This window comes from Psychroflexus lacisalsi (assembly GCF_020164495.1).
In the GTDB taxonomy this organism is placed as follows: domain Bacteria; phylum Bacteroidota; class Bacteroidia; order Flavobacteriales; family Flavobacteriaceae; genus Psychroflexus; species Psychroflexus lacisalsi.
The window spans coordinates 115,343-230,685 of record NZ_JAIQYZ010000001.1 but is presented as its reverse complement, the minus strand read 5'-3'; the positions used below and the strand labels follow the sequence as shown (position 1 = coordinate 230,685).

General features: G+C 36.1%; 101 protein-coding genes, 2 tRNA genes and 1 pseudogene (2 of these 104 running past the window's edge). 45 read left to right on the top strand and 59 right to left on the bottom strand.

Going from position 1 to position 115,343, the window contains the following annotated elements; all coding sequences use genetic code 11:
* On the bottom strand, positions 1–339 hold the start of the coding sequence (gene lpxB / locus LB449_RS01075) for a lipid-A-disaccharide synthase (protein WP_224453226.1). 789 nt of this gene lie to the left of the window's left edge; the window shows 339 of its 1,128 coding nt (coding positions 1–339); its start codon is at positions 337–339; the stop codon falls past the left edge of the window.
* 133 nt (positions 340–472) lie between these two features.
* Here lpxB and LB449_RS01070 point away from each other — a divergent pair, with 133 nt between their 5' ends.
* From LB449_RS01070 to LB449_RS01050, 5 genes are all read left to right on the top strand, one after another.
* On the top strand, positions 473–1,339 hold the full coding sequence (locus LB449_RS01070) for a YicC/YloC family endoribonuclease (protein ID WP_224453225.1): 867 nt from the start codon (positions 473–475) through the stop codon (positions 1,337–1,339).
* 2 nt (positions 1,340–1,341) lie between these two features.
* Positions 1,342–1,920, top strand: coding sequence for a guanylate kinase (gene gmk, locus LB449_RS01065; protein WP_224453224.1), 579 nt, complete (start codon positions 1,342–1,344; stop codon positions 1,918–1,920).
* Positions 1,917–2,498 carry a nicotinate (nicotinamide) nucleotide adenylyltransferase gene (gene nadD / locus LB449_RS01060; protein ID WP_224453223.1) on the top strand — a complete coding sequence of 194 codons (582 nt, stop codon included), beginning with the start codon at positions 1,917–1,919 and terminating at the stop codon, positions 2,496–2,498. Before gmk ends, nadD begins: the two co-directional genes overlap by 4 nt.
* A gap of 124 nt (positions 2,499–2,622) precedes the next feature.
* Entirely contained in the window at positions 2,623–3,630 is a 1,008-nt protein-coding gene (locus tag LB449_RS01055) for an NAD(P)H-dependent glycerol-3-phosphate dehydrogenase (protein ID WP_224453222.1), read from the top strand.
* 12 nt (positions 3,631–3,642) lie between these two features.
* On the top strand, positions 3,643–4,542 hold the full coding sequence (locus LB449_RS01050) for an EamA family transporter (RefSeq protein WP_224453221.1): 900 nt from the start codon (positions 3,643–3,645) through the stop codon (positions 4,540–4,542).
* A gap of 9 nt (positions 4,543–4,551) precedes the next feature.
* Here the strand turns inward: LB449_RS01050 and LB449_RS01045 are convergent, their stop codons facing one another.
* From LB449_RS01045 to LB449_RS01035, 3 genes are all read right to left on the bottom strand, one after another.
* Positions 4,552–4,953, bottom strand: coding sequence for a hypothetical protein (locus LB449_RS01045; protein WP_224453220.1), 402 nt, complete (start codon positions 4,951–4,953; stop codon positions 4,552–4,554).
* A gap of 6 nt (positions 4,954–4,959) precedes the next feature.
* Positions 4,960–5,982 (bottom strand): phenylalanine--tRNA ligase subunit alpha, encoded by a 1,023-nt coding sequence (gene pheS, locus LB449_RS01040; protein WP_224453219.1) that lies wholly within the window; start codon positions 5,980–5,982, stop codon positions 4,960–4,962.
* 81 nt (positions 5,983–6,063) lie between these two features.
* The gene (locus LB449_RS01035) at positions 6,064–6,417 is read right to left on the bottom strand and encodes a hypothetical protein (RefSeq protein WP_224453218.1); all 354 of its coding nucleotides are present in this window, start codon (positions 6,415–6,417) and stop codon (positions 6,064–6,066) included.
* A gap of 45 nt (positions 6,418–6,462) precedes the next feature.
* On the opposite strand from LB449_RS01035, the gene LB449_RS01030 reads away from it, so the two are divergent.
* Positions 6,463–6,984, top strand: a complete 522-nt coding sequence (locus LB449_RS01030; RefSeq protein ID WP_224453217.1) for a CvpA family protein — start codon at positions 6,463–6,465, stop codon at positions 6,982–6,984.
* 50 nt (positions 6,985–7,034) lie between these two features.
* On the opposite strand, the gene LB449_RS01025 is transcribed toward LB449_RS01030, so the two are convergent.
* From LB449_RS01025 to LB449_RS00940, 18 genes are all read right to left on the bottom strand, one after another.
* The gene (locus LB449_RS01025) at positions 7,035–7,661 is read right to left on the bottom strand and encodes a carbonic anhydrase family protein (RefSeq protein ID WP_224453216.1); all 627 of its coding nucleotides are present in this window, start codon (positions 7,659–7,661) and stop codon (positions 7,035–7,037) included.
* Positions 7,662–7,666: 5 nt separating this feature from the next.
* Complete coding sequence (locus LB449_RS01020; protein WP_224453215.1) at positions 7,667–9,235, bottom strand: SulP family inorganic anion transporter; 1,569 nt, start codon at positions 9,233–9,235, stop codon at positions 7,667–7,669.
* Positions 9,236–9,298: 63 nt separating this feature from the next.
* Entirely contained in the window at positions 9,299–9,601 is a 303-nt protein-coding gene (locus LB449_RS01015; protein WP_224453214.1) for a hypothetical protein, read from the bottom strand.
* Positions 9,602–9,646: 45 nt separating this feature from the next.
* Complete coding sequence (locus LB449_RS01010) at positions 9,647–10,396, bottom strand: tetratricopeptide repeat protein (RefSeq protein ID WP_224453213.1); 750 nt, start codon at positions 10,394–10,396, stop codon at positions 9,647–9,649.
* Position 10,397: 1 nt separating this feature from the next.
* Positions 10,398–12,155, bottom strand: a complete 1,758-nt coding sequence (locus tag LB449_RS01005) for a BatD family protein (protein ID WP_224453212.1) — start codon at positions 12,153–12,155, stop codon at positions 10,398–10,400.
* A 1-nt stretch (position 12,156) separates the two neighbouring features.
* A complete protein-coding gene (locus LB449_RS01000; protein WP_224453211.1) occupies positions 12,157–13,026 on the bottom strand; it encodes a tetratricopeptide repeat protein in 870 nt (289 codons plus the stop codon).
* Positions 13,001–14,050 (bottom strand): VWA domain-containing protein, encoded by a 1,050-nt coding sequence (locus LB449_RS00995; protein WP_224453210.1) that lies wholly within the window; start codon positions 14,048–14,050, stop codon positions 13,001–13,003. The genes LB449_RS01000 and LB449_RS00995 overlap by 26 nt, the downstream gene beginning before the upstream one ends.
* Positions 14,051–15,049, bottom strand: a complete 999-nt coding sequence (locus tag LB449_RS00990) for a vWA domain-containing protein (protein WP_394372306.1) — start codon at positions 15,047–15,049, stop codon at positions 14,051–14,053.
* Positions 15,049–16,629, bottom strand: a complete 1,581-nt coding sequence (locus LB449_RS00985) for a hypothetical protein (protein WP_394372305.1) — start codon at positions 16,627–16,629, stop codon at positions 15,049–15,051. Before LB449_RS00985 ends, LB449_RS00990 begins: the two co-directional genes overlap by 1 nt.
* A gap of 66 nt (positions 16,630–16,695) precedes the next feature.
* Positions 16,696–17,559 (bottom strand): DUF58 domain-containing protein, encoded by an 864-nt coding sequence (locus LB449_RS00980; protein WP_224453207.1) that lies wholly within the window; start codon positions 17,557–17,559, stop codon positions 16,696–16,698.
* 97 nt (positions 17,560–17,656) lie between these two features.
* On the bottom strand, positions 17,657–18,661 hold the full coding sequence (locus tag LB449_RS00975; RefSeq protein WP_224453206.1) for an AAA family ATPase: 1,005 nt from the start codon (positions 18,659–18,661) through the stop codon (positions 17,657–17,659).
* Between the two features lie 146 nt (positions 18,662–18,807).
* Positions 18,808–20,016: a murein hydrolase activator EnvC family protein gene (locus LB449_RS00970; protein WP_224453205.1), complete on the bottom strand. Its 1,209-nt coding sequence runs from the start codon at positions 20,014–20,016 to the stop codon at positions 18,808–18,810.
* A complete protein-coding gene (locus LB449_RS00965) occupies positions 20,016–20,786 on the bottom strand; it encodes a DUF4292 domain-containing protein (RefSeq protein ID WP_224453204.1) in 771 nt (256 codons plus the stop codon). Before LB449_RS00965 ends, LB449_RS00970 begins: the two co-directional genes overlap by 1 nt.
* On the bottom strand, positions 20,786–22,150 hold the full coding sequence (locus LB449_RS00960; RefSeq protein ID WP_224453203.1) for a tetratricopeptide repeat protein: 1,365 nt from the start codon (positions 22,148–22,150) through the stop codon (positions 20,786–20,788). Before LB449_RS00960 ends, LB449_RS00965 begins: the two co-directional genes overlap by 1 nt.
* A 5-nt stretch (positions 22,151–22,155) precedes the next feature.
* The gene (locus tag LB449_RS00955) at positions 22,156–23,169 is read right to left on the bottom strand and encodes a sugar phosphate nucleotidyltransferase (protein WP_224453202.1); all 1,014 of its coding nucleotides are present in this window, start codon (positions 23,167–23,169) and stop codon (positions 22,156–22,158) included.
* Between the two features lie 68 nt (positions 23,170–23,237).
* On the bottom strand, positions 23,238–23,882 hold the full coding sequence (locus tag LB449_RS00950) for a hypothetical protein (RefSeq protein ID WP_224453201.1): 645 nt from the start codon (positions 23,880–23,882) through the stop codon (positions 23,238–23,240).
* Between the two features lie 12 nt (positions 23,883–23,894).
* The gene (gene dut, locus LB449_RS00945) at positions 23,895–24,329 is read right to left on the bottom strand and encodes a dUTP diphosphatase (RefSeq protein WP_224453200.1); all 435 of its coding nucleotides are present in this window, start codon (positions 24,327–24,329) and stop codon (positions 23,895–23,897) included.
* A 3-nt stretch (positions 24,330–24,332) separates the two neighbouring features.
* Positions 24,333–25,787 (bottom strand): lipopolysaccharide biosynthesis protein, encoded by a 1,455-nt coding sequence (locus LB449_RS00940; RefSeq protein WP_224453199.1) that lies wholly within the window; start codon positions 25,785–25,787, stop codon positions 24,333–24,335.
* 391 nt (positions 25,788–26,178) lie between these two features.
* Here LB449_RS00940 and LB449_RS00935 point away from each other — a divergent pair, with 391 nt between their 5' ends.
* Complete coding sequence (locus LB449_RS00935; protein ID WP_224453198.1) at positions 26,179–30,681, top strand: AAA family ATPase; 4,503 nt, start codon at positions 26,179–26,181, stop codon at positions 30,679–30,681.
* 185 nt (positions 30,682–30,866) lie between these two features.
* Here the strand turns inward: LB449_RS00935 and LB449_RS00930 are convergent, their stop codons facing one another.
* Positions 30,867–32,285: a DUF5689 domain-containing protein gene (locus tag LB449_RS00930; RefSeq protein WP_224453197.1), complete on the bottom strand. Its 1,419-nt coding sequence runs from the start codon at positions 32,283–32,285 to the stop codon at positions 30,867–30,869.
* Between the two features lie 12 nt (positions 32,286–32,297).
* A complete protein-coding gene (locus LB449_RS00925; protein ID WP_224453196.1) occupies positions 32,298–35,171 on the bottom strand; it encodes a carboxypeptidase-like regulatory domain-containing protein in 2,874 nt (957 codons plus the stop codon).
* Positions 35,172–35,295: 124 nt separating this feature from the next.
* On the opposite strand from LB449_RS00925, the gene LB449_RS00920 reads away from it, so the two are divergent.
* The 3 genes from LB449_RS00920 (at position 35,296) to LB449_RS00910 (ending at position 36,789) form a co-directional block, all read left to right on the top strand.
* Positions 35,296–36,417, top strand: a complete 1,122-nt coding sequence (locus LB449_RS00920; RefSeq protein WP_224453195.1) for an endonuclease/exonuclease/phosphatase family protein — start codon at positions 35,296–35,298, stop codon at positions 36,415–36,417.
* A gap of 63 nt (positions 36,418–36,480) precedes the next feature.
* Complete coding sequence (locus LB449_RS00915; RefSeq protein WP_224453194.1) at positions 36,481–36,705, top strand: hypothetical protein; 225 nt, start codon at positions 36,481–36,483, stop codon at positions 36,703–36,705.
* Positions 36,706–36,717: 12 nt separating this feature from the next.
* A tRNA-Arg gene (locus tag LB449_RS00910) sits at positions 36,718–36,789 on the top strand.
* Between the two features lie 311 nt (positions 36,790–37,100).
* Here LB449_RS00910 and LB449_RS00905 read toward each other — a convergent pair.
* From LB449_RS00905 to LB449_RS00875, 7 genes are all read right to left on the bottom strand, one after another.
* Positions 37,101–39,764 carry a carboxypeptidase-like regulatory domain-containing protein gene (locus tag LB449_RS00905; RefSeq protein WP_224453193.1) on the bottom strand — a complete coding sequence of 888 codons (2,664 nt, stop codon included), beginning with the start codon at positions 39,762–39,764 and terminating at the stop codon, positions 37,101–37,103.
* Positions 39,765–39,786: 22 nt separating this feature from the next.
* Complete coding sequence (locus LB449_RS00900) at positions 39,787–40,572, bottom strand: GLPGLI family protein (protein WP_224453192.1); 786 nt, start codon at positions 40,570–40,572, stop codon at positions 39,787–39,789.
* 128 nt (positions 40,573–40,700) lie between these two features.
* Positions 40,701–41,489 carry a GLPGLI family protein gene (locus LB449_RS00895; protein WP_147225493.1) on the bottom strand — a complete coding sequence of 263 codons (789 nt, stop codon included), beginning with the start codon at positions 41,487–41,489 and terminating at the stop codon, positions 40,701–40,703.
* A 90-nt stretch (positions 41,490–41,579) separates the two neighbouring features.
* Entirely contained in the window at positions 41,580–42,356 is a 777-nt protein-coding gene (locus tag LB449_RS00890) for a GLPGLI family protein (RefSeq protein WP_224453191.1), read from the bottom strand.
* A 48-nt stretch (positions 42,357–42,404) separates the two neighbouring features.
* Positions 42,405–42,596 carry a hypothetical protein gene (locus tag LB449_RS00885; protein ID WP_224453190.1) on the bottom strand — a complete coding sequence of 64 codons (192 nt, stop codon included), beginning with the start codon at positions 42,594–42,596 and terminating at the stop codon, positions 42,405–42,407.
* Positions 42,597–42,992: 396 nt separating this feature from the next.
* Entirely contained in the window at positions 42,993–43,442 is a 450-nt protein-coding gene (locus LB449_RS00880; protein WP_224453189.1) for a nucleoside deaminase, read from the bottom strand.
* Positions 43,443–43,642: 200 nt separating this feature from the next.
* Positions 43,643–44,413 (bottom strand): energy transducer TonB, encoded by a 771-nt coding sequence (locus LB449_RS00875; RefSeq protein ID WP_224453188.1) that lies wholly within the window; start codon positions 44,411–44,413, stop codon positions 43,643–43,645.
* Positions 44,414–44,663: 250 nt separating this feature from the next.
* On the opposite strand from LB449_RS00875, the gene LB449_RS00870 reads away from it, so the two are divergent.
* Complete coding sequence (locus LB449_RS00870; RefSeq protein ID WP_224453187.1) at positions 44,664–46,439, top strand: 1-deoxy-D-xylulose-5-phosphate synthase; 1,776 nt, start codon at positions 44,664–44,666, stop codon at positions 46,437–46,439.
* 29 nt (positions 46,440–46,468) lie between these two features.
* Here LB449_RS00870 and LB449_RS00865 read toward each other — a convergent pair whose 3' ends face one another.
* The 16 genes from LB449_RS00865 to LB449_RS00790 form a co-directional block, all read right to left on the bottom strand.
* Positions 46,469–47,203 (bottom strand): metallophosphoesterase family protein, encoded by a 735-nt coding sequence (locus LB449_RS00865; protein ID WP_224453186.1) that lies wholly within the window; start codon positions 47,201–47,203, stop codon positions 46,469–46,471.
* A gap of 1 nt (position 47,204) precedes the next feature.
* Positions 47,205–48,344, bottom strand: coding sequence for an ATP-binding protein (locus tag LB449_RS00860; protein ID WP_224453185.1), 1,140 nt, complete (start codon positions 48,342–48,344; stop codon positions 47,205–47,207).
* A 115-nt stretch (positions 48,345–48,459) separates the two neighbouring features.
* Positions 48,460–51,681, bottom strand: coding sequence for a TonB-dependent receptor (locus tag LB449_RS00855; protein ID WP_224453184.1), 3,222 nt, complete (start codon positions 51,679–51,681; stop codon positions 48,460–48,462).
* A gap of 263 nt (positions 51,682–51,944) precedes the next feature.
* Positions 51,945–53,201 carry a M23 family metallopeptidase gene (locus LB449_RS00850; protein WP_224453183.1) on the bottom strand — a complete coding sequence of 419 codons (1,257 nt, stop codon included), beginning with the start codon at positions 53,199–53,201 and terminating at the stop codon, positions 51,945–51,947.
* A gap of 133 nt (positions 53,202–53,334) precedes the next feature.
* The gene (gene atpG, locus LB449_RS00845; protein ID WP_224453182.1) at positions 53,335–54,204 is read right to left on the bottom strand and encodes an ATP synthase F1 subunit gamma; all 870 of its coding nucleotides are present in this window, start codon (positions 54,202–54,204) and stop codon (positions 53,335–53,337) included.
* Between the two features lie 10 nt (positions 54,205–54,214).
* Positions 54,215–55,795, bottom strand: a complete 1,581-nt coding sequence (gene atpA, locus LB449_RS00840; protein WP_224453181.1) for a F0F1 ATP synthase subunit alpha — start codon at positions 55,793–55,795, stop codon at positions 54,215–54,217.
* Between the two features lie 40 nt (positions 55,796–55,835).
* On the bottom strand, positions 55,836–56,363 hold the full coding sequence (gene atpH / locus LB449_RS00835) for an ATP synthase F1 subunit delta (protein WP_224453180.1): 528 nt from the start codon (positions 56,361–56,363) through the stop codon (positions 55,836–55,838).
* An 8-nt stretch (positions 56,364–56,371) separates the two neighbouring features.
* Complete coding sequence (locus tag LB449_RS00830) at positions 56,372–56,866, bottom strand: F0F1 ATP synthase subunit B (protein WP_224453179.1); 495 nt, start codon at positions 56,864–56,866, stop codon at positions 56,372–56,374.
* A 77-nt stretch (positions 56,867–56,943) separates the two neighbouring features.
* Positions 56,944–57,168 (bottom strand): ATP synthase F0 subunit C, encoded by a 225-nt coding sequence (gene atpE, locus LB449_RS00825; RefSeq protein WP_224453178.1) that lies wholly within the window; start codon positions 57,166–57,168, stop codon positions 56,944–56,946.
* Between the two features lie 26 nt (positions 57,169–57,194).
* On the bottom strand, positions 57,195–58,283 hold the full coding sequence (gene atpB, locus LB449_RS00820) for a F0F1 ATP synthase subunit A (protein ID WP_224453177.1): 1,089 nt from the start codon (positions 58,281–58,283) through the stop codon (positions 57,195–57,197).
* A 135-nt stretch (positions 58,284–58,418) separates the two neighbouring features.
* Positions 58,419–58,808, bottom strand: a complete 390-nt coding sequence (locus tag LB449_RS00815; protein WP_224453176.1) for a hypothetical protein — start codon at positions 58,806–58,808, stop codon at positions 58,419–58,421.
* Positions 58,809–58,815: 7 nt separating this feature from the next.
* Entirely contained in the window at positions 58,816–59,028 is a 213-nt protein-coding gene (locus LB449_RS00810; RefSeq protein WP_224453175.1) for an AtpZ/AtpI family protein, read from the bottom strand.
* Positions 59,003–59,407: a bactofilin family protein gene (locus tag LB449_RS00805; RefSeq protein WP_224453174.1), complete on the bottom strand. Its 405-nt coding sequence runs from the start codon at positions 59,405–59,407 to the stop codon at positions 59,003–59,005. The genes LB449_RS00810 and LB449_RS00805 overlap by 26 nt, the downstream gene beginning before the upstream one ends.
* Before the next feature lies 1 nt (position 59,408).
* On the bottom strand, positions 59,409–61,946 hold the full coding sequence (gene porW, locus LB449_RS00800) for a type IX secretion system periplasmic lipoprotein PorW/SprE (protein ID WP_455431234.1): 2,538 nt from the start codon (positions 61,944–61,946) through the stop codon (positions 59,409–59,411).
* Between the two features lie 101 nt (positions 61,947–62,047).
* Positions 62,048–62,752 (bottom strand): ABC transporter ATP-binding protein, encoded by a 705-nt coding sequence (locus LB449_RS00795; RefSeq protein ID WP_224453172.1) that lies wholly within the window; start codon positions 62,750–62,752, stop codon positions 62,048–62,050.
* A gap of 9 nt (positions 62,753–62,761) precedes the next feature.
* On the bottom strand, positions 62,762–64,237 hold the full coding sequence (locus LB449_RS00790) for a DUF5687 family protein (RefSeq protein WP_224453171.1): 1,476 nt from the start codon (positions 64,235–64,237) through the stop codon (positions 62,762–62,764).
* A gap of 124 nt (positions 64,238–64,361) precedes the next feature.
* Here LB449_RS00790 and LB449_RS00785 point away from each other — a divergent pair, with 124 nt between their 5' ends.
* From LB449_RS00785 to accC, 7 genes and pseudogenes are all read left to right on the top strand, one after another.
* Positions 64,362–65,972: a M14 family metallopeptidase gene (locus LB449_RS00785; RefSeq protein WP_224453170.1), complete on the top strand. Its 1,611-nt coding sequence runs from the start codon at positions 64,362–64,364 to the stop codon at positions 65,970–65,972.
* Between the two features lie 3 nt (positions 65,973–65,975).
* Positions 65,976–67,709 carry a M14 family metallopeptidase gene (locus LB449_RS00780; protein WP_224453169.1) on the top strand — a complete coding sequence of 578 codons (1,734 nt, stop codon included), beginning with the start codon at positions 65,976–65,978 and terminating at the stop codon, positions 67,707–67,709.
* A gap of 69 nt (positions 67,710–67,778) precedes the next feature.
* The gene (locus LB449_RS00775; RefSeq protein ID WP_224453168.1) at positions 67,779–68,312 is read left to right on the top strand and encodes a 3-hydroxyanthranilate 3,4-dioxygenase; all 534 of its coding nucleotides are present in this window, start codon (positions 67,779–67,781) and stop codon (positions 68,310–68,312) included.
* A gap of 55 nt (positions 68,313–68,367) precedes the next feature.
* The gene (amaB, locus tag LB449_RS00770) at positions 68,368–69,921 is read left to right on the top strand and encodes an L-piperidine-6-carboxylate dehydrogenase (protein ID WP_224453167.1); all 1,554 of its coding nucleotides are present in this window, start codon (positions 68,368–68,370) and stop codon (positions 69,919–69,921) included.
* Positions 69,922–70,134: 213 nt separating this feature from the next.
* A pseudogene (locus tag LB449_RS00765) lies at positions 70,135–71,129 on the top strand (beta-ketoacyl-ACP synthase III).
* Between the two features lie 19 nt (positions 71,130–71,148).
* Entirely contained in the window at positions 71,149–71,643 is a 495-nt protein-coding gene (gene accB, locus LB449_RS00760) for an acetyl-CoA carboxylase biotin carboxyl carrier protein (RefSeq protein ID WP_224453166.1), read from the top strand.
* A 46-nt stretch (positions 71,644–71,689) separates the two neighbouring features.
* Complete coding sequence (gene accC, locus LB449_RS00755; protein ID WP_224453165.1) at positions 71,690–73,051, top strand: acetyl-CoA carboxylase biotin carboxylase subunit; 1,362 nt, start codon at positions 71,690–71,692, stop codon at positions 73,049–73,051.
* Between the two features lie 54 nt (positions 73,052–73,105).
* On the opposite strand, the gene hemF is transcribed toward accC, so the two are convergent.
* Complete coding sequence (gene hemF, locus LB449_RS00750) at positions 73,106–74,008, bottom strand: oxygen-dependent coproporphyrinogen oxidase (protein ID WP_224453164.1); 903 nt, start codon at positions 74,006–74,008, stop codon at positions 73,106–73,108.
* 271 nt (positions 74,009–74,279) lie between these two features.
* On the opposite strand from hemF, the gene LB449_RS00745 reads away from it, so the two are divergent.
* Complete coding sequence (locus LB449_RS00745) at positions 74,280–75,422, top strand: cystathionine gamma-synthase (RefSeq protein WP_224453163.1); 1,143 nt, start codon at positions 74,280–74,282, stop codon at positions 75,420–75,422.
* A 27-nt stretch (positions 75,423–75,449) separates the two neighbouring features.
* On the opposite strand, the gene LB449_RS00740 is transcribed toward LB449_RS00745, so the two are convergent.
* Positions 75,450–76,229: a THC0290_0291 family protein gene (locus LB449_RS00740; RefSeq protein WP_224453162.1), complete on the bottom strand. Its 780-nt coding sequence runs from the start codon at positions 76,227–76,229 to the stop codon at positions 75,450–75,452.
* Between the two features lie 184 nt (positions 76,230–76,413).
* Here LB449_RS00740 and gdhA point away from each other — a divergent pair, with 184 nt between their 5' ends.
* The 3 genes from gdhA (at position 76,414) to recO (ending at position 80,899) form a co-directional block, all read left to right on the top strand.
* On the top strand, positions 76,414–77,757 hold the full coding sequence (gene gdhA, locus LB449_RS00735; protein WP_224453161.1) for an NADP-specific glutamate dehydrogenase: 1,344 nt from the start codon (positions 76,414–76,416) through the stop codon (positions 77,755–77,757).
* A 122-nt stretch (positions 77,758–77,879) separates the two neighbouring features.
* The gene (porZ, locus tag LB449_RS00730; RefSeq protein WP_224453160.1) at positions 77,880–80,180 is read left to right on the top strand and encodes a type IX secretion system anionic LPS delivery protein PorZ; all 2,301 of its coding nucleotides are present in this window, start codon (positions 77,880–77,882) and stop codon (positions 80,178–80,180) included.
* Positions 80,180–80,899 carry a DNA repair protein RecO gene (recO, locus tag LB449_RS00725; protein WP_224453159.1) on the top strand — a complete coding sequence of 240 codons (720 nt, stop codon included), beginning with the start codon at positions 80,180–80,182 and terminating at the stop codon, positions 80,897–80,899. The genes porZ and recO overlap by 1 nt, the downstream gene beginning before the upstream one ends.
* Before the next feature lie 89 nt (positions 80,900–80,988).
* Here recO and LB449_RS00720 read toward each other — a convergent pair whose 3' ends face one another.
* Entirely contained in the window at positions 80,989–81,765 is a 777-nt protein-coding gene (locus LB449_RS00720) for a TerB family tellurite resistance protein (RefSeq protein ID WP_224453158.1), read from the bottom strand.
* Between the two features lie 149 nt (positions 81,766–81,914).
* On the opposite strand from LB449_RS00720, the gene LB449_RS00715 reads away from it, so the two are divergent.
* From LB449_RS00715 to LB449_RS00705, 3 genes are all read left to right on the top strand, one after another.
* Positions 81,915–82,325 carry a BrxA/BrxB family bacilliredoxin gene (locus LB449_RS00715; RefSeq protein ID WP_224453157.1) on the top strand — a complete coding sequence of 137 codons (411 nt, stop codon included), beginning with the start codon at positions 81,915–81,917 and terminating at the stop codon, positions 82,323–82,325.
* 128 nt (positions 82,326–82,453) lie between these two features.
* Entirely contained in the window at positions 82,454–83,191 is a 738-nt protein-coding gene (locus LB449_RS00710; protein ID WP_224453156.1) for a lysophospholipid acyltransferase family protein, read from the top strand.
* 5 nt (positions 83,192–83,196) lie between these two features.
* Positions 83,197–83,850, top strand: coding sequence for an HD domain-containing protein (locus LB449_RS00705; protein WP_224453155.1), 654 nt, complete (start codon positions 83,197–83,199; stop codon positions 83,848–83,850).
* A 3-nt stretch (positions 83,851–83,853) separates the two neighbouring features.
* Here the strand turns inward: LB449_RS00705 and pdeM are convergent, their stop codons facing one another.
* Positions 83,854–84,483, bottom strand: coding sequence for a ligase-associated DNA damage response endonuclease PdeM (gene pdeM, locus LB449_RS00700; protein ID WP_224453154.1), 630 nt, complete (start codon positions 84,481–84,483; stop codon positions 83,854–83,856).
* Positions 84,484–84,552: 69 nt separating this feature from the next.
* Positions 84,553–85,908: a phenylacetate--CoA ligase family protein gene (locus LB449_RS00695; RefSeq protein ID WP_224453153.1), complete on the bottom strand. Its 1,356-nt coding sequence runs from the start codon at positions 85,906–85,908 to the stop codon at positions 84,553–84,555.
* A gap of 34 nt (positions 85,909–85,942) precedes the next feature.
* Here LB449_RS00695 and purD point away from each other — a divergent pair, with 34 nt between their 5' ends.
* The gene (gene purD / locus LB449_RS00690) at positions 85,943–87,226 is read left to right on the top strand and encodes a phosphoribosylamine--glycine ligase (protein WP_224453152.1); all 1,284 of its coding nucleotides are present in this window, start codon (positions 85,943–85,945) and stop codon (positions 87,224–87,226) included.
* Here purD and LB449_RS00685 read toward each other — a convergent pair.
* Entirely contained in the window at positions 87,218–87,466 is a 249-nt protein-coding gene (locus tag LB449_RS00685; RefSeq protein WP_224453151.1) for a DUF6341 family protein, read from the bottom strand. The two genes, purD and LB449_RS00685, sit on opposite strands and share 9 nt — an antisense overlap.
* 46 nt (positions 87,467–87,512) lie before the next feature.
* Here LB449_RS00685 and LB449_RS00680 point away from each other — a divergent pair, with 46 nt between their 5' ends.
* The 3 genes from LB449_RS00680 (at position 87,513) to LB449_RS00670 (ending at position 90,163) form a co-directional block, all read left to right on the top strand.
* Positions 87,513–88,439, top strand: coding sequence for a DUF6427 family protein (locus LB449_RS00680; protein WP_224453150.1), 927 nt, complete (start codon positions 87,513–87,515; stop codon positions 88,437–88,439).
* A gap of 73 nt (positions 88,440–88,512) precedes the next feature.
* Complete coding sequence (locus LB449_RS00675; RefSeq protein WP_224453149.1) at positions 88,513–89,121, top strand: DUF4254 domain-containing protein; 609 nt, start codon at positions 88,513–88,515, stop codon at positions 89,119–89,121.
* Position 89,122: 1 nt separating this feature from the next.
* Positions 89,123–90,163, top strand: coding sequence for a glycosyltransferase family 9 protein (locus LB449_RS00670; protein ID WP_224453148.1), 1,041 nt, complete (start codon positions 89,123–89,125; stop codon positions 90,161–90,163).
* Positions 90,164–90,214: 51 nt separating this feature from the next.
* On the opposite strand, the gene LB449_RS00665 is transcribed toward LB449_RS00670, so the two are convergent.
* Positions 90,215–90,823 (bottom strand): superoxide dismutase, encoded by a 609-nt coding sequence (locus LB449_RS00665; RefSeq protein WP_224453147.1) that lies wholly within the window; start codon positions 90,821–90,823, stop codon positions 90,215–90,217.
* 171 nt (positions 90,824–90,994) lie between these two features.
* Between LB449_RS00665 and LB449_RS00660 the strand changes: the two genes are divergently transcribed.
* From LB449_RS00660 to LB449_RS00635, 6 genes are all read left to right on the top strand, one after another.
* Entirely contained in the window at positions 90,995–94,141 is a 3,147-nt protein-coding gene (locus tag LB449_RS00660) for a UvrD-helicase domain-containing protein (protein WP_224453146.1), read from the top strand.
* Positions 94,142–94,162: 21 nt separating this feature from the next.
* Positions 94,163–95,365 (top strand): glycine C-acetyltransferase, encoded by a 1,203-nt coding sequence (gene kbl / locus LB449_RS00655; RefSeq protein ID WP_224453145.1) that lies wholly within the window; start codon positions 94,163–94,165, stop codon positions 95,363–95,365.
* 70 nt (positions 95,366–95,435) lie between these two features.
* Positions 95,436–96,809 carry an OmpA family protein gene (locus LB449_RS00650; RefSeq protein WP_224453144.1) on the top strand — a complete coding sequence of 458 codons (1,374 nt, stop codon included), beginning with the start codon at positions 95,436–95,438 and terminating at the stop codon, positions 96,807–96,809.
* A gap of 61 nt (positions 96,810–96,870) precedes the next feature.
* Complete coding sequence (locus LB449_RS00645) at positions 96,871–99,564, top strand: PD-(D/E)XK nuclease family protein (RefSeq protein ID WP_224453143.1); 2,694 nt, start codon at positions 96,871–96,873, stop codon at positions 99,562–99,564.
* Between the two features lie 12 nt (positions 99,565–99,576).
* A complete protein-coding gene (gene recJ, locus LB449_RS00640) occupies positions 99,577–101,271 on the top strand; it encodes a single-stranded-DNA-specific exonuclease RecJ (RefSeq protein ID WP_224453142.1) in 1,695 nt (564 codons plus the stop codon).
* Positions 101,272–101,312: 41 nt separating this feature from the next.
* A complete protein-coding gene (locus LB449_RS00635; RefSeq protein WP_224453141.1) occupies positions 101,313–102,008 on the top strand; it encodes a LysE family translocator in 696 nt (231 codons plus the stop codon).
* 97 nt (positions 102,009–102,105) lie between these two features.
* On the opposite strand, the gene LB449_RS00630 is transcribed toward LB449_RS00635, so the two are convergent.
* Positions 102,106–102,642 (bottom strand): 1-acyl-sn-glycerol-3-phosphate acyltransferase, encoded by a 537-nt coding sequence (locus tag LB449_RS00630; protein ID WP_224453140.1) that lies wholly within the window; start codon positions 102,640–102,642, stop codon positions 102,106–102,108.
* Between the two features lie 299 nt (positions 102,643–102,941).
* Between LB449_RS00630 and LB449_RS00625 the strand changes: the two genes are divergently transcribed.
* The gene (locus tag LB449_RS00625; RefSeq protein ID WP_224453139.1) at positions 102,942–103,382 is read left to right on the top strand and encodes a nucleoside deaminase; all 441 of its coding nucleotides are present in this window, start codon (positions 102,942–102,944) and stop codon (positions 103,380–103,382) included.
* Between the two features lie 139 nt (positions 103,383–103,521).
* On the opposite strand, the gene LB449_RS00620 is transcribed toward LB449_RS00625, so the two are convergent.
* Together LB449_RS00620 and folB are read right to left on the bottom strand one after the other, a co-directional pair.
* A tRNA-Cys gene (locus tag LB449_RS00620) sits at positions 103,522–103,595 on the bottom strand.
* A 62-nt stretch (positions 103,596–103,657) separates the two neighbouring features.
* Entirely contained in the window at positions 103,658–104,017 is a 360-nt protein-coding gene (gene folB, locus LB449_RS00615; protein WP_224453138.1) for a dihydroneopterin aldolase, read from the bottom strand.
* 162 nt (positions 104,018–104,179) lie between these two features.
* On the opposite strand from folB, the gene LB449_RS00610 reads away from it, so the two are divergent.
* From LB449_RS00610 to tsaB, 6 genes are read left to right on the top strand one after another with little or no spacing between them, the layout of a single operon-like run.
* Positions 104,180–104,881 (top strand): ABC transporter ATP-binding protein, encoded by a 702-nt coding sequence (locus tag LB449_RS00610; protein WP_224454415.1) that lies wholly within the window; start codon positions 104,180–104,182, stop codon positions 104,879–104,881.
* Positions 104,874–106,118 carry an ABC transporter permease gene (locus LB449_RS00605; protein WP_224453137.1) on the top strand — a complete coding sequence of 415 codons (1,245 nt, stop codon included), beginning with the start codon at positions 104,874–104,876 and terminating at the stop codon, positions 106,116–106,118. The genes LB449_RS00610 and LB449_RS00605 overlap by 8 nt, the downstream gene beginning before the upstream one ends.
* Position 106,119: 1 nt before the next feature.
* Positions 106,120–107,379 carry an ABC transporter permease gene (locus LB449_RS00600; protein WP_224453136.1) on the top strand — a complete coding sequence of 420 codons (1,260 nt, stop codon included), beginning with the start codon at positions 106,120–106,122 and terminating at the stop codon, positions 107,377–107,379.
* Between the two features lie 28 nt (positions 107,380–107,407).
* On the top strand, positions 107,408–108,532 hold the full coding sequence (locus LB449_RS00595; protein ID WP_224453135.1) for an efflux RND transporter periplasmic adaptor subunit: 1,125 nt from the start codon (positions 107,408–107,410) through the stop codon (positions 108,530–108,532).
* Positions 108,533–108,547: 15 nt separating this feature from the next.
* Positions 108,548–109,897 (top strand): TolC family protein, encoded by a 1,350-nt coding sequence (locus tag LB449_RS00590; RefSeq protein ID WP_224453134.1) that lies wholly within the window; start codon positions 108,548–108,550, stop codon positions 109,895–109,897.
* An 11-nt stretch (positions 109,898–109,908) separates the two neighbouring features.
* Positions 109,909–110,568, top strand: coding sequence for a tRNA (adenosine(37)-N6)-threonylcarbamoyltransferase complex dimerization subunit type 1 TsaB (gene tsaB / locus LB449_RS00585; RefSeq protein ID WP_224453133.1), 660 nt, complete (start codon positions 109,909–109,911; stop codon positions 110,566–110,568).
* A gap of 4 nt (positions 110,569–110,572) precedes the next feature.
* On the opposite strand, the gene LB449_RS00580 is transcribed toward tsaB, so the two are convergent.
* Both LB449_RS00580 and metG read right to left on the bottom strand, forming a co-directional pair.
* Positions 110,573–111,415 carry a mechanosensitive ion channel family protein gene (locus LB449_RS00580; RefSeq protein ID WP_224453132.1) on the bottom strand — a complete coding sequence of 281 codons (843 nt, stop codon included), beginning with the start codon at positions 111,413–111,415 and terminating at the stop codon, positions 110,573–110,575.
* Positions 111,416–111,453: 38 nt separating this feature from the next.
* Positions 111,454–113,523, bottom strand: coding sequence for a methionine--tRNA ligase (gene metG, locus LB449_RS00575; RefSeq protein WP_224453131.1), 2,070 nt, complete (start codon positions 113,521–113,523; stop codon positions 111,454–111,456).
* A 138-nt stretch (positions 113,524–113,661) separates the two neighbouring features.
* Between metG and LB449_RS00570 the strand changes: the two genes are divergently transcribed.
* The 3 genes in view from LB449_RS00570 to LB449_RS00560 are tightly spaced (at most 32 nt apart) and all read left to right on the top strand, a layout consistent with a single transcriptional unit that may run on beyond the window.
* Complete coding sequence (locus tag LB449_RS00570; RefSeq protein ID WP_224453130.1) at positions 113,662–114,201, top strand: hypothetical protein; 540 nt, start codon at positions 113,662–113,664, stop codon at positions 114,199–114,201.
* Between the two features lie 3 nt (positions 114,202–114,204).
* Positions 114,205–114,819 carry a hypothetical protein gene (locus tag LB449_RS00565; protein WP_224453129.1) on the top strand — a complete coding sequence of 205 codons (615 nt, stop codon included), beginning with the start codon at positions 114,205–114,207 and terminating at the stop codon, positions 114,817–114,819.
* Between the two features lie 32 nt (positions 114,820–114,851).
* On the top strand, positions 114,852–115,343 hold the 5' portion of the coding sequence (locus LB449_RS00560) for a S66 peptidase family protein (protein WP_224453128.1). It continues 405 nt past the right edge of the window; 492 of the gene's 897 nt are visible here — the first part of the coding sequence; its start codon is at positions 114,852–114,854; its stop codon lies beyond the right edge, outside the window.

Here is a 115,343-nt window from a genome sequence, read left to right as displayed (position 1 = left end):
GTAATGCGTCGCCATACCCTGCTCCTTAGCCCACTTTGCAATCCTCATATTAAAGCCAGGATAATCGACAAATATGATTGCATCCGGCTGATATTTAGAAATATCAGCTTTACAGAGTTTGATGTTGTTTAGTATGGTTTTTAGGTTCGTGATTACTTCCCAAAACCCCATGAAAGCAAGTTCACGGTAGTGCTTTACTAAAGTTCCTCCTACTTCAGCCATGAGATCACCTCCCCAGAACCTGAATTCTGCTGAACTGTCTTTTTCCAATAAAGCTTGCATCAAGTTGGAGCCGTGAAGGTCACCGGAAGCTTCACCAGCTATGATATAATATTTCATCTAGTTTTTTAAATCAATCGATAAACGAAATTACAATAAAATAAGCAGTAGACCTTAAGCTAAGCTTCAAGTTCATTCTTGAGTTCCTATGGGATTTGCTACATTTGCAGAATCTTTTTAAGACAAAGAATTTATGATTCAATCCATGACCGGTTACGGTAAAAGCAAGCTTGTAGAAGCTGGCAAAACATTTACCGTTGAGATAAAATCTCTCAATAGTAAAAACTTAGATGCCAACGTAAGAATTCCATCAGAATTCAGAGAGCTGGAGCTTCCTATCAGAAATAAGCTTTCACAAAGCCTCAGCCGAGGAAAAGTTGATTTTTCTCTTCAGGTTGAAAAACACGATGAGGAAAGTACGGCCAAAATCAATACTAAAGTTGTCGAAAATTATTTGAAACAACTTAAAGCGCTTCCAGTCTCGACCTTAGAAGACGACAGTCGCATACTTCAAATCGCAATGACATTGCCAAATGCTTTAAGTTCGGAGAAAAATGAATTAGAAAAGGAAGATTCTCAGGCGGTTTATAAGGTTTTGGATCTGGCTTTGGAGCAAATCAACACCTTCAGAACTGATGAGGGAAAAGTTTTGAAAGAAGATTTTGAACTCAGAATTCAAAATCTGACTGAATTACTTTCAGAAGTGAAATCCATTGACCCGGAACGAATCGAGCACGTAAAGACGAGGTTGAGAAAGGGCATCGAAGACCTTAAGGAAAAGATTGACGAAAATCGATTTGAGCAAGAATTGATTTATTATATCGAAAAATACGACATTACCGAGGAGAAGACGAGACTCGATAATCACTTATCATATTTCTTAAAAGCTCTAAATTCTTCTGATTCTAATGGTAAAAAACTCAATTTTATTTGCCAGGAAATCGGTAGAGAAATCAATACTATAGGGAGCAAATCCAACTTCGCCCCTATGCAAAAAGCCGTGGTGCAAATGAAAGATGAACTTGAAAAGATAAAAGAACAATTGCTTAACGTACTGTAAGTATGGATGATAAAAAACAAGGTAAAATTATTGTATTTTCTGCGCCTTCAGGTTCTGGAAAAACAACTATAGTGAGACATCTGTTAGCACAAGAGGATTTGGACCTGGAATTTTCTATCTCTGCCACTTCAAGATCACCTAGAGAAAATGAAGTGGATGGTGAGGATTATTATTTCATGGACTTGAAAGAGTTCAAATCACACATCAAAAATGATGATTTTCTGGAATGGGAAGAAGTCTACAGAGATAATTTCTACGGCACCTTAAATTCTGAAGTGGAACGCATCTGGGCGATGGGGAAACACGTGGTTTTTGATATTGACGTTGTTGGAGGTCTGGACATCAAGCGCATTTATCCAGAGCAAACACTGGCAGTTTTTGTAGAACCACCCAGTATAGAAGAACTCAAGATCAGACTTAAAAAGAGAAAGACAGAGTCAAATGACCGTATCGCGATGAGAGTTGCCAAAGCCTCTATTGAAATGGCAACTGCTCCGCAATTTGATCACATTATTGTGAATGAAGATTTGGACACAGCACTGGATGAAGCCTATCATTTGGTCAAAGACTTTATTAAATGAAAAAAGTAGGCTTATATTTCGGGACGTTCAACCCCTTTCATATTGGGCATTTGATCATTGCCAATCATTTGACGGAACATACAGACTTGGAAGAGGTTTGGCTTGTGATTACTCCTCAAAGCCCTTTTAAAAAGAAAAATAGTCTTTTGGAAAACCATCACAGATTTGAGCTAGTGTATCGAGCAACCGAAGAGTATGAAAAACTCAAGCCCTGCGATGTGGAATTCAAGTTACCTCAGCCCAATTATACTTCCAAGACATTAGCAGAGCTGAGGGATTCACATCCAGATTCGAGTTTTGCGTTGATCATGGGAGAAGATAATCTGGTAAATTTCCATAAGTGGAAAAATTATGAAACTATCTTGGAACATCATGAAGTCTATGTTTGCCCCAGAACTACAAAATCTGAAATACCGGAACAATTTCAAGATCATCCGAAAATATTTGCCACCGATACTCCAATCATGGAAATCTCATCGACACTTATAAGAGAAATGATAAAGTCTGGTAAAAACGTAACGCCTTTGCTCCAACACAAAGTTTGGGAATATATAGACGAGATGAATTTTTACAGATAAAGGAATCACATCAGCAGATTAAAGATTTGTTAATCTGAAATATATTGTATTAATATTTATCAAGTTTAGAAAATATCAGAGAAGCACAAGAGTTGTGCGAAAAGAAAACTGAAAAACAAAACATATGACAAATCCTAATCCCAATTTTGGCGTCATCGGTAGCGGTAGCTGGGCAACAGCCATCGTTAAAATGCTATGCGAAAATGTACCAGAAGTCAATTGGTATGTAAGAAAACCGGAAGTCATAGACCATATTGAGAGGGAGCATCATAACCCCAACTACCTCAGCGCCGTTGAGTTTGATCCAAAACAGATAAAATTGTCCAGCGACATCAACAAGGTGATTCAAGAATCAGATTTTTTGATTTTCGTAGTACCCTCAGCGTTTTTAAAAAAAGAACTAGACAAAATCACTGTAGATATTTCGGACAAAATCATCTTTAGCGCGATTAAGGGGATTGTGCCGGAATCCCAACAATTAGTTGGAGAACATTTTCACAGTGCATATGATATCCCATTTGAGAGGATTGGAGTCATTACTGGTCCCTGTCACGCGGAAGAAGTGGCATTGGAACGCTTGTCTTACCTGACCATTGCCTGCGCCAATGAAGACCATGCTACAACACTGGCTCGATTTCTTAGTAGTGATTATATAAAATGCAATGTTTCTGAAGACGTGATAGGAACTGAATATGCCGCTGTACTTAAGAATATCTATGCGATTGCTGCAGGAATTGCACATGGTCTTGGCTACGGAGATAATTTCCAAAGTGTCCTTATGAGTAATGCCATACGAGAGATGAAACGCTTTATAAAAAAGCGCTACAAGATGAAAAGAAACATTAACGATTCTGCTTATCTAGGAGATTTACTGGTGACTGGTTACTCGGTCTTTAGCCGAAATCGCTATTTTGGAAATATGATTGGCAAAGGCTATACGGTAAAAAGTGCCCAGATGGAAATGAGCATGGTCGCAGAAGGCTATTATGCGACAAACTCCGCTTACGAAATCAGCAAAACCTTTGGGAATAAAAAATCACGAACCCCTATTATAGATGCAGTTTACAAAGTTTTATACGAAGGAAAGAATCCGAAAAAAATCTTCGAAAAATTAGCTGACAAGCTTAATTAATAAAATACCTCAATGAATTCAGTTTTAAAAGGCGGCATCCTGGTTGCACTGGGTGCTTCATGCTATGGTTTGCTTACAACTTTTGTAAAACTCGCCTACGATGAGCATTATACCGCTTATGAAGTTACGTTTTCACAAATACTAATCGGGTTTGTGGCTTTAGTCATTTTGAATCTTTTTTTGAAAAAGAAAAAGCCCCCCATTACAGATCAAGCTTTGAGACGTAAAACGATATTCTTCCTTATGCTTGCTGGAACTTCCTTGGGTTTTACAAGTATCTTCTACTATCTGGCCATGCAGTATATCACAGTTTCTGTAGGGATTGTGTTATTGATGCAAAGCGTATGGATAGGTGTGGTTCTGGATAGTATCATCAATAAGATAAAACCGACTAAAATTAAGATCATCTCTGTCATTCTTATTTTGATAGGGACGGTTCTGGCTGCAGATTTACTGATCGAAGAACAAGACGTTGAACTCGCAGGTATAGGTTTTGGTATTTTGGCTGCGCTTTCTTACACAGTGACGATTATGACTTCTAACAGTGTGGGGACTCAATACCATCCTATCACCAGAAGCAAATGGATGATGCTAGGCGGACTTATAGTCGTTTCGATCATCACCTTACCAGAGTTAATTGAGTACATGGATTTTGGTATTTTTATACTATGGGGGCCTATTTTGGCTCTATTTGGAACTATTTTACCGCCTTTATTTTTCACCGCTGGCATGCCTAAAATAAATGTAGGGCTTGGTGCTATCATTTCTTCTATCGAACTTCCAGTAGCAGTTTTGATGGGATATTTCGTTCTACATGAAGATCAAAATATCTTCAAATGGATAGGAATTCTTCTGATTTTATCTTCGATAGTACTGATGAATTTGAAGAAAGTCAAAAAAGAACCTTTGTAGGATTTGAGGCTAATCTGCTATAATTCCTTTCGAAGATAATAGTGGTAGGTCTTTTATTTCTTTAGATTTTAAGCTGTGTTTTGGAAATTTAAAGTCTTTGTGCATCAGTTTTCCATCGATAAAATAAGTGACTTGAAAAATATTTTCTACTTCCAACACATCTTCATGAAGAAATTCAAGCTTGGCGAATGATTTACCAGGTAAGACTTCTAATTTCTTTCTTAGCACTGAAGTTTTTTTAGTTCTACTTTCACCCTTAGAGACAATTAAGACTGTTTCAATCGCTTCAGAATTGTCATTCAACAAATAAATAGTCCACTCTTCAACTTTGAATATCTTATTGTACTCAAATGAAGCTACGACATAGACATTTTTTACTTCGGGAATATCTCTTTCTATATCCTTCTTCATTTGAATTTAAAATGAAGATTTAAATTGCTCCAGAAAACGCACATCGTTTTCATAAAACATACGGATATCTCCTATTTGATAAAGCAGCATCGCAATACGTTCTATACCCATTCCAAAAGCAAAACCGCTATATTCTTTAGGATCGATATTACAATTCTTCAACACATTAGGGTCGACCATTCCACAACCCATGATTTCCAACCAGCCAGTACCTTTTGTAATTCTGTAATCGGTTTCCGTTTCTAAACCCCAGTAGATATCGACCTCAGCGCTAGGCTCAGTAAATGGGAAATAAGAAGGTCTTAATCTAATTTTAGATTTACCAAACAACTCTTTGGTAAAGTAGATCAAAGTCTGCTTCAAATCTTTGAAAGACACATTCTTATCGATGTATAATCCTTCTACCTGATGAAAGATACAGTGAGATCTGGAAGATATATCCTCATTTCTGAACACTCTACCAGGAGAAATCGTCCTGATAGGAGGTTCGTTATTCTCCATGTAACGAACTTGGACGCTAGATGTATGCGTTCTCAACAAAATATCTTTCGGATCGGTTTGAATGAAAAACGTATCCTGCATATCTCTTGCCGGGTGGTATTCAGGTAAGTTAAGAGCTGTAAAATTATGCCAGTCATCTTCGATTTCTGGGCCTTCTGATACATTGAAACCAATGTTTGAAAAAATTTCTGTAATTCTGTTTTTAACCAAAGATATAGGATGTCTTGCTCCGATTTCCATTGGCTCACCTGGCCTAGTGAGATCGCCATAAATTCCTTTATCTTCAACTTTTGAAGCGATTTCTCCCTTCAATTGATCCACTTTTTCTTGAGCAGCTACTTTAAGCTGGTTGATCGTTTTACCAAATTCCTTTTTCTGCTCATTAGGAACGTTTTTAAACTCAGCAAAAAACTCATTTAAAATCCCTTTTTTCCCTAGATATTGTATTCTGAATTGTTCAACATCTTCAGCTTTGTCAGCTGTAAAACGCTCAACTTCATCTATATATCCTTTTATCTTGTCTATCATGGTAGTTGGTAAAATGAATTGGCAAATTTAGAAAAAATACACCGTTTCTTACTTAGAAAACTTATTATTTAAAGCCTGATGCTATTCTATGTATTTGCGTTTGAGAAAATAGCTGACCAGTGCTTCTTTCATCAATACAGTTTGTTCTCCAGCTTTAAGAGCGGGTAATTTTGAAATATTATTAAAATGTGGCCATCCGTCTTCATCTACAAAATCAAACTCATAAAACCCATAAGGTTCTAAGACTGTACAAATAGCGATATGCATCAAGTTGACTTTATCGTCTTTTTTGAATTTAGCCTGTGGTTGACCAAGTTCTTGCACCCCTACTAAATAGATTATTGCATCTATATCCATTTGTTCGCCATCTGCAAATTGATTAGATAGCTTATTTTGAAGGGTTTCCCATCGTGTTTTTAGTAACTCATCTCTCATGTTACAAAGGTACTCGCTTTAACCGAATTGCTTATATTTGGCGCTATGAATGTGATAGATATTGTTCTGGGGGTTTTCCTTTTACTTGGTTTTATAAGGGGTTTTCAAAAGGGATTTATTGTAGAACTTGCAGGAATAGTAGCCTTACTGGTAGGAATCTTTGGAGGTATAAAATATGGCTATTTTGCTGAAGGTTATCTTGAAAAATGGACGGACTGGTCTGTCTCAAGTATTGAGATTACTAGTTTTTTTATCGTATTTATTGGTATTGTCATCTTAGTTTCAATTCTTGCCAAAATTCTAACTACCATTGTTCATAGCATTGCGCTAGGCTTGATCAATAGGATCTTTGGAGCGCTGTTTGGCATTATCAAAATGGGATTATTTATTTTAATTATACTACTAATATTTGATTACATAAATGGTGAAGGTAGATTTCTCACAGAAACAAAACTGCAAGAATCAGTCATTGTCTCCACTATAAGAGAATTAAGTTCAACACTGCTGCCCTCTTTAGAACAATTGCTAGATGAAAGTGAACTTTTGGAAAACCAACACGCCAAATAATAAACCTCGGGCTTTCACTCGAGGTTTAAATTCTTTAGGAAAAATAAATTTTAAGGCAGTAGTTCTACTTCACCTGTTTGAAGTGAGTAGACCCCACCAACTATTTTTATTTCTTCTTTTTCCTCCATACTTTTCAAGATTGAGCTTTTTTCTCTAACTCTGTCCATGGTTAATTCTACATTTTTTTGAACAACATCATGAACAAACTCTTTATTGGTAGAATCTCTTTTCCCATCTGTTACTACTGCTTCAACCGCTGGTTTTAAATTCTTAAGAAGATGTGTGATATTTCCTAATTCAACACCATCACAGGCAGCACTCACAGCACCACAACTCTCATGACCAAGCACAAAGACAAGTTTACTCCCAGCTACTTTACAGGCATACTCCATGCTTCCCAAAATGTCAGTATTTTCAAAATTTCCGGCAACTCGTGCGACAAAAACATCACCAATACCCTGATCAAAAACAGTTTCTACAGGTACTCGACTGTCTACACATGATAAAATAATAGCTTTTGGATATTGCCCACCTGTAGCACTTACTTTCATTGAATTATAATCTCTAGAGTGAAAATCATCTGAGGTAAAGCGTTTATTACCATTCATAAGGTCTTTTAAAACTTCATCTGGTGTTAAAGCTTCCTGTTCTTGTTTAGTTATGATTTTTTTGAGCATAGTGTTTAGTATTCTGAATTAATATTAAAAAATTTTGAATAGCTACTTGGGTTTTTAAACTCTCCAAGATCTGAAATAATAGTAATTTCTATATTATTATTTTTAGCTTTTATTGCAAAATCTTGAAGGATTTCTAGGATATCATAATCTAAAAATTGGGACTTCCGAATATCAATTTCAAGATTTGTATTGGGTTCAATATTATTTAATGAGTTTAAAATAGCGCCTTTGTTGAAAAAAGTAACTTCTTCTGCTAGTGTCATTTTAATAAACTTATCTTCTCCTTTTTCGTCTTCTTTTGTATGAAGAAAATGTGAATTTTTAAAGCTGTTGATCAATACAATCGTAAGTCCAACTAGGAGACCAAGTCCAATACCTGTTAGCAAATCGCTCAATACAATTCCTAAAACGGTAACTATAAAGGGCAAATATTGCTTTTTCCCTAATTTGAACATACTTACAAAAAGGGAGGGCTTTGCTAACTTGAAACCAACAATAAACAAAACTCCGGCAAGAACAGCTAGCGGAATAAGGTTCAATAAATCCGGAATAAATACGACTGCAAGTAGTAACCAAATAGCGTGTAAAATAGCTGACATTTTTGTGCGACCACCAGACTGGATATTAGCAGAACTTCTCACAATAACCTGAGTAATAGGCAAACCACCTATGAATCCAGAAAGCATATTTCCAGTTCCTTGAGCAAGTAATTCCCGGTTGGTCGGGGTTACTCTTTTTCTTGGATCCAGTTTATCTGTAGCTTCAACACTCAATAAGGTTTCCAAACTCGCTACAACAGCAATTGTAAAACCTACAACCCAAACTTCAGTGCTTGTAATGATTGAAAAATCTGGGAAGGTAAATTGGTTGAGGAAATCAGATAAATTGTCAGGAACTGGAACGCTCACTAAGTTTGAGTCTGAAATTCCTAGTAAGCTAGAGTCATCTATAAAAAGTTTATAAAACACACCTACCAAAACAGCGACTAAAGGACCTGGTATTATTTTAAATATTTGATGCTTCTTTTCTAATACTGAGGACCAAAATATCATAATGCCAATACTTATAATAGTAATGGCTAGCGTACCAAAAGATAGGTTTTCCCATGCTATGACAATATTATTCAGCATAGTACCAATATTGTAATGGAAAAACTCATAATCGTCTGACAGACCAAATGCTACAGAAAATTGCTTAAGAAAAATAATGATTCCTATTCCCGCTAGCATTCCTTTAATGACTGAAGACGGAAAATAGTAGCCGATAACTCCGGCTTTAAGTAAGCCTAAAAGAATCTGTAAGGCTCCACCTATAACTACTGCAACAAGAAAATACTCATATTTCCCTAAACTCGCAATGGCACTAAGAACAATAACTGCAAGACCAGCAGCAGGACCACTCACACCTAGAGAGGATCCACTTAAAGAACCTACAACAATTCCACCTACTATTCCGGCGATTAATCCTGAAAAAAGTGGAGCTCCACTCGCTAATGCAATACCAAGACATAAAGGTAAAGCGACAAAAAACACAACCACACTGGCTGGAAGATCTTTGTTTAAATATTTAAACATAAACGTTTTAAAATAGTATTTCTATAAAAGAAATTGTTAGATTTTTAAATTGAAATTTTGAAATTAACTGAAGTAATTCAATTTAAAATCCGGAGGTGGGGAAACTACTTGTTGGTAGACACTTTTATAATTACATATAAAATGTGAAAATGATTCTGAAAAGTAGTAATTCTGAGATGATACTATTCTTTTAAATTCATCGTTAACATATTCACCAAAAGAAAAACCATTTTTTTCTGAATTTTCTTCTTCATTAGCGGTAATAAAAAAAGAAATATCATCCCCGCTATCCTGAAGCATAACAAGAGTAGGAGTTACCAAAAGATTGGCAAATGAAAAAATAAGTATAAATAGTTTTAATCTCATATATTAAACAAATATATGGATTAGTTAAAGAGTGATTGGTGGTTTTTATAATTTTTTAAAGGATAAGGTTTTAATCCAACCTTTAGAACCGTCGGGGAGTTCTATCTGGGTATACTCTCTAAATGTTGATCCCAAGCTAACTTTCGTACCTTGATTCAACTCAAAATTGACATCACTTCTAGGATTTGGCTCTACATGAGCTGGTAATTGATTTTCGAAAATAATAGCGTAGGATTGTTCTTCCTGGAGCTCATTTTGAAAACGGCCAAAAAGCAAACTTGCAGCAGCCAACACAACAAGAAGTATGGCAATCGAAAAATTCCTGCGTTTTCCCTTAGTTGCGGAACTTCTAAAATAAAGAACCATAAATACTCCAAATAATACAGATAAAATTATGCTTAACCATCCCCAGGAGTTCAATGTCATTGCATGTGTAATATTAAAGATAAGAGAATTAAGATTAGACTCTGGAACATCTTCGATTTTATCTATTGTTTGTGTATTTGCTATTTCAAGATTTTCCTGAATGTCCTGGTCTGATGGATTGTACTGAAGTGCTTTTTCGTAATGATAAATAGCGTTAGCTAAATCGTTCTGCTTGAAATAAGCATTGCCCAGGTTGAAATACAATTCGGCAGATACAAATCCATCTGCTAAAACACTGTCATACAGCTTCACTGCCTGTTCAAACTCATCGTCTGCATAGGCCGAATTTGCTTTCTCAAAAGTATCGTCTCCCTGAGCTAATACAGAACAACTGAATAAGACTATTAATAAGTAATTATAAAACTTCATCTTAAACTTCTTTATCAATTTCAGAAATAACTTTCGCGGCTTTTTCAAAATCGTTTTTCATGTCTTCGGTGACTGAAGGGGTATATCTAGCTAGCTCGCAACTTTCAAGAATTTTTAAGAACCCTTTTGTTGTTTCCTGAGAAACTCCTTTTTCTGAAAGTAGTTCCTGGATTTTATCTTTTTGCATATCTAAAGTCTGAATCTTTAATCTTGCTTTCATGTAATTATGAAGTGCTCTCTCTAAGGATTCATAAAAAGCTTTTGAATCACCGATATTCTTTTTCGCTTCAGACAGATACCGTTTTGCCAATTTGTTAGCGTGTTTTAGTTGTGCTTGATTCTCATCAATCTCCCTATTTTTTACTTTACCAAAAATCAGCATAAATGGAATACTTAAAAATGGTATGAAAAACAGAGCCCAATACAGTGGAGATTGGAAAAATTGAGTTTCATTTTTCTCCTTGAAGTTGGTTTCCAATTTAATATAATTAAAATTACTTTTTGAAGAAATAATATTTTGAGGCCTTTTGGAATCATTTTCTGAGGCTGCCTGACGTTCTTCTGGTGGTTCTGGACCAGAATTTACCTGAATCGTAATCGGAGTAGATTTTAAAGTTTCGTAAGATTTAGTATTAGGGTTGAAATATGAAAACGAAGTAGGCTGAATCACATATTCACCTTTGAATTCAGGAATAACCGTATATTTTTCTGAAATACTTCCCCGCATTCCAAGGCTGGTCGTTCTCACATTTTCATTTCGTTCTGGCTCGTAAACTTCAAAAGATGAGGGTGATTGGATCTTTGGTAAATTGAACAATTTTAAGTTACCTTTTCCGCTGACTTCTGAAGTTAACTCAAGTGATGTTTGCGCATCGAGTTCCTTTTTATTGGCTTTCAATTTGAAATCAAACTCACCAACTGCACCAGAGAAACCTTCAGGCTTATTTTCTTCTGGCAAAGGCTTTACATCTATAGTCTTGGTATTGGCAGAAAAGTTTTTTTCTACTACATCATACGTACGTCTGCCAAAAAAATCTCTCTTATCTGTTGGCACCTCTACAGATACAGCCAAGGATAAAGGTTCAATTTTAAGTTCACCTGTTTTCTGAGGATATAGAACTGTTTTACGAAGTTCTACATAGCGATAGGGCTGACCTCCAAATTCTCCTTCTTTTAGTTCAAGCTGATCTATATTGATGTTTTGACTCCAAAACCCTTCAAACTTTGGATCATCCAAAGGTCTCCAATTTCTAATATTTACCGTTGGGCTTAAAAACAGTTTGTACACTACATAAATCCCTTCATTCAAATAAGGCTTAGATCTACTTACTTCAGCTATCAAATGAATACCATCTCCTGCTTCTGCAACTGCTCTGGATTGATTTGGCGTATCAACCGCTGCTGTGACTTCTACCTCAATTGGCGAAGTTTTATACACTTGACCCTCTACGGTGATTTCTGCCTGACCAATAGTTATTTTTCCTCGCTTTTCTGGTTGAAAGAAATAAGTATATGTTTTTATAAACGTACTTTTTCCATTTTCATAATGCTGAGAATAAAATTGGTTAGGCCCACCGATTTTACTCAAACCTTCAAACCCTGGAGGCCTGAAATTATCACCATTGGCATCTACTTTAAATTCAACTTTTAAGCGTTCGTTGATGCCTAATTTCGACCGACTTGCTTCAGCTGTAAAGGAAACTTGAGCCAAAGAAGATAAGCTGCATAAGAAAACCAATAAAATTGTAATCTGTTTCATTTTACCAGTCTTTACCTGTTTTAGATTTTTGACCTTTAGCCTTCTGTGCATTCAGTTTTTCCTGAACGTCTTTTTCCTGATTCTCAATAGCTTCTAGCAAACGCTGAATTTGCTCTGGGGAGATTTGTCCCTTTTGGTTTTGAGGCTGCTGAGGTTGCTCTTTCTTTTGATCTCCTCCATCACCTTCCTGCTCCTTCTCTTGCTTGTCTTTATCGCCTTTATCATCTTTTTGATCGTCCTCACTTTCATTTTCGTCTCCTTTGTCCTCATCCTGATCTTTGTTTTGATCATCTTTATCCTTGTCCTCGTTTTCTCCCTTGTCTTTATTGTCTTCGCTTTCGTCTTCGTTTTCATCTTGACTTTCGTCTTGATTATCATCACCATCTCCACTCTCGTCATTTTTCTCATCTTTCAATTTTGACCTAGCGTAAGCCAAATTGTAACGAGTTTCTTCATCCGTAGGATCATTTCTCAAGGCATCTTTATAAGCATCAATTGCCATTTGGTATTGTTTTTCCTCCATTAAAACATTACCCAGGTTGTGATAGCTTTTATGCTTCAAAGATTTATTTTCAGTGCTTTCAATAGATTCAACAAGCCTCAGTCTTGCAGATTCCAGTTCATTGTTTTTAATATAAAGATTACCGAAATTGTAACTTATATCTGAGTTGTCTTTATCTATAGCTTTTGCTTTTCTGATTTTAGCTTCAGAAAGGGGGAAGCTAAGATCGCTTAACTCAGCTTCAGCCAATAAAGTTTTAGCTTCCTTGGACGCATTCAAAGAACTTTGAGACTGCGTCGAAATCGCAGTAAGTAAACTTATTGCGAAAAATAAAAATATAGTCTTATTCTTCATCTTTCGTTCTCTCATTAAATAAATTTAATCGTTTAATCCATGCTGTTTTTCTTTCCAGCAAGAGTATATCAAAAAGTACCAAAAATATACCAAACCCTAAAAACCATTGATATTTACTCTTAAAGTCAGCAAATTGTTTAGCTTCAAATTCTGTTTTTTCGATTTTTTGTAATTCGCCAAGTATCTCCTCTACTGCTTCAGAAGTACTTGTCCCATCAATGTAACTCCCGTTTCCAATTTCTGCAATTTTTTGTAAAGTCTCCGTATCTTTTTTGGTGATCACCGTTTCACCAGCGTCATTTTTCAAATAAGATTGTATTCTCCCATTTTCTTTAATGGGAATTGGGTCTCCACGCTCAGTTCCTACTCCAATCGTATAAATTCTTATTCCTTCTTCTGCGGCTTGCTCTGCCATACTTTCAGCGTTACCATCATGATCTTCACCTTCAGACAATATCACCAACACTTTGTTGGTTTGATCATCATCATTGTAATACGATCTTGCCAAATCCAGGGCCTGAGAAATAGCAGTTCCCTGACTAGAAACCATCTCAGTATTCATGCTTTGTAAGAATGTTTTTGTACTCGCATAATCTGTAGTTATGGGAACTTGAGGAAAAGCACTTCCCGCATAACCTACAAGTCCGACACGGTCTGACGTCAAATTATTTATAATTTCAGTAATAATACGTTTGGACTTTTCAAGTCTATTTGGAGCAATATCCTCTGCCAGCATACTTTTTGAAACGTCCAATGCGAAGACAATATCAACGCCTTCCCGCTTTACAGTTTCCAACTTTGTGCCAAGTTTTGGATTCACAAGGGCCATAACAAAACAGGCGAAAGCTAGAGAAAGCACAATGAATTTTAAATTTGACTTAAAACTAGATTGCTCTGGCGCCAGTTTTTTGAACAAACTTGCCTCAGCAAATTTCTTCTGCGTTTTCTTCTTCCAGTACACATAACTCAAAAACAAGAGTAGCAGAACTGGCAAGACCACAAAACCCCAAAAATAAATATGTTCTTCTATTATAAACATTTATACAAAACTTCTAAAAAGTGTGTGTTTCAATAAAAATTCCAGAAATAATAAAGCTCCGGCAATGATCAAGAAAAATCTGTATTTCTCATCATAATTATAAAACTTAAATTCTTCAATTTCCGTTTTTTCCAAGGCATCAATTTCTTCATAGATGGCTTGGAATTTTTCATTATCTGTTGCTCTAAAGTATTTTCCCCCAGTGCTTTCTGCTATGGTTTTCATCAAGGCTTCGTCAATTTTCACCTCCACATTTCTATATTCAAACTGCCCGTTAGGTTTTATTCCTACCGGAGAGAGAGCCATGCCGTTACTTCCTACACCGATTGTGTAAGTTTTTATATCATACTCTGTTGCCAGTTGTGTTGCGGTAATAGGGTCTATAAACCCTGCGTTGTTTTCACCATCTGTCAATAAGATAATAACCTTACTTTCTGCTTTGCTGTCTTTCAGTTTATTTACAGAAGTGGCAAGACCCATACCTATGGCTGTTCCGCCTTCAATGTTTTGGGTGTAATCAAGATCGTTTAAAGCATTTATGATAATTGACTTGTCACTTGTCAGTGGAGTTTTAGTATAGCTTTCTCCAGCATAGATGACAAGACCTATTCTATCGTTTGGTCTACCATTTACAAAATTGTTTGCTACTTTTTTCAAAGCTTCCAGGCGGTTTGGCTCCAAGTCTCTGGCAAGCATGCTTGCAGAAATATCCACAGCCATGATGATATCAATACCTTCCGTTTTTTTAACTTTGGTAGTTACATCTACTGTCCTTGGCCTCGCCATGGCGATGGTTAAAAAGACAAGAGCCAGCATCTTAAGAATAAACAATAAAGGTCGAAGCTGGGCTAAAGTACTTTTTGTAAAGCCTTGTGTACTGGAAATTTTGAGAGTAGCTGTTTGTTGCTGACGCTTTTTAAAATACCAGAACACTGCCAACGGAATAGACAATAATAGCCAAAACCAGTTTGGATTTTCAAATGTGAAGTTTTCAAAAATCATTGACTTAAGTTTTTAAATTCTACAGCATTCAATATTCTATTGGAAATCTTCTCACCAAATTCATCGTCCCGATCATAAAAAATAATGACTTGCTGAAAACCACCTCTTCCAAAATTCACGATCTTGTACTCCTTCTTGATGTCTTTCTTGGTAATAGGATTTTCGATTGAGAAACTTCCAAACACCTTTTTACCTTTTACTCCTCCCAAAGTTTCAAAATCTTCTGATTTTGTAATGATATTGTAAGCACCACGCTCTTCTAAATTGCTATAAATTCTATCTACAATTACGTCTAAATCGATGTCCTGAGAGTCTTTAAATCTTACTTTATTCAGTGTCACGTATATGTTTTGATACAACGTTCCAAAGCTATAAGTTTCTTTGTTAGCCACATTTTCTAAAATTTCTTCAGGAAGATCCAACTCTCCTCTTATCAATACATCTGGAGTCGTCATGCTTATTGGCGGCACTCCATAATCACTGGTCACCCAGTCTCCTTTAAGCAATTCTTTAGACGGGTTCCCTATAACAGTGTCCCTTAAATATTCAAAACCTTTTGTAGCAACTACAGCAGAAACCGTAACTATTATAAATAGGAGCCCAAGTACAATACCAACGATCCACTTCTGTTTTTTACGTTTTTTGGCCAGTGCTTTTTGGAAAGCTTCGTCTTTCTTCTTCTCCTCTTCCGTAATTTGAGGAATAGAACTTTGGACTTGTTTTAGAAATTTTTCTATTTGCTTCCTGTCTGACTTTAAAGTAATAAGGTCTGGTCTGCTATTGGCAAATTTAGCAAGATCAGCACGCTTCAATATCTTTTCGTACTCTAAAATCATGTCCTCTTTGAGCGCTAATTTTTTCTTTTCTTTTTTGAATTTTAATTCAGATATAAGTTCGTTGGTTGTAAATTCTAAAGCGCGTATTTCCAATTTTTCTTCTAAATACCGTCTCGTTATATAAGTGAGCTCAGATATGTACTCCTTAAAGTTTCTGTTTTCCAGGACTGATGATTTATCAAGCTCCTTTAGAGAGATCATCGCTTGTTCGTAAGGAGGAATTCTACGTTTTGCCTCATCTCTTTTTTTCTTCAGTTTAAAAACTAAAAAGGCAATTCCTGCTAAAATCAAGAGGGCAATTAAAATCCACCAAAACCAGGATGGCAAAGCAAAGGGCTTGTCAACACCTATTGAAGGTTTGATGGGATACAACTTTTGTTTAGTGGTATCCAATACGACATCGTTAACTCTCACCTTTAATGTATCTGTATAAAAGGCTTTTTCATTGATTTTGACCAACTGCGGAGGAACAGAATAAGTACCGGAATCAAACTGAGTTAACTTATAAAGTTTGGTAAGAGTGAAGGTCTTGGCCTGAGGGTTTAGAGTATCAATTTTATAGTCTTCCACCATTTCCAGAGGCACAAAGGTTTGGTCTTTGGGAAATATGACCAAGTCTTCTTCACTGATCTCATCTACTTTAATGAGATAATCTATTTGTTCACCAATCTGAATGGTATCCTTGTCGGCTTCGAAACTTACCTCCTGAGCATGGCTGATGCTACAAACTAAAAGCAACATCACAATCAGTAATGATTTTAATGTTAAACTATCGATTGTAAAAAGTCTTTTTCTACTCATATATAATTATCTGGATTTGAAATATCCAAGAAGTTTAATAACATAATTCTGATCCACACGGGTACTCAAAAATCCTGAACCACTCAGTTTGAATGCTCTCTGGAAATAATCTACTCTATCCCTGTAATACTTTGTATATCCTTTTCTGGTTGATTTACTCGACGTATTTACCCACATGGCTTTACCAGACTCTGCATCTTTCATTTGGACCATTCCAAGATTGGGTAATTCCTCCTCCCGCTCATCATAAATCCTAATGCCTGTGACATCATGCTTTTGCCCTAATATTTTTAAAGTATGCTCATAATCATCTGTCAAGAAATCTGAAAGCACAAACACAATCGCCTTTTTCTTCATCATATCAATGAGGTATTTAAAGGCTTTAGAAAGATTGGTTGTCTTGTTTGAGGGTTTAAATTCTATAAGCTCTCGGATAATTCTCAACACGTGCATTCTTCCTTTTTTGGGCGGAATATACAGTTCTATTTGGTCTGAAAATAACATGAGACCAATCTTATCGTTGTTCTTAGTTGCAGAAAAAGCAAGCGTCGCTGCCATTTCTGTAATAATATCTTTTTTGAAAGTTTCCCGTGTTCCAAAGGCTGTCGATTCTGATATATCTACAAGCAACATCATTGTCAATTCTCGCTCCTCTTCAAAGACCTTCACGAATGGCTCATTATATCTCGCCGTAACATTCCAGTCTATAGATCTTACATCGTCTCCAAATTGGTAAGCACGCACTTCACTAAAGGTCATCCCCCGACCTTTGAATGTAGAATGGTACTCTCCACCAAACACGTGATCACTCAACCGACGCGTTTTGATTTCAATTTTTCTTACCTTTTTTAAAAGAGATTTGGTATCCATGCAGTGTGATTACTTTTTATTTGATTTAGAATTCAATCAAATAAGTATAATATCTAGAATCTTATAAGCTTGTTCTGAATACATTCAGAAGTAAATCTTAAGGAACCTCTACTTCGTTTATGATTTTACTTATCAAATCCTCAGATTTGATGTTTTCTGCCTCTGCTTCATAAGTAATCCCTACTCTGTGTCTCAACACATCGTAGACTACCGCTCTCACATCCTCTGGAATCACATAGCCTCTGCGCTTGATGAAGGCGTAACACTTGGCAGCAATTGCCAGGTTAATACTTCCCCTTGGAGATGCTCCAAAACTAATGAGCGGCTTGATTTCAGCTAGCTTATATTTCTCAGGATAACGTGTAGCAAAAATGATATCCAGAATGTATTTCTCTATTTTCTCATCCATATAGACCTCTCTCACCGCGCTTTGAGCACGAAGAATCTGGTCTGTAGAAACCACAGGATTTACTTTCCCAAAGCTATTGTTCAGGTTAGCTCTCATGACGAGTTGTTCATCCTGAAGATTTGGGTAATCGATCACTGTTTTCAGCATAAATCTATCGACTTGCGCTTCTGGCAGAGGGTAAGTTCCTTCTTGCTCAACCGGGTTTTGGGTAGCCATGACTAAAAATGGCTTGTCAAGTATAAAAGTTTCATCACCAATGGTTACCTGCTTTTCCTGCATAGCTTCCAGCAATGCTGACTGTACTTTTGCCGGAGCACGATTGATCTCATCGGTCAATACAAAATTGGCGAAAATAGGTCCTTTTTTGATGTTGAAACTATTTTCCTTCATGTTGTAGATCATCGTTCCTACAACGTCTGCTGGTAATAAATCTGGAGTAAACTGAATCCTGCTGAAACTACCTTGTACAGCTTTGGAGAGCGTGTTGATGGCAAGTGTTTTTGCCAGGCCAGGAACTCCTTCCAGAAGAATATGCCCCTGACCAAGGAGGCCAATCAATAATCGTTCTACCATATGCTTTTGTCCCACAATGACCTTATTCATTTCGTTGGTAAGCAGGTCTACAAAGGCACTTTCCTTTTCTATCTTTTCGTTAATGGAGGCAATGTCTACATTAGCTTGATCTTGTTCCATATTGTTGTTCTTATAGTATTATAACCTATTCTTATATGCGCATGCAAATTGAAAATTTAATCTATTTTCTGTTGTTAATTCTTGGTTAAAAATCAGCTATTTACCATAAGCTTATGATTAACCGGAAAATGGAAAGATTTCTAAAATTACATTTTGTAAATCCACTGCTCTGGATTTAGCTTATTGGTGTTTTTGAATAGCTGGAAAATAAGAGTTGTTTTCCCTGATGAGGAATTGATTCCCACTTCACCAATTTCTTCGCCCCTCGTTATTTTATCTCCGGACTTCACAAAAACTTTTTGCAAATTGTTATATATAGATAAATAATCTCCATGACGTATCATCACAACTACGTTTGCCCCGGGAATCTTGCTGACCTGGCTAACTTCTCCGTCAAAGACAGCACGGGCTTTACCGTTCCTTTCAGTATCTATTCTCACGCCATTACTCATCACCTTTATGGTTTTCACAATAGGGTGTGGCCGTTCTCCAAAACGCATAGAAACAACTCCAGACTTGACAGGCCACGGAAGTTTACCTTTGTTTTGAGCAAAATCTTTGGCCAAAGCTTGTGCTTCTGGGGATAACTTAAAAGTTGCTTTGGAGTCTGATCCTACCTTTTTGTTTTCTTTGGCAATGGCCTCTCGAATTAAACGGTCAATTTCCCGGTCTATTCTACTGACTTCCTGTTGTTTTTGCTTAAGCTCCTGAGCATATTTTTTCTTCTGCTTGTTAATGCTAGCAAGCAATTGCTCAAGATTATTTTTATCACTTACCAGACTGGATTTTGTTTTACGATTTTGAGCGAGTATTTTTTCCTGGTCTCGGCGCTGTTCAAATAAAGTTGAATTTAATTCTTGAAGCGTTTTAGTTTGTTGCATAACTTCTTCGCCCTGCTTTTTTCTATACTGGGCAAATTGTTTCATGTATTGAATCCTTTTGTAAGCTTGTAAAAAAGATTCTGAAGAAAACAAAAACATGATTCTGCTTTTACTTGATTTACTTCTGTAAGACTTTTGGATCATCTTTTCATAGTCGGCCTTCAGCTGTTCCAGTTCATTTCTAAGTCTGTCTATTTTATTGGCATTGGTATTGATTTCTCTAGTCAGTAAATTCGCTTCCTGATTGTTTACCTGAATCAATCGTTCGGTTGCTTTAATTCTTTTCTGAAGATCCTCATACTCACCCAATGCAGATTTACCCTTGGATTCTGTAGTTTTTATGATGCTATTGATCTCATCGATTTCCTGCTGAATTTCCTGGCGTTTAGTTTCAAGCTCTTCTCTTGTCTGGGACATGCTCACTAAGCTAAAGCTAAGTATAACTACCAATAGTATGTACTGAAGGTTTTTCATTAAAGTTCTAAACGTTCGTAATTATTAGGGATTGAAAAAGGAAAACTTAACTCTTCATCAAAAATGACAGAGCGATAATCGATATCTATGAGCACCTCTTCGTCGTCTTTTTTTGCTTTCATCAGTAATTTTGAAGGAAATCTTTTATTATCTATGGACTGAAATTTAAAATAATCAACCTTTAAACTTTCATTTTTCGTATTGACTAAAGACTGAGATTTCATTTCAAATTTTCCACTATCGATGATTGCAGAAAAAGCTAAAATAGATTTGATATTCTGTAGGAACACGTAAGCATTATCATCAAAAAGCATTTGATTCCTTTTAAGTTCGTACATAGGTCTTCCGATCAACAAATTCTGAAGATTTTCAAAGTTGACTTCTACACCAAGAAATTCTTTAGCCATTGAAAAATCACCATCAAAGTAAGTTCTGTTGATTTTTTCGTAGTACTGAAATCGATCTGGAGTGATATAAACCTTGGCTATTGGTAGCAACCCCATCACTTTAGCGCTCATCCATATCGCCTTGTCTTTTTCGATTCTGTACGTTATACTGATAGATTGTGAACTACTTTCAGTCTCATATCCTGCTTTTATTTTACCATTGACGGTTTTGAATTCTGCTAGATTATTTTCAAAAGTTCTTATAACAGCTCTGGCAGATTTTTCTTTTAAATCTTCTCCAGTACCAACTTTGGAAGATTTGCAACCCGTTAGGGATATAAAGATGATTAAAACTAGACTTATTCTTTTTAAACTTTTATTCATCAATTGGAGATTATTATTAATTTCTGCTCGTAAGCATTTGCCTTTTCTTGATTTCCCAAAGCAAGATAGGATTCTTTCAATGCACTGTAAACTTTTTGCTTAAGTGCTTCATCATCAAAAATATAATCTAGAGTGGTTTCCAAAAATTCAACTGCCTTTTTATGATTCCCTAGCTGCCCCAAAGCAAAACCTTTGGTATAATAAAGCAAGGCCTGGGAAGGAAAACTTTCCAAAGCATTTTCGCTTGTTTCCAATGCTTCCTGATATTTATCCAGTTCCAGCTCTAGCTCCAGAATATTCTTTATCAACTTAAAATCGTTGGGCTTATTGCGCAATGCAGACTTGAAGTTTTCTAGAGATTTTACTTTATCTCTGGATTTATAAAATTCTCCCAGCTCTGCTTTGCTGGAAGAGTTTTTTTCTGAAGACAAAGCAGAATCCAAAACACTCACAAAGGCTTCCTGAGCGTCTGGGTTTTTCATAGCCAAAGTCTTAAACGTATTAATGACTTTCACTTTATCTTTTTCATCCAGAGTTAGGCTCTCTACTACTTTTCTACTGTACGTTTTAGCTTGAGAAATATTTCTAGTTACCAAATATGCCATGGCCAATTCAACGTTAATTTCAGGATCATTGACGGCATATTGCTCCAATTCTTCACCTACTTCTATTGCTTTTTGGGGAGAATTATTGAGTCTGTAAAGCTCCATAAGTGAAGAAGCAGCTCTTAGATCTTCTTTCGAATTCTGAAACCTCTTTTTAAAAAACTCAATGCCGACATTCAAAATAGACCCTTCCTTATAAATAATCATTCGGAAATCATCCCGAAATTCATCTATACCTTTTACCGCATCGTAGTTATCTAAAGATTTTAAGGCTAACACATATTCTCCCCGGATCAAATGAAGATTGGCTAATTCTTGATAATAAACTGGATCTATCTTAGAAATAAATTCTGCTTCAGCTATAGCTTCGTCATAGCGTTTCTGCATATTAAAGACAAAAAATAGCTGTTTGTGAATATTCACATCGTTCTGGTACTGGGGATCTTCTATAGTTTTCTTGAGAAAATCCTCTGCATTTTTATACTCTTTTAAATCAATATAATTTTTGGCCAATTCGTAAAAAACCGCTGTACTTTCTGGTTGTAATTCCAGACATTTTTTAAGTTCCTCGATGGCTTTATCTGGGTTTTCTACAGCTCTCTGAGCGATCGCCCTGAAGAATACCTCTTGAAATTCGTCTGTGTTATTTCCAAGCTCATCAATATTGATGTCTTCGGTTAGGTTGTCTTTTTCCTGGGCGTAACCAGAAAAGCTTAAGACAAAACAACAAACAAAAAAAAGACGAATGCTTTGAGACATATTTTTTATTCTAAAATGGAATAATCACCGATGCTTACCGAGGTGAAGTTACCATCAAATCTAGCAAAATTTCCAATCATGGCTTTGTCCAGCTTGGCATTGGTAATTTCAGCGTGTTCTTGTATCAAGGAGTTTTTGATAGTACAATTATCCACAACTGTGCCATCTCCAATAGAGACGTTGGGGCCGATTTTAGTATTTTTCAAAAAGACATTCTCTCCTATAAAACAAGGTTCAATAATTTCAGAATCTTCAATTTTTACTGAAGAAGAAATCAACTGTTCTTTTCCTTCCTGCTGGATGAATTTAAGCATCCTTGAATTGGTCTCAACCGTAACGTGCTTGTTACCGCAATCCATCCATTCGTCCACCTGTCCAGGCTTGAAGACAGCTCCATTAGCTCGCATTTTTTTAATCCCATCATTGATTTGGTATTCGCCGCCGTGCATGATATTTTCTTCTATGACTTTTTCCAGCTGAGTTTTCAACACAGAAACATCTTTGAAGTAGTAAATTCCAATCACCGCCAAATCCGACACAAAATCTTTAGGCTTTTCTACCAGTTCGGTGATATGTCCCTTATCATTCAAATTGACCACTCCAAAAGCTTCAGGATTATCAACTTTTTTTACCCACATCACGGCATCGGCATCTTTATCCAGTTTAAAGTCAGCTTTAAACAAAGTATCGGCATAAGCAATCACCGCAGGACCTTGCAAAGATTCTTTAGCGCACATAATAGCATGACCCGTGCCCAAAGGTTTATCCTGATAATAAATTGACGATTTAGCATCAAGTCCTTTCGCGATGTCTTTCAGCTTTGCTTCAATTTCGGCACCAAAATCTTCAGAAATGATAAAAGCGATTTCGTCGATTTTTTCTTCCAAGACCTCAGCAATGCTTTCCACAAGACGTTGAACGATAGGTTTGCCCGCAATTGGAATAAGTGGTTTGGGAATGGTAAGTGTATGTGGTCTAAGCCTTGAGCCTCTTCCGGCCATGGGAACTATAATCTTCATATATATTAAAATTTAGTAATCAATGATGTATTTTATATAATGCCTTTTATAGGCTTCATTAAATTAATTCAATAATTTCTTGCACTGAGATAACCTTCTGATCTCACATGCTTGTAATGTTCTGAAATGTCTTCTGGTATATTTCCTAATATCAGCCAATTCACATCTAAACCAGTGGAAATGCACATTTTCATCAGCCGGGGATTATCTCCGATAAGCCAACCTAATTCTTTTAGATGGTTTTCGAACTCTATAAAATAATCCTGGTCCAGTTTGTCAATGAGGATCAGAATCCTGTAAACTCGAGCAATAAGGGCAACACCAAGTTTTGAAAATTGACGAGGAGAGCCGGTATTGATAATATTTTGGTTGTTATGTTTTAGTACTTCTTTCATAAGCAACAAATTCAAACTGGCTTCGCCGAACTTATCTTTGGTCACCTTCACATGTTCAGTAATTTCTCCACTTAAATATCGAATGTCCATGTTCAGATAGCCTAAGGAGTAAAATCTTTCGCTAAAAAGCTTCACCTTTTCTTCAACTTTTTGCTCCATTTTAGCACGCTGATCTTCAACTGTGGAAGAACTCACAAGTTCAAAATCGAGGCGTTTAGCCAAGATTTTATCTTTTTTCAGCAAACGAAAAAGCAGCTTATCTTTCTCCTTATCTGGAAGGCAGCTCAAAGCTTCTTTAAATTCTTTACTGAAGGTCATTTGGATTCTCTATTAGTTGTTTCCCGTACTGCCAAATCCGCCTTCACCTCTATCAGTTTCAGAAAGGACTTCAACTTTCTGGAAGTCGGCTTGCTCGTGCTTGGCAAACACCAATTGCGCGATGCGGTCACCTGGATTGATGCTGAATTTGTCTTTAGAAAGATTGATGAGAATGACTCCTACTTCGCCTCTGTAATCTGCATCGATAGTGCCTGGAGAATTGAGAACGGTAATTCCTTTTTTGAGTGCCAGACCACTTCTTGGTCTTACCTGGGCTTCTACTCCAGCCGGCAATTCCAGAAATAATCCTGTTTTGACTAGACAGCGCTCCATGCTTTCCAGATGGATAGCAACGTCTATATTGGCTTTTAAATCTACGCCCGCAGAAAGCTTAGTTTCGTATGTTGGAAGTTCAAATGCTGAACGGTTGATTATGTTTACTTTCATGAATTAGTTACTTTTTATAAGCCTGAAAATCTCTTTCTTTTCAGAAATAAATACACTGAAACAGAAAATTAAAATAAGTGATGCTCCTACAACGTAATTTTCTCTAAAATAGTAAAACGAAATTAGAGAAAATAGAACGGATACAGATAAGTAAATTAGCATTTTACCATATTTATAGGGAATCGCGTAGTGCTTTTGTCCAAGGAAAAAGGAAATCAACATCATACTTCCGTAAGCCGTAAGTGTAGCAATAGCTGAGCCTACATAACCGATAATTGGAATGAGCCAAAGATTAATTCCTATAGTGAATAGGGCACCAATTGAAGAAATATAAGCACCATACTGAGTCTTATCGGTGACTTTGTACCATACGGAGAGGTTGTGGTAAATCCCTAAAAACAAATTAGCAAGTAAGATAATCGGCACAATTTTCATCGCCTCCCAGTAGCTTTCATTCTGAATAAAAAGCACTTTAAAAAGATCTGCAAATACGATCACGACCAATAAAATAACAGTGCCAATAATGACAAAGTATTTAGTAATCATGGCATAAGCAGTTTTTGGGTTTTTGCTAGACGCATGGCTAAAAAAGAACGGCTCAATTCCCATGCGAAACGCCGTTGCAAATAAAGTCATGAACATGCCCAATTTGTAACACGCTGAGTAAATTCCGATTTGTTCTTTAGCTATGTTTTCTGGTAGCATGCGTTCCAAAAACAAACGGTCTATGACTTCATTAATAGAAAAAGCAACTCCAGCGACCAAAACCGGCAGTGCGTACCTCATCATGGATTTCCATAGATCCCAATCGAATCGAAATTGAATTTTAGAATAAAATGGAATTAGGAAGATAAGGGTAATTGCACTAGCTAAAATCAGAGAAATAAAGATATAACTGACTTCAAAGTTGGGAATATAAATAAAGCTAAAAAGGTCACTTGATTGTGCCAGATCTTTCAAATACAAGAGGAAAAATACGTTTAAACCCAGATTGATGGCAACATTCAAAGTTTTAATAAAGGCAAATTTCACGGGTTTGCTGTTGGCTCGGAGCCAGGCAAATGGGATGATGGCTAAAGCATCTAATGCTAGGATCCAAATGATCAACTCTAGATTTTGTGTGCTTATTCTTGTAAAACTTTGAATTTCTGAAATTGATAAGTAAGCTAGAATAATAAACACTAAAGTGGTTGCTATAATGGACCAGGTCGATGTAAAAACGACTTGGGATTTATCTTTTTCTTTGTTATAAAACCTGAAAAAAGCAGTCTCCATTCCGTAAGCCAAAATGACATTGAAAATCACGAAATAGGAGAAGATAATCGAGTAATCTCCGAAGGAAGTATTCTCTAAAACTCCGGTGTAAAGCGGTACCAAAATCACCGAAAGCATCCTGGGGATCACCGTAGCCACTCCATAAATGAAGGTGTTCTGAAAAAGCTTTTTGTAGATACTCACCCGTTAGTTTTGATTCTTCAAATGTAGTAAAATATGGAGTTAAAAGCGGATAAGATTCAATCTCTTAAGCTATGCTAAAATCAAAGGCTTTTGGGAAAATTAGTGAAAAAACATCTGCTGATACTGTTGTTTTCATTGAGTCGTATCGAAAAGTTAAGTTTAAACCAACGTATATCTTTACTTAGTTGAGCTTTATCAATCTTCTTATCTTACGATTTCAAATTCTAAAACTGTGGTACAAAAAAATAAAAACTTAGAAAGTAAACACTGATAAACCAATTAATTAAGTGTTTAGACCTCACAGGTCTCAAAGACCTGTGAGGTCTTGTAAGTCAATTTTATTTGACAGTTATTTTTTTATTAGGATTCAAAACAGAAAGTATCTTACTGAATGAAGATAAAAAACGCCTACCAAAATAACCTTAAGAATATAGATTTAGAGATTCCCAAAAATCAGCTGATCGTGGTCACCGGCTTGTCTGGATCTGGAAAATCTTCTCTGGCGATGAATGTTATTGCCAATGAAGGCTACCGCTATTTCCTGGAAAGTTTGCCAGCCTACAACCAGCAAAACGGGCAAGCGATTCCAACCGCTGAAGTAGATGATATTCAAGACCTACCTCCTGTAATTAAAGTGGAACAATCCAAACGCTTCCAGTCCATCAACACTACTTTTGGAACGCTTTCTGAGTTGACTTCAATTTTCAGATTACTATTTGCCCGCTATTCAGCAGAAGAGACTATGAGCAAATCGCTCTTTTCCTTCAATCATCCGAAAGGCGCTTGTGAGGTTTGCCGTGGTATTGGAGAAGAAGAATACATCGATTTAGATAAAGTGATCGGCGATGAAAATAAAACCTTGAGAGAAGGCGCCATCACAACCACTTTGCCCAACGGTTACATCGTTTATTCACAAATCACCGTGGAAGAATTAAATAAAGTCTGCAAAGCACACGGTTTTCATGTGGATATTCCCTGGAAAGAACTTTCAGAAGAACAACAGGACGTGGTGTTGAATGGAAGTGACCGTCTGAAGGTTTATTATGGAAAACATGGGTTGGAATCTCGCCTACGCTGGCAAGGCATAAAAGCCAAACCTAGGGAAGAAGGCTATTACAAAGGCATGTTGCCGATTATGCAGAACATCCTGAGAATTGACCGAAACCCAAATATTTTAAAATTTGCAAGTTCCAGAGTTTGCCCTAATTGTGAAGGCGGTCGCATCAAAGCGGAGCATTTGAAATACCAATGGAAAGGACAGAACTTTCAAGCTTGGATGGATTTATCTTTAGATGATTTATACCGTCAATTGAATCAGCTGGGACTTTCATCTGGTGAACAACAATTGGTGGATAAAATGTGTACTCAGTTGCTGGACTTGATCCGTTTGGGCATGGGCGACTATCAACTCAGCACACCAAGCATGGACATTTCCTCTGGGGATGGACAACGCATCAAGCTCATCAATCAAGTGAACGCCAAGTTGCAGGGTATTTTATATGTTTTTGATGAACCTTCCATTGGCCTTTCGGCTGATTATCAGAACTACTTACTACGTATCTTGAATCGGTTGATCCTACGTGGAAATACAGTGATGGTGGTGGAACACGATCTCGATTTCATACAAGCTGCCGACTGGATCATCGAATTGGGACCTAAAGCAGGAGTTAATGGCGGAGCAGTCGTTTTTAATGATTCAAGAGCAAAATTCTTGAAATCAAAAAACCTCAGCAGTCCTACTCTAGCTGCTTTACAGTCAAATAAAATCTCCAAAACAGACACTTCAAAAGAAACATCTAAAAAAGTAACGGTTGGTGATTTTCAACCCCAAACCAATACATTGACGGTCATCAGTCGGAAAACGCCAGAGATAATAAAACGCATTTCTGACTTTTGTGAACATCAGGATTTCAATCTACTCACAGTCACCGACCAGCCTATCGGTAAAACACCACGCAGTAATCCAGCGACCTACACGGGATTAGCCGATAAAATTCGGGATTTATTGGGTAAAACCACAGAGGCTAAATCTTTAAATCTTAGTAAAAGTGCCTTTTCATTCAATAATAAAAAAGGGCGATGTGCCACTTGTGAAGGGGCTGGTGTCATCACCCTTTCCATGAGTATGATGGGAAACATTAATCAGGTTTGCCCTACTTGTAATGGAAAGCGTTTTAAGCCAGAAGTGCTAGATGTGAATTGGAATGAAAAGAATATTTCAGAAATCTACAATCTTAGTATTGAAAAGGCTTTTGACTTCTTTTCAGGAGAAAAAAAGATCACCGATATTCTGTCGTTGATGATTCAGTTGGGCTTAGATTACATCAAACTAGGCCAACCTTCGAATACCTTATCCGGAGGAGAAGCTCAAAGAATAAAACTTACCAAGCATTTTGCCAAGAAATCAAAACAGACCCTTTTGGCCCTGGAAGAGCCTAGCATTGGCTTACACCATCAGAATGTGGCTCAATTACTTGAAGCGCTCAATCAGCTAAAACATCAAACGGCGGGCATCCTTTGTTTTGAAAACCATCAGCTTTTTCAAAAGAAGTGTGATGTTTGGGTTGACAATGCTTTGAAGATCAAACCAATTGAATTGAAAACAGAAGAATCTCAGCAGCGAGATTCAATTTCCATACGTGGAGCACGAACGCATTCTCTTAAAGATTTGGACCTTAACTTACCTAAGCATCAGCTTTCTGTGGTGACTGGCCTTTCAGGCTCTGGTAAATCTTCTTTAGTGATCGATACCTTGCATGGGTATGGGCTGCAAGAAATGACCAAACAGTTTTCGGCGTATCAACAATCCAGAGTCGGTGTAAATTTTCAATTTGAAGTCGGTCGCATTGAAGGACTCACTCCAAGTATTTGCATCACAAGAAAGCAAAAAAACTATTCTCAACGTTCGGATATTGCCAAGCAAACGGGAATTGACAAAATCCTGAGGTTTGCTTTTTCCCGAAAAGCACAATACGAAGGCGAAGAATTATCGGCAAGCCATTTTTCTAATAACCACGAATTAGGAAAATGCTCCGTTTGTCAAGGAGTTGGGCAGGAATTGCTTCCAGACCTAAACCAACTTGTGCTGGATAAAGATAAAAGCATTGCTGGTGGATTATTTGCTCACAATAAGGCTATCGGCTATTATGGCGATCCTGCCGGACAGCATATGGCGATTTTAAAAAACGTAGGTAATGCCTACGATTTCACTCTCAACACACCGTTTAAGGATTTGACTGAAAAGCAAAAAGAAGTTTTGTTTTATGGTACTGGAGACCAAATTTGGGAAGCCAATTGGGTTTACCAAACCAAAACACGAGAGGGTACGCAGGCTTTAAGGATGACCTGGGATGGACTTTTTAGCTATTTGAATGAGGAATATTACAAAACACGTAAAAACAAAAATATAAGTCAGTTGACCGCTTTATTTTCCTATAACCAATGCAGTCATTGCGATGGAAGCGGATTGAAGCCTGAGCGTTTAAAGTTTAAACTGGCTGGCAAGTCGATTCATGGCATCAAATCGATGAATTTTGAAAGCTTAGAAAAGTGGTTAACTAAAAACGCTAAGACAATTAGTATTGATGGGAAATTACTTTCTAAAATTGAAACACATATCATCAATACCATTACCAGAGCGAAAGAGCTGCACATTGACCACCTGGAACTCAGTCGAAAATCACCCACACTTTCGGGAGGTGAAAATCAGCGTATCGCTTTGATCAAACAACTGAACAGTCCGTTGAAAGGGGTGACTTATTTATTGGATGAACCTTCTGCGGGATTGTCACAGGAAAACATTCCCGACCTCATCCAGATTCTGAAAGAACTAATTAAAAAAGGAAATACGGTAATTGTGATCGAGCATGATAAATCCATCATTCAAGCAGCTGATCATATTGTTCAGATTGGTCCTAAAGCTGGGAAATTGGGAGGTTATATTACTTATCAGGGTGATGCAAAAGGCTTGTTGGGTCAACCGAATTGCCATCCTTTTTTGAAGGCTGCAAGCAAAAAAGTGCAACTCGAACCTGGAAAAACAGATATACACATTCAAAAGCTTGCCAAGCATACTTTAGTAAAAGACAATTTGAAACTGCCTATTGGTGGAATTACTGGTATCACTGGAAAATCTGGCGTTGGGAAAACCACTTTGGTAAAAGAAATTTTGATCCCGAGTATCAAAACTGGTCAGCCAGTGAATTGTTCAAAAATTGACTTCCCTAAAGCTTATGTGGGTGCGCATTATTTTGAACCCAAAAAACTCAGGACTTATGCCAGCACATTACTAGTATCTTACTTGGACTTTTTGAAAGAGATCAGCAAGATATTTGCCAGTAAAACTGAATTAAAAGCTAAGGCCTTTTCTTACAAAACCAAAAAAAGCCAATGTCCGAATTGCAAAGGAAAAGGATTTCTAGAAACCAGCCTGGACATTACCGCCAACTCGATTGAAACCTGTGAAGTTTGCCGGGGTAGACGTTACCGAAAAGAGATTCTAAATTATAATGTGAAGTCTAAACATATTGCTGATGTTTTGGCGATGACTATTACAGAATTTCAAGATTGGTTGACTGATTTTAAAGTACCCGACAAGACTCTTGAATTTCTAAAAAGTTTGGAAAAAATCGGCTTGGCGCATTTGAGTTTGAATCAAACTGTACAATCACTTTCTTCAGGTGAAAAACAGCGCTTATTACTTTTAAATTGGTTGCAAGATGCTCCCAAAAATGAACTCTTTATTTTAGATGAACCCAGTACGGGGCTGCACTATGCAGATATTGATTTACTCTTTACCATCTTGGAAAAACTCAGTGTGGATAATGACATTTTAGTGATCGAACACAATCCTTATCTGTTAGAGAAAATAGGAGTGGGACTGGTTTTGAAGTAAAATAAGGCTTCCAAAATGTGAATTTGACAATTGGTAAAAGTGTTCAATTAATCTATTTGGTTTAAGTTTCACTTCTCCTTTTGCAACGTGAATGAAGTTGACGTTATGGGCTTTAAGCAATTTGTTTATGAGGCATCAAGTTAACGAATGTAAATTCAGAATAAAGCCTTTTGAAAATGATCTAGTTACTCTACATTTATAAAAATATCATCCAGCTCATAAGTGCCGTCTTCATTTTCATCTCCACTTCCGGTATACTTAAATGCGATGTGACCGTTGCCTTCAAAACAAGACATATCCACAAGACCTGAGTTTACCCAATCTCCAAAAAACTGATCATCTGGAACAATAAAAGCATCTGTAATTATTCCCCAGTTCGCTGAAGTGATGCCTAGTTCTGTTCCGTCCCAATCGGTTGAATACAGCACTTGCAGTATACTGAGATTTGAAAAGCTATTGGAAGTTTTAAATTCCAAAGTCACTTTAGAACTTGTTTCAACAGGAATTTCTGGACTGATTAACCACGAAATCGTGCTAGCATCTCCAGAATTGTTCGGTCTTATTCTGGCTGAAATGCCTAAAGATTGATTCGCTCCGTTATCAACAAAGGCTTCCCAGGCTTCAGAACCAGATTCAATATAATTTGCCCAGCCAGGAATACTTACCGGAGAATTGATGTTTTGATCTTCAAAATCGACGTTTATAAATTCAGAAGTGGCAGGAGAAGCAGCATTCCCACAAGAAAAAACCAAAGGATCGCAGCGCTCGCCAGTCATATCTACATCTTCTGGGGAATTGATATAAAAAGTAAAAAATTCACCAAAAAAGTCTCTAGTCAGAACACCCTTAAGGGATCCTGAACCAGAGGGAAGTAATAAGCCTTTGAAATCGGCGAAGGTACTCGTGCTAAAAATCAACTCACGCGGACTTACACAACTTTCCAAAACGCGCTCTCCATCAAATTCATCGTTGGCTTCCGAAGCATAAGTTGCCGAAGTATTATTTGAAAAATAACTGTTTGAAAACTGAACATCAGTCAACTCTATATATGTATTGACGTCTGAAAAACTTAAGTCTGATAATTGTTTTTGTACAGGGATGACATCGGCAATTAATGTATCTCTAATAAGGTGTTCTTCAACAAAAGATTCGGGAATACCAGTAATGTTGATACCATCGACAATACCTAGTCTAGCTTCATTACCTTCTCTTTGACCAACTGATAGTCCGTCTAATTTTATATAAATTTTTCTGCCAAAATCATATTTAGTAAACAATGGATTTACATCAATCTGAACAGCCACACCATAAGTTGGGTTTTCAGGTTGATCCTGAACGATGAGTTCTCTGAAAAAATTACCAGATTCATCATTTGAAATGACATAAGCTTCTACGACATTGTTAGTACCTTCAAAAGTAAATGGACCATTATCATTTTGAGCTAATATACCTTCCAACGCTGATAGGCTGATAATCGTACCATCAATTTCTGGGGGCGTTTGTTCAAACTGAGGTGTGTCAAAATCATCATCCTCTACACATGAAGTCATTGATAATAAACCAAATAGAAAGATAAAGAGTAAGTTTTGATTTAAAATTTTCATAGTTTTTTAGTTTTAAAACCTGACATAAGCACTTATATAATAGGTCGTTCCAAAGCCAAAGAAATAGCGGTTTCCAAATAATGGACCATTTTCTCGGTTAAGATCTTCACCTCTAGTTCTATAGTTACTGGTTCTGGACTGTTCAAATCCTCCAGTTTTGTATTCCTTGTCAAGCAGGTTATTGACCACTCCAAAAAATCCAACGTAGTAATCACCAACTCTCCAAGATTTACCACCAATTACATTGATAAGCATATAATCATCAAACCGTTCTTGCTTCAAAATATCTCTCGCAATCGATTCATCATAGTCGTTATAGACAATTCCATCGGTATCCAAAGCAAAATTATCTGACCTTAATAAACCACTTGGGCTTATGTAAGAGTGTGAAAAGAAGTTTGAAGTAAGCCCTACATTCCAATATTCTGGGTCTCTGTATTCAAATCCAAGTTGAAAAACGCGTTCCGGACCTCCGGGTACTCTTACATTTTCCATCTCTGTTTTTCCATCTCCAAACCTCAGCTTCATATTCGGAAAATTTTGACTTGTTAAATAAAGATCTGGATTGCTATTATAGATGTAATGGCCAAAAGAGCCTGCAGCCTTCAACTTTAATGTTGACAAAACCTGAGCTTCCACACCAAATTCTACTCCGTAATGCAATCTGTCTATACCAGTCATTACCTCTTGTACAAAAGCATTATTTTGATTGTTTGCAGAAGGCAAGCCTGTAAGCTCTTCAGAGTAGTAAAATCCTACATTAGTTTCATCTTGAAAGCCAGTATAAAAGCCTGTTAATCGTCCACTTAAAATCGGAGATTTATAAATGTAACTTATGTCCGCAGATTGGATTTTCACTTCTGTAATGCCGTCAACAACATCTCCATTTTGTCTGGCGTTGCTATAAGAGTTTTGTATGGTTGGGGCGTTCTGAAAATAAGCCCCGTTCAGTGTAAAAACATTACGGCCGGATAATCTATAAGTCACACCTGTTTTAAACGCATAAGTTGTGAAGTCCAGTTTCTCTCCAGGCCCAAAAGACCTGTCGCCAGGGAAAAATCCATTTTCATAATAACCAGTGCGCTGATACTTTGTTTTGCCAAAACTAAGGCCTGTGTAGAAGTCTATACTTCTAAATTGAAATTGAGACTGTAAAAAGGCGTCATAAACTTCGGCATCCACTTTATAATTATACTTGTACCGATCTCCCTCTTGTACAGTTCGATTTGGATTTCTTAAATCTGCCTGAGCCAATTCTGAACCTAAACCAGTAAGCAAAGCAGTTTCTTCAGCAAAGAAATCAACGTCCAGATAACGTTCTCCGCCTAGAAGATCTTCCATTTGGGCAAAATTCTCACTTTCTAACTTCCTGTAGTTAAGCCTACCATTTATAGTGATATTATCTTCTAGTTTATAATCCAGAATCGTATTTGCCATGAACATTTTATCTTCTACTCTGTCAGATTGCAATGCATAAGTAGAATTACCACCTCTATTTTGATTCAAGTTATTAGCAAAATAAAGATCCTCCCATTGGAATTGACCATCGTTTTGAAACTCTCTTTGAGCTAAAAATGCACTTTGATAATTTAATGGGGTTGGATTGGGCTCTCTCAAATAGTAACTTGGTAAATTCTGATAATAAATTGGTGAAGGGTTTCTTGCACCACCAAGAAAAGCCTGATCACCAGTATTCGGGTCTGTAAAAAGTCGGGTTCCTCCGTTATCAAGTCTAGTTGTAGAGAAGAAACCAAACTGATATCCAACATTGGTATTGATAGAAAGTTTGTCGCTAATGTCCCAGTAGTGATTCAACATAAAGACCGGTTCCTCTGTTTCACGAATTCTAGAATTTCTTTGTACCCCATTCAAAAGGCCCCAGTTTGGGTTGTATTCTATTCCTTTTAGATCCACTGTTTCCTGAGTTACTGCTGTCCCCATACCTCTTCGGTTTGGCGCATAAAAACCGGTAAAGTTCAGGCTGTGCTTATCGCTGATTCTTTTTTCAACAGACAGCGAAATCGAATTGGCATCATACAACGTTCCCTCTCTAAAACCTTCCTCACCAAATCGTCTCGAAAGCAATAAAGAGTATGACCAGCCCCCATCAAGCAAACCAGAATTATAACTCCCCATAACTCTACCTTCATAACTTCTATTGGAACTTGCATAAGAAACGCGACCGCCTTTCCGCATTTTGGACGCCCTCATAATAATATTTGAAACTCCAGCAACATCACCAATGGTGTAATCGTTGGCTGTACTACTCATCGTAAACACACGATTTCTTTGCACGTCATTCAAGCCTCCCCAGTTGGCCCAATTGGGTCTACCAGAAAATTGTTTGTTCATTTCTATACCGTTGATCAATACTTTTCCATTAGCATTATCAAGACCTCTCGGATTAAAAAATGCAGCACTAAAGTCGAAAGCGGCTGCTCGTAAGTAGGTATCTTGAGAGGAAGCTAAAAGTCCAGATATATTGAAAGATGAAGCGTCGTCTCCATCGAGTTCATCTTCAGATAAAGAAATTGTTCCTATTTGTCTGTTTTCTTCGCTTAAGTCTATTTCCAGGAAAACATTACCCAGATCAAGGACTTTTCCCTCTTCGATGATTATTGGATAACGCTTAGATTCATAATTCGTTCTATTGACACCTAAAATTTGTTCGCCTAGTGGTAAGTTTTGACTAGCAAATGAAAATTTTCCCCGAGCGTCTGTTGCAACTTCAATTCCGGAATTTTCAATAGTAATTAGAATACCCGGCAATGGCTCTTCGGTATCTATGTCCAATACCAAACCAATGACGTCAGTTTGTTGAGCTTGAACTTCAAAAAAACTAAGTATTAGCAAAAATATAATAACAAATCGTTGACAACTTATCATATCACTTTGTATTATATTAAAGTTAACATAAAATGTTAATACAATACAAATATATTTTAAATCTAGATAAGTAGTATTTTTGTAGTTAAGAAAATATGTGACTTTACATAAAATTAATATTAAAATGAGTTCATCCTTCAAAATTCAGGTTTATCTGATAGCCTTTCTATTTATATTGATCAGCTGTGGATCGGTTGAAAAGAGTACGACCATTTCCAAAGAGACTGATGAATTCCTGGTGAATACTATTGCTTTTTATAACCTGGAAAATTTGTTTGACACTGAAGACGATCCAAATAAATTTGATGAATCTTCACCTATCATGGAAATAGCTGAAGGTGAGCGTGAGGCCATTTACAAGAAAAAAGTTACTAACATGGCTAAAGTCATTGCAGATATAGGCTCTGAAGTTACGGGAGTGCCACCAGCCGTTATTGGAGTATGTGAAATCGAAAACTTCAATGTTCTTCAAGATCTTGTGAATGACAAGCAATTATCGCCTTTTAATTATGGTATCATTCATTACAATTCACCAGATGCAAGGAGTATTGACGTGGCTTTACTTTATCAAAAAAATGTGTTTCGCCCAACTCATTCAAAAGCTCATGAACTTGTTTTATTTGATGACAGTGACAGAAATAAAAGAAAATACACAAGAGATCAGCTCTACGTCAAAGGTAAATTGGACGGTGAAGACATGCATTTTATTGTGAACCACTGGCCATCAAGAAGTGGTGGAGAGAAAAAAAGCAGACCTGGAAGGGTAAATGCAGCAAAGCTTGCTAAGAAGATAAAAGACTCGATACAGATGCAAGAGCCTTATGCTAAAATCATGATCATGGGCGATTTCAACGATGGACCATATAATAAAAGTATCAAAGAAGTCCTTGAAGCCAAAGAACACGCTGAGGATGTTGGTATCTCTGGTATTTACAATCCTTTCGAAAAACTCCATAAAAAAGGAGTTGGAACTATCGCCTGGAGAGACACCTGGGATTTATTTGATATGATTTTAGTGACCAAGCCCCTTATCAATAGAGAAGATTACAACAGCTACACGCTTTATAAGGCCAATATTTTTAACCCGTATTATCTTCAAAATCCAAAAGGACGCTACAAAGGTTATCCTTACAGATCCTTTGCAGATGGTGGATTTACGGGCGGCTATAGTGACCACTTCCCTGTTTACTTGTATCTAATAAAGAAAAAGGAAGGATCTGGAGTTGATGTCGCTACCGATGAGTAAGTAAGCTTTTTTGATAAAATTTTCACATAAGTACAGAATCAATCTATTACTTTTAAATAAAAAATGAAAAATTCAGGTATACCTTTATTGATTCTAACCACTTTAATTTTATTACTAGTTACTATATTCGCGGCTCTTGATTTGTCTTTTTCATGGGTCTTTTACCTCACAGTTTTAGGGCAAGCCATTTTGGTCTTTGCGGTTTACAAAGTTTTGACTGACGATTACCAAACTGAAAAAACATTTCAAAACTGGTACGAAGACCGTCCTAAAGACAAGGATGAGTGATAGAATTAAGAAGGCTCCGTAGTTCAATGGATAGAACAAAAGTTTCCTAAACTTTAGATCTAAGTTCGATTCTTAGCGGAGCTACTATACTTGAATCGAAACTTTTAATATAGCAGACCATTTCATTAGTCAATTCAAAATCAGGAAATCGGTTATTCTCCAAGTTGTCTTCACAATACGCTTTTATAAAACTGATACAACAGAAAATGTGATTCCTAAAAGTCAAATTCATTATAAATCGAGTATTCTCGAAGTTGAAAAATTCAAGTTAAATATAGACTTATTGATTGCACGGCTTTACCTTGAATCAGATAGTTTGAAGTTTCAAACTTTGATGAGCAGGTTTCTTTATTAAAATATAGCTTTACTTTAGGATGGGATTATGCTGTAAATTCTTAAAATCTAAATTTCAAATACGCCATAAAATACTGTGGAACCGCACGATAGACCAAGTCGCCTCTTTGAAAATTTGTGATGGAACTAAAAGTATAAGACCTAGTATCAAAAATGTTCTGAGCATCTACCCCAAAAACGTAAGATTTATCTTTTGGCCGGTACTCCAAATTAAAACTACTCGTTTGGTAAGTTTCAGAATTGACTTCAAATACTTCATTTCTGAAATTTCCAAACACCCGATCGTAAAGTCTTAATACAGTTTCAAGTTTTCCATTATAAATCGTATTCGTATTGGTTGACTCGCCAATTTCTCCAGAATTTGAATTTATACTTCCAGAGAACTTAAAATTTAAAATCCCATCCCAATAGGTTGTCCCTCTAAAATAATACAAGTCGCTGTCATTGGTGACATTGAAAAGCTCACTATTTAGTATTGAAGGATTTTCAAAAACGGTTTTAGTATAACCGACTTTGAAGCTTGAATCTACAAAGGATAAGTAAGTAGTAAAGCCTAATCTTCCCGCCAACAGACTTCCCCCAGGAATAAATAAACGCCTTGATACGTTCAAGCCTTCACTCAACAGATTATCTGCCGACAGTTGTTGATTATAGTCAGAATAGGAGATCCCAGCCTCAAACAAAATCCTTTTTTTGGGTCTGGAAAAGATATAATTAAAAGAATATTGATTTCTGGAAATGCTTTCGAGCCTGTTGAGACCCAAAATCAAATTTCTATAATTTTGCACGATGAAGTTGCTGTTCAAATCACTTAAAGTTGGCAATTCATTGATTTTCTTATATCTAATCGTAAAACTACCCAGTTTAGTTTTCCTAAACCTCAAAGTGAGATTGGGATTAAAAAACAGAAAGCTTCTAGAATCTAGTGTTGTTCTTAAATTCACATTGGACAGTTCGAGATCCCCTTCAGCAATAAGCTTGTCTGGAATAAATTCATACTGAGTTTTAAAACTCACAAAAGATTTGAATCTTGCTTCTGAATTTGTTCCCGATAAACTATCGATTTCAATACTATTAGTAGTACTTCCACGATCGCTTGTTATGTGGTTAAAATCGCGTTCTTGATTTAAAATTCCCGTTTTTAATGCATACGTCAGCTTATTAACTTTAAAAATAGCACTGCCTTCCAAACCTTGATAAACGGTATTGTCTTTTATTTCAGTTTCGAGTTTGCTTGAATTGGAGGCTTCCTCTGGTGAAATGGTGTTTGGATTTATAGTAAAACTTTGTTGGTCTTGGTTGGCTCCTGTAAAGCCATAAAAAGTGAGCGCTCCGTTTGTTATCTTTTTGGTAAAGTGCACATTGGTAGATAAGCTAAGGTTACGTTCGTCTAAAACCTGAGCAATGTTATCGCTAGAATTGAAAAGCAATTCATGATTCACATCAGAATTATTAACCGATAAGTCAGTTTGAAAGGTGATAAAGTGATCTTCATCTATGGAATGTTTTATTTCAAAGTCATTTCTAAGATTGAGGTTTTTGGTTTGAAACGCATTGTCTTCTTGAAAATTGATGGTTTCGTTTGGTAAAAAATAGGAGGTAAGATTGGTATAATCACTTTGAAATTGGTCTGCTGTCACAAACAAGGAATTTCTTAGTTTACTGTCTTTCCAAATGGTCTTATTGGCCAAGAGATTATTGGATACACTCTCATTTTCCACGTAAAATTTGTCATCAATCAATATCGAGTTTGGATTTAAATTCAAAAATGAATCTTGATCCAAACTATAGTTTTCATCAAAATCATTGAACCCCATTTGCTGGTAGACGTAATTATTGAGTTGCTCTCCTGCTGGCTTGCCAACTGAATTGATATTACCCAAATCCAGAAGTTTCACCTCGGGTCGTATAAGCCCCAGATTAAGATCTACTTCGTAGCGACTATCATTGCCGATTCCTGTTTTTAAAGCTCCAAACCAAATAGATTTGGCTTTATCTTTTAATTTTAAATTGAGTACCACCGCTTCGCTATCTAGAAATTGCTTCAACACTGGGTTTTCACTATAGTTATTGATGACTTCAACTTTGCTGAGTACATCGGCGCTAAGGTTTTTGGAAATGGTTTTATAATTTTTGTCGGCCAGGTCATCTCCTTCTATCAATATTTTTTGAATGCTTTTGCCTTGTGCTTTTATATTTCCATCATCGTCTATTTCAATACCTGGTAAATTTTTTAAGACATCTTCAACAGTTTGCTCTGTTTCGTTGATAAAAGCAGAAACTCTGTAGGCTACCGTATCCCTATTGACTTTAATTTTTTCTTCAGTTTCAAGAACCACCGTATTAAGCTGTTCAACTTTTGGAGTTAAACTGAAATTTTGAGTAATATTTCGCCCTGCTGTAGTATTTACTAAAACGTGTTGCGACTCATAACCAAAACTACTCACCTTTAAATACAATGAATCTGCATCAGCTTTTATCGATAACTCATATTTCCCATTTTCTGTAGAATAGGTGTACCCCAAAAACTTATTTGTAGAAGAACTTATGACGATGCTAGACCCTTCGAGAGGTAAATTTGATCCAACTTCTAAGACTTGACCTTTGATATCTAGCTTTTGAGCCTGAGCCAAAAATGGCATCAATAAGCTTAAATATATAACTAAAAGTCGAATAGGTTTAAGAAGTATGCTTAGTGTGATCAAGGATTAAGTTTAGTTTGTATTACTATTCAATTTCATAAACTTCTATATAACTATTTGTTTTCAGAACTTTCGATTTCGAGCCAGATACACCCATGTTTTCTGCTATCATCCTACCTCCCATTCTAGCATCAAGAAAAGCTTTGATTAGAAATTTTTTATGTTCCTCATAAGAAATCCACGAAGACTTAGGATTTTTTATAGGTTTGAGTAAATAAGAGTGCTTGGTAGGGTATTCTATATTTTTAAAATACCAATAAATTTCTTTATTAGTATCATAAGCTTCCAAAATTAAACCCGGCAAGCCTACTAGTTTCCATGGGCCGTAAGGCAAAGGAATTTGTGGCGTAAACCAAGCGGTATAATCTCGCCCTCTAAAGTGGGCGGTTGCTTTTTGAACTTTATAAACTCCTATCATTTTTGTTTCTTCTGCTATGTCCCAAGGAATGTCTATGGTGTTATCCTTGACGTATTTAAACCCTAAATCACGTGAATACAAGATTTTTTCTTTTGGAGTATAATAATATCGAAAACCTTCGGGATTAGTCGCAACAGTAATAGAATGCCTTGCCTCAGGACTAACTTGGAAAGATTTTTGCTCTCTAATGTGTCCACCTTCCAAAGAATCTTTTCTAGTCACATATAAAGAATTGTCTTTGTTAAACACCAACATAGCCCTATAATCTGGGCCAATAGGCGCACCCATATCAATACTTTGGACTTCGCCGTAGTTTACTATGCCTGTTTGGGCAGAAATTTCATCAGTTAATAATATTAAGCAAATAGCTAATAGTAAAATTAAGACTTTCATAATATTAATTTTAACCAAACTTAATTAAAACTAAGTACGTAGTTTTATCATTCTAAACTTTAACAGATTTAGTTTAAATAATGACTATTAATTTAAATTGTGTGTGTAAAAGGTATTTAAAGGTAATTTCACTTATCAATAGCAAAGGCTTCAATATAATTATCTAACCGTTCAGTCTTAGATCTTGATTTTGAAACTCCCATATTTTCAGTCATCATTCTGCCAGCTTCTCTTGCACTAACAGCATCCTTTATTAAAGAATCTTTGTATTCTTTAAAACTTATCCATGAAGCATTTGGGTTGTCAATAGATTTTAACTGATGTGATTGCTTCGTTGGGTATTCTATATTTTTAAAATACCAATAGATTTCTTTATTAGTATCGTATGCCTCCAAAATTAAACCTGGTAAGCCTACTAACTTCCATGGGCCGTAAGGCAAAGGAATTTGTGGCGTAAACCAAGCCGTATAATCCCGTCCTCTAAAGTGGGCTGTTGCTTTTTGTACTTTATAGATTCCTATCATTTTTGTCTCTTCTGCTATGTCCCAAGGAATGTCTATGGTGTTGTCTTTTACATAATCAAACCCTAAATCGCGAGCATACAAGGTTTTGTCGTTTGGGTTATAATAATATTGAAATCCCTCAGGGTTAGTTGCCACTGTTATAGTAAAGCCTCTACCAGAAGAAGCACGATAAGATTTTTGTTCATAAATACTTTCTCCTTCCAAAGAGTCTTTTCTCGTAACGTATAAAGAATTATCTTTATCAAACACCAACATAGCTTTATAATCAGGACCAATGGGTGCACCCATTTCCATACTTTGGACTTCTCCATAATTTACGAGGCCTGTTTGGGCAGAAATTTCATCAGTTAATAATGTTGAGCAAATAGCTAATAGTAGAATTAAGAATTTCATAATATTAATTTTAACCAAACTTAATTAAAACTAAGCATATAGTTATATTGATTGTTGATTTTAACAGTATCTCTTTAGTTTATATTACTCTCATTCCTCAACAATAAAGGCCTCAATATAACCATCTAGTTTTTTTAATTTAGAATTTGATTTCGATGACCCTATATTTTCAGCTATCATTCTACCAGCAGCTTTTGCGTCCAAAGATTTTTCAATTCTATTTTTTTTATAATCTTGGAAACTTATCCATGAAGCATTTGGGTTGTCAATAGGTTTTAAAAGGTATGCTTGCTTTGTTGGGTATTCTATATTTTTAAAATACCAATAGATTTCTTTATCAGTATCATAAGCTTCCAAAATTAAACCTGGTAAACCTACCAACTTCCATGGCCCGTAAGGCAAAGGTATTTGTGATGTAAACCAAGCAGTATAATCTCGCCCTCTAAAGTGGGCGGTTGCTTTTTGAACTTTATAAATTCCTATCATTTTTGTCTCTTCTGTTATGTCCCAAGGAATGTCTATAGTGTTATCCTTCACATAATCAAAACCTAAATCTCGTGAAAACAAAGTGTTTTCTTTTGTTTTATAATAATATTGAAAGCCTATTGGGTTGGTCACTACAGTTATTGTAAAGCCTCTATTAGAAGAAGCACGATAAGACTTCTGTTCTCGTATATGACCACCTTCCAAAGAGTCTTTTCTCGTAACGTATAAAGAATTATCTTTGTTAAACACCAACATAGCCCTATAATCAGGACCAATTGGTGCACCCATTTCCATACTTTGGACTTCGCCATAATTGACTATGCCCGTTTGGGGTAAGACATTTAGGCTAGTTAAATAAATAATGATTACAAAAAATTTCATGTTTTAAAAATTAAGGCTGGAAAATAAATCTCCAGCCATTGATTAATATTAACTACAAGAATCTTCAAACTGATCTTCTAAATCGTCTACAAACTCGCAGTCTACAGGCATTGAATAATCATCTACTCCATCATTGTTGCAATCAACAGATGCACTGCAACCATTTTGCTTTACAACTTCAATAGAAGTTTCATTTAAAGTAGGGTTAAGAGCTAATAAGGGTAACATTAAAAGTGACATTAATAAAATTTTCATGATTTTAAATTTTTAAAAATTAAGTGTTGCAATTTTAAATCTTGCTAGATTAGTTAATATAGGTCAACACCTAAGTAAAGATCTCATGAAAAATACATATACTTGTAGCGTCAGCGAGTATGGATATTTTTCATGCTTGATTTGTGAAATGCTTTTCTCCAGAAAAGCATTTCTTTTTTGTAGATTAAAAGAACATTGACATGAATTTATAGTTATTATTACAAATTAAAAAATCAAAATCAGTTATCACATTCTTAACTGTTAAATTTTAAATGATAGAGTAAAATGTACGGTTAAACTGTAATTCAATTAAGGGTGAACCATAACAATTCGCAACAATAATGAAGTTTTTTTAATAATTTTAAATTTGAAAATGAGTTTTCAATTCAAATTACGCTTCTGAATAAAAAACCTTTTCAACAGTTGAGAAGCGTCTTCTTTCATCGTTCCAAAATCTACTTTGGTTTTGGGATGTAGCTTTGTTTGCATAGCTCTGTAACCGCGAACCTCGTCGTCGGCCGCAAAAACTAGTCTAGACAACTGACTCCAATACAATGCCCCGGCACACATCTGGCAGGGTTCTAAAGTGACATACATGGTGCAATCTCGAAGATATTTCCCGCCAATAAAGTTTGCTGCTGCTGTAATGGCTTGCATTTCTGCATGGGCAGTAACGTCTACTAAAAGTTCAGTGAGGTTATGACTTCTGGCAATAATTTGGTTGTTGTGAGTGATGATCGCTCCTACGGGAACTTCATTTTTTTCCAGAGCCAAACGGGCTTCTTCTAAGGCTTTTTTCATAAAGTAAGTGTCGTCGAAGGGGTTTAGCATTAAATTAGAATAGTATTTGAGGTTTGAATTTATGCTAAGTTATACATTTTGTGGTAAGCTCCAGATTTGATAAAAAGAGTATTTCACTTATTTTAAAAAGTAATCTTCAAAAATTCAAATTATGATTCTTTTATTCATCCTTATTTGCTGTGTAATTTGATCAATAGCAATTTTAGACGTCAGTTTAAAGCAAAGGGAATCTAATCTATTATTTTAACTATAATAGACAAAGAGAATAAAACGCCCACCGGTCGGCCACGTTGCTCACCAGGCTTCATATCTGGTAGCATTTTCACAACCCTTATGCCTTCAGACTCTAATTTTGGATGAGGGGCCCGTGCAGCAATATCAACAATAGACCCTGTATCATCTATCTTAAAGGCAATAAATATACGATGTGTTCCACTAAGCTTTAAATCACTTGCGACATCCATATCTATTTTTTTATGAACAAACTCATTCACTTTACGGCTCATACATTCTTTTCGCTCTTCGTTGGATTTTAAACTCTCACACCCTGGATAAACTGGAGCAGTTTCAATCACTGAAAAGGGTATATCTGCTATCTCTTCTTTTACATCTCCCACATCTCCAACTGCCACGACTTCACCATCACCTTCTCCTGTATTTGAGTATGCATCGACATCTATACTCTCATTTTGATTTGTCTCAGTGGATCCTATGTTTACCTCTTGTATATCAAGATTATCATCCACAATTTCAAAAGCTGTTGGCATAGGTGCTGGAGCTGGTGGAGGCGGTGGTGGATGTAAATTTGCAATTTCTGTAATTGGTGCAGATTCCGTCTCTATTAAATTAAAATAGACGTATTCAACCTCCTTTTCTTCTTTTACAGGAGTTTTACGTTCTATCATATAAAGTGAAAATGATAGGGATATGATGAGTCCAATCTGAAGAAAAATAAGACTATACTTGGAGAGGTCGTATTTAGGGTTCTTCTTAATTTTCATAATCTTATTTTTAAAATCCTAACTAATTTAAGAAAAACTAACTTTTAAGTTTATGATAGAAATCATGTATTCTTACAATAATCTTAGATATTAAAATCGTGAATTATAAAAATTTTAATTTGTGAATTATTCTTTTTTTAATAGGGAGTAATCAATCTTGAATTACCAAAAGCGAATTGGCGGAAGTACTTTAGACTACAAAAATTATACACTTATGATAAATACAATATCTTATCAGTAACTTTGTGTCATGAGTAGAACTTTACTTTCTAATATCAACTCTCCAAAAGATCTTCGCCAACTCAATCCTGATCAATTAGTACGGGTTGCCAAAGAACTTAGAGAATTTATTATTGATGTAGTGTCCACCAAAGAGGGGCATTTGGGAGCCAGTTTAGGGGTAGTAGAGCTGACTATTGCGTTGCATTATTATTTTGATACGCCTAGCGATCTTTTGGTATGGGACGTGGGACATCAAGCTTATGGACATAAAATACTGACCGGACGTCGCGACATCTTTGAAACCAATCGAAAACTCAATGGCATTTCTGGGTTTCCTAAACGCGATGAAAGTCCGTATGACACTTTTGGCGTAGGCCACAGCTCTACTTCGATTTCTGCGGCTTTAGGGATGGCCATTTCATCGCAACTAAAAGGAGATTTTGATAAGCAACACATCGCTGTCATCGGTGATGCTTCCATTGCCTCAGGTATGGCGTTTGAAGGCCTGAATCATGCTGGAGTTACTAAAGCCAATCTTTTGGTGGTATTGAACGACAATGCCATAGGAATCGATCCAAGTGTTGGAGCCCTTAAAAGTTATCTCACCAAAGCTAAAATTGGCAAAAAACCGCCTAACGACAATATTATTGAAGCCCTAAATTTTCATTATGAAGGCCCAATCGATGGTCATGACTTGCCAGAACTTTTAAAAGCATTTGAGAAACTGAGAGCGATAAAAGGCCCTAAGCTTCTGCACGTCATTACCAAAAAAGGTAAAGGCTTAAAACAAGCTGAAGAAGACCAGGTAAAATACCATGCCCCTGGTAAATTTGATAAAACCACAGGCGAAGTTATACCTAAAAACAACCAAGATCTACCTCCCAAATTTCAGGATGTATTTGGACTAACTGTATTGGAATTGGCTCAAAATGATGAATCTATAGTTGGTATTACACCGGCCATGCCTACGGGAAGTTCCCTAAAGTTCATGATGGAAGAATTTCCAGATCGTGCTTTTGATGTGGGTATAGCAGAGCAACATGCAGTAACCCTCGCTGCAGGAATGGCCACCCAGGGCCATAAAGTCTTTTGTGCCATCTATTCTACATTTTTACAACGGGCTTACGACCAAGTGATTCATGACGTGGCTTTGCAAAACATTCCTGTCATCTTTTGTATTGACAGAGCTGGACTAGTTGGAAATGATGGCGCCACACATCATGGAGTTTTTGATTTAGCTTTTTTGCGTTGTATCCCTAACCTGATCATAGCTGCACCAGCCGATGCTATAGAACTAAGACAGCTGCTTTATACAGCTACTCAAGATTTACAACAGCCCATGGCCATCCGGTATCCGCGTGGTAGAGGTGAGATTAAAGACTGGAAACATCCTTTTAAAAGATTAGATGTTGGTAGAGGCAGATGCCTTCAGGAAGGCTCAGAGCTGGCTGTATTAAGCTTAGGAAGTATATCAAGCAATGTATCAAATAGCATAAAAGCCATCGGTAGTAAATTCAGTGTAGCTCATTACGATATGCGGTTTTTAAAACCTTTGGATGAAGACTTATTAAAGTCTGTGTTTAAAAAATTCAAACACATAATCACCGTAGAGGATGGTACTGTAAAAGGTGGATTTGGAGATGCGGTTCTTGAACTGGCCCAATTTGAAAACTATAAAGGAGAAATCCATAAATTGGGTATTCCCGATCGGTTTATAGAACATGGAGATACTGATCAGCTTTATGAGCTTGTAGGAATATCTTCAGAAAAAATAAGAGATAAAATCATTTTTATCCTTACCTGAGTTATAAATTGAATATACGTTATCTCAAATTAATTCTGATTACGACCAGATTCATTTGGATACAACTTATACACCGGGTCGCTCTGCCAGTAGTTTTTTGTATCGATATCCAATATACTTATGGGTCCTTTAAACGCCGCCCCCGTATCTATATTCCACACGTTGGCCAGATTTACAGGTTCAGTTTTATTAATGCGTGTGGTTGGGGTGTGACCAATGTAGATCTCTTTGAACAACTTTAGCCGATCGGGATAAAAATCATCATCGGGGTGTATAGAGGTATCCATGGCCAAAACCATTTCCCAAAGCGTTCTATCCCAATACACCGTATTGGAGTGAAATTCTGAAGCTGGTCCATGCATGTTGGCAAATCCCGCATGAAGAAATAATCGATTCTTTTCATCGACGTAGTAGTTCGTCAGGTTTTCTAAGAAAAGTCGGTGTAAGTCCTTAAGAATGGAGTTTATATTTTGGTAGGCTTTCAATGTGCTTTCGCCGCCATGTTCAAGCCATTTAGGATTTGATTTTGCCGTTCTAAACCAACCCAAAACCAAATCGTCGTGATTCCCTCTTATAAAAACACAATCCTGTTCTTCTTTCAACTGAATCAAATACGAAAGTAAGTCAGGCGTTTCGCTCCAACCGTCAACATAGTCGCCCAGAAATATCAATTTATCATCTTTGGTCACATCAGCCCGATTCAAAACCTGCTCTAAAGCCTTAAAACCTCCGTGTATATCTCCTATAACTAACGTTCTACTCATTCTAATTGTATTTTATTTTTCGTAATATTCTCATATTGTCTTTTAAACGATCATAAGCTTTTTTCTGTATGCTTTTCAACAAGGGTTTAGCCTCCTCAAGCTTTTCCAGTGACGAATCAAACCCGTTGAGATAAGCTATGAGATATATGGTTGACATATTGACTAACTCGCTCTTTTCTGCTGAATTTAAACCTGACTTATTTACAAGCTTTTTTAATAAACTATCGTTATGATTTAGAAAATGCCTCAATGTCTTTTGATTAAATTGTGGGGGTTCAAATACCAATTCAGATTCAATATCGTAGTGCATATTGTCCTTAAACTGAATGGAAACCTTTTCTAAAGGATAGTATTTAAACTTGTTCTGAAGTCCTAGTTGTACGTATTCTAAAATCTCGAATTTATCATCGTCGTATTGAATTTCAACCTCGTCCAAATCTGAATAAAACAACTTCACCTGTTCATTGATCAACTGAATGTTGACTCTGGAATAGAAGGTTTTCTCACCAACAGTTTTAGGTTTCGCTGCCCAACAGAGAACAAAATACTCTTTAAAAACTTTATATTTTGGATCATAATCCCGACTTTTTAAAATAAAATCGTGAAAGCCATCCAAAGTTAATTCAATATTATTCTGAGAATTCTGCTCTATAGCAGCTACAATTTCTGAATTGATGTCTTTAATTTCTATATCAAAAACCTTGGGCTTACTGATGCTTCCTTCTCGCATAAATACCGTTCCTCCCCAGTATTTCCAAATGTTTTTTCTTAATGCACAGATGCTATTGTCTTTCTTCGGTCTTACAGAAACCAGCCCAACAACTTTATCGTCTGGTAAATGTGGAAACTGAATGTTTTCATAAGAGACAATCGGCGGATTTTCCAGATAGGCATTTACTAGATTCTGAATCTTGCTATCATCAAAAAAATCGACTCCAACAATACTATTGCTTTCATCCTCAATGCCGATGACAATATAAGAGTTGCTGATGGGGTTGGTGTTGGAAAGGGAACAAATGTGTTTAAGAAATTTAGCTTTGCCTTCTCTCGTACCAATGTCAACTTTGAGTTTTTTGTCGTAAAAACTATTCTCCCCGCTGTGGGCAAGTAAATTTTTGATAAGAAGACGCTTGTTAATCATAGACTTGGCTAAAATTACAAGAAAAAACTCAACTTAGCTTATGACAACTTTGAATTAATTACAAAAAAAACGAGACCCAAAATGGGTCTCGTTTAAAACTATATGTGATTGAAGTTTAGTTAAAGATATATCTTAAACCAACTTGCATTTGCCATCTTGAAGATAAAATACCTGAATCATCAAAGTTGATAGCATCTTCTTCTGTTTGGAATTCATCAGCATTGAAACTGAATACTGGATCTGGACCACCTTCTTGAACATCTAGGATGCCGATATTAGGAATAAATGGTCTACGCCCCCAATCTTTATTAATTAAATTAGTGAAGTTAAAGATGTCAAAAGACAATTGGAACGTGTGCTTCTTGTTATTGAAATCTAAACTAAAATCTTGAAGAAATTTCAAGTCAACAATATGACTCCAAGGACCTCTTTCGCCAAAACGCTCAGAATATTGCCCTCTTCTTTCACTAAGATATTCACTGCTTTCAATATAACTGTTGAAGGCTTGCCATTGAGCCTGTTGCTCTTTTGGAGTTCCTGCAAAAGTGATTTCTGAAGCATCTCTAGGGATATAAATCAAAGCATTGTCTCTAGAATCATCATTTAGGATGTTGTCATTTCTACTATTGTATGCGTAAGTGAAAGGAGAACCTTGTTCACCAGCATAAAATAGAGAGACTGTACTTTTTACATTATCATTCCACTCATATTCGTAGCTCATATTTCCAGTAATTCTAGATCCTAAAGAAAATCCTGAACGTTGGATACCAGGGTTGGCATTTTTACCATTCACGGTTTCTATGTTTCTCCATTGAGATGAATTTTGAGAAGATGTTCCCTGAAAAATATCATAAGCATCTCCATAAGTATAAGCGATCTGTCCTGCAAAACCATTTTCAAATGGCTTAGTCAACTTAAATGTACCATTATATGAATAACCTTCATTTGTATTTGTTCCTAAGAAGATACTAGAGTAGTTATCATCAATAAGATCACCCCTATCATAGTAAGGTCTTCCGTCTGCTCCATTAAAATTTCCAACAGGACCTCTAATGTTCACATTTTCATAAAAAACAGCATTTAAAACATCGTTGTACAAAAACTCAGCAGATGCGATTAAGCCCCATACTGGCAATTTTTGATCTACAGCAATATTATATTTTGCTACTTGTGGTAATTTAAAGTCAGGTGCGAAAATATCAATTTGTCCACCTGTTGCTCCAGTACCAGGCTCAGCACCTGGCTGAACGAGCTGATCGAAAGGATCTCCACTAAAGAAGATATCTCCATTTATTGCTCTTTCATCAACAAAACCAGCAGTTAAGCCGTTATTATTATATGCACCTCCTGGCCATACCAATGGAATTCTAGACGTAAATACACCTACACCACCTCTTACTTGTGTGGTTCTGTTTCCACCTACATCCCATGAAAATCCTAATCTAGGAGAGAAGTGTATTTGAGTATCAATACCCTGTCCAACTCTAGCCCCTTGCAAGTCTTTTCCGTTAGCTTCAAGAAGCTCTACAGTTCTAGTGTTAAAGTCGTCATTTACTAACCCATCATCAAAAAATGGTAAATCAACACGGAGACCTAAACTTACTTTAAAATCATCGGTTAAGTCAACATCGTCTTGAGCATAAAATCCAAGTTGAGAATAACTAAACTCAGCAGCTCCTAAAGAATTGTCTCCTGTACCACCTAATAAAGAATACCCTCTATCGTAAAATCTAGCAGGGGCTTCGTTGCCATCAACATCGTCTAAGTATGTATTGAAATCAGACAATGAATTAAAAGTGTATGATCCATAATTTTGTCTAAAAAATACGTTTTTAGAATCAAAATACTCAAAGTTAGCTCCAAAAGTTAACTTATGGCGACCGCTATAGACTTCGAAGTTATTAGTGATGTTAAGCACTTTTTGCTCCAAAAGGTTAGCTGTTGAAAATGCTTCAGAACCAAAGAAAAGGCTTCCTGAACCATCGAATACTCTTACAGCTGGAAAAGGATTTCCGGTTGGGTTTCTATCATCTAAAACATCGGTATAAGCAACTATTAAGTTGTTCGACATATTAGATCCATTAGTTGTGCTCCACTCCAAAGTCGTGGAGTTAGTTCTTGAAGGAAAAAAGACACCACCATTGGTATAATTAATACTTCTATCCCCACTTTGTCTTGGGTCTGTATTTTCAGCATTGACGTAAGAATTTTTTAAGGTAATGCTGTTTTTGTCATTCACGTTCCAGTCGATACGTGTAATCAATTTATCACTTGTAAGTGAAGTAGTGTTGTTATCATAGATTCCTGGATCGTACCCGTAAGTATTGATCAAACCTTGTCTTAGGTTAGTTAAATCCTGGGCAGAAGCATCTCCTTGGTAACGATCAAAAACAAAAGGCTGTGGCGTTTGTTCGTCTTGTCTTTCGTAATTAATAAAGTAAAACAATTTGTCTTCTACAATCGCACCTCCAACTCTAGCTCCAAAAAGCTTTGCAGTAAAGTCTGTCAAATTCTCTCTATTGTCTTCGCTAAGCGCTGTAGGTGTCTTACCTGCTAAATCTTGGTTTCTTAAATAGTAATATGCCGAACCTTCTGTATTATTAGATCCAGAACGCGTAATGGCACTAATAGATCCACCAGCGAAACCAGATTGTCTCACATCAAATGGAGAAAGGTTAACCTGAAAAGATTCAATCGCATCAATGGAGATTGGGCTTACTCCAGTTTGTCCACCATTGGTTCCTGAACCAGCAAGACCAAACGCATCGTTATTTACAGCACCGTCAATATAAATAGCGTTGTAACGGTTGTTTTGACCTCCTAAAGAAATACTACCACCTTCACCAACTTGGGCTTCTGGAGTTGTTCTGATAAAGTCTCCTAAAGAACGAGTTGCAGATGGAAGATTTGCCACTTGTCTCTGTGAAATGTTAGTATTCGATCCTGTTTGTCCAGAATCAAAAATTCCATTTTTAGAAGCAGAAATAATGACTTCATCTAATGCGTTATTAGATTCAGACATTTGTCTACTTATTCTTTCAGAATCACCTAGTCTTAAGTTAATTCCTTCTAGTAGAATATCCTCAAAACCAACGTAAGTAATCTTCACGGTGTAAGGTCCACCAACACGCATGTTTGGGATTCTGTAGAAACCATCAAAATCTGTCACTACACCATACTGTGTTCCAGTTGGTGTATGCACAGCAATAATATTTGCCCCCGGAAGAGGTTGGTCATTATTGTCTGTGATCTTACCATTAATAGAGGAAGTAGTCACCCCTTGTGCATAAATACCCACTCCCATCACTAAGAATAAGCCAAGTAGCAATTTTTTCATTTGAAAACGTTTTTTTTGTTTATATTTTGGTGCAAAGTAAACCCAGATTTAAAGTTCTAATATTAAGCCAATGTTAAGAAAAACTGTTAAAAAATTAAATTTCACTTCTTTATAGTCATTCTAAAAAAGGGTGCTATCTAAAGAATTAAAGTAGCTAAGCTCAACTCATACGCTTGAGTTTTTGGCCTGATTAGCTTTTTTTGCTTGCTACTTTACTGGAAAACGATCGCATTTGATCTATTAAAGTTATCTATAAATAAAATTTACAGAACCTCCTTGTATTTAACCTGGTCAATATTAGCTTTTAAGGGAGCAATAAATTCAAAATAGGAAGGCTTGAGTTTTTCTTCCATAGGTTCGGCTTCTGGCAAATCTTGCTTATAGGGATCTACCTGTCTGCCATTCAACCAGAATCTGTAACAAACGTGAGGACCTGTTGCTAGACCAGTTTGACCAACATACCCTATAATTTCACCTTGCTTCACATACTGACCCACTTTTACTGCGCGCCGGGACATGTGGAGATATTGAGTTGAGTATTGGTTGGTGTGTTTCACTTTGACATAATTTCCATTCCCTCTGCTATAACTGGCTTTGGTCACTACTCCGTCTGCAGTTGACCAAATGGGAGTCCCCGTGGCAGCAGCATAATCTGTTCCTTTGTGGGCTTTCCAGCGTTTCTGAACGGGATGAAAACGACGTCCTGTATAACGAGAAGATATCCTGCTAAACTGTAGCGGCGCTTTAAGGAAAAATTTTCTAAGTGTTTTTGCATCTTCATCAAAGTAATCGGTGCGACCCGTTAGAGAATCCACAACAAACTCGAAAGCGTAGAATTCTCTTCCCCTATGTTTTAATAGTGCTGCATCTATACTTTCTAACCCAGCATAAATGGTGTCATCTATATATTTTTCTTTGTAGATCAGCTTAAACTGATCTCCTTCCTGAAGCTTAAAAAAGTCAACGCTCCATTGATAAATATCAGCAAACCTGTTGGTCAGTAAATAATCCAATCCAGCTTCATCTATTGCTGCTGAAAGTGAGGAAGATATTACTCCTGAAGTCGTTTTTTGCTTTATGGTTACAGGCTTTGACTCTGCTACTCCTTTTACGCTATCTATGCTGATAACTGCATAGTCGATCAATGATTTTTGATACACAAAATGTTCTACTCTCTGGATAGAATCTTTGTTTTTTACGATAACATAAGGCTTACCATAGTTAATTCTTCTAAAATTCATCACAGAATTTGGAATGCTTTGAGTAAGCTGATAAACTTTTCCTGGAGTAACTCCATAACGATCCATAATAGTCCCGAATGTATCTCCCCTTTCCACTGTATCAAAAACAACCTCGTAATCACTCAAGGAAAAGCCAAAAATCTTAGGTTCTGGAACAGGTTCAATTTCAATAGATTTAATCGGCTCTTCGGAAGAGTTTTCTCTTACATCTTCATTGCAAGAAAGTAAGATTAAGCCAACAAAGATGAGGAGTAGGCGAGTGTTGGGAAAATTGAGCATATAAGTTTTAGTTGTAAACGTCAAAAATACATTTTATTATATGGAGGGCAAACCTTAGTGAAGAATAGGCTTATATAAAAACTAAAAAAACCTCTAAAAAGAGGTTTTTTTATAAGTGTTCAAAATTTTATCATTAGCTATCCGCCAATGCTTCTGCACCAGCTACGATTTCCAAGATTTCGTTGGTAATGGATGCTTGTCTGGCTTTATTATAAGAAAGTTTCAAGTCATCTCTAAGTTCTGTAGCATTATCTGTCGCTTTATGCATAGCTGTCATTCTTGCGCCATGCTCTGATGCAACAGAATCTCTTATAGCCTTAAACAATTGGATCTTTAATGATTTCGGAATTAAATCTTCTACGATTTCAATTTTGTTAGGCTCAAAAATATAATCAGATGAAATGCTTTCGCCACCTCTCTTACTTGCAGGTTTTATTGGTAAAAACTGCTCTGTAGTCACGATTTGGGTTGCGGCGTTTTTGAAGCTATTGTAAACAAGCTCTATTTTATCATACTTTTCAGATTTGAACATTTCCATGAGACGCTCAGCTATCGCGGCAACATCCTCATAGGATAAATTATCATAAATATCGTTGTGTGAAGATTTGATTTCACGCTTTTTCCTTAATACGTCTCCAGCTTTTTTTCCAATACTTATAATGTCAACCGATTGACCAGCATAAGTTTCATCAATAAGAGTTCTTACGCGTTTTACTATATTAGTGTTGAAAGCACCGGCTAAACCTCTGTTTGAGGATATTGCAATGACCAACACGTTTTTTACTTCTCTATGATTGGAATATGGACTACTTGTATCGTTATCTAAGGAAGCACTTAAACTTTGAAGAAGTTCATTCAGCTTCTCAGCATACGGACGCATATTCTCAATCGCATTTTGGGCACGATTAAGTTTAGCGGCGGAAACCATTTTCATGGCTTTCGTAATCTGCATGGTAGACGATACCGATGTAATTCTACTTCTTAACTCCTTTAAATTAGCCATAAATTAAAACTTATGCTTTATATTTTGCAGCTATTTCTTTAGCTGCACTCGTTAGTGCATCTGTAATTTCATCTGTCAATTTACCAGCTTTTAGTTGGTCTAAAACATCTCTGTGTTTAGAGTTGAGATAGGACAAATAGTCACTTTCAAATTCTTTAATTTTTTCAACAGGAACTTCTTTCATTAAGTTTTTAGTTCCAGCATAAACGATAGCCACTTGCTCTTCAACAGGGAAAGGATTAGCTTCAGCCTGCTTCAAAATTTCAACATTTCGTTTACCTTTTTCAATTGTGTTTCTAGTGGAAGCGTCCAAATCTGAACCAAATTTAGCAAAAGCTTCAAGTTCTCTATATTGTGCCTGGTCAAGTTTTAATGTACCAGCAACTTTCTTCATAGATTTGATTTGAGCGGAACCACCAACACGAGATACGGAAATACCTACATCAATTGCTGGTCTTACACCAGAGTTAAATAAATCTGATGTTAAGAAAATCTGACCATCTGTAATCGAAATTACGTTGGTTGGAATGTATGCTGATACATCACCTGCTTGAGTTTCAATAATTGGGAGTGCTGTAAGTGATCCACCCCCTTTTACTTTATCTTTCAAAGCTTCAGGTAAATCATTCATTTGCTTAGCAATGTTATCATCGTTGATAATTTTTGCAGAACGCTCAAATAATCTGGAGTGGAGGTAAAATACATCACCAGGATAAGCCTCACGACCTGGAGGTCTTCTCAACAATAAAGACACCTCACGGTATGCTACAGCTTGTTTTGACAAATCATCATAAATAATCAATGCTGGCCTTCCTGTATCTCTAAAATACTCACCAATAGCAGCACCTGCCAATGGAGCATATACCTGCATTGCGGCTGGATCTGATGCATTGGCAGCTACAATAGTTGTGTATGCCAAAGCTCCTCTTTCTTCTAAAAGGTTAGCAATACCAGCAACTGTAGACGCTTTTTGACCAATAGCAACATAAATACAGTAAACGGGTTCACCTTTGTCGTAAAATTCCTTTTGGTTAAGAATTGTATCGATACAAACAGAAGTTTTACCAGTCTGTCTATCACCAATCACTAATTCTCTTTGTCCTCTTCCTACAGGAACCATAGCGTCAATTGACTTGATACCCGTTTGCATAGGTTCGGTTACAGGCTGTCTGTAAATAACTCCCGGTGCTTTTCTTTCGATAGGCATTAAAAAAGTTTCTCCTTCGATTTCTCCTTTACCATCAATAGTTTCACCCAAAGTATTTACGACTCTTCCTACAATACCTTCACCTACTTGAATAGAAGAAATCTTTTTGGTCCTTTTTACAGAATCCCCTTCATTAATGTCATTGGATTTACCTAAAAGTACAACGCCTACTGCGTCCTCTTCTAAATTAAGGACCATACCATTAAGCCCTCCTTCAAATTCTACAAGTTCTCCAAGTTGAGCGTTGGATAACCCATAAACGTTGGCGATACCATCACCAACTCTTAGAACTGTTCCTACTTCATCTAGAGAGGTTTCAGATTCGAAACCCGAAATTTGCTTTTTTAAGATTGCTGTAACTTCAGCAGAGTTTACTTCAGCCATAATTTATTTTCATTAATTGGTAAATACATACCACTTATTTTTATAATAATTGTCTTTTGAATCGCTTAAGACCGCCAGACACACTTGCATCAAATTGAAGATCTTTCAATCTGAGTATAAATCCACCAAGAATAGATTCATCAACTCGGTTGGTCAGATTTGCTGTATATCCGGTAATTTCTTTAATTTTTTCTTGTACTTTTTCTTCTAAATCTTTAGTCATCTCAACAGCTGTTACAACAGTTGCAGATTGTATGTGATGAATAGAATTATAAAGATTTATATATTCTTGAGCAACATGATTTAATATTTCAATTCTATTATTGTCAGCCAGAGTTTTTATCAATTTTTTGACTAAAGACTCGGCATCTTTAAAGATCTCCAACAAAACAGATTGCTTTTTATCAACTTCAATTAATGGACTTGAAAGCATAAGTCTTAACTCCTTGTTTTCAGAAATAGTAGAATGCATCGATTTGAAGTTATCTAAAACTTTGTTATCTAATTTATTCTCCTGAGCCAATTCTATAATGGCTTTAGCGTAACGTCTTCCTGCTTTACTTCCCATGTGTCTAATTAGTTGAGTTTGACGTCGTCAAGCATTTTGTTGACCAATGTCATTTGTTCATCCTTATTGTCCAATTGCTTCTTCACAACAGTTTCTGCAATCTGCACAGACAACTCAGCAACTTGAGATTTAATTTCTGCCAAAGCTTGTTTCTTTTCACTCTCGATGGTGATTTGAGCTTTATCCAGAATTCTTTCAGCTTTCTCATTTGCATCTTCTGTAGCCTCTTCGATAATAGTCTTCTTCATCTGCTGAGCTTCCTTCAACATTTCATCGCGTTCCGCTCTAGCTTGTTGAAGCAATTTTTCATTATCAGCTTTTAAATTAGCCATCTCTTCTTTAGCTTTTTCAGCAGAAACTAAGGCATCATTAATTGATGCTTCTCTTTCGCCTACAGCCTTCATCACTGGTTTCCAGGCAAACTTAGTCAGCAAGAAAATCAAGATGATCATGACTACTACTTGCCAAACAAATAAACCGTATTCAGGAGTAATTAAATCCATATATGATAAGTGTTTTTTTTAAATAAAAATAAAACCCTCACCCAACCAACCGTTGGTTATGAGGGTTTTCATCATTTTTAAGAGGTAAGAACCCCAAGTAAAGCAGCAACTACTCCAAAAAGAGCAACACCTTCTACAAGTGCAGCTGCGATAATCATAGCGGTCTGGATTTTTCCAGAAGCTTCTGGCTGGCGTGCGATAGCTTCCATTGCGGAACCACCGATTTTACCAATACCAAGCGCTCCTCCCAAAACTGCTAATCCAGCTCCTAAAGCTGCAAGTCCTACGTGTAATAATTCCATAGTAAATAAATATTAAAAATTAAAGATTAATGATGTTCATGTTCTTGAACTGCCATTCCTATAAATAAGGCCGACAGCATTGTAAATATAAATGCTTGCAAAAATGCAACTAGTAATTCTAAAACTGTGATAAATAAGGCAAACGGAACTGAAATTGCTGCAACTCCTGCAGTTTCTAAAATAAAGATCAAACCTATTAAACTCAATATGATAATGTGCCCTGCCGTAATATTGGCAAAGAGACGAATCATCAAAGCGATTGGTTTTGTAAACACTCCCAAAATTTCAACGACTGCAAGTATTGGCTTAACCGGTGTCGGAATCCCTGGCATCCAGAAAACATGTTGCCAATAGTCCTTATTTGCATTAACTAAAATAAGAACCAGCGTAAATAAACCTAATGCAATCGTCACGGATATGTTTCCTGTCACGTTCGCAGCCCCAGGTAAAAGGCCTAAAAGATTTGATAACCAAATGAAGAAAAATACCGTCAAGAGAAAAGGCATAAATTTTAAATATTTTTTCTCTCCAATTTGTGGTATTGCGATCTCATCTCTTACAAAAATGACTAGAGTCTCTAATATATTTTTAAAACCTTTTGGCGCAGCTTTTGACTTTTTATAATGCTTTGCAAGTCCCAAAAACATGAGAACAAGCAGAATTGCAGTGATAAGCATGGACGCTACATTCTTTGTGATTGAGATATCGAAAGGACGATTAGCATTCAAAGCTGCATGAGTCTCTTCATCAAATTCTAAAGCCTCTTCTCCTTCATTCAATACATAAATTTTCTCATGATAGTTAACGAATTTCTGACCATTGGACTCAACTACATACTCACCTTCAACATCGTGATGAAATTCGCTGGACATAAAACTTGTAAGTCCTTTGTCTGTCCATAAAATTACAGGCAACGGCAATGTGACAGATTCCTCTCCTTCACCCAAAAAATGCCACCCGTGAGAATCACTGATGTGGTGCATAATCATTTCAGTGGGGTTGAAACTATCATCAATAACTTCTTCCGTATCTAACTGGGCGAAAGCTGAAAAGGAATTTAAAATAAGCATGAGCATTAAAGCCACTGTAATCTTTGAAGATTTGTGTGTTGCCATAAATTGTTGACTTAATATCAATTCGAAAATTTCGTGCAAATGTAGGTTTTTACTTTTTAATTTTAAATGAAAGCTTCAAAAAAATATTTTTTCATTAAGATATAATTCAATTTGCTTGCTTTTATTTAAAACTATTTAATTTGTCTCTTTTGGGTTAATCAATTTAATGACCTGAATAGCTTCAAAAACTAGGTAAATGAAGTAAGGAACAAAAAAATTAAGAATGTTAGTAAAGGAGGGCTTGTCATCTGAAAGAAAACCCGGAAGTAGAAACAGAATCGCAGCCAGCATTTTGAATAAACTAGTCCCCATAAATGCAAAGCCAGCATAATCTTTATAATTGGCGTGGATCCATTGGATAATTCCAGCTACAAAAAAAGCAGATATAATATGAAATGCATAAATCGATATGAAGGAATAATAGGTTACGATAGAAAAAAAGGAGTCAATACCCCAGTGTATTAAAATGATAGGAGTCGAAAATATAAGTATGGAAACGAAAGGGTTCCTAAGAATGTTTTTCATGTAATGGTTACTTGAATTTTTTGAGCGAGGTTATAACTTGAGCAAGAGCAACAAATATTCCTAAAAGCGATAACCCGATTGTGAAAAGTTTTGAAGAGTCTGTATAGTTTTCATCCAACCAAATTCCTAGAAAAACAGAACTGGTTATAATAATTCCCATTTGCAAACCTACCCCAGAAAAATACAACCAAGGATTAGGCTGATTGTTCTTTTTTGGCATTTCCAGATATAGATTTCATAGCCCCTTTCATGCTACATGTCGCATTGAATACTGCTCCAGGTTCAATTGAAAGTTTATCGGCAAAAACTTCTCCTTCTATTTTGGCGGTAGCTCGTAAGGTTAAAAGTTTACTCACTTTTAATTCTCCCTTGAATTCTCCTTCAAAATCGGCGTTTTCACACTCAATTTGTCCTTCGATATAACCTGTCTTACCTACTACAATTTTACCAGGAGTTTTAATATTTCCTATAACCTTTCCTTCTATACGGAAACTGCCTTGAGATTCAATACCACCTTTAAAAACGGTGCCTTGTGCAATCTTGTTTTGTTCTTTTGTTAAATCTGAATTCATAGAGTTATTTTTTTTTTCTGAAAACATACTATTTAATTTTAGCTAAATATTCATCCAAGTTTTTGTTGATTTGAGCAATTTTGTAATTTTTTTCTGAAATTACAAAATAAGTCAAATTTTCACCAAAAACAGCATTTTTTATAAACTTTTGAGCTAAGCCTTCTGCGCCCAATTTACTTTTAAGACCATTAATGGTCAACAAAGTTTGATTTTGACTATAAATGTTTTCACTTAAGCCTAAGTCAAGCCCTTCCTCCTCTTGAATTGAAGCTTGTAATTTATTCTTAAGTTCTTGTATTTTAGATTCCTCCGCATTCTCTTTATTTAAGTCAAATACCAGTAAATAGTCCGCATTGGGGTCTGGTTTCATATCAAATACAGAAGAGAGTGGTTTTCGCTTTAACTCTTTATATTGTTTTTGAGCATACTTCCCTTCTTGTGATTGTGGATAAGTCAAGGCTACATAATTAAGCGCTTCAGTATAAGCTTCTACGCCTTCAGTCTTTGCAAGCACTCTGGATTTGAGAAGTTCTAATTTTGGCAATATTGAATTACCGACAAAAACTTTAGCATACTTATCAATCTCATTCAGGACGTATTGATAATTCCCGGATTTATAGTTTTTATACAGTTTATTGTAAATGTTTTGAGGATTGTCTGCGTCAGTTCTATAGGCCTCTGGATTTCTCAAAATGCTCGCATATCTGGAATCCGGATGGTTGCTTAGTATGTCATTTTTCCATTGAGTAGCTAGATCTGTCTTTCCAGTTTCTTCGTAGATTTTATATAAATAATATTTTGAAGGCAGGATGAGACGCTCCTCAGGATTGTGCTCTAGTAAAAATTCCAGTTTTGAAATGGCGCGATTATATTTTTTAAACTTCTCTTTGTATATGATTCCAAGTTGATAATAGGCGAAATTCCTTTCATCAGAAATACTATCAATTACTTGTTCATCACTAGGGATTTCAGCAATATAGGTTTGAGGATCAAATTCTGGCCTTACTTTTTCCTCAACAATAACTTCTTCGCTTTTTATGTCGGTACCTCTTGAGGGGTTTCGCCTCCAATCATCTGTCAACTCTATATTTCCCCAAGTCTTTCTAAAAGACTCTTCTCCACGTTGCTTCTGAGTTATGTCGTAGAAATAAAATTTTGTAGTACTGGACTGACTTCTTCCTATTTGGCTTTTTTGTGCTCCAAATCGTGAATTTCCAGCTTTTGAAGCCGTGTTATTTGCAAAAACACTCTTGTCTTCTTCTTTCAGTTTTTCGATATATGCTGTAAAGAATTCAATCCGCTCTTCTTCAGTCGCTTCAACCAAATTCAATATACTATCAGTTGTTTTGGCAATTCTTTCAAACTTAATGACATCTTCCAGATTGTCTCGCTTTCTTTTGATTTGTAGGTATTCCAGGGTTTCCTGAGCCAGATTACTTAGTGTACTATCATAGTATTTTCCAGAAGTTTCATAAGAAGCTTTATCAAAATAAATTTCCCCAAGATTGAAATAATTTCTGCTTTTTAAGTACTTATCCTTTGGCATTTGCCTTAAAGATTTGTTGAATTTATCGATAGCCAAATCCACCGAATCTTTTGCAAGCCTGAAGACCGCATTATCAAAATAAATAAAATCTAAAAAAGGCCTGTTTTCGCGATTTTCAGAAAGCTCCTGAAAAGCGAATTCTGTTTCGTGCCACGACGCATTTTCAAGACCATGAAGTCTTAGCTTCTCTAGTTCTGAATGAATCATGTAGCGTCGGGGTGACTTTCTATTTAAAGCAATGACTTCGTCAAAACTTGATTTAGCACTGTCTTTTTCTCCCAACAATGAAAATAATTGACCTTTAATGTAAAGCAATCGTCCTCGCTTTTCATCATCTGGAGCTGCTTCAATGGCAATTCTCAAAGGAGCGATAGCAAGTCTTTCTTCATTTTCAAAAATATAAGCTTGTGCCAACGTTGTCGATGCCTCATAGTTTTCCAAAGGAGATAATTCTTCAGAATTCATGAGAGACACTAAATTATCGATCGCCGTATCAAAATATTCGAGTCTTAGGTTAGTTTTTTCAACCCAAATCTTGGCTTCATTAATGGTCGAACTTTTAGGGTAATGATTCAATATAAAGTTGAAGGCATCTTTAGAAGGGACAAAACGTTGATCGTAATATCTTGCTTTTCCCAGGAGTAAAAAAGCCTCATCGATTTGCGGGTTGTATTCTTTGCCCCCCATAAACATGGAGTGCTTTTGGATGGACTTGGTGGCCTTTTCTTCGGCGATTTCAAAATTGGAATTTTCGCCTTCAGATGTGTTTTTCTTTAAAGTCCTGGGCTTTTCCTCTTTAATTACCATCCTCTCGATTGGCAAAACAGTCCAGTAATCTTCATTATACAGAGCTTCCACTTCTTCTTTTCCTTTGTCCAAAGCCAAATTACCATTGTAAACGATGTTATAATAGGTTGTCATGGCATGAAAATTCTTGTTCAGGAATTTATCTTTTTTTCTTGAACATGAAGACAATAAAGCAATACAAATAAGGAGTATAAAAGAAAGCTGTAAACGCATGAAAAATATTCTAAACTTAATAACTAGAAAAAATAGATAAAAGTATACTGGTGCAAAAGTAGCTCTTATTTATAAAAGGGTATTTTAAAGTTATTTATGGATTACCTCTCAAAATAAAGCTCTAGTTCCTTCAGGGTTGCCTCGCTCGTATAGATGTCTTTTACAACTTGACCTTTGTCCAAAACGACTACGCGCTCACACACTTCTGTGACGTGCATCAAGTCATGACTAGACACCAAAACTGTAACGTTTTTCTGGGCAGACAAGTCCTTGATGATTTTCTTAAGACGAATCTGAGTTGTTGGGTCCAAGTTGGCAAAAGGCTCGTCGAGAATAACAACTTCAGGATTACCTATGAGTGCCGCTACAATGCCCGCTTTCTTTTGATTTCCTTTAGAAAGATCTCTAAGGTATTTTTTCTGATTCAGAATTTCTCCATGAAAAAAGTCTGCAAACTCTGCCAGGAGCTCATCGACTTCAGCTTTAGAAGTGTTTCTCAAGTCGCCAATAAAGTAAAAATATTCTTCAGCAGTAAGATATCCTATTAAAAAACTTTCATCTATAAAAGATGAAGTGTAAGGCTTCCAATCCTCATTTTCACTTACGATAATGCCATTATTTTCAATGTGACCAGTAGTTGGCTGAATCAAATCTAAAAGCAAACTAAAAAAGGTTGTTTTACCTGCTCCATTGTTTCCCACTAATCCAAAACTTTGACCTTTTGGAATGTCCAGAGCTTCTATATCTAAAACTTTATCGGCCTTGTAACTTTTGGATAAATTTTGAACTTTAATAATCGTTTCCATAGGATGTAGTTATTTTTTTTCTGAAAATGCTGAAATGGTTTTGTATTTATTTTTTTGATATAAGTTCTCGATAATTTTGAGAAAGTAAGATTTAAAAACTATACCTAAAACCCCGCTCAAAGCCAGAGCTATAATGCCTGCGTTGAAATTGATGAGTTTGTAAGGCACATAGAAGATAATCATCGGCCCTAAGATTTTGGGTAGACTGATGAGCAACTGAGTAGGATTAAAACCCTGCGTATTGCTAAAGGCTTTCGCTTTTTGGTTCAGTTCTATCGGAACTCTATTCAACGCTCCACCATACAAGGTGATGAAGGAATTAAGACCTATATTGAAAGAAGCTCCGGCCGCAATCATTGCATAAATATCCCAGCCAAAATAAATGTAAGGAGTGCTCAATACAAAAGAAACGGCACAACCTATAACCATCAACAACCATTTGGATTCCAGATATTTTTTATAAGACACATTCTGGCTCATCATCAATTTGTAGTATTCACTATCCCAGGATGGAACCAGCTGGCCAAACGTAATAAGAAAACCTCCTGAGACAAAAATGGCAGCAAAAGCTAAAAAAACAGGCATGTTTTTATAAGTGTCTTGAGTAAAAAAGATAAGCCCGTAAAAAAGAAATAAGAACGACATCAATAATACCTGTTTGGGTCTCGCGTTCCTGGTAATCATTTTAACATCATTTTTCAAAAACGTTGCTAAAGTTCCAAAACGGTTTAAAAATTCCAGATTATAATTTTTGAATTTCTCTTTTTTAGCCTGGACAGCACCATCCACATAAAAATTCTTTCTTAGCAATTTGTAATTCATTTTAAATAAGAAAATCACTAAAGCTATAGGAAGTAGTGCAGTAAAACCGACCTCATAAAATGAATTGAAGAAAACTCCAGTATAAGGAGTGATATCAAATATGTTGAAATATTGTAATCCTATAAAAGAAGCAAGCAGGGCAATGACAAAGTAAAAAGCTGTATTATTCTTATTTAAAATGAAATTCAAAAAATTAATGGAAAAACTTATGGCGAGTATACTTACAAACCATAAGACAGCCATCAATGGATTATAGCCTTGAACCATCAAGACGATAGTCAAAGGAATAAAAAATAATAGCGGCAGAATATTGAAAAAAGAAAAAGAAGTCTTCAACAATAAAAACTGAATTACAGATTGGCGTTTTATGGGAAGTAACAACATGGGTTTGATATTCATCACTGGTAACTGTTGCATAAAATACCTGAGGGCCAGATCTCCCATCACCCAGTAAATCATATAATTATTGATAAGCGTAAAGGGATCTTGATCGGGAATGGCTTTTTTGAAAATAAAAAAAACACCTATCCCAGCTAGAATGGCTAGCCCACCAAAATAAAGTGCTCCCAAAATCATTAAGATTTTTATAGCTAGTCCTTTTTCAAAAAAAGATGAGCGCCTAAACTGTTTCCACTCCAGGCTCAAAAATTGCTTAGTAGTCATGTCACTAGATTTGTTTGGTTAGTCTTAAGTCTGTCTGTTTGTTACAGGACTTTGTTCCAAATTAAGCTCAAATTTTCATTTTTTTAAGAGATAAATAAAGTTATTTTTATGAAAATTTTTAATAATGAAACAAATTACAGCAATACTGTTATTGATTTTGGTCCAAAGCTTTGCTTTTTCACAAGAGGACTATCCAGATTTGAAAGAGATTTCTAAACGGCTTAAGGCTTTGGATAAAAATTCCAATGTCGACTTATCTACATTGACCAAAACTGAAGGAGGAAATGACATCCAGGTCCTTAAAATTGGAAAAAAAGATCTCGATAATAAGCCTGCTATTGCCATCCTTGGGGGTGCAGAGGGCTATCATGTGTTGAGCGTTGAGTTGGCTTTGCAATTTGCAGAACGTATTTCTACTAATGAAGAAGCTCTTGACAAAACTACCTTTTATGTCTTCCCAAATATGTCTCCAGAAGCTTATGCACAATACCATAATAAATTGAAATACGAGCGCAGAGGAAATGCGTCCAGTCTCGACCATGACCGTGATGGTAAATTAAGCGAAGATCCTTATGAGGATTTGAACAATGATGGTATAATCACTCAAATTCGGGTCCAAAGTCCTCTTGGAAAATATGCAGAACATCCTGAAGACAAAAGAGTAATGATTGAAGTAGATACAACATCTACTAATGCTGCTAGATATAAAGTATATTCTGAAGGTATCGATAATGACAAAGACGGCAAATTCAACGAAGACTTAAATGAAGGTATTGCTTTCAATAACAGTTTTACCTATAATTTCCCAGCCTTTGAGCCCCTTGCAGGAAATTATGCTGTTTCACAGAAAGAAAGCAGAGCCTTGTTGGATTATTTATTTCAGCAATGGAATATTTATGCATTTGTAACTTTTGGCCCAGCAAACAATTTGTCTTCTCCTTTAAAGTATGATGCTCAAGAAGCTAAAAAAAGAATTGTTTCTTCACCTTTGGAAGGAGATGTTACTATCAACAAAATGATTTCAGAAGTATACAATGAAACCATTTCTCAGAAAGCATTTATGCAAGAAAATATGGGGACGGACGGAGATTTCTTTCAGTGGGCGTATTTTCACTTTGGAAGATTGAGTTTTAGCACACCAGGCTGGTGGGTTCCTGAAGCTAAAAAAGATTCTACATCCACTTCAGAAACCAAAATAAAAGACACCAAAGAGTCAAACTTTTTAAAATGGGCAAAACAAGAAAACCTTGAAGATGTTTTTGTGGAATGGAAGGAAATCAATCATCCAGATTTTGAAAACAAAACAGTTGAAGTTGGTGGCATCAAGCCATTTGTAATGAGTAACCCCCCTTTTTCGAAAGTAGATAGCATCGCGATAGAACACACCAATTTTATTCTGAAACTGGCACAGCATCAACCTAAGCTTGAATTTCATAACTTAAAAGTGGAAAACTTAAAAGGCGGCCTGAAAAGAATCACTGTTAACTTGCTGAACAATGCCAATTTACCAACCCATTCTGAACTAGGGCAGCGTTCTCGTTGGCTGAGAAAAATCAGAATAGATTTAAGTGCTGAAAAAGACAATATTATTGCTGGAAACAAAATTGAATTAGTATCAAAAATGGATGCTTTAGAAAGCAAATCTTTATCCTGGATTGTAAAAGGAAACGGGAAATTAAACTTGAAAGCTGGTGCTCCTCATACTGGTTTTGCTGAATTAAACATAAACTTATAAGCCATGAAAACTATCAATTATACCTCCCTATTTTGTTTAGCTATTGTGTTGATGTTTAGCTCAGTTTCTCAAGCACAGGAAAAATTTTTTAGAGCCATAGGAACTCCTCATGAACCTAAAGTGGAAGCCAGCTGGAATCGCTACAATACCTACGCAGGAATTGTAGATCTGATGAAGAAAATCAATAAAGCTTACCCAAATCTCACTCGGCTAGAGAGTATCGGGAAGTCTTATGAAAAAAAAGATATTTATATGTTAACCATCTCAGATTTTAAAACTGGGGACCCAGATGAAAAACCAGCCATGTATATTGATGGTAACATACATTCCAATGAAATACAAGGCGCAGAGTTTTCTCTGTACACTGCCTGGTACCTCACCGAAATGTTTGGCGACTTGGAGTTCATCAATGAATTGCTAAAAGACAAAACCTTTTACATTGTTCCAACCATCAATCCCGATGCCAGAGATAATTTCATGAAAGAGCCAAACACTCCACACTCTCCGAGATCGGGGATGATTGTTCTAGATAACGATGGCGATGGAAAAGCTGGTGAAGATGGATTTGATGATCTTGATGGTAATAATCACATCACTTACATGATCAGAAAATCTCCAACAGGTCAATACATCAAAGATCCGCAAGACGACCGACGATTGATAAGAGTTGCTGCTGAAGAAAAAGGCGAATATGAAATGCTGGGCTACGAAGGAATGGATAACGACGGCGACGGCGAAGTCAATGAAGATGGTATAGGTTATTACGATCCCAACAGAGACTGGGGTTGGAAATGGCAACCCGACTATGTTCAGCGTGGCGCTTATAAATATCCTTTTAGTTTACCAGAAAACAGAGCTGTAGCCGATTTTGTAATGAAACATCCCAATATTGCTGGAGCTCAAAGCTACCACAATTACGGCGGGATGATTTTGCGTGGACCGGGAGCTGAAGAAGATAAAGACACTTACAACAGAGAGGACGTTCGCATATACGATGCCATTGCTGAAAAAGGGGAAGAAATGATTCCTGGCTACAGATACCTCACCGTTTATAAGGATTTATATTCTGTATTTGGCGGTGAATTGGATTGGTTTTATGGGGGAAGAGGAATTTACACCTACACTAACGAGTTGATGGTGTCATATCTCTACTATCATAAAAACGAAGGAAGAGGTAACCAAGAAGAAGAATTGAAAGTAGATAAATACTTGACTTTTGGTGACGCTTTTGTGGATTGGAAAGAATACAAGCATCCACAATATGGAACTATCGAAATCGGAGGATTCAAAAAGAACTTCGGTCGGGCTCATCCAGGATTCCTTTTGGAACAAGATGCCCATAGAAATATGGCTTTTACCATTTATCATGGCTATCAAACTCCAAAATTGAGCATTATAAATGTGGAAGAAAAGTCTCTGGGCAGTGGTCTTAAAGAAGTAACAGCAACCGTTTACAATGAACGGTTAATGCCAACCCATAGCAGTCAGGATTTGAAATACAAAATCGAAAGACCAGATTTGATAAGTATTTCAAATGCTAATGTAGTTGCAGGAATGATTGTGGAAGATGAAGATTTTAATAAAGTCAAGGAACAAGTCCACAACCCGGAAACTCTTCGCATACCGAATATCCCAGGAATGGGAACTGTAAAGGTACGATGGATTGTTTCAGGCTCTGGAAATTATAAGGTTGACGTTGATTCTGCTAAAGGTGGCAAAGCAAGCTGGAGTAAATAATGCTAATCTAAACTTAAGCTAAGGAGTCAGTTCTGTCTATTTTAGTACATTTAAATAAAAACTAGATTTATGGCAATTCAAAGGCCTTTCAACCTCACTACGTGGATCAAAGAAAATAGAGATTTACTAAAGCCACCCGTTGGTAATAAAAATCTGTATAAAGATGCAGGAGATTATATTGTCATGATTGTTGGCGGACCCAACGCACGAAAAGATTATCATTACAACGAAACTGAAGAGCTATTTTACCAGCTAGAAGGCGAAATTGAAGTTCACATACAGGAAAATGGTGAAAAAAAAACCATGCCCTTAGGACCTGGTGACATGTATTTGCACCCAGCGAAAGTTCCACATTCACCGGTTAGAAAAGAAAACTCTATCGGTTTAGTAATTGAACGCAAACGAAGCCATTTAAATATAAAAGACGGTTTGCTTTGGTTTTGCGACAATTGCAACCATAAACTTCATGACGTATATTTCCCGTTGAATGATATTGAAAAAGATTTTCTAGGTCATTTCAAAACCTTCTATGAGAGCGAAGATTTAAGAACTTGCGATAAATGTGGTGAAGTCATGCCTGTCGACGAACGCTTTACAGCTTAATTTTTAGGCTAGTTTAATTTTCATAAATTCGAAACAAATTAAAACTTTTAATTAAATGAGTAATATTTCTAAAGAATTCGGAATCGATGATGCTTTAAAACAACTCGACATCCAAAAAGAAAATAAAGGTACTTCTGTAGGTGAGAACTTTTTTGCCAGTGGAGAAATCATAGAATCTTATTCTCCTGTTGATGGAGCCTTGATTGGAAAAGTACAAGCAACTACAAAAGAAGACTACGAGAAAGTAGCTGAAACTGCTCACAAGAGTTTCAAAGAATGGAGAACCTGGCCCGCCCCGGCAAGAGGTGAAGTTGTTCGGCAATTTAATGATGAATTGCGACGACTTAAGGCTCCGCTTGGGAAATTAGTTTCTTATGAAATGGGTAAATCATACCAGGAAGGATTGGGCGAAGTGCAAGAGATGATAGACATCTGCGACTTCGCAGTTGGTCTTTCCAGACAGCTTCATGGCTTGACCATGCACTCTGAACGACCAGGTCATCGTATGTACGAGCAGTGGCATCCATTGGGTGTAGTTGGAATTATATCAGCATTTAATTTTCCTGTTGCCGTTTGGTCCTGGAATACTGCTTTAGCCTGGGTTTGTGGTGATGCCTGCATTTGGAAAGGTTCAGAAAAAACACCATTAACCTCTGTAGCCTGCCAAAAAATAGCTGCCCGGGTTTTTAAAGAAAATAAAGTTCCAGATGGAATTTCATCTTTAATTACAGGAGATTACAAAGTGGGCGAATACATGACCCAAGACAAACGTGTGCCATTAATCTCTGCAACTGGATCTATAAGAATGGGCAGAATTGTAGCTCAGGAAGTCGCTAAAAGACTTGGTAAGTCATTATTAGAACTTGGAGGTAACAATGCTATTATAGTAACTCCAGATGCCGATATTAAGAATACGGTGATTGGTGGTGTCTTTGGAGCTGTAGGCACCTGTGGGCAACGTTGTACCTCAACAAGACGAATCATTATCCATGATTCTATTTACGATAAAGTAAAAAATGCAATTGTAGATGCCTACAAGCAAATTAAAATCGGAAATCCACTTGACGAAAACAATCACGTGGGTCCACTCATCGATAAAGATGCAGTTAAAAACTATCTACACGCTTTGGAAGAGGTCAAAAAAGAAGGCGGAACCATTTTGGTTGAAGGAGGGGTTTTAGAAGGTGAAGGCTATGAAAGTGGTTGCTATGTTAAACCTGCTATTGCTGAAGCTGAAAATCATTTTGATATTGTTCAACATGAAACCTTTGCTCCTGTTTTATATATCATGAAATATTCAGGTGAAGTAGATAATGCGATCGAACTCCAAAATGGAGTAGTGCAAGGATTATCTTCAGCAATAATGACCAATAATCTAAGAGAAGCCGAAAAGTTCTTATCGGTTGAAGGTTCCGACTGTGGAATTGCCAATGTCAATATTGGAACCTCCGGAGCAGAAATAGGTGGTGCCTTTGGTGGTGAAAAAGACACTGGCGGAGGTAGAGAATCTGGATCTGATGCCTGGAAGGTGTATATGAGGAGACAAACCAATACTATCAATTACACCAAAGATCTTCCACTTGCTCAAGGCATAAAATTTGACTTGTAAAAATGTAAATTTAAATCAGGCCACTTCTTATTGGCCTGATTTTTTGTTTAGACTTAAATAACTTTGGCTCAACAAAATAATTTACAGCTAAATATCTGTTAATGAAATGTTGTAGTGATTTTTGCTAGCAAGAAAAAAACCGCTTAATTTGCAAACTTGCACACGTTTATTTTGATGGATATAAAGTCAGATAAGCGAAGAAATTTTAAATTCATGAGTGATGTAAAAGCAGCTATCACTGCCGTAGGCGGATATGTTCCAGAGTATGTTCTCACCAATAAAATATTGGAAAGCATGGTAGATACCAATGACGAGTGGATCACTGCTAGAACTGGCATTAAAGAGCGACGTATTTTGAAAGAACCTCATCGAGGTTCTTCGTATTTAGGGATAAGAGCCTGTGAAGATCTATTCAAAAAAACATCAACAAAACCAGAAGATTTAGATTTAGTAATTTTCGCAACTGCAACTCCAGATATGCCTGTAACTTCATCCGCGGCTTACTTGGCAACAAAAATCGGGGCTGTCAACGCGTTTTCATTCGATTTACAATCAGCTTGTTCTAGTTTTTTATACGGTATGTCTTTGGCATCATCTTACATTGAATCAAAAAAATACAAACATATCCTGCTCGTAGGGGCAGATAAGATGTCATCAATAATAGATTATACAGATAGAAGTACATGCATCATTTTTGGAGATGGTGGTGGCGCTGTTTTGTTTTCACCAAATACTGAAGGACTAGGCTTACAAGATGAGATTTTAAAAACTGATGGAACCGGACGTCAATTTTTGAAAATTGAAGCTGGAGGGTCAGAGTTACCAGCTTCCGAGGAGACAATAAAAAATAAACAGCATTTTGTGTTTCAAGATGGTAAAACTGTGTTTAAGTTTGCAGTATTTAAAATGGCGGAGGTAAGTGAAAAAATAATGCAAAAGAATAGTCTTACGGGAAAAGATGTAAATTGGTTGGTTGCTCATCAAGCCAACAAAAGGATTATTGATGCGACTTAAAACGTATGAATCTAGATTCAGATAAAGTATTGATGAATATACAGCGTTACGGAAATACAACTTCCGCAACTCTACCCTTATTATTAAGCGATTACGAGAAACAATTAAAAAAGGGAGATAATGTTATATTTGCAGCATTTGGTGGTGGATTCTCTTGGGGCTCCATCTATTTAAAGTGGGCATATAATTCTTGAACCCGAAAAACTTAAAACTATGGATTTAAAGGAAATTCAAAACTTAATTAAATTTGTTGCCAAATCTGGAGCAAGCGAAGTAAAGCTTGAAATGGATGATGTCAAAATCACTATCAAAACTGGAAGTGAAGACGATGGCAGAACATATGTACAACAAGTACCTATGAATATGCCTCAACAACAAATGCAACAAGCTCCTGTTCAAAATCAGCAACAGGCACAAGCGCCAGCAACTGAAGAAAGTTCTTCTCCAAAGGCAAGCGATGATGATAAATACGTCACTATAAAATCGCCTATTATTGGAACTTTCTACAGAAAACCTTCTCCAGACAAGCCAACATTTGTTGAAGTAGGTAGCGAGGTAAAAGAAGGTGATGTACTTTGTACAATTGAAGCAATGAAGCTTTTCAATGAAATTGAAAGTGAAATTTCAGGAAAAATAGTAAAAGTATTAGTTGACGATTCATCTCCTGTTGAATTTGATCAGCCACTATTTTTGGTTGACCCATCATAAGGAAGCTAATTGTTTTAGATTTTTTCTTTAACCAAAACAAACGTTCATGTTTAAAAAAATTCTAATCGCCAACCGTGGAGAAATTGCCTTACGAATTATTCGTACTTGCAAGGAAATGGGCATTAAGACGGTTGCCGTATATTCTACAGCAGATAAAGAAAGCTTACACGTAAGATTTGCGGATGAAGCAGTTTGCATAGGACCTCCACAAAGTAGTGAGTCTTACTTAAAGATTCCAAATATTATTTCAGCAGCAGAAATCACAAATGCGGACGCCATCCATCCTGGATATGGGTTTCTATCGGAAAACGCCAATTTTTCAAAAATTTGCCAGGAGCATGACATCAAGTTCATTGGGGCAAGTCCTGAAATGATAGACAGAATGGGAGACAAAGCAAGTGCTAAAGCTACAATGAAAGCTGCAGGTGTTCCTTGTGTTCCTGGATCTGAAGGTATTTTAAAAGATTTTAAAGATTGCCAAAAAGTAGCTAAAGAAATCGGTTATCCAGTCATGCTTAAAGCGACTGCTGGTGGCGGTGGAAAAGGGATGCGTGCCGTTAAAAGCGAAGAGCAATTAGAGCATGCCTGGGAGTCTGCTAGACAGGAGGCAAAAGCTGGGTTTGGTAATGATGATATGTATATGGAAAAGCTTATTGAAGAGCCTCGCCATATAGAAATACAAATTGTAGGAGACCAAACTGGAAAAGCTTGCCACTTATCAGAACGTGATTGCTCTGTACAAAGAAGACATCAAAAGCTTACAGAAGAAGTTCCTTCGCCTTTTATGACGGATGAACTTCGAGAGAAAATGGGAAATGCGGCTGTAAAAGCTGCAGAGTATATCAAATATGAAGGGGCTGGAACTATTGAATTCTTGGTAGATAAGCATAGGAATTTTTACTTCATGGAAATGAATACTCGAATTCAAGTAGAGCATCCGATTACTGATATGGTTGTAGATCATGATCTTGTAAGAGAACAAATACTAGTTGCAGCAGGAGTTCCTATTTCTGGTAAAAACTATTATCCAAAATTACACTCTATCGAATGTAGAATAAACGCTGAAGATCCATTTAATAACTTTCGGCCTTCTCCTGGTAGGATAGAAACCTTACACTTACCAGGTGGACATGGAATACGGGTAGATACTCACGTCTACAGCGGCTATGTCATACCTCCAAATTATGACTCTATGATCGCTAAACTCATTGCAACAGCACAGACTAGACCTGAAGCTATAAGTAAGATGAGAAGAGCTCTAAGTGAGTTTGTAATAGAAGGTATTAAAACTACCATTCCATTTCACGTACAGCTTATGGAGCATCCGGATTATGTGGAAGGTAATTATACTACGAAGTTCATGGAAGATTTCGTTTTACACGAAGTTGAAGAGGATGATGATGAATAAAATCAATTTGATATAAATCAAAAAAGCTGTCTTTATAAAGACAGCTTTTTTTCGTTAGGCCCATTGCTTAGGCTCTTTTAATACCTCTAATAATTTTTCTTCATCAGATCCTGGCTCAGGATGTTGGTTGTACTGCCATTGGACATGAGGCGGAAGACTCATGAGTATACTTTCTATCCTTCCATTGGTTTTAAGCCCAAACAGAGTGCCTTTATCATGAACAAGATTGAATTCAACGTAACGTCCTCTTCTAATCTCCTGCCAGTTTCTTTGTTCTTTAGAATAATCTATACCTTTTGTTCTCTCAACGATGGGAACATAAGCTTCTAAAAAGCTATCTCCAACATTGGTTACGAAATCAAAAATTTCTTCCAGGCTTCTCATAGAAGTAGGTTTTAAATAGTCGAAAAATAACCCACCTACACCTCTAGCCTCTGCTCTATGTGAATTCCAAAAATAACGATCACAATTAGCTTTATAATCTGAATATAAATTCTCTCCAAAAGGATCACACGCATTTTTAGAAACTTCATGAAAATGCTTCACATCTTCTTCAAAGAGATAATAAGGCGTAAGGTCTTGTCCACCGCCAAACCACTGGTCCACAATTTTTCCATTTCTATTGTACATTTCAAAATATCTGAAGTTTGCGTGGACGGTTGGAACCATTGGATTTTTTGGATGCAGCACTAAACTTATCCCACATGCAAAGAAATCACAATCTTGTACATTGAAGTAATTCTGCATAGCTTCTGGTAAATTACCATGTACTGCAGAAATATTAACTCCTCCCTTTTCAAAAACAGAACCATTTTGTATCACTCTAGTTCTGCCACCACCACCTTCTTTTCTTTCCCATAAATCTTCTTCAAAAAAAGCACTTCCATCTACCTCCTCGAGTTTTGTAGTGATTGTATCTTGTAGTTGCTGAATATATTGATAGAATTTATCTTTCATGATTTTAACTTTAGTATATGTGCAAAAATAAGGCTTTAAAAAAGTTTCACTATTTAGTTTTGTTAAGAATAGGATAAACTAAAATATCTGACTGTGAATAGGCTAAACTACTTTGTATTTTAGAAAATTATTAAATCTTACTTCTAATTAATTTTTTAAGCAATTTTAGGAATACTCAATTAAATAGATAAACTAAAAACATCTCAGCTCTTTTTGATGAGGTTTTCGAAATTCAAAATTAGGAGCTTTAAAATTTTAAAAATAAAACTATATGAAGTTCAATACAAAAACGATACATGGCGGTCAGGAGAATATAGATCCAGCATATAAGTCAGTTATGGCTCCTATTTATCAAACCACAACTTACCAACAAACTACACCAGGAAATCATAATGGCTTCGAATATTCTCGAAGTGGAAATCCAACAAGGTCTGCATTAGAAAAGTCCTTAGCTTCAATTGAAAACGGGGAATATGGAATAGCCTTTGGATCTGGTTTAGCCGCAATTGATGCGATTATGAAAACGCTAAAACCTGGGGACGAAGTCATTTCAACTAATGATATTTATGGAGGCACTTACAGGTTGTTCGATAAAATATATAAAGACTTTGGAATAAAATTTCATTTTATTGGTATGCAGAGTTTGGAAAAAATTGAATCCTATATCAACGATAAGACCAAATTGATTTGGACTGAAACTCCAACCAATCCAATGATGAGTGTTATTGATATTGAAGCGATTTCAAAGATTTCCAAAAAACATAATATCCGATTAGCTGTTGATAACACTTTTGCTACGGCATACCTTCAACGGCCGCTTGATTTGGGTGCTGATATTGTGATGCACAGTGGTACAAAATATCTTGGAGGACATAGCGATGTAGTGCTAGGATCTGTCGTAGTAAATGACGATGAACTCGCAAAGCAATTACATTTCATCCAAAATGCTAGTGGTGCAATACCAGGACCTATGGACTGTTTTTTGGTGTTGAGGGGTATTAAAACCCTACACTTGAGAATGCAGCGTCATTGTGAAAACGGAAAAGCTGTTGCTGAATATTTGAATAGTCATGCAAAAGTAGAGAACGTTTACTGGCCAGGTTTGGAAAGTCATCCGAACCATAAAGTTGCAAAAAGACAAATGAAAGATTTTGGCGGTATGGTTTCTTTTACAACAAAAAATAATTCTTATAAAGATGCTATAAGGTTTGTTGAAAATTTGAAAGTCTTCACTCTTGCTGAATCCTTGGGAGGAGTTGAGTCTTTAGCTGGACATCCTGCAAGCATGACTCATGCAAGTATCCCAAAGGAAGAAAGAGAAAAAACTGGTGTTGTAGATTCTTTAATTAGACTCAGCGTTGGTATTGAAGATGTGGAAGATTTAATTGATGACTTAAAACAGGCTTTGAAATAGATATCCAAGAACTATTTATAGGTGATGCTATTCTAAAGTATAGATATAACCGAAAGTGAACCAAAACATCCAATCGTTATACTTGTTTTGTTCACCTATGGGTCTTAAACCATCTATGAAATCTGAATAATAATAGTGCCATCTGAGTTCAGCAATCAGATCAGAGTTTCGAGAGACCCTGTATTTTACACCCCCTTGAAAATTTGCAGAAAAAGTAACATTTGATCCGTTGGTGTAAGCTGGTTCTTCCCCTGGTTCTGCAAGAAATGTAGGAAATGTAGTATCTGGCAAACCAAGACCATCTTCAAGCGTAGTTCCCGCCACAGGAGAGTAGTAAACAAGATTTAAACCTACACCTGCGTATGGAGTGAATGTATTTGAATTCCTTTCATAGTCCCGAATTCTCATTAAGTAATATTCTAAACCAGAACCGACTTCCAAAACATTTGCTTCACCAAACATAGAGCGCAATTGCAAACCAGCTTGATTGTCCTTATCAGCTATTGCTCCGTAATGTTTTAAACTAGTAGAATGATAAACTAAACTAGACCTTACTTTAAAATGCTGTCTGGGATATTGAGAAATAAAATCCGTGTAAGCGAAATTTAAATAATGATTCAGTCCAAATCCGAAACCTATATTATTATTTATGGTTTCTGGATCACCTCTTAAACCATAATCACCTCTAAAAGAGACAGGCCCTGCCATTACTCCAACTTCATGATAGATTTGGGCAACAGCTTCAGATTGTGTTCCTAACGTTGAGAAAAACAATAATAGTATGATAGGATGATACCTAAATTTCATGAGTCAAGGTTAATTGAAACAAATATAGAAAAACAAAAAAATAAAACAGTGTTTATTTTAAAATATGACCTTGTAAGGGGTTAGAACTCAAACAAATATTAATCAATTTTTAAGTTATCTCTAAAATCGAAATTATATCTTTGCGGAAATAATAAAAAATCAACCGATAAATACGAATAACCAAATGAATAAAGATTTAAAAGATTTCTTAGATAGAGTTTCGAATAGAAACCCAAATGAACCTGAATTTTTACAGGCAGTTCATGAAGTAGCAGAGGCCATTATTCCATTTATGGAGGAAAATCCTAAATATAAAAACCACAAATTATTGGAACGCATGGTAGAACCAGATCGTGTGGTAAGCTTTAGGGTGACTTGGGTTGATGACAATGGTGAAATACAGGTCAATAGAGGTTTCAGGATTCAAATGAACTCAGCTATTGGACCTTATAAAGGTGGTTTAAGATTCCACCCTTCTGTTAATTTAAGCATTCTAAAATTTTTGGCTTTCGAACAAGTATTCAAAAATAGTCTTACAACACTTCCTATGGGAGGTGGTAAAGGCGGTTCTGATTTTGACCCAAAAGGAAAATCTGACAATGAAGTTATGAATTTCTGCCAAAGTTTTATGACAGAGCTCTATAGACATATTGGAAATGACACCGACGTGCCAGCTGGAGATATCGGTGTTGGTGGACGTGAAATTGGCTATATGTTTGGTCAATACAAAAGAATACGAAATGAATTCACTGGAATCCTCACAGGAAAAGGCCGCTCTTATGGTGGATCATTAATCCGTCCTGAAGCTACAGGTTATGGAAATGTTTATTTCACGAAAAGTATGCTAGAAACTCAGGGACAAACTCTTGAGGGAAAAACCATATTGATATCTGGTTCTGGAAATGTTGCTCAATACGCCGCAGAAAAAGCAATTGAACTTGGAGCTAAAGTATTGACAGTATCAGATTCTGGAGGTTACATTTTGGATGAAGAAGGGATTGATAATGAAAAGTTGAATTTCATTATGGATTTAAAAAACAATAAAAGAGGTAGAATCAAGGAATATCTTGATCAATATCCAGGTGCTAAATATGAAGAAGGAAAAACTCCTTGGAATGAAAAAGGTGATATCGCTATGCCATGCGCTACACAAAATGAACTTCTAAAAGAAGACGCTCAGGCACTTGTCAACAATGGATGTATTTTAGTTGGTGAAGGTGCTAACATGCCTTGTACTCCAGAAGCCATTGAAGTTTTCCATGAAAACAAGGTTTTGTTCTCCCCTGGGAAAGCTTCTAATGCTGGTGGTGTAGCAACTTCTGGTCTTGAAATGTCTCAAAACTCTATGAGGTACAACTGGACAGCAGAAGAGGTTGATACAAAGCTTAAGCAAATAATGAATGATATTCATGAAGCCTGTGTCACTTACGGAAAAGATGACAGTGGTTATGTAGACTACGTAAAAGGTGCAAATATTGCAGGATTTGTAAAAGTGGCTGATGCCATGATCGCACAAGGTGCTGTGTAAATTTCTGACACTATAATTTTTAAAAAAGCCAGTCCAATTAATTTGACTGGCTTTTTTCATAGTATCATACTATTTACAATAAAATCATCTTTAAATTAGTTCTTTGTAAAGAGAACAACCCTATGAAGAATTTTTGGTTTTTAATAGTGCTTTACCCCTGCTTTCTGTTTGGACAAGATTTCTCCGAGCGTTGGAAAAGTTATTTTTCCTATTACAATATTACAGATCTATACGAAAGTAATAATAGGCTTTATGCGGCTGCTGAAAATTCATACTTTGTGTATGATATACCTACTCAATCCACTGAAAAAATAACTTCCATTCAGGGGTTATCTGGAGATCAAATCTCAAAAATTTACCACTCAGAAATCTCCGGACTTACTTGTATTGGGTTTGAAAACGGTCTTATTCAGATTGTAATGGATAACAATTTGAATGTGTTTACGGTTGTAGATATTCGAGATAAAATTTCAATTTCTCCAAATAGGAAACGAATCAATCATTTTTATGAATTTGAGAATCGCTTATTTATTTCGACAGATTTTGGTATTGCTGAATATGATTTAGAAAACTTAGAGTTTAGAGACTCTTTTTTTATTGGTAATAGTGGAAATCAAATTCAGATCAATCAAATCACTGTTTCAGGCGGGAAGATTTTTGCTGCAACTACAACTGAAGGGATCAAAACAGCAAGTATAAATGATCAAGAGCTGGTTGATTATCAAAGCTGGCAAACTGAATATAATGGCAACTGGAAAGGAGTTTTATCTTTTGCAGACCAGATATTTGGTTTACGAAGTAACAATACAATATATAGCTTAGAGAATGGAACTATTTCAAATTTCAATTCAGTAGGCTCTAATGTGAAGGATTTTAATGTCAGTGGAGGTCAAATGATGGTCTCTGCCGCCAATCAAGTTTTAGCTTATAATTCAGAATTGAATCTGGTCGCTTTTTTTAATCAGCTTCAGGATGAGGAGTTTGATATCAATACAGCTGTATTTAGTAATGGTCAGTATTTCTTAGGTCATGCTACTTTAGGATTATTAAATTTTAATTCAGGTGACTTCGAAACCTATTCAGAAATAAGTCCTGAAGGTCCTTTGCTTAATAGGATCTTTAGCCTTGAAGCATCCGCAACTGATCTTTGGGTTACCTTTGGAGAGTATGATCAGTTTTATAACCCTTTTCGAGTTGGGGGTATAAACCGGAGAGGATTGAGCCGTTTAACTTCAGAAGGCTGGGTTAACATTGAGGTAGAAGACCTCAACAATGCAGGTGTTCTTTCTCACATCTCGATAGATCCGCAAAATCCTGAACGTGTCTTTGTAAGTAGTTTTTTTGATGGACTTTTAGAGCTTGAAAACAATGTGCTTGTAAAACAATACGATTCATCTAATAGCATCATTGAAGGAGTTCCAAGCAATATTAATGACAACAGAATAGGAGCAAGTGTTTTTGATAACCAAGGCAATTTATACTTTTCAAATTCACTTACAGAGAATCAAATAAAAAGACTAAATACTAATGGTGACTTTTTTACTCCCGACACTTCAGAGGGCCTAACCAGTCCCGCAGATGTTCATTCAGCTAAGTTGGTTGTAGATAGGAATAACAATATATTTTTAGGAACCCTTAGGGAAGGCGTGGTTGCTTACAATAGTTCAACAAATTCCGCAAGAGCTATAAATAGCAATGTACAAGGCGTAAATTATCCAGATTCATTTAATGCCAATCCCAACATTACCGCTTTGGCTTTAGATGAAAATTCTAGATTGTGGATAGGGACGGATGAAGGGTTAAGAGTCATGCCCAACCCTGCCTCTATTTTCGAAGAAAATTCTCGTGTCACCGTTTCTCCTGTCATCATAGAGGATGTGGACGGCTTACCTCAGGAATTACTTTTTGAACAGTTTATAACAGACATTGCTGTAGATGGGGCAAATAACAAATGGATTTCTACAGCAGACTCAGGAGTTTTTCAAGTTTCTCCAAGCGGTAGAGAGATCCTTAATATATTTAATACGGCTAATTCTCCATTGCCTACAAATAGTGTAAGAACCGTATCTATTAATTCTGGAACTGGTGAAGTCTTTCTAGGGACAACAAGTGGATTACTTTCCTATTCTAGCAGAATCACGGCCGAAAATGATGATCTGGAAAATCTAAGAGTTTATCCAAATCCAGTGAGACCAGGGTATACCGGACTTGTCACTATAGATGGGCTCACTGACAATGCTAATGTAAAAATTACGGATATAACCGGAAATCTTGTTTTTGAGGAATTTGCTTCGGGAGGAACGCTCCAGTGGGACACTCGGGCATTTGGAAAGCATAAGGTAGCTTCAGGTGTTTATTTAATTATTGTCACTGGAGAAGATCAAATAGAAACAAATATTGGTAAAATTATGATCATACGCTGATGCAGATCAAAACTAAAGCTATTGTTATTTCAAGCTTAAAATATGGAGAGGCAGACGTTATAGCCAAATGCTTTACTTTGGAAAAAGGCTTAGTCTCTTACATGCTGAAAGGCATCCGCAAGTCCAAAAGGGGGAAGTTGAGAATGTCCATGTTTCAACAACTATCACTTTTAGATATTGAAGCTTTTCACAAGGAAAATAAGAACCTTCAATACCTAAAGGAAGTCAAAGTTTCTTATCGGTATCTAAGCCTTCAATCCAATATTTACAAGTCAACTATGGTGATGTTTTTGGCTGAAGTTTTAAAAAGTTGCATTCAGGAAGAGGAAAGAAATGAAGCTTTATTTTACTTCCTCCAGGACAGTTTTATTTCTCTGGACAAAGCCGAATCTATAAGTAATTTTCACCTTCAGTTCATTGTAAAACTTACTCAATTTCTAGGATTCTATCCAGACAATCAGAGTATTGATTTTCCTTTTTTTGATATGCTCAATGGTGTGTTTCAGTTAAAAGAATACAACACTTACTCTTTCAATAATTCAAATTCAGAATTACTGAAAGAGTTTATGAAAAATTCAGAATACAATTCAACCAATCCAATAAAACTTAACCAGGAGCGAAGAAAAAGCTTCCTTGATTTTATGATGCTGTACTACGAATTACACCTTCAAGGTTTTAGGAAACCCAAATCACTTGAAGTTCTTCAGCAAATTTTTTAATTTCTTGTTGAGGTATAATTCTCAAAACCACTAGATTAAAAATTCAAGACAAATCAAAGTTTGCCTCATAAGTTTTCTCAGAATGAAATCTATAAACCTCTTTCCTTCTGAATACGCTCATAGGCTTCTTGTACTTTATTGAATTTTTCCTGAGCGCCTTTTTGATAAGCTTCATCCATATGCTGAAGTTTATCAGGATGGAATTTTTTGGCCATCGTTCGGTAAGCTTTTTTTACTTCAGAATTACTAGCCGATTTTTCTATTTCTAGAATTTTATAAGCATCGTCTGCAGATTTAAAGAACATAGCTTTAATGCTTTCAAAATCTGAATGTGCAACTCGAAGATTTTGAGAAATGTTAAGTAAAACTCTAAGCTCTGCATCAGAAACATGCCCGTCAGCATTTGAAATATTAAAAAGGAAGTGAAGAATTTGTAATCTTACCTCGTAACGAACTCTTGGCCTAAGATATTCACAGATACGAGGAACTGAAATTTCTCGGTTTTTAATAACCTCATTAAAAGTTTTGAACGTAGCATTAGCCCTTTCCTTTCCATAAGCTTGGACAAAATACATCCTTACATAATCCATTTCTTGCTGGGTCACTTTGCCATCAGCTTTTATAACCAAAGAGGATAGCGACAACAAGTTAAGTTCAAAATCTCCTGGAGAAACTTGATCTCTTTGTTCCTGAAAAATTTTTCCAAAACCACCACCAGAGTTTGAAGAAGACCCTCTAAATATTCTGTCCAGAATAGAACCTATTAAAAATCCTATAATAGCACCACCAAAACGCATATAAAAAAAGCCAAGAATGGCACCAATCCACTTCAAATCAAATAATTTTAAGTGCAAATATAAAAGCATCAAATGGTTTAAGTTGAAATTACTATAGTTTTTAAGAAAGATAAAACGATAGCCAACAGAATTGAAATCATTATGTTAAAAACAAACGAGATAAAAGACATTTTTATACATTTGTATTTATAATAAGTTTAAATAAAAAAACGAGATATATGTACCCACCAGAATTAGTAAAACCTATGCAGCAAGAATTGACCGCTGTAGGTTTTGATGAGTTAAAAAGCAAAGCTGATGTCGATGTTGCTTTAGCTAAGGAAGGAACAACATTGGTAGTAGTAAATTCTGTTTGTGGCTGTGCAGCTGCAAACGCAAGACCAGGCGCTATAAAATCACTTCAAAATGCAAAAACTCCAACCAACTTGGTCACTGTTTTTGCCGGAGTAGATAAAGAAGCTACAGACGAAGCAAGAGCTAAAATGATTCCTTTTCCTCCAAGTTCGCCATCTATGGCACTTTTTAAAAATGGAGAATTGGTCCATATGCTAGAAAGACATCATATTGAAGGTAGACCTGCAGAAATGATTGCAGATAACCTTATGGATGCTTACAATGAGCATTGCTAATCGACATTAAAATTACAAAAAAGCCGCTTTTTGCAAAGTGGCTTTTTTTATGTTTTAAACTGAAAGTACTACTGATAGATAATAACTAACTTTGAATTATCAAACTGAACGTTAATTATAACTTACGCATGAAAAAGATTATTTCATATCCGCTTTCTGTTATTTTTTATCTCTTCTTTGGGTTAACACTTGTGATTTTTCATGCTATACAATTGTTATCGTTTAATATAGCAGGATATCAAGCTCATAAAAAAAGCGTAGATATCTTCAACTTTTTTCTTTTACGCTGCCTAAATCTCGTAGGAACCAGATTTCAATATAAGAATAAATTTACTTTCGATAAAAGCAGACCTCACATCATCGTCTCCAATCATCAAAGCATGTTTGATATTCCTCCAATTATTTGGTACATGCGAAAACTGCATCCAAAATTTATAAGCAAAAAGGAATTGTCCAAAGGTATTCCTGGTATTTCTTATAATTTAAGACATGGAGGCTCCGTCCTTATCGACAGGAAAGATGCTGAGCAGGCTATTGGCCAGATTAAAAAATTAGGCAAATACATTTCAGAAACCAAACGAGCGGCGGTAATTTTTCCTGAAGGAACACGAAGTAAGACTGGTGTTCCAAAAGAATTTGCTTACAAAGGGCTAAAGACACTTCTTGATGCCTCTCCAGAAGCTATTGTTGTCCCTATTTGCGTGAATAACTCGTGGAAGCTTCAACGCTATGGTATGTTTCCTATAGGAATCGGTGCTTTCTTAAAACTTGAAGTTTTACCACCCTTGGAAGTAAAGAATTTTCAGGCTTCTGAACTTATTAAAAACATACAAAAACAAATTACAGAAAAAGTTCAATTGGATTAAAATATATGAATCAAGATCAAATTATTTCAAACACTAAGCTTTTTGTCCAAGACACCTTAAAAGATGCTGAGGGGGGTCATGACTGGTTTCACATTTTAAGAGTTTATAACAATGCCAAAAATATTTTATCAAACGAAAATGCCGATAAGTTTATAGTAGAATTAGCCAGTTTACTTCATGACATTGCAGATTCAAAATTTCACGATGGAGACGAAGAAATAGGCCCAAAGAAAGCAAAGGCATTTCTGGAAACACAATCTGTAGTCCCGAAAGTTATAGATCATGTAGTCAATATCATCAACAACGCGTCTTACAAAGGAGGCCATAATCAAGGGGATTTTCACTCCATTGAACTAGACATTGTTCAGGATGCAGACCGGCTCGATGCCATTGGCGCTATAGGAATTGCTCGAACTTTCAACTTTGGTGGATTCAAAAATAATCCTCTTTACAACCCGGACATTCCTGCAAACCCAAACCAGAGCAAAGAGGAGTACAAAAAATCCAACTCGCCAACGATAAATCATTTTTACGAAAAACTTCTTCTTCTGAAGGATAAAATGAACACGAAAACCGCAAAAGTAATTGCGACTCAACGCCATGAATTTATGGAGAATTATCTAGATCAATTTTATAAAGAATGGAGTGGTGAGCTCTAGATTTTATTTGATAGATAGTACCAAATCTTCAGACAGGACAAACACATCTTCATCGTCTTCTGGCTCGATTAAAAAATGTCCGGTAAATGCTCCAAAAGCAGGTAAAATAAGTTGTTGCTTTTTTTGGTAAAAGCATGACAATTTCAGTTGTTGCCTCCCCTCTCCACGCAATCTATATCCAGGATGAAGGTGCCCACAAATATTAAAAAGGCCTTCTTTTTTTTCGGGGTGGTGGGATAAAAATAAAGTTTCATCCACCAAATGTGGCAAGACCTTTATTCCAAGGTCTTCAAAATGATACTGAGGAATGATATCATGATTTCCAACGATTAGCACCAATTTTTCCTGACGCAATTTTACCCAGGCTGTAAATCTATCCCAATCCTTATTTTGAGTAGAATGAAATAAATCTCCAAGAAAGATCACTTCACTTGGCTGAAATTCATCCAAAACAAAATTAAGTTTTCTGAAATTCTCCAAGCCCACTTGGCTGGGTAAAGCACTTCCATTTTTTCTAAAATGATCAACTTTGCCAAAATGAACATCGGCGACAAATAGGACCTTTCTTGAAGGCCAGTACAAGCAGCCGCTATGGTGCATTATAAAGTCTTGATTTCCGTAATTGAGTTGCAAAAACTATAGATTTTAAATTTTTATTCTGATTTCAATACTGCTGAGCAGTTGAAATTTTTAACTGTTTTTTTAACCATCCAGTTGGGAGGTGAATTGTTTTAATTTCCCGCTTTCAGAGCGATCAAGCTCATTTTTCCTTTCAAAAGTAATTTCCAATCCTTTTTCCAAATAGGTTTCAACAGCAGTTGTAATCTTTTGTTTTTGAATTTGATCCAGCTCACTTTCAGCTTTATATTGTATCGTGAATTTGGATAACTCTTTTTGTATAATTTTTATTTCTTTCACAAGGCCTGAGTCCTCAATCACAGATTTAGTAACATAGTAAAAACTAAGCGCCGGGACTTTTTTACCACTTGGCAAAATTGCAAAGTCGTTGGTTCTGCCAGTTAAAGATTTCAAAATAGGCTTTTGGACTGTTGAGTTTTCGTCAATGATGCCTCTATCACCAATTTGATAACGAATAAATGGATGAGCCTTGTTGTATAGTGAGGTAATCACAATATCCCCTTCTTGACCATGTGGAAGTGCGAAACCATGATCATCGACCACCTCGACATAAAGTGTTTTATTGTTTAGTTGCCATTCTCCCTTTTCATTTTCAAAAGCAATCACATCGAGTTCACTAGCACCATATTCATTCACAATTTTTAACCCAAGCTGATTTTCAAGCAGCTGCCTGTCGTCTTCAAAAAGCATTTCACTAGTTGTAATACAGATCTTTAGCGTAGGACAAACCACTTTTAAAATGACATTTTGTTCCTTGAGAAACTTAGCAAAAAGAACGATAGAACTTGTGTAACCGTTGATATAATCAAAAGATTTTTCTTTGAATAACTCCAAAAACTTGTGAAGGTTACTTTGAGATAAATCAAAAATATCAAACCGATGCCTGTTAGCCAAAAAATCTTTCAGCCGTTCTTTTCTGTAGCCTACAGCATCTTTTGGAATTCCATAGAATCTAGCTTCAAAATAAGAATTCATGTCTATGCCGTGTTGTTGATATAGCCAAATGATATGTGCCCAAGTCAATGCATGAGCATACTTGTCTTTTGCGAAAATGAAAGGATGACCACTAGACCCTGATGTTTTATTGACAAAAACCTTGGAAGTTTTATACCTTTTACTCAATCGGTCTTTCAAGGGCTTTTGTAAATCTGCTTTAGTCATCACAGGGATTTCATCCCATGTATTGTAGTGTGTCTTGCTAGTAAATTGAGAATAGTTGGAATTATTCTTAAGATGAAAATCTAAAATACTTTGTCTTCTCTTTTCATTAAAGTTTTGAAAATCTCCTTCAGACCTATTCAAAATAACATCAAGCTCTTTTTGAGCTTGATCAATTGGAAATCCTTTTAATCTTAGAATTTTTTTAAATCGATTCACGGAATTTTCAATGCTTTCATTAGCGAAGCAATTTACAAACATTTACTTTTGAAATCTAATCTAAGCACACAATCTCATGAACGTTTTGATACTTGGAAGCGGCGGTCGCGAACACACTCTAGCACATCAAATTTCTAAAAGCCCAAACTGCCATAAATTATTTGTAGCACCTGGAAATGCGGGTACTTTATTATGCGCAACCAATATCGAATTGGATATTCTCAACTTTGATAAAATTGCAGAGACGATCAAAGCAAACGGCATCAACATGCTCATTGTAGGCCCAGAAGCACCTCTTGTAGAAGGGATTAAAGATTATTTTGATGCTAAAAAAGAGTTTTCAGATTTAAAAATCATTGGTCCCTCAAAACGCGGAGCTTTACTGGAAGGAAGCAAGGAGCGTGCTAAGGAATTCATGAAATCACACCTGGTTCCAACCGCGGCTTATCAGGGTTTCGGTAAGGAGACTTTGGAAGCTGGAAAAGAGTTTTTAAAAACAATGCAACCTCCTTATGTTTTGAAAGCAGACGGCCTTGCTGGAGGAAAAGGTGTTTTAATTCTAGACGATCTCAATGAAGCTCAGGACGAGCTTGAGAATATGTTGACCAACAACAAATTTGGAAAAGCTTCAGAAAAGGTGGTTATAGAAGAATTTCTAAATGGAATCGAGCTAAGTGTGTTTGTCTTAACTGATGGGAAAAATTACTTAACCTTACCAAATGCAAAAGATTATAAACGCATTGGTGAAGCAGATACTGGACTCAACACCGGAGGCATGGGAGCCATTTCTCCAGTTCCGTTTGCAGATGAGGCTTTTATGAGAAAAGTGGATGAAAAGATCGTCAAACCAAGTATCGCCGGTTTACATAAAGAAAATATCGACTTTACAGGCTTTCTGTTTATAGGTCTAATGAAAGTAGGCGACGAACCTTTTGTTGTTGAATATAACGTTAGAATGGGTGATCCTGAAACCGAAGTCGTTATTCCAAGAATTAAAAATGATTTATTGGACGTCTTGTTGAAAACTGCAGAGGGAAAAATTCAAGATGTTAAACTAGAAGTTGACCCACATTATACTGCTACAATTATGCTTGTTTCAGGTGGTTATCCTGAAGCTTACGAAAAAGGGAAAGTTATTTTAGGGTTGGATAAAGTGGATGAAAATTCAGAGGTATTTATTTGTCATGCGGGTACTAAAAAAGAAAACGACCAGGTTGTTACAAACGGTGGTCGTGTCATTGCGGTTACTGCATCTGCAAACTCAATGGAAAATGCTCTTGAAAAAGCATACAATAATGTAGAACCTATTAGCTTTAGTGGAATGTATTACAGAAAAGACTTAGGAAAGGATTTAGTCTAATTCAGCATCTTTTCCTAAGAATGTATGAGCTTTTACACTTTTATCTTCTTGATCATTCTCATCAAAATTCTTCAACTGTTTCATCCAGTATATGAAGGCTACAAAAACGATAAATATGAAGAAGAAGTTTAAGCCATTTGCAGCCCACCAGGAATCATCTTGTAATTCTCTGAGCTGATCTAAAGGTAAAAACAAAACATCTTCAAATAAACTTGCAATACCTTCAAAAAAATCCTTCATGTCTCTGTTATATTATATTTACTTTGCAAAAGTAATAAATTAGACCATGCTAACAAGGTTTTTTAGTCAATCAAAGCCCATCGCTTTTGCAATTCTCAGCATATTATTTGCCGTCGCCTTTGTTATCGAAAACTTTGTTTCAACATCTGTAAATCTGAATGCTGAATTGGTTTTCAGTAAACTTGGTATTTTGCTGGTTTTTTTACTGGTTATCTTTCTTCTGAATTTTATTGTAAAACGTAATAAAATTCATAGCCAGCATACATTTGCAGTATCCAGTTTTACTCTAATTATAATTGCTTTCCCTGAACTCTTAAGGTCTAGTGAATTTATAGTTAGCTACTTTTTCTTGTTGCTCGCTTTCCGAAGAATTTTAAGTCTAAAAACCAATACCAATATAAAACAGAAGATATTCGATTCTGGCCTATTGCTTTCAATCTCGATTTGGTTTGAGCCCTTTCACTGGTTATTTCTGTTGGTTATATATTTTGGGGTCATCATGTATGCCTCTCAAAACTACAGGCATTTCATCATTCCTTTTGTGGGACTGGCCGTTGGCTTTATTCTACATATCTCTTATTTCCTTATTTTCGAAGACAAATGGATTCACAGTTCAACCTATTTCCCAGTATTCAATGGTGTGGATTCGTTTTTTGACTCGCTTAAATACGGAGTTCTATTGGGGTATTTGCTAGTGGTAGTACTTTGGATAATCTTTCAATTATCTGGTATTTACAATCGGGCAAAGCTTCATGAAAGTGAAAGCTTGAGTGTAATATTATTTTTTATGCTCATTTCAGCAGGAATTCTTATTTCAAACGGCTCACCCTTGGCTGTAGATGCAATTTATTTGATACTCCCGCTTTCAATATTAATAGGAAACTACTTTCAACTTAAGTCTACAAAAAAGTGGATAAAAGAATCCCTTTATATTTTTTTTATAATGGGAATTTTATTTTCAGCCTTATATTGATGAGGCAGTTTCAATAATGAAAGTCTGTTTTAAAAACACTTGGTATATTTGCATACACACAAAATAATAAATCATGTTTTCAGAAAAGGCGAATAGAATATTTCAAAGTGTTATTGAGACTTACCACATAAAAGATGACGTAAACCAGGAGTTTAGCAATCCTTTTGATAAAAAGGAAACGCTCATCGAGCACCTGCTCTACAGAAAATGCTGGATAGATACGGTACAATGGCACTACGAAGACCTTATCCGAGATCCGAATATTTCACCTGAAGATGCATTGGTATTAAAAAGAAAGATTGACACCTCCAACCAGGATAGGACAGACACTGTAGAATATATTGATAGTTATTTCTTGAATCTTTTTGATACCATTGAACCAAAACCAAATGCAAAGATCAATACGGAAAGTCCGGCTTGGGGAATAGATAGACTTTCTATTTTGGCTTTAAAAATATACCATATGAATGAAGAAGCCAATAGGACAGATGCTTCAGAAAAACATCAGATGGCCTGTAAAGCAAAACTCAATGTATTGCTAGAGCAGCAAAAAGATTTATCGCTCGCTATAGATCAACTTCTGGAAGACATTAAAGTTGGTGATAAGTACATGAAAGTGTATAAGCAGATGAAGATGTATAACGATGATGAAATGAATCCTGTATTGAGAAGCAAACGCTAAAATGAAGCGTCCAGACCACATTCTTATCATAAGGTTATCTGCAATGGGTGATGTCGCTATGACGGTTCCTGTGATTCTTAATCTTCAGAAAAATTATCCACAACTAAAAATCACGGTTCTTACCAAACCTTTTTTTGCGCATTTGTTTGAACATTTAGACAATATAAATGTGGTAAAAGCTGAAGTTAAAATTCAGCATAAAGGAATTTCTGGTTTATGGATACTTGCAAAGCAACTTCATAAGCTCAAAATTGATTCTGTTGCAGACTTACATAATGTTTTAAGATCCAGAATATTATGTGGTTTTCTGAAAATTTTAGGGCATGATTATTTCAGAATTGATAAAGGTCGTGCAGAGAAAAAAGCCCTGACCAAGCCAAAGAATAAAGTTTTGAAACAACTAAAAACTTCCCATCAACGCTATGCAGATGTTTTTAAAAAGCTGAATTTGCCTCTGGACCAAAACTTTAAAACACCAAATACAAAGCTTTCGCTTTCGGCTAAAATTAAAACACAATTAAAGTTAGACGAGTCCAAAAAATGGGTTGGAATAGCACCATTTGCAGCACATTCTCCTAAGCAATATCCATTCAAATTGATGAAAGAAGTCATTTCTAAGTTGAATGAAGAGCAAGATATACACATCTTCCTATTTGGAGGTGGAAAGAAAGAAACCAAAAAACTAAACGAACTCTCCGAGAATTTTGACAATTGTGAAAATGTGGCTGGAAAGTTCAGTTTTTCTGAAGAATTACAATTAATTTCAAACCTAAATGTAATGTTATCCATGGATAGTGGAAATGGTCACCTAGCAGCAATGTTCGGAGTCGATGTCGTAACTATTTGGGGGGCGACTCATCCTTATGCAGGATTTGCTCCTTTTGGTCAAACTAGAGAACAACAACTTTTACCTGACCTGGATAGGTATCCACTTTTACCCACTTCTATTTATGGGAATAAAAAGATAAAGGCCTATAAGAAAGTGATGCATGATATTGAGCCCAAAAAGGTCTTAGAAAAAGTAAAATTAAATTTGGTTTAAAGCAAAAAAAAACTGCCCAATCAGGCAGTTTTTTTTGTAAGTCTACAAAACTTATTTGTTTTCCGAGTAACGTTTGGATACTTCTTCCCAGTTAATGACTTCAAAAAATGCGTCAATATAATCTGGTCTTCTGTTTTGATAATTTAAATAATAAGCATGTTCCCAAACATCAAGTCCTAAAACTGGCGTTCCTCCATGAGCTACGTTAGGCATCAACGGATTATCTTGATTTGCAGTGGAGCTTACCTCAACTTTACCACCGTTATGCACTGTTAACCAGGCCCAACCAGAACCAAATTGCCCAGCTGCAGCTTTGGAAAATGCATCTTTAAAAGCGTCGAATGATCCAAATGATTCATCAATAGCTTTAGCTAATTCTCCAGAAGGCTTCCCTCCACCATCTGGTGACATAACTTTCCAAAATAATTTGTGATTATAAAAACCACCACCATTATTTCTGACAGCTGTATTTGATAAATCTAAGTTGATTAATATATTTTCTATAGTTTTACCTTCCAAATCGGTGCCTTCAATTGCAGCATTTAATTTGCTAGTATATCCAGCATGGTGTTTTCCATGATGAATTTCCATTGTTTTTTTATCGATATGTGGCTCAAGAGCATCGTGAGCGTAATCTAATTTTGGTAATTCAAAAGCCATAATTTATGTTTTTTGTTAATTTATTATCATCAAAAGTAGCTATTAAGACTTTGCTGTTGAATTATTTGGTGTTATTATTTACTTAAAACAAAATATCATTTGAGGTTCAACAGTTGCTTTTTCAAATAAACAATACGCTTAGTTTTGTTACCTTTCCTGTAAAATTTTAAAATGCAATCCTCTTCCAATTTCACTATATACAGTGCTTCTGCTGGTTCTGGTAAAACCTTTAAACTTGCGGAACGCTTCCTAACCTTACTCCTTTCATCTCCTAAGAATACAAGTTTTCAAAATATTCTAGCCATTACCTTCACCAACAAAGCAGTTGGAGAAATGAAGACTAGGATTTTGGAATACCTCACTCTTTTTTCAAAAATTGACACGAATTTGGAAGATGACGCCATGTTCAAGTTAATTAAAAAGAATACAAATTTAAACTCGGATCAAATCCAGAAGAAGTCTTATTTCATTTTAAAAGAAATACTGGACAATTACGCGGCTTTCGAAATTTCTACAATAGATGCTTTTACGCATAGGATTATAAGAACATTCGCCAAGGACCTTGGACTTTCTATGAATTTTGATATTGAAATGGATGCCAAGCAGGTTCTGCAGCTAGCTGTAGAGCGAGTGATTGAAAAAGCTGGAAAGGAAGAAGAATTGACAGAGGTCCTAATCGATTTTGCTCTTGAGAAAGTAAATGATGACAAGAGCGGAAACATAAGCCAGGATATCTTTGAAGCTTCGAGCCTTTTGCTAAATGAAAAGGATGAAGTTTATGTGAACTCACTGAAAGATTTCACTCTGAAGGATTTTACTGAATTAAAAAAACAACTGAAAGAAGACATTGAATCCGTTACCAATCAACTAATTTCCATCGGAAATGATTTTTTAAAAGACCTTGAAAGTAAAGGTTTAGAATTTAAGGATTTCAGCAGAAGCTCAATCCCGAAGCATTTTGAAAAACTGAGCAAAGACGATCCAAAAATTGCTTTTGGTTCCAATTGGCAACATAATATTGAAGACGAAGAAACTTACGTTACCAAAAAACAAACGGAAGACAAAAAGCAGCTTGTGTTCTCTTTGAAAAATTTTATAGTTGAGAAATTTAAATTGAGCGAAAAGCTATTCTCTGATAGAAAATTTTTTGGAAAGATCTACCGAAACATTACTCAACTATCGCTACTTGGTGCTGTGAGTAAGGAAATGGAGCTCATCAAAAAAGAAGAAAATATCATGTTGATTTCAGACTTCAACAAGAAAATAAGTGATGAGATAAAAAAGCAACCTGCTCCCTTTATATTCGAACGTCTTGGGGAAAAATTTCAGCATTATTTTATAGATGAATTTCAAGACACCTCTCGCATGCAATGGGAGAATTTGATACCACTCACGGGAAATGCTCTTGCCTCCATGTTTGAGGGAGAAACTCCGGGAAGTGTAACGCTTGTTGGCGATGCAAAACAATCCATCTACGCCTGGCGTGGTGGTGACGCACATCAATTTATTGCTTTATCCGAAGGAAATTCACCGTTCCCCACCAAGCCTGAACTTGAAACCCTGGATACAAACTACAGAAGTAGCAAAGCCGTTGTAGAATTTAATAATCGTTTTTTTGAGCACGTCGGACAACATCTTAATGATGCAAGATTGAAAAATCTTTTCAGCGGAAATAGCTTATTACAAAAGGCAATAAAAACATCAGAAGGCTTCGTTAATCTGAAGTTCATAGAAGCCAGGACCAATGAAGAAAGAAATGAGATTTATCCGCAAGAAGTTTTAAAAATAATCCATGATAAAAAAGAGCAAGGATTCAAACTCAGTGATGTTTGCATCCTGGTAAGAAAGAAAAACGAAGGAATTACCATTGCAGAATATTTGAATCAACATCAAATTCCTATAATTTCCTCAGAAACTTTGCTCATCAATTCTGATAAACAGGTTCGTTTAATTCTAAACCTTTTGAGTATTTTAAATGATGATTTAGATGAAGTTTCAAAAGCAGAAGTTTTAGAAGTCATTACCCAAAGACTTGATTTTTCAGCAGAAAAACAATTCATCTTTTTGAAGGATAAACTCAATAAAAATAAAGAGGTTTTTTGGGAAAGTATCAATGATTTAGGGTATTATATAAATCCAGATTATTTCCATTCCCTGCCATTTTATGATGCTGTAGAATATTTGATTCACAAGCTTGAATTGAACAAAAATGCAAATGCATACTTACAGTTTTTTCTCGACGAGATTTTTGATTTTACAATGAAAACTCAAGGCAGTATTAATGCGTTTTTAAATTACTGGGAGCTTCAGGGAGAGTCCAAGAGTATTATCAGCACCGAAAATGAAAACGCTGTACAGATATTGACAATTCATAAAAGCAAGGGCTTGCAGTTTCCCGTGGTCATTTTTCCTTACGCAAAACAACAGATAGATTACACTTTAAACAGTCATCTTTGGGTGACTCTACCGGAAAAATATAAGCTTCCATTTGCGCTGATAACAAAACCAGGGAAAGATATTGACCATCCTCTTTATTCTGAAAATTATCTTGATCTGATCAATAATTTAGAAATGGAAAACATAAATATTTTCTATGTGGCCCTTACCCGAGCTGCTCAGGAACTTTTTATTATTTCTGAAGATGATAGAATTAAAGGTGGGGGGATAAAGCTTAATACGTTTTCTGGTCTTTTTATGTCCTTTATCAAACAGACAAAAAATTTGGATATTGAATCCAATACTGAATACAACTGGGGTAAACCTTCATCTTCAAAGCAAGAAGTCGATAGAAATGATAATATTCAAAATAAGGAATTAAAATTTCATTCTCCGTCCCAAGACCTGAATCTCAACCTAGTTACAACTGCAGGGAAGTTATGGAACAAAGAGCTTGAAGAAGCTTTAGACAAGGGTAATATAATTCACTCCATTTTATCAAAAATTGAGCGTAAGGAAGATTCTGAGTTTTCAATAAGCAAGCACTTAGAAGACGGTTATATCGGAAGGAATGAAGAAATTTATTACAAAGAGTTAGTGAATTTGATTCTATCTCACGAAGACTTGTCAGAGTATTTTAAGGGCGATTACGAAGTGTGGAATGAGAAAGACATATATTTTCAAAATAAACTCCTAAGGCCAGATCGAGTGAATCTCAAAGGAAAAGATACATTCCTGATAGATTATAAAACAGGAACCCCGCAAAATCAGCATAAACACCAAATCAATGAATATGCTGAAGCTCTAAGTAGTTTAAAATATAATGTTAAGAAGAAGTTGCTGGTATACATAAACAATTCTATTGAAGTAAAGATTGTTTAAATTCGCAAAAAATTGAATTATATGTATTCTAATAAATTACAAAAACAACTCAAAGAAGAACTTCAAAATATTGAAGAAGAAGGACTTTATAAAAAAGAGCGAATTATCACATCTCCACAAGGTTCAGAGATCACTTTGGACTCAGGAGAAAGTGTACTCAATTTCTGTTCTAACAACTATTTAGGACTTTCTTCTCATCCTGAAGTGGTTAAAGCAGCAAAAGACACTTTAGACAGTCACGGATTTGGTATGTCCAGCGTTAGATTCATATGTGGTACTCAAGATATTCACAAAAAGCTTGAGGAAGAAATTGCAAGCTTTTATGGTACTGAAGACACCATACTGTATGCAGCATGTTTTGATGCTAACGGAGGAGTCTTCGAACCACTGCTTACCAAAGAAGATGCGATAATTTCTGACTCCCTTAACCATGCTTCTGTAATCGACGGTGTGAGGTTATGCAAAGCAGCTAGATATAGATATCAAAATGGAGATATGGACGATCTTGAGGCGCAACTTAAAAAAGCCAGAGAAGATGGTGCTAGACACATATTAATTGTTACTGATGGTGTTTTCTCTATGGATGGATTAGTCGCTCCATTAGATGAAATCTGTGATCTTGCCGACACTCATGAGGCTTTAGTCATGATAGATGAATGCCATGCAACAGGATTTATAGGAGAGAAAGGGATTGGCACATTGGAAGAAAAAGGAGTCCTAAACAGAATAGATATTATTACCGGGACTCTTGGTAAAGCACTTGGAGGAGCCATGGGTGGTTACACTACCGGAAAAAAAGAAATAATCGATCTTCTAAGACAAAGGTCAAGACCATATCTATTTTCAAACTCACTTGCACCCTCAATAGTTGGAGCAACCCTGAAAGTGTTTGAAATTATTAAGAAAGATGATACTTTAAGAAAAAAACTTACAGAAAACACAGCATATTTCAAAAAACACATGAAAGAAGCAGGTTTTGACATTATAGACGGGGAATCTGCAATAGTTCCAGTGATGCTTTACGATGCTAAATTATCCCAGGAGATGGCGTCAATGCTACTTAAAGAAGGTGTTTACGTTATCGGGTTCTTTTATCCTGTGGTGCCAAAAGGAAAGGCAAGAATACGTGTTCAATTGTCGGCAGCTCACGATAAAAAGCATCTTGATACTGCTATTGAAGCCTTTGTAAAGGTGGGTAAACACTTAAAAGTTATTGAAAGTTAACGTATTTAGCATTTTTAATTTTACATTTGTTTACCATGAAAGATTTATATTAAACTAAAACTAAAAAAACATGAAAAAATTGAACAAACTTTTTTTGCTTTTTGCACTCACATTGGGAGTTGCAACTACGCAAGCACAAGATGAAAACAACCCTTGGGCTGTAGTTATCGGTACAAACGCAGTAGATTTTTATGCCGCTGGAAATGATAATTCACCAGGAGTGATAGGTAGTGGAGAAATTTTTGATGAATATTTTAATTTGGATGATCACTGGAATTTTCTATCATCGGTTTCTTACCTTGAAGTTAAAAGGTACGTCGGAGATGGATTTTCTGCTAGATTAAGTGGTTCTGTTAACCAAATTGACCAATTAGGTAGTGTTCCTGCTGATGACTTGAGTTTTTATAATTTAGGCGCAGGTGTTGAGTATAATTTCAAGCATTTATTGAATACTCAATTTTTTGACCCTTTCTTAGGTATTGGTGCAGGATATTATTGGCTTGATGATAGTGGCGCATCAACATTTGACACTGGCTTAGGTATTAACTTTTGGTTTAATGACAATATAGCTTTTACAGTTAAATCTACTTATGCTACTGCTTTTGAAGATGACAATTACGATTATTTCCAGCATTCGGCTGGTATTACTATCTCATTTGGTGGTACAGACACTGATGGCGATGGCGTATACGATAAAGATGATGAATGCCCTAACACTCCAGGTTTAGCTGAATTTAATGGTTGTCCAGATTCTGATGGTGATGGTATCGTCGATAAAGATGATGAATGTCCAGATACTGCAGGATTAGCTGAATTTAATGGTTGTCCAGATACAGACGGTGATGGTATTCCAGATCCTAAAGATGAATGTCCTAATGAAGCAGGCACTAAAGCTCTTAATGGATGTCCAGATGCTGACAGCGATGGAGTTGCAGACAAAAATGATGAATGTCCAAATGAGGCAGGTCCAAAAGAAAATAATGGATGTCCTTACCCAGATACAGATGGTGACGGCGTATTAGACAAAGATGATATGTGTCCAGATGTAGCTGGTACTAAAGCAAATAATGGTTGTCCAGAAGTTACTGAAGAAGTTCAGAAAGAATTGAATGAATATGCTAAAACCATCAACTTTGCAACTGGTAAAACAACGATTACTGCAGATTCTGAAGAAGCGTTAGAAGCTATCATTTCAATTTTAGATGAATATCCTAATGCTAAGTTTACAGTAGAAGGACACACTGACAGCGTCGGTAGTGATCAAAATAATAAACGACTATCAGAAGCTAGAGCATTGGCTGTAAAATCATATCTAGTAGAAAATGGCGTAGATGAGTTTAGACTATCATCTGCTGGTTTTGGAGAAGAAAAGCCTGTTGCTAGCAATAATACAAGAGCTGGTAGAGCAGAAAACAGAAGAGTTGAAATTAACTTGAAAAAATAATTAATTTCAAAATATAAGTTTTAAAACACCCCTAGTTGGGGTGTTTTTTTATTTTTAGCCTATGGAAAGTTTTATATCGGAAGTTGTCTCAAGATTCGGGATTGAAAGCCTTCACAGTAGCTACTTTATTTTACCAAGCCGAAGAGCAGCTCAAGCCTTTTCCAAAGAGCTTTTGCAAAATCAAAAGGAAAGTTTTCTATTACCTACAATCAAAAGTATTGAAGAATTTATTGAAGAGGTCTCGGAAGTTAGTCTCATAGATAATTTGGAAACACTATTTCATTTCTATGATATTTATAAAGAAAATACAAATCCTAATAAACAAGAACCTCTTGAGCAAGTATACAACTGGGGACAATCTATTATTCAGGATTTCAATGAAATAGATCGTTATCAAATTAACTCTGAACAATTTTTTGGCAACCTGAAAGCTATTAAAGATCTGGAGCATTGGTCAAACTCAGAAATCAAAACAGAACTAGTAAAGAACTACATCGAGTTCTGGGAAACTTTGCCTAAATATCATAAAGAGTTAAAAGCAAAACTAAAAGCAGAAAACAAAGCTTATCAGGGTATGGCTTATCAAGAGGCCGTATCAAAGATGAAAAGCTTTGTCGATTCTAGCAAAAAACAGTTTTATTTTATCGGATTCAATGCTCTTAACTCTTGTGAGGAAACCATCTTCCAGTATATTTTATCTGAAAAGAGAGGAGAGATATTTTGGGATATTGACACTCATTTATTGAAGACTAACTCCGCAGGAATGTTCATGAGAACATACTCCAAAAACTGGCCGTTTTATTCTTCTAAAGAATTTGAAGCATCGAGTAACAACTTCAGAAATCAAAAAAACATAAGTCTTTATGGTGTCCCAAAGAAAATCGGACAGGCAAAACTTATTGGGGATATTCTATCCAAAATACCTAATCAAGAATTGGGTGAAACAGCCTTAATACTTGGTGACGAGAACTTGCTACAGCCTATCCTTAATTCTTTACCTAAAAACATAAAAGCTGTTAATGTAACGATGGGATTACCATTGGAAACTACAAGCTTTGCTTCTTTTTTTGATGCAATTTTCAGTATAAAAACTTCTAATGAGACTGACTTGCACTATAAGCAAATATTTGAATTGATTGAACATCCGGCGCTTAAGAAATCTTTTAATGAAGATATTCAGTTTATCAAAAAACAATTAAACGAAAACAATACTGTATTTCAGCCTAAAGGAGACTTTTTGAATGATGTAGAAAATCTAAATAGCTCTTTAGCCGAAATACTTAGATTGAGTATAAATAACCAGGATATTTCTGTTGATGAATTTCTTAAGAATTGCCTTGAAGTCATAGAATTGCTTAAACTAAATTTTCTTGAAGAAAAATTATCACTTGAATATTTATTTGGTTTCAAAAAGCTGTTTAATAAGTTAAGAAACTTACTGTCGGAATCTGATTTAATAAATGATTTCAGAATTTTCTATCAAATCTACCTGGATACGCTTTCTTCTGAAACTTTAGACTTTGAAGGATCCCCATACGAAGGGCTTCAAATAATGGGAATGCTGGAGTCGAGGGTTCTCGATTTCAAAAACATCATTATAACTTCGGTCAATGAAGGTGTTTTACCCTCCGGAAAATCACAGAATAGCTTTATCCCTTTTGACTTAAAAAAAGCGTATAAACTTCCTACTTATAGGGAAAAGGACGCTATCTATGCCTATCACTTTTTCAGATTAATACAACGAGCTGACAATTGCCACTTCACCTACAACAACTCTACCTCTGGTATAGAAAAAGCAGAGAAAAGTAGATTTCTCACACAGCTGGAAACCTTTAGTAGGCCAGAACATTCAATAAGAAGTTATGCAGTAGGGTCAAACACAGAAGCAGAAAAATTATCTCTAGAGCATGTAGAAAAGACTCCAGAAATGATGACTCGTCTAAAGTCTTTATTTGTCAGCGGTATTTCTCCTTCTGCTCTAACAACTTATATTAGGAATCCGATTGATTTTTACCACCGGTATGTTTTAGGACTTAAGGAACTGGACGAAATTGAAGAAGACATTTCTTATAAAACCCTAGGCACAGTTATCCATGACTGCCTGGACCTTATGTACAGAAATTACAGAAATAAGGTTTTGACAGAAAATGATGTAGATAAAATGTTAAGTAACTACCCGAAAACGTTAACAATGCTTTTTGAGAAGAAATTTCAGGAGCAAGCCTTGCGACAAGGGAAAAATCTTATAGATTTTGAAATAGCCAAACAACAGATCAAGAGGTTTCTCCTTCAGGAAAAAAAGGACGTGAAGAGAAATAAAATTGAAATTGTAGAGCTAGAAAAAGTTGGCGATAAATACTTAGACATAGATGGAATTGATTTCAAAATCAAGTTGAAAGGAACTGTAGACCGAGTGGATTTATTTAATGACAAAATCAGAATCATTGATTACAAAACAGGAAAAGTAGAAGCAAAACAGCTTAAAATACCTAAAGATTGGGTTGATTTTACTGAAGATTATAAATATTCGAAAGCATTTCAAGTTTTGTTTTATGCTCTTTTGAAAGAAGATAACTTGGATGAGGGTGCTGAAGCTGGAATTGTTTCATTTAAAAATCTTAAGACAGGCTTCATGACATGTACAGATTCAAGTTTGAATTTGAAAGAAATGGTAGCAGAGTTCAAAATTGAATTAGAAACTTTAATTTTGGAAATATTAAATTCAGAAATTCCTTTTACTGAAAAACTTGTTTAGAATAAATAGCTTATGCGCTGGACTTTAATTGAGGATGGAGATCCTTCAAAAATTAGCCACATCCAAGAATCCATTGGAGTTGACCGACCAATTGCTGAGCTTCTGGTAAAAAGAGGTATTGAAACTTTTGACGATGCCAAAAGTTTTTTCAGACCAAGCTTAGAAAACTTACATGACCCTTTTCTCATGAAAGGAATGACTGTAGCCTGTGATTTTATTTTAAAAAAAATGGTTGAAGAGAAACCTATCATGGTTTTTGGAGATTATGATGTAGATGGGACAACCAGCGTCGCCCTACTCACCTCATATTTGAAAAGTCTAGGAGTTAACGTACTAAGTTATATTCCAGATCGATACGATGAAGGCTACGGAGTTTCTTACAAAGGTATTGACTGTGCCAAAGAAAACGGGATAGACTTGATCATTGCCTTAGACTGCGGAATAAAGGCAATTGATAAAGTAAAATATGCCAAAGATCTAGGTGTAGACTTTATCATTTGCGACCACCACAGACCAGGTAATCAAATACCTGATGCCGTTGCTGTTTTGGACCCAAAACAAGACGACTGCAAATATCCATTTGATGAATTATGCGGTTGTGGTGTTGGTTTCAAATTGATGCAAGCCTTGCAGACTAAACTTGAAAAGCCTCAAAAAGAAATTTACAAGTATTTAGATTTAGTAGCAACAGCAATAGGTTCCGATATTGTTCCTATCACTGGTGAAAATAGAATACTAGCCCACTATGGCTTAAAGCTTATCAACTCTAAGAAACGGCCTGCCTTCAAAGCTATTTTAGAAAATGTGAAAAAAAGGGAACTTACAATAACTGATGTCGTGTTTATGATAGGGCCTAGAATAAATGCTGCCGGAAGGATGAAGCATGGTCTTCTGGCGACTGAACTTCTATGTGAAACCAATTACGAGAAAGTTAAAGAGCTCGCAAAAGACATCGAATTGTATAATACTGACAGAAAAGATACAGATAGGTCGATTACAGAGGAAGCTCTCGAAATTATAAAAGAAAAAAAAGAGGAAGATAGGTATACAACAGTCGTGTATCAGTCTCATTGGCATAAAGGAGTGATTGGCATCGTAGCTTCCAGACTTACAGAAACTTACTATAGACCAACTTTGGTCTTTACTAAAAGCGGAGAAAAGCTAGCGGCTTCAGCCAGATCGGTGAAAGGCTTTGATGTTTACAACGCTTTGGAAAGTTCATCTGAATACATTGAGCAGTTTGGAGGGCATAAATATGCGGCAGGCTTAACAATCGAAGAAAAAAACTTTGAAAGTTTTAAGCAAAAATTTGAAGAGGTTGTTAAATCCAGTATTGATCCAGAGTTGCTTATTCCTGAAATTAAATTTGATTCTGAAATAAGTTTTGAAAATATCACATCCAAATTCATAAGAATTTTGAAGCAATTTGCACCTTTTGGACCAAATAACATGAAACCTACTTTTATCTCAAAACATTTGACTTCAACGGGTTTTGTAAAAGCTCTGGGAGAAGATGGACTTCATCTAAAAGCTAATTTAGTTCAGAATAGAGTCATTATATCTGCAATAGGATTTGGTCTTGGAGAGAAAAAATCATTGTTGGACTCAAAAGCAGAAGTAGATATTATATTTACTATTGAAGAAAATGAGTGGAACGGCAATACGAGCTTACAATTGAACCTGAAAGACATCAGAAAGTCATATTAATTTCAATTCCTTAACTTTGATTTAAAATTGAATAATTCTTAATGTTACAAGATATACTTTCTGGAATTCCTCTGGGTTTCTTTTTAGCTTTCATGGTAGGTCCTGCCTTTTTTGTTTTGTTGGAAACTGCTGCCATGAGGGGGTTCAGAGCTGCCTTTGCTTTTGATCTGGGTGTTATTCTAGCAGATATTGTATTCATATTTATAGCCTATTTTAGTACCAATCAATTACTAAGAAGCATAAAAGATGATCCCGCTCTTTTCATTTTTGGAGGGAGTATTCTTACAATTTATGGTGTTATTGCTTACATCAAAGCCAAAAGAGCTACTTATACAAAAGCTGACTTTGAAGTTCAAAAGCTGAAACGCAAAGATGTTTTTGGAATTGTTATAAAAGGTTTTCTGCTGAATTTTATCAACATCGGTGTTTTAGGGTTTTGGTTGGGATTACTTATTATTTTTGGACCTTCATTAGAAATGGATGGATCAAGGCTTATTGTCTTCTTTACTACCATCATTATCACCTATTTAGTAGTAGATATCTTCAAAATTCTTCTGGCAAAAAAGCTAAACAAAAAACTCACTCCCAAACGAATTACTCTTTTTAAAAAAGGAATCAGTTTTTTACTCATCGTATTTGGGATTATTCTAATCTTAAGGGGTGTCATTCCTGAAAAAATTGAGGAAATTGAGAATAATTTTGAAACTTCAGCTCAATCATCTAAGGATAAAAAGTAATTGAATCTTCTATAAATAAAAGGGATCTCTTTTCTAAGTAAATTGAAAAGAAGCAATTATCTTTTTTAAGGTTATACGTATTTCTTGCCAACAAATCTCAGGTATACTTAGGGATTTTACCCACAACCCCTTTAAAGAATTGTTTCAAATAATTTACGTCTTTTTCATAATTGCCTGTAGTATAAAAAGGCTCGAAAATCTTAACGGTTTTGGTGGAATAATCAAAAGCAACGGCGGTAATTGGAACTTTAGATTTATGAGCGATGTAGTAAAACCCACTTTTCCACTCTTTTACTTTTTTCCTTGTTCCTTCCGGGGCTATCGCGAGGCGAAACTCCTCTTTGGAATTGAATAAATTTACAATTTGATCTACTTTATTTTGTTTTGATTTTCGCTCAATAGGTTCTCCACCCATCCATTTAAAATACCAACCTAAAGGCGAGTCAAACAACTCCTTCTTCCCAACATAATTTATACGCACATTAGTTATTTTTCTAGTAAATACACCGACGTAGAAATCATGCCAACTGGTATGAGGAAGGACCATTACCACTGTTTTCAGAATTGTTTTATCAAATTGGCCTTCAATAGACCAACCTAAAAGCGATTGAAAAATAAACTTAGCTAGCTGCATTCTTAATATTATAAATGAGATCGATTAAAGATAAAGTCATAAAAGTAAGACTTGCATGGCTCAGGATTGTATTTTAAAACATTTATTTTAAAGGTTTTGATAAATAGTACACTTAAAGGTATTTAATCATTACTTGCCATCAGAATTAAACTTTTGAAGTTTCAACTCCAACATTAAGAAGCAATGAATGTCAATTCATTTAAGAAATATATGAGTGAGAAGGTCATATGCGATATACTAAGTTCTATCTTTAGAACTACTATTTATGAACGACATGAAAATTATTAATTAAATTGTATATGGCTACGAAGGAAGATAAAGATTGGATGAATATAGCAATAGAACAGGCTAAACAGGGTAAAACGCCTTTTGGTGCTGTGATGGTGAACAATGAGAATGACTATATGGTAGCTCATAATACAACTAAACTTGACGGCGCCACAGCACATGCTGAAATCAATGTTATTCAAAAATTAAATCAATTGACTTATGCCGATTCCAAAAAACTCACGCTTTACTCAACTGTCGAACCCTGTCCTATGTGTATGAGTGCCATTGTTTGGGCAGGAATAGGTCGGGTTGTGTTTGGTGCGACTATCGCCGATGCTGCAAAATACGGTAACCAAATAAGTATCACTTGTAAAGAAGTTGTAGAAAAATCTTGGTACACTATTGATTTAAAAAGCGGTGTGGAAAGGAATAAATGCATAGCCCTTTTTGAAAACAAATTTAGTAGCTAGCTATCTTAAGATATCGAGTCTTCCGAGGCCTATAGTGAACCTCTGCAAATGAGAACAAATACCAATTATCAGTACTACAAATCTCTTTAACCAAATAAAAAACCTGACTTAAAATAGTCAGGTTTTAAATAGAATTCTTTGGAGGTGTCGAGCGGATTCGAACCGCTGTAGATGGTTTTGCAGACCACTGCCTAGCCACTCGGCCACGACACCTTTTAAAGTTGTGTAAATTTATAAAATTATTTCTATCCAAAGCAGCATTATGAAGATAAGATTTAATCTCGTTTTCTAGATAAAGTGATGTTCACATCTTCAACATCTCCGCCTAATGGAGGGTTAAGTTTAGCTACTTTGACTTTTGAAACTTTTACCAGATCCAATTCAGTAAAAATTCTGTCCAAAATTCGTTTAGCCACATGTTCCAAAAGTTTTGAGGGTTGACTCATTTCCTCTTTTACAATCTTATTGAGATGAACATAATCTACAGTATCTCCAAGCTCGTCGGTTTCTGCGGAAAGATCCAAATTAGCATCTACGCTTAAATCGACTCGGTAATCGCTACCAATTTTGGTTTCTTCAGGTAAACAGCCATGATATGCGTAAACGCGAATGTTATTTAAAGTTATTGTATCCAAGAGTATGTGTTTTATGAAGTAAAGGTAAGTTAGAATCAAAAAAATAAAAGAATATTTGAATTAGTTATTCATAAAAATTATTTAAATTTTAACTTTACTGTAACATATGGAAGTGTAACAATTTCAAAAACTATTGGTCTTATGTATAGCAATACTACTATGATGATAGAAATAAAAGATTTACACAAGTCTTACAAAATGGGAAAAAATTCTCTTCATGTCTTAAAGGGAATAAATTTCAATGTAAAAGAAGGCGAATTAGTCGCAATTATGGGGTCTTCTGGCTCTGGTAAGTCTACACTTCTGAATATTCTTGGTATGCTAGATGAAGCTGATGAAGGCTCTTATACCTTAGATGGAGTTCCTATCAAAAACCTTAATGAAAAGCTAGCTGCACAATATAGAAATAAGTTTTTAGGATTTATTTTCCAATCTTTCAATTTGATCAATTATAAGTCTGCACTTGACAATGTTGCTCTACCTCTCTATTATCAGGGTATGAAAAGAGCTGAGCGAATGGAAAGGTCTATGGCTTATCTGGAAAAAGTAGGCTTAGCAAAATGGGCTTCACACAAACCAAACGAACTCTCTGGTGGACAAAAACAAAGAGTAGCTATCGCCAGAGCTTTGGCTAGTGATCCAAAAGTACTTCTTGCCGATGAGCTAACAGGTGCTTTGGACTCTACTACCTCTTATGAGATCATGGATTTGATTCAGCAAATCAACGACGAGGGTAGAACTATATTAGTGGTAACTCACGAAGAAGATATAGCACATATGACCAAACGTATCGTAAACCTAAAAGACGGAGTGATCATTGATGATAAATTTGTAAACCAAGTAAGAGCTATACAAAATGTTTAGTCTAGAACGCTGGCAGGAGATTTTTGAGACCATCTCAAAGAACAAGTTGAGGACCTTCCTCACCGGTTTTTCTGTAGGCTCAGGAATTTTTATACTGGTTATTTTATTGGGCGTAAGCGTTGGGTTTCAAAACGGAATTGAAAATCAATTCCAAGGCGATGCAGAGAACATTATCAATATTTATCCTGGAGAAACTAGTATAGAATATCAGGGATTTAATGAAGGTAGAAGGATACAACTCAAAAATGATGATTTTGACTTGATTACCAAAGGAATTTCAAATGAAATCGAGTTTAGTTCTTCTATGTATCAAATTTTTGCAGGATTGATTACCTATAAAAATGAATCGGGTAGTTACCGTGTTGAAGGCGTTATGCCAGATTACCAATTTCTCGAAAAAGCAGATATCATCGAAGGCCGGTTTATCAACGCTAATGATCTTAAAGTTAGCGAAAAGTATGTCGTCATAGGAAACCGGGTTAAGAAAGATTTATTTAAAAACGGCTCGCCTATCGGCAAACAAATCAAGATTTCAGGATTAAACTTTAAGGTCATTGGAGTGTATACAGATCCTGGAGGTGATAGAGAAGAAGGGCGTGTATACGTCCCTTTGTCTACTGCACAAATTGTGTTTGGAGCTGGAACAGATATCAGGTCTATGGGTTTCACACTTCCAAAAGAGGACAATTATGATTTGGCCTTAAAAGAGTCCTCTGCTTTTGCTGCAAAAATTGAACAATTGCTCAAGAAAAAATTACAAATCGCTCCATTAGATGAAAGCGCCATCAACATTAGTAACAATATAGAAAACACAAAAGAAATTTATCTCCTTATAAGTGCGATGAGAGTCTTCTTTTGGGGGGTAGGAATTGCCACTTTACTAGCAGGAATTATAGGGGTAAGCAATATCATGCTTATTATTGTGAAAGAGCGTACCAAGGAGATAGGAATTAGAAAAGCCTTAGGTGCAGAACCCTTATCCATCGTGGCTATGATATTACACGAGTCCATTTTCGTAACTGCCATTTCTGGATTGCTAGGTCTAATTTTTGGTCTAATCTTACTAGAAGTAGTAGGGCCTTATATTGAATTGGATTTTATTAGAAACCCAAGTGTCAACTTTAATATTGCTGTTTCCACTTTGGTATTATTAATCGCAGCTGGCGCAATAGCTGGTTTCTTCCCCGCTTGGAGAGGAGCCAAAATTAAGCCTATAGATGCTTTAAGAGACGAATAAAATGTTTAGCAGAGATAAATGGAATGAGGTTATTGAGTCGTTGACATCCAACTTGTTTAGAACAATTTTGACGGCTTTTGGTGTTTTTTGGGGAATTTTTATTCTGGTAATTCTTCTGGCTGCAGGAAATGGTTTTGAAAATGGCGTAAAGCAACTCTTCGATGGAATTTCTTCCAACTCCATGTTTATGTGGTCCCAGACCGTTTCCAAATCCTATGATGGTTTGCCTAAAGGTCGACGCTACAATTTCGAATTACAGGATGTTGCCGAAATTAAAAAAGAAGTTAAAGGGTTAAAATACGTTTCTCCTAGAAATCAATTGGGAGGTTTTGGCGGTGATAATAATGTGGTAAGAGGACTTAAAAGCGGAGCCTTCAATGTGTACGGTGATTATCCAGACATACAGTTTCAAGAGCCAATGAAAGTCTTGAGAGGACGCTTCTTAAACCAGAACGATATTGAAGATAAGCGTAAAGTAGCTGTCATTGGGGAAGGCGTCATAAAAGGATTATATGATTTTGATGAAGACCCCATTGGAACCTATATTAAAGTACAAGGGGTCAACTTTATGGTCATCGGGATTTATAAAAAGCGAGGCTTTGGCGGAGGTAATGCTGAAGAAGAGCAAAAGCAGATTTATGTTCCATTTACTGCCTATTCTCAAGCCTTTAACATGGGGCAAACGGTAGGATGGATGGCTATAACAGCAGACGATAACAACTCCATTACAGAGCTTAAAACAGAGGTCTTTGATATCATAAAGAAAAATCATAGCATAGCTCCAGATGATGACCGTGCTATTGGAAATTTTGACCTTTACGAGCAATTTTCAAAAATTTCGGGCCTTTTTATAGCTCTGAATGCTGTCGCTTATTTTGTTGGTATATTGATATTATTTTCCGGAGTAATCGGAATTAGTAACATTATGCTCATCGTCGTAAAAGAACGGACTAATGAAATAGGGGTGCGAAGAGCTTTGGGGGCTACACCCTGGCAAATACGAGGGCAGATCCTTTTTGAGTCAGTCTTCTTAACTATTATCTCAGGAATGGCAGGTATTATTTTTGCAACCGGGATATTGGCGATCATCAATGGTTTATTACCAAAAGATTCTGATATGCCTTTTACTAACCCGAGCGTAGATTTGGTTACCGTCATAATTGCATTATTGATACTAATTGTCTCTGGTCTTTTTGCAGGCTTTATTCCTGCTCAAAATGCTATACGTGTAAAGCCTGTAGACGCTTTAAGAACCGATTAAAAACAACCTTACTAATAGAAATAAAACCATGAAAAAAGTTATTACCATCATTGTATTGCTCCTCATCGTCGTCTTGTTTGGAGGATCCTTATTTTACCTTTATCAGAAAAATCAAGAAAGCCCTGAGGTCTTTAAAACAGAAGAACCTACTACTGAAACCATCGTAAAGAAAACGATGGCCACGGGAACATTAATTCCAAGAGAAGAAGTTGAAGTAAAACCCAATATCTCTGGTGTTGTAGATAAGTTATTCGTTAAGCCCGGAGATAACGTAGAGATTGGCGACATGATCGCACAACTTAAAGTTGTACCAAATATTACCAGCTTAAACTCTGCGAAAAACCAGGTCAGACAATCTAAAATTAACTTGAATAACGAGAAAAAAATATTCGCCAGACAGAAAGAACTCTATGGAAAGGGTGTGATATCTGAGAATGACTTTGATCTAGCTAAAAACGCTTACGATAATGCTTTACAAAATGTAAAGGCTGCTGAAGAAAATCTAGAGATTATTGAAACAGGAACCACTCAAGATGCTGGAAATGCTGCTACTACAGAAATAAAAGCTAGAATTTCTGGAATGATATTGGACGTTCCTATAGAAGTGGGTAACCAGGTGATTGAAGCCAATAACTTCAATGAAGGTACAACTATTGCCATGATTGCGAAGACCGATGATATGATCTTTAAAGGTAAAGTAGACGAATCTGAAGTTGGAAAAATAAAAGAAGGCTTGCCTCTGGAAATAACCGTTGGAGCTATTGAAGATAAAACATTCAATGCTACATTAGATTATATTTCTCCTAAAGGAACCGAAGAAAATGGTGCTGTACAATTTGATATTGAAGGCAGCTTGAAGCTTAATGACAGTATTTTTATAAGAGCAGGACTTAGTGCAAATGCCTCTATCATTTTAGAGAGGTCTCAAGATGTTTTGGCCATTAGCGAATCTCTGGTACAGTTTGAAAAAGAAACCAAAGAGCCGTTCGTAGAAATAGAAATTGGAGATCAAAAATTCGAGAAAAGAATGGTGGAATTAGGGCTAAGCGACGGTATAAACGTAGAAGTAAAGTCAGGTGTGAGCAAAGGAGATAAAATCAAAGTTTGGAATAGAGTCGAAGCACCTGTTGCCGATAATCCTAGAAGAAGATAATTTAAGATAACAAATATGAAATTTACCCTATACATATTTAGCTGCTTATTCTTTTCAGCTATCCTAACTGTAACAGCTCAAGACACACCAGCCCGATGGACTTTGGAAGCTTGTGTGAGCTACGCCATGGATAATAATATATCCATTAAGCAGTCTATGCTCGATCAAGAAAGTGCTGACATTAGTGAGAGTGAAGCCATTGGAAATTACTTACCTTCGCTCAATGCAAACGCAAGTAATAGCTGGAACTCGGGTTTAACACAGAATGTAACCACAGGAGTTCTAGAAAACCAAGTAGTTAGAAACTTTTCTCTTAATGCAACAGCGGGGGTAACCCTTTTTGACGGACTCAGGAATCTTAAAACTTTTCAACGAGCCAAGCTAGAGCAATTGGCAAGCCAATATTCACTCCAAATGATGAAAGACGATATTGCTTTATTTGTGGCTAATGCGTATTTGGAAATTCTGGTCAATAAACAACAGCTAGAGCTTTTAGTAGAACAAAATGAAGTGACCAAAGAACAGTTAGAATTAACACAAAAAACTGTTGAAGTCGGAACTGCACCTGAAGGAGATTTGCTTGAAATTCAAGCTACCAATGCGGACGAACAACAACAAATTATTGTTGCAGAAAATAATTTAAGAATTTCTAAAATAAGTCTTGCTCAAACACTACTCATTAAAGATTATCAAAATTTTGACATTGCTGACGATGAGTACGATGTTCCTGTTACCGACATTATGTCTAAAACACCTGAAGAAATTATAGAAAAGTCAAAGCAAGAACGTTATGAAGTTCAAGTTGCGAAACAGCAGGTAGAACTAGCTGGAAAAGATGTAGAAATTACTAGAAGTGAATTTTACCCTTCATTAAATGGTTTCGTCAACTACAACACACGTGAAACAGACAGAGCTAGAGGAGCAGGTCTTGGTCCATTAGGCTTTGTCGAACAGCTGTGGAGAAATGATGGTTTGGCTTACGGTGTACAGCTCAACATCCCTATCTTTAATGGGTTTGCAACAAGAAACTCAGTCAAGAGGGCTGAAGTCAATGTAAAACGTGCTGAATTTCAATTGGAACAAGCTGAGCTTGATTTAGAAGCAAATGTATATCAAGCATATGTAGATGCTCAAGGAGCTTCTAAATCATATGAAGCTGCACAAAAGGCTGTAGAGTCTCAGCAGCTAGCCTTTGAATATGCTCAGGAACGTTTTAACGTGGGTGTTTCTAATGCTTTTGAGTTGAGTCAGTCTAAATTTAGATTGACCAATGCTGAGAACCGATTAATCAATGCTAAATATGACTTCATATTCAATATAAAAGTCTTAGAATTGTTTTTTGGTATAAGAGTCGTTGAATACTAAAACTAGTTACTTTGAGTATTATACTTTGTTTAGAAACCTCCACCACCAATTGCTCAGTGAGTATTGGTGATGGAGATTTTATTATAGCCCATAAAGAAATAAACAGCAAAAATTTCTCACATTCTGAACAGCTACACAGCTTTATTGACGAACTTTTGAAGCAAGAAAGTTTAATTCCTAAAGACCTAGATGCTATTTCCGTCAGTAAAGGACCAGGTTCCTATACAGGACTTAGAATTGGTGTTTCTGCAGCTAAAGGATTAGCCTATGCTTTAGATATTCCTCTAATTTCAGTCTCTACCTTACTTTGTTTAGCTAAGCAAGTGAATATAAATGAAGGGTTAATTGTGCCTATGTTGGATGCCAGAAGAATGGAAGTCTATTCTGAAGTTTTTGATGCAAACTACAATTCCAAAAGAGAAATCAAAGCTGAAATTCTGGATGAAAGTTCTTTTAAAACAGAACTAAATCAAGGACAAGTTCATTTTATAGGAACTGGCGTAGAGAAATTTAATGCCATCTGCAATCATCCAAACGCGATTTTTCACAATAAAAAACTCCCGTCTGCTAAAGAACAATTCTTTATAGCAAAACGGAAGTTTGAAGATAATGACTTTGAAGATGTGGCTTATTTTGAGCCTTTTTACCTCAAAGATTTTGTGAGTAATTGAACTCTTACTTTTCTTTACTCATATCGTATAAATGCACATCTCGTTGTGGAAATGGAAAAGATACACCTGCATCTTCCAGTTCTGTTTTAAGCTTTTCAATAGTATCGAAATGTAATCCCCAATAGTCGGCTTGATTAGCCCAGAATCGTAAGGAAAGATCAACCGAGTTGTCACCTAATCCTCCTACAAAAACTACTGGAGCTGGATCTTTTAAAGTACGTTCGTCAGAATTAACAATTTTAAGTAAGACCTCTCTTGACTTTTTTATATCACTGTCGTAAGATATCCCTACAGTCATCACGTTTCTTCGAGTAGGTTCATAGGAGTAATTGGTCACCTTATTGTTACTTAATTGCCCATTGGGTATAACGATACGTTGATTGTTGGGTGTGGTTAAAATGGTGTAAAAGATACTGATTTCTGTAACGGACCCAGATTCTCCTTGAGCTTCAATAAAGTCACCAACTCTATAGGGCTTTAAAATAATGATCAATACCCCTCCGGCAAAATTAGAGAGTGACCCTTGTAATGCCAAACCTATAGCTAAACCAGCAGCTGCCAAAATAGCGGCAAAAGATGTGGTTTCTACTCCAAGCTTTGTAATGATTACGATAAAAAGTAAAATTTTAAGCACTACCCCTAGAATACTTAATGCAAATCCTCTTACGCCAGGATCCACTTCACGTTTCTCCATTACTTTTCTCAATCGTCCTATAATCAATTTAATGACCCATAGCCCAAGAATAAGAATAACTAAAGCAGCTATGATGCTTGGCAAATAAGAAATAACCTTATCTAAAAAAACACTGACTAGTTCGCCAATGCCATTCATTGAAATATCTTCCATAGTTTAAAATTTAATTATTAATTAACAAATATATAATATTAATTTATTGATGTTCCATTATCAACGAAATTATCATTATCAGGGTTTAGGAAAGTCAGCTTACCTTCGGCATCTTCTGTCATTAAAATCATGCCTTCACTTAAGGTCCCTTTCAGTTTAATTGGTTTAAGGTTCACAACTACACTCACTCTTCTTCCTATCAATTCTTCAGCTTTGTAATGTTCTGCAATTCCAGAAACGATAGTTCTCTCGTCTAGCCCTGTATCGACTTTCAAAACCATTAGTTTTTTTGTTTTAGGCTTTTTCTCTGCAGCTATAATCGTTCCGACCCTTATATCGAGCTTTGAGAAATCTTCAAACGTAGCTTCATCCTTTTGTGGTTCTACTTTAGATCCTTCTTCGGAATTAGACACCTTGGAAGCTTCCAGCTTGTCGACTTGTTTTTGAATTTCTTCATCTTCAATTTTGCTGAATAAAAATTCAGCTAAATGAATTTGATGGCCTGAAGGGATTAGCTCGTCTAATTTTGAAATATCCATCCATGTTATAACATGCGTAGAGGATTCAAAATTAAGCATCTTCTTAAGTTTTCCAGCCGTAAAAGGTAAGAATGGCTCACTGATAACAGCTAAGGCACTTGCTACTTGCAGTGCCACATACATTATTGTCGCAGTACGTTCTGGATCGGTTTTCTGAAGTTTCCACGGTTCTTCATCTGCCAGGTATTTATTACCCAATCGGGCTAAATTCATCATCACGCCCTGCGCTTCACGGAAGCGGTATTTTTCAATAGAATCTGCAATGCTTTGCGGAAAAGTTTTAATATCTGCGAGGACTTTCAAATCTGTCTCTGTGAAGTTTGATGCTTGAGGCACTATACCTTCGTAATACTTATTAGATAACACCACCACTCTGTTGATAAAGTTACCGTAAATAGCTACTAATTCAGAGTTGTTTCTGGTTTGGAAATCTTTCCAAGTAAAATCATTATCCTTGGTTTCAGGAGCATTGGCAGTAAGGACATACCTCAGCACATCTTCTTTTCCTGGAAAATCTTCTAAATATTCATGTAACCAAACCGCCCAGTTTTTGGAAGTAGAAAGTTTTCTGCCTTCTAAGTTTAAAAATTCATTAGCGGGTACATTGTCTGGTAAGATATAGCTGCCTTCAGCTTTAAGCATCACCGGAAAGATGATACAGTGAAATACAATGTTATCTTTTCCAATGAAATGAACCAACTTGGTCTCTTTATCTTTCCAATACGGCTCCCATTCTTTACCTTCACGATCTGCCCATTCCTTGGTTGAAGAGATATAGCCTATTGGCGCATCAAACCAGACGTAAAGAACTTTACCGTCACCTCCTTCTACAGGAACAGGAATTCCCCAATCCAGATCTCTGGTGACCGCTCTGGCACGGAGGCCCTCGTCGATCCATGATTTGCACTGGCCATAGACGTTGGACTTCCAGTCTTTTTTATGGTCTTTGAGAATCCAATCTTTCAAAAAACCGTCGTATCTATCCAGAGGTAAAAACCAGTGTTTAGTAGATTTTAAAGTAGGAACATCTCCTGTGATTGCTGATTTTGGATTAATCAGGTCGGTTGCATTAAGGGAAGACCCACACTTTTCGCATTGATCCCCATAAGCTTCTTCATTTCCACATTTAGGACAGGTTCCTGTCACAAAACGATCTGCTAAAAACTGGTTGGCTTTTGCATCATAAAGCTGCTCGGTAGTTTCTTCAATGAATTTGTCATTGTCGTACATATTTTGAAAAAACTCTGTTGCCGTCTCATGATGCACTTGTGCAGAAGTCCTGGAATAGTTATCGAACTGAATCCCAAACTCCTGAAAGGATTGCTTGATGATCGCATGGTATTTGTCGACCACGTCTTGCGGGCTCACACCTTCTTTTTTAGCCTTAATGGTTATAGGCACGCCATGTTCGTCGCTACCGCAAACAAAGACTACATCTTCTCCTTTCAGCTTAAGGTAGCGGGTATAGATATCTGCGGGAACGTAAACGCCTGCTAAATGGCCGATGTGAATGGGTCCATTGGTATAAGGCAGTGCTGCCGTAATGGTATAACGTTTTGGATTTTTCATAGACTAAAATTCTTGGACACAAATGTAATAAACGCTAGTTTATATAAAGACAAAGGATATCGTATAATATCTATTCAGAAAAACTTTAAATTTTCTTTATATATATATATATATTTGAGCCTAACTAAAATATCTCTTATGAAACTTACCCTAAAAACAATGCTTTTTGCATTCATATGTACCCTTACCCTATCCTGTAGTAGTAATGATGACCAACCTGCTCCTGAACAAGATCAAAATGTTCTTAAGATAGGTAATCAGGAATTCGAACTCAAAACTGGGCTTTACCAAACCTCTGAAATTCAAAATGGTCGTTTTGCCTTTGGCGTCATTTTATACGATACTGAGGTCTCCATTGAAAATGGTGAACCCATCCCAGAAGATGAAATATTCACTGGGATTGCATTTCAATTAAACATCGACAATAGCGACAAGCCTGAACTAGGCGAATACCTTTTTACGGGAGAAGAAAATCCTGGAGTTAATGCTATTACTGAAGCGTTTACGATCTCAGGAAATGCTGAAACCGCATCAGGTGAACTTGTTGAAATTGAAGTGGCCAGACTTCAGGTCATTGAAAATGAAGGAGCATATGAATTTGAAATGACGGCCATAGATGAAGAAGACAACGAAATTGAAGTTAGATTTCAAGGTGAATTAGAACTCATACCTAATTAAATCATGATGAAACTATTTTCTATTTTACCATTGCTCCTTTTCTTTAGCTTACAAGTTTCCGCTCAAAATCAAAACGACACGTCTAAAATAAGTATTGAAAAATCGATTTATGGCATCCAAGCCGGATTTTTGGGTACCTGGCTGTATAACGAAAGTCGCCTCTCTAATGAATTTGCTTTACGAAGTCAGGTGGGTTTTGACTTTAGAATTGAAGGCTTTAGAGAGTTTGAATCGTTTGGACCTAATGATGATTTTTATGGTATTCTCCATATAAGCCTTGAACCCAGATGGTATTATAATTTGGAGAAAAGACTTAAAAAAGGGAAAACTATTGAAAGGAATAGTGGAAACTTTATAGCACTTTTAGCGTCTGCAAATCTTGAAGGTGTTTCATTTACCTCAAACGATAGAATTGAAAGTCTTGATCAGATAAGGTTGGTGCCTAAATGGGGAATTCGACGAAGTTTAGGTAAGCACATTTCTTATGAAGCGGGATTTGGCTTTGGATATGCTTTCTTTTTAAATAATACAGAACGAACTGGATTTTTCCCATTTAGAGATGAACGGAGTGGCGATTTCACCGTTGACCTTCACTTAAGAATTGGGTTGGATTTATAGGAATTAAGTATTTTAGTCAAACAAACTAAATCATGATCCTCCCTCCATCACTTCACCCAGGCGATCAAGTCGCCATAATAGCCACTGCAAGATCTATTGCTGAAGGCGACTTACAGCCCGCTATTCAACTTTTGAAATCTTGGCGACTGGTCCCAGTTTTAGGTGAAAGTATTGGTTTACAAGAACACCAATTTGCAGGAACGGATAAGGAACGCGCTACAGATCTGCAAAATCAAATTAATGACCGCAAAATCAAAGCGATTTGGTGTGCCAAAGGTGGTTATGGGTCTATACGCATATTGGATCTGGTGGATTTCTCGAGTTTAAAAACCCAAACCAAATGGCTCATTGGCTATTCAGATGTCACAGCGATTCATCTGCACTTACAAAGCTTAGGCATCGCTAGTCTTCATGCACAAATGGCTTCGGCGATAGAAACCCGGTCGGTGTTAACTTCAGAGGAACTAAAACATGTTTTATTTGGCAAAAAACTTCAGGTTGAATATGCCTCCCAGCACCCCAAT

What these genes read in the sequence shown, in the direction of transcription:
- LB449_RS01070 (WP_224453225.1), top strand. Translation starts at nt 473, where the DNA reads ATGATTCAATCCATGACCGGTTACGGTAAAAGCAAGCTTGTAGAAGCT.
- gmk (WP_224453224.1), top strand. Translation starts at nt 1,342, where the DNA reads ATGGATGATAAAAAACAAGGTAAAATTATTGTATTTTCTGCGCCTTCA.
- nadD (WP_224453223.1), top strand. Translation starts at nt 1,917, where the DNA reads ATGAAAAAAGTAGGCTTATATTTCGGGACGTTCAACCCCTTTCATATT.
- LB449_RS01055 (WP_224453222.1), top strand. Translation starts at nt 2,623, where the DNA reads ATGACAAATCCTAATCCCAATTTTGGCGTCATCGGTAGCGGTAGCTGG.
- LB449_RS01050 (WP_224453221.1), top strand. Translation starts at nt 3,643, where the DNA reads ATGAATTCAGTTTTAAAAGGCGGCATCCTGGTTGCACTGGGTGCTTCA.
- LB449_RS01045 (WP_224453220.1), bottom strand. Translation starts at nt 4,953, where the DNA reads ATGAAGAAGGATATAGAAAGAGATATTCCCGAAGTAAAAAATGTCTAT.
- pheS (WP_224453219.1), bottom strand. Translation starts at nt 5,982, where the DNA reads ATGATAGACAAGATAAAAGGATATATAGATGAAGTTGAGCGTTTTACA.
- LB449_RS01035 (WP_224453218.1), bottom strand. Translation starts at nt 6,417, where the DNA reads ATGAGAGATGAGTTACTAAAAACACGATGGGAAACCCTTCAAAATAAG.
- LB449_RS01030 (WP_224453217.1), top strand. Translation starts at nt 6,463, where the DNA reads ATGAATGTGATAGATATTGTTCTGGGGGTTTTCCTTTTACTTGGTTTT.
- LB449_RS01025 (WP_224453216.1), bottom strand. Translation starts at nt 7,661, where the DNA reads ATGCTCAAAAAAATCATAACTAAACAAGAACAGGAAGCTTTAACACCA.
- LB449_RS01020 (WP_224453215.1), bottom strand. Translation starts at nt 9,235, where the DNA reads ATGTTTAAATATTTAAACAAAGATCTTCCAGCCAGTGTGGTTGTGTTT.
- LB449_RS01015 (WP_224453214.1), bottom strand. Translation starts at nt 9,601, where the DNA reads ATGAGATTAAAACTATTTATACTTATTTTTTCATTTGCCAATCTTTTG.
- LB449_RS01010 (WP_224453213.1), bottom strand. Translation starts at nt 10,396, where the DNA reads ATGAAGTTTTATAATTACTTATTAATAGTCTTATTCAGTTGTTCTGTA.
- LB449_RS01005 (WP_224453212.1), bottom strand. Translation starts at nt 12,155, where the DNA reads ATGAAACAGATTACAATTTTATTGGTTTTCTTATGCAGCTTATCTTCT.
- LB449_RS01000 (WP_224453211.1), bottom strand. Translation starts at nt 13,026, where the DNA reads ATGAGAGAACGAAAGATGAAGAATAAGACTATATTTTTATTTTTCGCA.
- LB449_RS00995 (WP_224453210.1), bottom strand. Translation starts at nt 14,050, where the DNA reads ATGTTTATAATAGAAGAACATATTTATTTTTGGGGTTTTGTGGTCTTG.
- LB449_RS00985 (WP_394372305.1), bottom strand. Translation starts at nt 16,629, where the DNA reads ATGTTGCTTTTAGTTTGTAGCATCAGCCATGCTCAGGAGGTAAGTTTC.
- LB449_RS00980 (WP_224453207.1), bottom strand. Translation starts at nt 17,559, where the DNA reads ATGGATACCAAATCTCTTTTAAAAAAGGTAAGAAAAATTGAAATCAAA.
- LB449_RS00975 (WP_224453206.1), bottom strand. Translation starts at nt 18,661, where the DNA reads ATGGAACAAGATCAAGCTAATGTAGACATTGCCTCCATTAACGAAAAG.
- LB449_RS00970 (WP_224453205.1), bottom strand. Translation starts at nt 20,016, where the DNA reads ATGAAAAACCTTCAGTACATACTATTGGTAGTTATACTTAGCTTTAGC.
- LB449_RS00965 (WP_224453204.1), bottom strand. Translation starts at nt 20,786, where the DNA reads ATGAATAAAAGTTTAAAAAGAATAAGTCTAGTTTTAATCATCTTTATA.
- LB449_RS00960 (WP_224453203.1), bottom strand. Translation starts at nt 22,150, where the DNA reads ATGTCTCAAAGCATTCGTCTTTTTTTTGTTTGTTGTTTTGTCTTAAGC.
- LB449_RS00955 (WP_224453202.1), bottom strand. Translation starts at nt 23,169, where the DNA reads ATGAAGATTATAGTTCCCATGGCCGGAAGAGGCTCAAGGCTTAGACCA.
- LB449_RS00950 (WP_224453201.1), bottom strand. Translation starts at nt 23,882, where the DNA reads ATGACCTTCAGTAAAGAATTTAAAGAAGCTTTGAGCTGCCTTCCAGAT.
- dut (WP_224453200.1), bottom strand. Translation starts at nt 24,329, where the DNA reads ATGAAAGTAAACATAATCAACCGTTCAGCATTTGAACTTCCAACATAC.
- LB449_RS00935 (WP_224453198.1), top strand. Translation starts at nt 26,179, where the DNA reads ATGAAGATAAAAAACGCCTACCAAAATAACCTTAAGAATATAGATTTA.
- LB449_RS00930 (WP_224453197.1), bottom strand. Translation starts at nt 32,285, where the DNA reads ATGAAAATTTTAAATCAAAACTTACTCTTTATCTTTCTATTTGGTTTA.
- LB449_RS00925 (WP_224453196.1), bottom strand. Translation starts at nt 35,171, where the DNA reads ATGATAAGTTGTCAACGATTTGTTATTATATTTTTGCTAATACTTAGT.
- LB449_RS00920 (WP_224453195.1), top strand. Translation starts at nt 35,296, where the DNA reads ATGAGTTCATCCTTCAAAATTCAGGTTTATCTGATAGCCTTTCTATTT.
- LB449_RS00915 (WP_224453194.1), top strand. Translation starts at nt 36,481, where the DNA reads ATGAAAAATTCAGGTATACCTTTATTGATTCTAACCACTTTAATTTTA.
- LB449_RS00900 (WP_224453192.1), bottom strand. Translation starts at nt 40,572, where the DNA reads ATGAAAGTCTTAATTTTACTATTAGCTATTTGCTTAATATTATTAACT.
- LB449_RS00895 (WP_147225493.1), bottom strand. Translation starts at nt 41,489, where the DNA reads ATGAAATTCTTAATTCTACTATTAGCTATTTGCTCAACATTATTAACT.
- LB449_RS00890 (WP_224453191.1), bottom strand. Translation starts at nt 42,356, where the DNA reads ATGAAATTTTTTGTAATCATTATTTATTTAACTAGCCTAAATGTCTTA.
- LB449_RS00885 (WP_224453190.1), bottom strand. Translation starts at nt 42,596, where the DNA reads ATGTCACTTTTAATGTTACCCTTATTAGCTCTTAACCCTACTTTAAAT.
- LB449_RS00880 (WP_224453189.1), bottom strand. Translation starts at nt 43,442, where the DNA reads ATGCTAAACCCCTTCGACGACACTTACTTTATGAAAAAAGCCTTAGAA.
- LB449_RS00875 (WP_224453188.1), bottom strand. Translation starts at nt 44,413, where the DNA reads ATGAAAATTAAGAAGAACCCTAAATACGACCTCTCCAAGTATAGTCTT.
- LB449_RS00870 (WP_224453187.1), top strand. Translation starts at nt 44,664, where the DNA reads ATGAGTAGAACTTTACTTTCTAATATCAACTCTCCAAAAGATCTTCGC.
- LB449_RS00865 (WP_224453186.1), bottom strand. Translation starts at nt 47,203, where the DNA reads ATGAGTAGAACGTTAGTTATAGGAGATATACACGGAGGTTTTAAGGCT.
- LB449_RS00860 (WP_224453185.1), bottom strand. Translation starts at nt 48,344, where the DNA reads ATGATTAACAAGCGTCTTCTTATCAAAAATTTACTTGCCCACAGCGGG.
- LB449_RS00855 (WP_224453184.1), bottom strand. Translation starts at nt 51,681, where the DNA reads ATGAAAAAATTGCTACTTGGCTTATTCTTAGTGATGGGAGTGGGTATT.
- LB449_RS00850 (WP_224453183.1), bottom strand. Translation starts at nt 53,201, where the DNA reads ATGCTCAATTTTCCCAACACTCGCCTACTCCTCATCTTTGTTGGCTTA.
- atpG (WP_224453182.1), bottom strand. Translation starts at nt 54,204, where the DNA reads ATGGCTAATTTAAAGGAGTTAAGAAGTAGAATTACATCGGTATCGTCT.
- atpA (WP_224453181.1), bottom strand. Translation starts at nt 55,795, where the DNA reads ATGGCTGAAGTAAACTCTGCTGAAGTTACAGCAATCTTAAAAAAGCAA.
- atpH (WP_224453180.1), bottom strand. Translation starts at nt 56,363, where the DNA reads ATGGGAAGTAAAGCAGGAAGACGTTACGCTAAAGCCATTATAGAATTG.
- LB449_RS00830 (WP_224453179.1), bottom strand. Translation starts at nt 56,866, where the DNA reads ATGGATTTAATTACTCCTGAATACGGTTTATTTGTTTGGCAAGTAGTA.
- atpE (WP_224453178.1), bottom strand. Translation starts at nt 57,168, where the DNA reads ATGGAATTATTACACGTAGGACTTGCAGCTTTAGGAGCTGGATTAGCA.
- atpB (WP_224453177.1), bottom strand. Translation starts at nt 58,283, where the DNA reads ATGGCAACACACAAATCTTCAAAGATTACAGTGGCTTTAATGCTCATG.
- LB449_RS00815 (WP_224453176.1), bottom strand. Translation starts at nt 58,808, where the DNA reads ATGAAAAACATTCTTAGGAACCCTTTCGTTTCCATACTTATATTTTCG.
- LB449_RS00810 (WP_224453175.1), bottom strand. Translation starts at nt 59,028, where the DNA reads ATGCCAAAAAAGAACAATCAGCCTAATCCTTGGTTGTATTTTTCTGGG.
- LB449_RS00805 (WP_224453174.1), bottom strand. Translation starts at nt 59,407, where the DNA reads ATGTTTTCAGAAAAAAAAAATAACTCTATGAATTCAGATTTAACAAAA.
- porW (WP_455431234.1), bottom strand. Translation starts at nt 61,946, where the DNA reads ATGCGTTTACAGCTTTCTTTTATACTCCTTATTTGTATTGCTTTATTG.
- LB449_RS00795 (WP_224453172.1), bottom strand. Translation starts at nt 62,752, where the DNA reads ATGGAAACGATTATTAAAGTTCAAAATTTATCCAAAAGTTACAAGGCC.
- LB449_RS00790 (WP_224453171.1), bottom strand. Translation starts at nt 64,237, where the DNA reads ATGACTACTAAGCAATTTTTGAGCCTGGAGTGGAAACAGTTTAGGCGC.
- LB449_RS00785 (WP_224453170.1), top strand. Translation starts at nt 64,362, where the DNA reads ATGAAACAAATTACAGCAATACTGTTATTGATTTTGGTCCAAAGCTTT.
- LB449_RS00780 (WP_224453169.1), top strand. Translation starts at nt 65,976, where the DNA reads ATGAAAACTATCAATTATACCTCCCTATTTTGTTTAGCTATTGTGTTG.
- LB449_RS00775 (WP_224453168.1), top strand. Translation starts at nt 67,779, where the DNA reads ATGGCAATTCAAAGGCCTTTCAACCTCACTACGTGGATCAAAGAAAAT.
- amaB (WP_224453167.1), top strand. Translation starts at nt 68,368, where the DNA reads ATGAGTAATATTTCTAAAGAATTCGGAATCGATGATGCTTTAAAACAA.
- accB (WP_224453166.1), top strand. Translation starts at nt 71,149, where the DNA reads ATGGATTTAAAGGAAATTCAAAACTTAATTAAATTTGTTGCCAAATCT.
- accC (WP_224453165.1), top strand. Translation starts at nt 71,690, where the DNA reads ATGTTTAAAAAAATTCTAATCGCCAACCGTGGAGAAATTGCCTTACGA.
- hemF (WP_224453164.1), bottom strand. Translation starts at nt 74,008, where the DNA reads ATGAAAGATAAATTCTATCAATATATTCAGCAACTACAAGATACAATC.
- LB449_RS00745 (WP_224453163.1), top strand. Translation starts at nt 74,280, where the DNA reads ATGAAGTTCAATACAAAAACGATACATGGCGGTCAGGAGAATATAGAT.
- LB449_RS00740 (WP_224453162.1), bottom strand. Translation starts at nt 76,229, where the DNA reads ATGAAATTTAGGTATCATCCTATCATACTATTATTGTTTTTCTCAACG.
- gdhA (WP_224453161.1), top strand. Translation starts at nt 76,414, where the DNA reads ATGAATAAAGATTTAAAAGATTTCTTAGATAGAGTTTCGAATAGAAAC.
- porZ (WP_224453160.1), top strand. Translation starts at nt 77,880, where the DNA reads ATGAAGAATTTTTGGTTTTTAATAGTGCTTTACCCCTGCTTTCTGTTT.
- recO (WP_224453159.1), top strand. Translation starts at nt 80,180, where the DNA reads ATGCAGATCAAAACTAAAGCTATTGTTATTTCAAGCTTAAAATATGGA.
- LB449_RS00720 (WP_224453158.1), bottom strand. Translation starts at nt 81,765, where the DNA reads ATGCTTTTATATTTGCACTTAAAATTATTTGATTTGAAGTGGATTGGT.
- LB449_RS00715 (WP_224453157.1), top strand. Translation starts at nt 81,915, where the DNA reads ATGTACCCACCAGAATTAGTAAAACCTATGCAGCAAGAATTGACCGCT.
- LB449_RS00710 (WP_224453156.1), top strand. Translation starts at nt 82,454, where the DNA reads ATGAAAAAGATTATTTCATATCCGCTTTCTGTTATTTTTTATCTCTTC.
- LB449_RS00705 (WP_224453155.1), top strand. Translation starts at nt 83,197, where the DNA reads ATGAATCAAGATCAAATTATTTCAAACACTAAGCTTTTTGTCCAAGAC.
- LB449_RS00695 (WP_224453153.1), bottom strand. Translation starts at nt 85,908, where the DNA reads ATGTTTGTAAATTGCTTCGCTAATGAAAGCATTGAAAATTCCGTGAAT.
- purD (WP_224453152.1), top strand. Translation starts at nt 85,943, where the DNA reads ATGAACGTTTTGATACTTGGAAGCGGCGGTCGCGAACACACTCTAGCA.
- LB449_RS00685 (WP_224453151.1), bottom strand. Translation starts at nt 87,466, where the DNA reads ATGAAGGATTTTTTTGAAGGTATTGCAAGTTTATTTGAAGATGTTTTG.
- LB449_RS00680 (WP_224453150.1), top strand. Translation starts at nt 87,513, where the DNA reads ATGCTAACAAGGTTTTTTAGTCAATCAAAGCCCATCGCTTTTGCAATT.
- LB449_RS00675 (WP_224453149.1), top strand. Translation starts at nt 88,513, where the DNA reads ATGTTTTCAGAAAAGGCGAATAGAATATTTCAAAGTGTTATTGAGACT.
- LB449_RS00670 (WP_224453148.1), top strand. Translation starts at nt 89,123, where the DNA reads ATGAAGCGTCCAGACCACATTCTTATCATAAGGTTATCTGCAATGGGT.
- LB449_RS00665 (WP_224453147.1), bottom strand. Translation starts at nt 90,823, where the DNA reads ATGGCTTTTGAATTACCAAAATTAGATTACGCTCACGATGCTCTTGAG.
- LB449_RS00660 (WP_224453146.1), top strand. Translation starts at nt 90,995, where the DNA reads ATGCAATCCTCTTCCAATTTCACTATATACAGTGCTTCTGCTGGTTCT.
- kbl (WP_224453145.1), top strand. Translation starts at nt 94,163, where the DNA reads ATGTATTCTAATAAATTACAAAAACAACTCAAAGAAGAACTTCAAAAT.
- LB449_RS00650 (WP_224453144.1), top strand. Translation starts at nt 95,436, where the DNA reads ATGAAAAAATTGAACAAACTTTTTTTGCTTTTTGCACTCACATTGGGA.
- LB449_RS00645 (WP_224453143.1), top strand. Translation starts at nt 96,871, where the DNA reads ATGGAAAGTTTTATATCGGAAGTTGTCTCAAGATTCGGGATTGAAAGC.
- recJ (WP_224453142.1), top strand. Translation starts at nt 99,577, where the DNA reads ATGCGCTGGACTTTAATTGAGGATGGAGATCCTTCAAAAATTAGCCAC.
- LB449_RS00635 (WP_224453141.1), top strand. Translation starts at nt 101,313, where the DNA reads ATGTTACAAGATATACTTTCTGGAATTCCTCTGGGTTTCTTTTTAGCT.
- LB449_RS00630 (WP_224453140.1), bottom strand. Translation starts at nt 102,642, where the DNA reads ATGCAGCTAGCTAAGTTTATTTTTCAATCGCTTTTAGGTTGGTCTATT.
- LB449_RS00625 (WP_224453139.1), top strand. Translation starts at nt 102,942, where the DNA reads ATGGCTACGAAGGAAGATAAAGATTGGATGAATATAGCAATAGAACAG.
- LB449_RS00610 (WP_224454415.1), top strand. Translation starts at nt 104,180, where the DNA reads ATGATAGAAATAAAAGATTTACACAAGTCTTACAAAATGGGAAAAAAT.
- LB449_RS00605 (WP_224453137.1), top strand. Translation starts at nt 104,874, where the DNA reads ATGTTTAGTCTAGAACGCTGGCAGGAGATTTTTGAGACCATCTCAAAG.
- LB449_RS00600 (WP_224453136.1), top strand. Translation starts at nt 106,120, where the DNA reads ATGTTTAGCAGAGATAAATGGAATGAGGTTATTGAGTCGTTGACATCC.
- LB449_RS00595 (WP_224453135.1), top strand. Translation starts at nt 107,408, where the DNA reads ATGAAAAAAGTTATTACCATCATTGTATTGCTCCTCATCGTCGTCTTG.
- LB449_RS00590 (WP_224453134.1), top strand. Translation starts at nt 108,548, where the DNA reads ATGAAATTTACCCTATACATATTTAGCTGCTTATTCTTTTCAGCTATC.
- LB449_RS00580 (WP_224453132.1), bottom strand. Translation starts at nt 111,415, where the DNA reads ATGGAAGATATTTCAATGAATGGCATTGGCGAACTAGTCAGTGTTTTT.
- metG (WP_224453131.1), bottom strand. Translation starts at nt 113,523, where the DNA reads ATGAAAAATCCAAAACGTTATACCATTACGGCAGCACTGCCTTATACC.
- LB449_RS00570 (WP_224453130.1), top strand. Translation starts at nt 113,662, where the DNA reads ATGAAACTTACCCTAAAAACAATGCTTTTTGCATTCATATGTACCCTT.
- LB449_RS00565 (WP_224453129.1), top strand. Translation starts at nt 114,205, where the DNA reads ATGATGAAACTATTTTCTATTTTACCATTGCTCCTTTTCTTTAGCTTA.